Below are 113,405 nucleotides of genomic sequence, written 5' to 3'. Positions count from 1 at the left end.
CTGACCCGGCACCGGGGGACGGGAGCGTCCGTCCCCTGTTACGCTTTCCCGGAAGGGGGCCGGTCCGCCGGCCCCCCCCCCGTCCGTACATCCGTCCGTACATCCGTCCGTACATCTCCGCCAGCGCGTCAGGAGGCGACATGCCGCAGCTCGTCAACGGCATCTGGGTCAAGGGCGACGTCGCCGCCGGCGAGATCCGGGACGGCGCCTTCCACCGGGAACCGACGCGCTTTCGCGACCGCATCACGCCCGACGGCCGCCCCGACGCCGCCGGCCGCCCCACCCTGCCGGCGGAGGCCGGGCGTTATCACCTGTTCGTCTCCTACCTCTGCCCCTGGGCCTCGCGCACCCTGATCGTCCGCAAGCTGAAGGACCTGGAGGGGATCGTCGGCCTGTCGGTGGCGGAGCCGGTGATCGGCGAGGACGGCTGGACCTATGCCGAGGAGCAGGACGCCGGCGGGCGGGTCGGCCGCATCCGCCACCACCACCAGCTCTACACCGCCAGCGACCCCGCCTATACCGGCAAGGTGTCGGTGCCCGTCCTGTGGGACCGCAAGGAGGGGCGCATCGTCAACAACGAGTCGGCGGACATCATCCGCATCTTCAACGACGCCTTCGATCCGCTGACCGGCAACCGGCTGGACCTCTATCCCGAGCCGCTGCGGGACGAGATCGACCGCTGGAACGACCTGATCTATGCCGACGTCAACAACGGCGTCTACCGCTGCGGCTTCGCCAAGTCGCAGGCGAGCTACGAGGAGGCCTTCGACCGGCTGTTCGCGGCGCTCGACCGGGTGGAGGAGAGGCTGTCGGCCTGCCGCTATCTGGCGGGCGAACATCTGACCGAGGCCGACTGGCGGCTGTTCGTGACGCTGGTGCGCTTCGACGTCGCCTATCACGGCGCCTTCAAGTGCAACCTGCGGCGCATCGAGGACTACCCGCACCTGTCCAACTATCTGCGGGAGCTCTACCAGTGGCCGGGCATCCGCGAGACGGTGCGGATCGACCACATCAAGGCCGGCTATTACGGAATCGCGGCGATCAACCCGACGCGGATCGTGGCGAAGGGGCCGTCCGTCGATTTCGACCGCCCGCACGAGCGCGGCCGCCTGCCGGGCCGCGGCCTCCGGCAGCGGGACTGAGGGAGCCCCCGGCTCACGCCACCCTGCGGCCGCCGGACCGGCCGCGGGATGCCGGGCGGGCCGGGGCCGCCGCCGGGGCGGCGGTGCCGTCGTCGTGGAAGAGGTCGGGGAACCTGGTCGCCAGCTCCGGCAGGGAGGTCAGGATCTCGCGCAGGTGAAGGCCCATGGCCGCCTCCGCCCTGGCGGGGTCGCGGGCGGCGATGGCTTCGGCCACCGCCTCGTGCTGCGCGATCAGCCGCTTCAGCGGCGTCGCGTGGGGCAGGCTGAGATAGCGGACGCGGTCCATCTGGGCCTTCGTCTCCTCCACGATGCGCCAGGCATAGTCGCAGTCGGCGGCGTCGGCGATGGCGCGGTGGAAGGCCTCGTCCAGTTCGAGGAAGCGGTCGGGGGCCGGATCCTCCGCGGTTTCACGCTGGGCGGCGATCAGGCCGCGCAGGGTCGCGATGCCGGCGGGGGTGATCGTCTCGCAGGATTTGCGGACCACCGCCAGCTCCACCGCCTCGCGCACGAAGCGGGCGTCGAGCACCTGCTTCACCGAAATCTTGACGACGAAGGTGCCGCGCTGCGGCCGGATGGTCAGCAGCCCGGCCTCGCTGAGCTTGATGAAGGCCTCGCGCACCGGCTGGCGGCTGACGCCGAGCTGGTCGGCGATCTCCTGCTCCGACAGCGCCTGGCCCGGACGGAACTGCATCGACACGATGGCCGCGCGCAGAACGCGGAAGACGCGCCGCGCGATCGGCTCCGCCGAATCCGCATCGATCCTGCTCAATACCGCCACGCGCCCGATCCTCCCTGCGAACGTCCGGGCCGACCATACGCCAAAGGCCCGCCCCTTGTCGCATGTTTGGCGCGAAACGCTATTGCCAACCCGAAACAAGCATACTACCATACCAGTCAGCGATCAAGCCTCGGGCGGCTGGTCGTCCCGGCTGCCGGTTGCCGGCACCCGCAGAGTCTCCGCCAGCCGGAGCCGCGGGGACCGGCCGGGAGCGGCGGATCAGGACAGGACGGTCCAGGGGACGACGGAACGGGACAAAGCCGGACGGCTTCATCGGCCGATCAACACGAGTGGGAGGAAGGACGTGAAGACCATCATGGCGAAGGCCGTGCGCACCGCGCTGTTCGGCGCGCTGCTGTCCTGTGTCGCGGGGGCCGTGCAGGCCGCCGACTACACCCTGAGCATCAATACCGCGCTCGTCCAGCAGGACCCGCTCTACAAGGGGCTGGAGGAGTTCAAGGCGGCTGTCGAGAAGCGCACCGCCGGCAAGGTCGCGGTCCGGCTGTTCCCGGCCTCGCAGCTCGGCAAGGACGAGGACCTGCTGGAGCAGGCCCGTGCCGGCGCCCCCGTCGCCGTGGTGGTCGACGGCGGCCGGCTGGCCGTGTTCGTCAAGGAGTTCGGCGTGCTGGGCGCGCCCTACGTCGCCGAGGGCTACGACGGCATCCGCAAGGTGGTGACCTCGCCGCTGTTCGAGGGCTGGTCGGAGAAGCTGCGCAAGGCGTCCGGCCACCAGGTCCTGTCCTTCAACTGGTGGCAGGGCGAACGGCACCTGCTGACCAACAAGCCGGTGAAGCAGCCCGCCGACCTGGCCGGCGTGCGGATGCGCACCCCCGGCGCGCCGGTGTGGATGGAGACGATCCGCGCCATGGGCGCCACCCCGACGCCGCTGCCCTGGTCGGAGGTCTACACCGCCCTGCAGCAGCAGGTGATCGACGGGGCGGAAGCGCAGGATCCCGCCAGCTATGGCGCCCGGCTCTACGAGGTCACCAAGTACCTGACCAAGACCGGCCACATCAACCTGATCACCGGCATCGTCACCAGCGCCGCCTGGTTCGACAAGCTGCCGGCCGAGTACCGCCAGATCCTGCGCGAGGAGGCCCTGAAGGCCGGCGACAGCGCGTCGCGCGGGACCGAGGCCTCGCTGGTCGAGTTCGAGAACCAGATGAAGGCCAAGGGCATGCAGATCGTCGAGATCGACGTGACGCCCTTCCGCCAGGCGACCGCCCCGGTCTACGAGAAGCTGGGCTACGCCGACCTGCACAAGGAGGTGGAGGCGCTGGTCCGCCGGTAGGCGCGCGGCACCTCCCCCGTTTCGGAAGCGGAGCACCCTTCGCGATGAAAACCCTTTACGTCAAGGCTGAGGCGGCGCTGGCGATGCTGCTGCTGGCCGTCGTCGTCCTGCTGGTCTTCGCCGCCGGCATCGCGCGGTGGTTCGGCCACCCGCTGGTCTGGTCGGTGGACGTGGCGCAGCTCCTGTTCGCCTGGGTCAGCTTCCTCGGCGCCGACATGGCGCTGCGCAAGCACGCCCATATCGGCATCGACTATCTGGTGAAGCGGCTGCCGCCGCGCCCGCGCGCCCTGCTGGACATCGTGCTGGCGCTGGTCGTGCTGGCCTTCCTGCTGACCATGGCGGTGCTGGGCTACCAGCTCACCATGATGAACCTGGAGCGGCAGTTCGGCGACAGCGGCATCAGCTACGGCTTCGTCACCGCCGCCGTCCCGGTGGGCTGCCTGCTGCTGGCGATCACGCTGGTCGGCCAGTTGAAGGCGGCCATCGGCCGGCTGCGCCGCACGCCGCAGCCGATCTTCGTCGCCCCGCGGGCCGAGGAGGCCGTGCCATGACCCTGCTTGCCGTCGCATTCTTCGCGCTGATGGCGCTCGGCGTTCCCATCGCCTTCGCCATCGGCATCGCCGGCTTCACCTTCTTCGCCACCGGGGAGTTCATCCCGATGTCGATCGGGGTGCAGCAGGTGGCCTCCGCCTCGCAGAGCTTCCCGCTGCTGGCGGTGCCCTTCTTCGTGCTGGCCGGGCACATGATGAACCGCACGGGCATCACCCACCGGCTGATCGCCTGCTCCAACGTGCTGGTGTCGTGGATGGCCGGCGGGCTGGCGCAGGTGTGCATCGTGCTGTCGACCCTGATGGGCGGCGTGTCGGGCTCCGCGGTGGCGGACGCCGCCATGGAGGCGCGCATCCTGGGGCCGGGGCTGATCCGCGCCGGCTATTCCCGCGGCTTCACCTGCTCGGTCATCGCGGTCGGCTCGCTGATCACCGCGACGATCCCGCCGAGCCTGGGGCTGATCCTCTACGGCTTCGTCGGCAACGTGTCGATCGGCCGGCTGTTCCTGGCCGGCGTCATTCCGGGCCTGCTGATGATGACCGGCCTGATGCTGACGACCTGGTTCATCGCGCGGCGCCGCGGCTACCGCGCCGGATCGGTCGAGCGGCCGACGGCGAAGGCGGTGTGGGCGGCGGTGGTCGACGCCAAATGGGCGCTGCTGTTCCCCGTGGCGCTGCTGGTGGCGATCCGCGGCGGGCTGTTCACCCCGTCGGAGGTCGGCGCCTTCGCCGTGGTCTACGCGGCGCTGGTCGGCTTCTTCCTCCACCGCGAGCTGACGCTGGGCAGCGTGCTGGAGGCGCTGACCGAGGCGGTGACCGACACCGGGCTGATCATGCTGATCATCCTGTTCTCCGGCATGGTCGGCTATGCCATCGTGTTCGAGCAGGCGCCCCAGAGCATCGCGGCGGCCCTGGCCGACCTGACGCGCGAGCCGGTGCTGGTGGTGGCGCTGATCCTGATCTTCCTGTTCCTGGCCGGTCTGTTCGTCGAGAGCACGGTGCTGGTCCTGCTGCTGACGCCGATCTTCCTGCCGATCGTCGCGCCGCTGGGCGTCGATCCCGTGCATTTCGGCATCCTGATGATGACCATCGTCACGCTCGGCTCGATGACGCCGCCGGTGGGGGTGGCGATGTACACGGTGTGCAGCCTGCTGGACTGCCCGGTCGAGGAGTACATCGTCGAGTCCCTGCCCTTCGTCGGCACGGTGCTGGCGCTGGTCGCCCTGCTGACGCTGTGGCCGGGGCTGGTGCTGTTCCTGCCGAACGCGCTGATGTGAGGCGGATTTCCCGGGGGCCGGCCGCTCAGAAGACGGGCGGCGGGTCGTCCGGAGCCCCGGACAGGGGGGCGGCCAGGGGAAGGCCGCCCCCCGCCGGCGTCAGCATCGTCCGCACCTTGGCGAGGAAGACGTCGATCGCCACCGGCTTCGACAGGAGCTGGGTGCCGGGACCGAGCGGCTCCTTGTCGAGCGACGCGCCGTAGGCGTAGCCGGTGAGGAACAGGACCTTCAGCTCCGGCCGCAGGGAGCGGGCCATCTGGGCGAGCTGGCGGCCGTTGATGCCCGGCAGCCCGACGTCGGTCGCCAGCAGGTCGACGCGCCGCGAACCGGCGAGCACCGTGGCGGCGGCGCTGCCGTCCTCCGCCTGCAGGACGGTGTAGCCCTGCTCCTCCAGCGCCTCGACCAGCAGCATGCGGACGAGCGCCTCGTCCTCCACCACCAGGATCGTCCCCCGGCCTGCCTGCGGTTCCGGCACAACCGGCTTCTGCGGGACCGGCACCGGATCGGCCGCGCCGACGCAGCGCGGCAGGTAGAGCGTGACGGTGGTGCCCCGGCCGGGCGCGCTGTCGATCCGCACGTCGCCGCCCGACTGGCGGGCGAAGCCGTAGAGCTGGCTGAGCCCCAGCCCGGTCCCCTGCCCCACCGGCTTGGTGGTGAAGAAGGGCTCGAAGGCGCGGTCCGCCACCTCCGGCGTCATGCCGACCCCGGTGTCGGCCACCGACAGCACGACATAGTCGCCGGCGACCAGCCCCGGCTCATGGGCGACCGCCTCCTCGTCGAGTTTGCCGTTGGTGGTCCTGACGATCAGCCGGCCGCCGTCGGGCATGGCGTCGCGGGCATTGATCGCCAGGTTCAACAGCGCGTTCTCCACCTGGTTGGGGTCGGCCCAGGTGGTCCAGAGGTCGCGGGCGAGCCGCAGTTCGACCTGGACGGCGGCGCCGACCGACTGGCGGATCAGGTCGCGCATGCCGGTGACCAGCGAGTTGAGGTCGACGCGCCGCGGCGCGAGCGGCTGGCGCCGCGAGAAGGCGAGCAGCCGCTGCGTCAGGGCCGCCGCCCGGTCGGCGGCGGTGCGGGTGGCGGCGATGAAGGGCTGCACGTCGGTCCGCCCCTCCTCCAGCCGCCGCTCGATCATCTCCAGGCTGCCGATGATGGCCTGCAGCAGGTTGTTGAAGTCGTGCGCCACCCCGCCGGTGAGCTGGCCGACCGCCTCCATCTTCTGCGACTGGAACAGGGCCTCGCGCGCCTCCTCCAGCGCCTTCTGCGCCTGCCGGCGTTCGGTGACGTCGCGCGTCACCTTGGCGAAGCCGAGCAGCCGCCCCTGCTCGTCGCGGATGGGCTCCAGCAGGACGCTGGCCCAGAAGCGGCTGCCGTCCTTGCGGACGCGCCAGCCCTCGGCCTCGAACTTGCCTTCGGCGAGCGCGGTGGCGAGCACCCGCTGCGGCAGGCCGGCGCGGCGGTCCTCCTCGGTATAGAAGACGCCGAAGGACCGGCCGATGATCTCGTCCGCCGTGTAGCCCTTGAATCGCTGCGCGCCGGTGTTCCAACTGCTGACGATCCCGTTGGGGTCGAGCAGGTAGATCGCGTAGTCCTTCACGCTGTCGACCAGCAGCTGGAACCGCCGCTCCACCGAGATCGGCTCCGCAGGATTTGCGGCGGGCAGATCATTCCCCACGACGACACTCCGCGTCACGACCCGATGCAGGCCCCTTACCCCCTCCGGGCGCGCCGGTCAATTGTCCCATGAGTTTAGTGGGGCTTCGGCCTCCGGGCGGGGGGAGGGGCGAAGGACATAGGCGGGGCGGCCCGCCCCGGACGCGCCGGACCGCGTTATGGCCGGTTGAAGATCTTCATTTTATGCAAAAACTGGTAGATATTGATGAACTCATCCGCCCTGCGGAGAGGAGCGGGCCATACGGGGAAGCAGACCCGAGGCTCAAGACCACCACAACGCCCGGAGTTACCATCACCGGAAGCCGTAACATTACTGTCATATTTCTGTAATGTTTGCGCAGGCCGGAACAGTCGGACATTTAGTATCTAAACAGTAGAGAATCTGCAAGTCAAAAGAAGCAGCCGGCTTTTCGAAGGCCGGCGCCACCGGAGTGGGGGAAAGTCGCGATGTTCAGGCTGATGCTGTCGATCACGGGACGGCTGACCATGTTGCAGGCGCTGGTCGCCATCGGGCTGCTGGGGCTTCTGGCGACCAGCCAGTGGGCCCACCGGCACTCGGCCGAGCAGTTGACGCAGGCGCAGCGCGGCATCGCCGACGCCCGCCTCGCCCAGCGGATCGAGACCGACCTTCTCGGTCACCGGCAGGCGGTGGACCGCTATGTGCTGGCGCGCGACGCCGACAGCGCCCGGGCGATCGACGTCCTGCAGCAGCGCATATCGCAGGAGGTCGCCGCCTTCGCCGCGTCGTCCGGCGGCCCGGAGGGCGACGCGCTGAGCCGTGCCGCGGCGGGCTATCTCGACCGGATACCGGTGGTCCGCGACCGGGTGGAGGCGCTGGGCGTCACCGAGAACCACGGGCTGCAGAAGCGGCTGCGCCAGGCGGTCCACGGCATCGAGAAGCGGCTGGAGGAGGTCCGGGCCGGGTCGATCGGCACCCGGCTGGAGGCGGTCAACCAGTTGATGCTGAACATGCTCCAGATGCGGCGGGCGGAGAAGGACTTCATGCTGCGCGGCGACCGCGCCCGCTACATGGGCCTGATCGCCCAGCGCCGGACGGAGTTCCTGGAGCTGCTGAGGGCGGCGCCGCTGCTGGACGACATGAAGCAGGAGATCGCCCGCCTGCTGGAGGAGTATGTCGGCGCGGTCGACGCCTTCGCCAACGGCGCCGAGGCCCTGAACAACGCCCGGACCGAGGCCGAGCGGCGGTTCGACACGCTGATCGCCGAGGTGCGGCAGGCGGAGGACCGCTCCTCCGTCGCCGCCGACCGGCGCCAGGAGGCGACGCTGGCGACCCAGGAGACCATGAACCGCATCCAGATCGCCGCGGTGCTCGGCCTGCTGGTGGTCCTGTCGGGCGGCGGCTTCCTGATCGCGCGGTCGATCATCGTGCCGGTCCGCCTGCTGACCGGCCGGATGACCGCGATGGCGGGGGGCGACTATGCCACGCCGGTCGACGGGGCCGGACGGCGGGACGAGCTGGGCGCCATGGCCCGCGCGGTGGGCGTCTTCCGCGAGAACGGGCTGGAGAACCAGCGCCTGCGGTCGGAGCAGGAGCAGGAGCGCGAGCGGGCGGACGCCGCCAAGCTGGCCGCCCTGCAGGGCATGGCGGAGACGGTCGAGACGGAGACCCGCTCCGCGGTCGATCAGGTGGCCCGCCAGACCGGCGCGATGGACCACAGCGCCGAGGCGATGGCCGCCGCCGCGACGCGGATGAGCGCCGACGCGCAGAGCGTCGCCGCCGCCGCGGAGCAGGCGCTGGGCAACGCCCAGACCGTGGCCGCCGCCACCGAACAGCTCAGCGCCTCCATCCGCGGGATCTCGACGCAGATCGCCCAGGCCTCCGGCGTGACGCGGCAGGCCACGGCCCAGGGGCTCCAGGCCCAGGACACCATCCGCTCGCTGACCACCGCGGTCGGGCAGATCGGCGAGGTGGCCGACCTGATCCAGACCATCGCCGCCCAGACCAACCTGCTGGCGCTGAACGCCACCATCGAGGCGGCCCGCGCCGGCGAGGCCGGCAAGGGCTTCGCCGTCGTGGCGAACGAGGTCAAGAGCCTCGCCACCCAGACCGCAGGCGCCACCGGCGAGATCGCCCGCCGCATCGCCGCGATCCAGTCGGTCACCGGCGGCACCGTGGAGGCGGTGGAGAGCATCGGCCGCTCGATGGCGGAGATCGACCAGGTGTCCGGCGCCATCGCCGCCGCGATGGAGCAGCAATCCTCCGCCACCCAGGAGATCGCCCGCAACGTCCAGGAGACCAGCGCCGCGGTGCAGGAGGTGTCGCGCCGCATCGCCGAGGTCTCGCTGCAGGCCGGCGCCACCGGGCAGCATGCCGAGGCGGTGCGCGCCGCCGCCTCGCAGGTCGCTGGCGGCGTGGACTGCCTGCGCGGCACGCTGGTGCGCGTGGTCCGCACGGCGACCAGGGACGTGGACCGGCGCCGCGCGCCGCGCTTCGCGGTCGATCTGGCCGCCAGCCTGGAGGCGGACGGACGGAGCGTGCCGGCGCGGATCATCGACCTGTCGCGGGCGGGCGCCAACCTGCAGGTGCCCGACGCGCTGGCCGGCGGCCTGGCCCGCGGCCGGCTGGCGCTGGCGGCCGGCGGACCGGCCCTGCCCTTCACCGTGCTGGCCTGGACCGGCCCGCGGGCCCACCTGCGATTCGATCTCTCCCCGGCGGAGGAAACGGCCTACGCCGCGCTGTTCGCCCGCCTGACCGCGGGGCGGCCGGCGGTCGAGCAGGCGGCCTGACGGCCGCCGCGGCCACCGCGAGGTCGGACGCCGGAGCCTCCCGGCCCTGCCGTCACCTGTCGGTACAGGAGATGCAGGGGTCGACCGAGGCCTGGATGATCGACAGGTCGGCAAGCGGCTGGCCGATCACCATCGGCTCGATCGCCGGGATGTTGACGAAGGAGGGGGTGCGGATCTTCACGCGGGCCGGCGTGTTGCCGCCCTCCGACGCGACATAGTAGAAGGCCTCGCCGCGCGGCGCCTCGGTGCGGATCGTCGCCTCGCCCACGGGAATCGTCGGCAGGCCGGACACCGCCTTCAGCGGGCCGGCGGGCAGCGACAGCAGCGCCTCGCGGATCAGCCGCACGCTCTCCAGCATCTCCAGCGCGCGGACGACGACGCGGGCGAAGACGTCGCCCTCCTCCTGCACGAAGCTCTTGAAGCCCAGCTCGCCATAGGCGAGGTAGGGCTGGTCCTTGCGCACGTCGATGTCGAGGCCGGAGGCGCGCGCCACCGGGCCGACCACCGCCCATTCCAGCGCCTGTTCCCTCGTCAGCGGACCGACGCCGCGGGTGCGGGCGATGGCGGTGGGGTTCTGCGTGAAGGTGGGGATGACCACCTCGTTCAGCACGCGGGTCAGCTCGTCCAGCACCGGCAGGTAGACGGTCGGATCGGGGATGTCGCGGTGGACGCCGCCGATGCAGTTCATGCCGTAGTTGACGCGGTTGCCGCTGATCGCCTCCAGCGTGTCCATCACCTTCTCGCGGAGGGTGAAGACCTCCATGAAGAGGGAGTGGAAGCCGATGTCCTCCGCCCCGATGCCGGCCCACAGCAGGTGGGAGTGCAGGCGCTCCAGCTCGGCGATGATGGTGCGGATGTAGGCGGCGCGGCGCGGCAGCTCGATCCCGGCGATGGTCTCCGCCGCCATGCAGAAGGTCATGGCATGGGTGTTGGAGCAGATGCCGCAGACCCGCTCGATCAGGGTGATGACCTCGACCCAGTTGCGCTTCTGCGCCACCAGCTCGATCCCGCGGAAGCTGAAGCCGACCTCGACGACGGCGCTGTCGATGACCTCGCCCTGGCACTGGACCTTGACCTTGAAGGGCTCCTCGAGCGCCGGATGGTAGGGGCCGAGCGGAAAGGTGTATGGCATGGTCGGGGCTCCTACTTGCGGGCCAGCGGCGAAACGGGGGATCGGGTCATGGCGGCGGGCGCGCACATCGCCGCCCGCAGCATTCCCGGCTCGAACCCCTCCGGCCGCAGCAGGGGGACGAGGTTGGGGTGGCCGGGGAAATCCACCGCGAAGAGGTCCTTGATCTCGCGCTCCGCCCAGGAGGCGGGGCGGACGGAGGCGGCCAGCGAGGCCAGCACGCCGTTGCGCGTGGCGGTCTTGAAGTTGATGACCTCGTACTCGTCGATGTAGTGGTAGATCACCGTCGTCTCGCCGTCCTCCGACAGCGGGATGGCGGTGACGGTGCCGAGCCGGATGCCCAGCGCGTCCATCGCGCCGGCCATCGCCTCGACGTCGAGGAACGGTCCCTCCGCCCACAGCGACCCGTTGCGCGCCGCGACGGAGACGACGCCGGGAATGGCGCGGATGTGCTCCATCAGCACGGACGGATCGATCCGGGCGGGCGGCACGGGGCGGGTGTCGTGGTCAGTCATGGCCGGCGCCCTCCAGAGCGGGTGATGCGGCGGGCGTCGCGGTCTCCGCCGGGATGAAGGCGCTGCGCAGCTTGGCGCTGGCGGCCCAGCGGCGGCACTCCGGGCAATAGCCCTTCTCCTCCTCCGACCACTGGCTGCCCATCGCCGATTCCGGCAGCGGGACATGGGCGGCGCCGCAGCGGGTGCAGGGCTTCAGCGCGATGATGCTCTCCAGCCGCAGCCCGTCGCCGGCAGCGTTGTTCATGACGCCGGGCACCGCGGTCTCCAGGCTGATGGCGTGGGTCGGACAGTTCTGCTCGCACAGGCCGCAGAAGGAGCACTGGCCGATGAAGAAGTGCCAGGAGACGGAGATGCCCGGCACCTGGGTGAAGCTGATCGCCTTGGGCGCGCAGACGAAGGCGCAGGTGCCGCAGGCGGTGCAGCGGCCGGCATCGTGCACCAGCGCGCCGCGGTAGGTCTGCGGCACCGGCGGCATGTCGGCCGGCGCGCGCGTCCGCGACGGCTGCAGCAGGTTGGCGAGGACGGTCTTCAGCATAGCCATGGTGTGATCCCCCTTACCAGACCAGCGTCGCCGCCATGGTCGCGACCGAGGCGAGACCGCCCCACAGCCAGTAGAAGCGGAAGGCCTGCGTCAGCCGCAGCCGGGCGGTGGAGGTCGCCAGCAGCGTGACGAGACCAAGCACGGCGATGCCGACCGCGAGGTAGAGCACGGCGCTGACCAGCGGCCAGGGCGTCGCCGGAACGAAGACCACCGCGAACAGCTCCGTCAGCAGCACCACCTCGATGGCGTGGGACAGCTTGAACAGGGCGAGCGGCGGGCCGCTGTATTCGATGTGGGAGTCGGCGATGATCTCATGCTCGGCATTGGCGATGGAGAAGGGATTGAGCTTCATCCGCGCCGGCAGGGCGAGCAGGAAGGTCAGGCCGGCGACGACATGCACGACGCTGAACGGCGCGCCCTGCAGCGCCTGCATCTGGAAGCTGCCGACATGCTGGGCCATCGCGATGATGGCGACGAGGAACGGCAGGTTGTAGGCCAGCGACAGCAGCGCCTCGCGCATGGCGGCGACCTGCCCGTAGATGGAGCGGCTGACATAGCCGGCCAGCACCTCGCACAGGATCGGCACCTCCATCAGGTAGAGCAGCAGCACGACGTCGCCGGGCAGCGACGGGATGGGGTTGCCCGGCATCGGCACGATGGCCAGCGCCGCGGTGACCGCCGCCAGCGAGACGATGGGCAGCGCCAGGAAGATGCCGCGGCCGACGCCGCGGGGGATCACCGTCTCCTTGCCCAGCAGCTTCATGAAGTCGAAGAAGGGCTGGAAGAAGGGCGGCCCCTGGCGGCCCTGCAGCCGGGCCACCAGCTTGCGCATGAACCACAGTTCGAGCCAGCCGAGCGGAGCGGCGCAGAGCAGGCCGGGCCAGACGCCGAAGGCCAGCAGATATTTCCACAGCTCGCTCATCACGGCCTCCCCTGCTCGCAGCGGGCCAGTTCGGGTTGGGTCAGGTCCGGTTGCGCCGGCTGCGGCTGCGGCTGGGCCTGCTGGCCCTGCAGGCTCCTGGCGAGCTGGCTGCGGGTCGCCCCCTCCTCCAGCAGCTTCGCCGCGCGGGCGATGCCGTCGAGGATGGCCTGGGGCCGCGGCGGGCAGCCGGGAACCCAGACATCGACCGGGACGATGGTGTCGAGCGATTCGTTGAGCACGGTCGGACTGCCGGCGAAGACGTTGCCGCTGGCCGGGCAGGAACCGAGCGCCACCACCGCCTTCGGGCTCGGCACCTGGTCGTAGATATCGAGGATCGCCTTGCGCGAGCGGTGGGTCAGCGTGCCGGAGATCAGCACGATGTCGGCGTGCTTGGGCGTGCCGTGCAGCTCGATGCCCAACTGCTCCGCGTCGTAGCGCGGGCTGAGCAGCGGCGTGATCTCGATGTCGCAGCCGTTGCAGGATCCGGCGTTCAGGCGGCAGATCCAGGGGGACTTGCGCCGCGCGATGGCGACGACGCGCGAAAGGATGCTCATTTCACACCCCCGATGGGAAGGGCCGCCACATGCGCCGGCGCTTCGGCCGTCGGACGCAGCAGGTTGGGCATGAGGCCGAACAGCACCGGAGCGACGGCGAAGGCCAGCAGCACCGCCGCGGCCAGCGAGGGCAGCGGGCGCCCGGCCGCCCCGGTTCCGGCGTCGGCGGCGACGTTGGTGGGGCCGAGCCAGGTGCGGTGGATGGCGCGGACGTAGCAGAGCAGGGCCATGGCCGAGGCGGCGTAGAGCGCGGTCAGCAGTACCGGCCCGCCGAGCTCCGCCCCGGCGAGGTAGAGCCGCCAGTGGCCGACGAAGCCCAGGGTCGGCGGGATGCCGATGAAGCCCAGCGCTCCCAGCATGAAGGCGGCGCTGGCGACCGGCAGCGGAGTGGACAGGCCGCGGGTGTCGAGCGTCACCGGCCGGCCGAGATGCCATTCCGCCGCCCCGACCGCGCCGAACAGCACGACCTTGCCCAGCGCATGGCCGAGGATGCCGTACCAGGCCCCGGAGAAGCCGTCCGCCCCGCCGGCCGCGAGGCCGAGCAGCAGGTAGCCCATGTCGTCGATGGAGGAGAAGGCCAGCATGGGCTTCAGCTCCGTCTGCGCCAGGGCGAGCAGGGCGGCCCCCAGCAGCGACAGGACGGCCAGCACGGTCCACAGCGTGGCGAACTGGTCGAACATCCAGGGCGCCGTGCCGCGCAGGGCCAGCAGCTCGCAGAAGCCGCCGACGTCGACCACCGCGATGATCAGCGCCGTCGTCATCGCGGACGAGGCGCGGGCCACCGCCGGCAGCCAGAAATAGACGGGCACCAGCCCCAGCTTCAGCGCGAAGCCGAGCATCAGCAGCGCCACCGACAGCCGGTCGAAGGGTGCGGCCGGGCGGATCGTGCCGAAATCGGTCATCACCAGCGCCGCCGAGGTGGCGAGGGTGCCGAGGAAGACGGCGGAGAGGTATTTGCGCGCGGCGGCGCGGGCCAGCGGCGTCCCCGTGCTCCACACCATGCCGACGGCGAACAGCTCCGCCGCGCAGGAGAGCAGGGTCGCCGGCCAGCCGTGGCCGGCCAGACGGGCGAGCAGGGCCAGGACGATCGTCCCGACGGCGAACTGCCACCAGGAGCGGCCGCCCTGCGGGATGGCCCGGGCATAGAGCCCGATCCCCAAGGCGATCCCGGCGAAGAGCGGTATCAGCACCGTATCCATGAGAGGCCTCCAACAGGAACTTGCGGGCGGGCTCAGGCCAGGAAGACGCCGACCAGCACCACCGCGGCGGCGAGGCCGACGGCGATGGGCGGGTGCTTTTCCAGCGTGAGGCGCGCAAGGCCCTGAAGCCGTCCGGCAGCCGCGGTGAGGCCGCGCCAGATCGACAGGTAGACGGGATCGGGGTCGAGCGAATAGACGGGGTGGAAGGCGTGCTCCGCCATCCCGGCGAAGTCGACGGCGCCCGGACGGTCGCCCGCCGGCAGCGGCTCGCCGCCTGAATAGACGGAGACGAGGCCGGCCGCCGGGGCATGGGCGAGACGGTAGACCGCCAGCCCGAGCAGGGTCGAGACCAGCACCACCGCACCGCCCACCGTCACCGCGATGGTGCCGCGGTCGGTCAGGATGCCGAGCCAGGTCATCTGCACCTGCCAGTCGAAGCCGAGCGAATGCACCGCCGGCGCGACGATCGGCACCATCAGGAGCTGCGGCGCCAGCCCGAAGACGAGGCACAGCGCGGCCATGGAACCCATGCCGACCAGCATGCTGGGCGAGGCGTCATGGATGTGCCGGCCGAGCATGGCCTGCGACGGCGCGCCGTAGAAGGCGTTGACGGTCGCCTTCAGGAAGGAGAAGGCGGTCAGGATGCTGCCGATCCAGCCGATCAGCACCACCGCCAGCAGCCCCTTGTCCAGCGCCGCGCTGAAGAGCAGCCACTTCGCGACGAAGCCGTTGGTCAGCGGCACGCCGGCGATCGAGGCGGCGGCGACGATCCAGATCTTCGCCGTGCCGGGCATCGCGGCGGCAAGTCCGCCGAGATTGCGCAGGTCGCGCGTCCCGCAGGCATGCTGGATGGCGCCGGCGCACATGAAGAGCGTGCCCTTGAACAGCGCGTGGCTGAGGCAATAGAAGAGCCCGGCCGCCAGCCCGAGGTCGGAGCCGAGCGCCAGCCCGACGACGATGTAGCCGAGCTGGCTGACCGTGTGGAAGGCGAGCAGCCGCTTCAGGTCGGTCTGCGCCATGGCGAAGATGACGCCGACCAGGATGGTGACGCAGCCGACCGCCAGCAGCGGGACCTCCATCGCCGCGTGCCAGGCGCCGTCGCCCACCACGTACATGCGGGCGATGAGATAGACGCCGGCCTTGACGTAGCAGGCGGAATGCAGCAGCGCCGACACCGGGGTCGGGGCGTTCATCGCCTCGGGGATCCAGGTGTGCAGCGGGAACATCACCGACTTGGCCATCGCCGAGACGATGAAGAGCGCGGCGACGCCGGAGGTGAAGGCCTTCGCCACGGCCGGATCGGTCCAGACGAAGCTGCCGGCGCGGGAATAGACCAGCACCATGCCGATCAGGAAGCCGTAGCCGGCGAGGTGGGTGATGACCAGCACCTTGCGGGCGCCGTCGGTCGCCACCTTCTCCTTGTACCAGAAGCCGACCAGGCTGTAGGAGCACAGCCCGATCACCTCCCACGCCATGTAGGCGCCGAGCATGTCGGCCGCACTGGCCAGGACCAGCAGGCCGGCGATGAACACCAGCATGATGGCGTAGAAGCGCGTCGTGCCCTGCGCCTCGTCCTCCATGTAGCGGACGGAGAAGAGCAGGATCGCGGCACCGATGCCGGTGCCCATGACCATGAACAGGACGCTGAGCCCGTCGACGCTGAGCGCGATGGACAGGCCGCCGTCCCAGGCGGACAGCAGGTCGGCCTGCATCACCTCGCCGCGCATGACGGCCGGCACCAGCATCAGCGAGGCGACGAAGGCCGCGGCCACCGCGACGGTCGCCAGCACGCCCTTGCCCGCCGGCGTCAGCAGACGGCCGCACAGCAGTTGGAGGAGAAAGCCGCCCAGCAGGATCAGGATGGGGAGGGTGATCGAAGGCATGGCTGGTCTCTTTCTCAGCCCCCGGCGAGCGGGGGAAAGATGAAGACGTTGGATTCGGGGGTCAGAGGCGTGTCGAGCCCCTGGAGACCGCGCACGTCCCGTCCGTCGACCAGAATGATGGCGAGGCCCGAGAGCTCCCCATCCTTCATGACCCAGCGGGCGAATTCCGGTCCGTATTCGGCGGCGAGGTCGCGCATCAGCACCCGGAGGGTCGGCGCCGGCCGGGTCCAGTCCTCGTCATGTTTTCTGGTGGCGGTGCGCAGCAGCGCGAAGTAGGAGATCTTCATGGCGGAAGGGTCCTTACGGCCCCGGTCTTTCGCGACCCGCGCCCGGCTGCACCGACGAGAAGGCCGATGCCGCGACGCGGACGTCGCGGCATCGGCGGAGGGTCGTCAGGCCAGTTCCAGCGCGGCCAGCTTTTCCTTGGTCGGGACGCCTTCGGCATCCCAGCCGCGGACGCTGTAGTAGACGGGCAGCATCTCCGGCACCCGGCTGACCGCCCCCTTCGACGGGCCGGTCTGGATCGGCTCGTTCATCAGGCGCGGCGGCAGCGTGTCGTCCTTGGCCGTCAGCCCGGCCTTCAGGTTCCACAGCCGCTCCAGGTTCCACACCCGCTCGCCGGCTTCGATGAAGCTGTCGCCGGTGTAGGGGAAGCCGGTCAGCGCCGTCATCATCTCGGCGAATTCGGGAGCGCCGATGCCGAAGGTGGCGAACAGGCAGGAGCCGGTGGAGTCGAGCGCCGCCGTCAGGTTCTGGAACAGGGCCACCAGCTCCGGCTTGCCGTCGATGGCGTCCTTGTCGACCTTCACCGGAACGCCCAGCACCTCGGGGCTGATGGTGTAGCCGCGGACATGGCAGCCGCCGCGGTTGTTGGTCGCGTAGTTCAGCCCGATGCCCTGCACCGCCCGCGGATCATAGGCGGGCATCTCCTGCTTCTTGACGGTCATCGACAGCTCGGGATGGCCGTAGAGGCTGGCGAGCCGGTAGGAGCCGAGCGCCAGCTTCTTGCCGAAGCCCTGGCCGAGCCCGGTCAGGCGCACCGCCTCGACCATCGCCTCGGCATTGCCGAAGTCGAGCGCCAGGCCCTCGGTGTCCTTCATCGTGATGATGCCGCGGTTGAACAGCTCCATCGCGCAGGCCACGGTGCCGCCCATGGAGATGGTGTCGAGGCCGTACTCGTTGCAGTAGTAGTTGGCCTTGATCACCGCATCCAGATCGTCGATCCGGCAGTCCGGGCCGAAGCCCCAGGCGGTCTCGTACTCCGGCCCCTCGCCCTCGCCCTTGTACTTGGGGTTCTTGACCTTGGTGGCGCGGCCGCAGGAGATGATGCAGGAGAAGCAGCCCTTCGGCCGCTGGAGCTGGTTGGCGGCCAGCGTCTCGCCGCCCACCTTGTCGGCGGTCTCGAAATGGCCGTCCTGGAAGTTGGCGGTGGGAAGCCCGCCGATCGAGTTCAGGATGTTGACCAGCACGTTGGTGCCGTAGAGGCGCAGGCCCGTGCCGCCGACCGGATGATCCTTGATCATCTTGCTGGCCTTGGCGACGCAGTCGAGGAAGGCCTGCTTGTCGGCCACGGTGACCGCACCGGTGCCGCGGACCACCACCGCCTTCAGGTTCTTCGAGCCCATGACGGCGCCGACGCCGGTCCGGCCGGCGGCGCGCTGCATGTCGTTCATGATGGCGGCGATGAAGGACAGGTTCTCGCCCGCCGGGCCGATGCAGGCGATCTTGGCGTCGGCCTCCGTCTCGGCGTTCAGCGCCTCGGTCGTCTCGGGGACGTCCTTGCCCCAGAGATGGGCGGCGTCGCGGATCTCGACCTTGGCGTCCTGGATCCAGAGATAGACCGGCTTGGCGGCGCGGCCTTCGAGGATCAGCAGGTCGTAGCCGGCGTATTTCAGCTCCGGCCCCCAGGCGCCGCCCGAGTTCGACGCGGCGATGGTGCCGGTCAGCGGACCCTTGGTGACGACGTCGTAGCGTCCGGCGGACGGCGCGAAGGTGCCGGTCAGCGGGCCGGAGGCGAAGATCAGCTTGTTGTCGGGCGACAGCGGATCGACCGTCGGATCCACTTCGTCATACATGATTTTGGTGCCGAGGCCGCGCGCGCCGATGAAGCTGCGCGCAAGCGCCGGATCGAGCGGTTCGGTCTTGACCGTTCCGGCGGTCAGGTTGACCCGCAGGATTTTTCCTACCCAGCCGTGCATGATTCAGACCTCCGAAAAAGCGTTCTTGAGCTTCGCGGCGAAGGTCCGCTTGCGTACCTGAGCGGAAATCGTGTCTTCGACCCATTCCAGCGCCTGGGTCGGGCAGATCGCAGCACAGGACGGATCACCGTCGCAGGTGTCGCATTTGAGGATTTGCTCGGACTGCATGTCCCACGAGGCGCAGCCGAACGGGCAGGCCTGGACGCACATCTTGCAGCCGATGCATTTCGCCGCATCCAGCATCACCTGCCCGGTCGCCGGGTCGCGGTGCATGGCCTTCGGCATGCAGACGGTGGTGCAGGCGGCGTCCTTGCACTGCTGGCACATCATGGGGACGGAAAAGCCTTCCCGTTCCCAGGTGTAGACGTGGACGCGGGACGATTTCGGACGGAAGAAGCCCTCATGCTCCATCGAGCAGGCGAGCTCGCAGTTGCGGCACCCGGTGCATTTGTCCGGGTGTATGATCAGCATCATGCCCATGGTGATGCCCTCCTGGGGGCGCTTGTGCAGCGGTCCCGCCGTCGAGGCGGTCCGCTTGCGGTCGGCGGCTATGCGTTCAGAGGTTGACGATCGGTCGGTGACCTGACGAACGAGATGGTGACGGACGGAAGACGGACCTGGTGTGAAAGCGGCAAATTTGAAAAGGTTTTAAATTCTGCAGCGCGGCAGACTTTTGAAGCCTTCTACTTTAAAAAGCGCTATGCTTGCCTTGACATATCGGGCTTTTCTTGTTAATTTTATCCGTCATAGCGCTGCGAAACAAGATAACCGCATTATCTTTGGGGGCTTATCCCCTGTCAAGAACCTGGGGCACCACGGTTATTATACTATGGAACTAGGATCGATTGTTGGTCGAGCGGTCATTTGACTTACCGTATCGGCGCCGTATATTTTGCATCTGCTAAGATGTTCGCATCTGCAAAAAGGGCGGCGCGGAAGCCGGCACCAACTGTCATATCACTATCGCGCATATGGTGGTATGATCTACATCAACGCCGTGCGACGCGCCGGCGCCTGCCGGCTGGAGCGCCCGATGCATGAGCTGTCGCTGTGTGAGAGCATCACCGGCCTGGTCGCCGACTGCGCGGCGCGGGAGGGGATCGGCCGGGTGACGCGGGTGACGGTCGCCATCGGCAAGGCCTCGGCCATCGACCCGGAAGCACTGCTGTTCTGCTTTCCCATCACCACCGAAGGAACCGTCGCGGCGGGGGCCGAGCTGGTGGTGGAGCAGATCGCCCTGCGGGCCCGCTGCACCGATTGCGGGGCGGAGTTCGCGCCGCTGAGCCGGATGGCCCCCTGCCCCGCCTGCGGCGGCTTCGCCAAGACGCTGCTGGCCGGCCAGGAGATGCAGGTGGTCTCCTTCGAGGGCGAGTGAGGGCGGCGGGACAGGAGGGGCCGCGTCGGACCGGCCGGATGCCGGCCCGACGCGGGCTCCGGTCACGGCCTGGGTCAGGGCATGTACTGGCCGCCGTTCACCTCCAGGATCTGGCCGGTGACATAGCCGCTGCAGGCGTTGGACGCGAAGAACAGGAAGGCCGGCGCGCATTCCTCGGCCCGGCCGAGCCGGCCCATGGGAATGCCGGCGGCGATGCGGGCCTTGGCCCCGGCATCCTTGTCGGCATGGAAGGCGGTGTCGAAGGTGCCCGGCGAGACGGTGTTGAAGCGGATGCCGTCCTTGGTGTGGAAGGCCACCCAGTTCTTCTGGATGTTGTGCAGCCACGCCTTGGCGGCGCCGTAGAGGCCGGCGCCGGGACCGCCGCCGGTATGGCCGGCGACCGACCCCACCAGGATGACCGAGGCGCTGGCGCCGCTCTGCCGCACCGACTCCCTCAGATGCGGCAGGGCGTATTTGGTGACCATCAGGGCCGACCGCGCGTTGAGGTCGGCGACGGCGTCGAAGAAGCCGTCGTCGATCTCCTCCAGCGGCTTGCGCCCGACCAGGCCGCCGGCATTGTTCACCAGCACGTCGATGCCGCCGAACCGCCCGACGAAGGCCGACACCAGGCCGGCGCACGCCTCGCTGGACGAGACGTCGGCGGGGAAGAAGGCCACCTCGCCGCCGGAGCCGCCGCCGAGGCCGTTCAGACGGGCCAGCGTGGCCTCCAGGTCGGCCGGCGCCTTGCGGCCGTTCATCCCGACGCGGGCGCCGGCGCGGACGAAGGCCTCGACCGCGGCAAGCCCGATTCCCTGGGTGGAGCCGGTCACCAGGACGCGCCGTCCTTTCAGATCCTCGACTGTGGGGACCATGACTTTCCCTTTCCTGCGGTTGTCGCGGACCGGCCGCCGGGCCGCTTCCGCGTGCCGACTCCGGCCGGTTTATCCCGCTATGGTAGTCTCACTATTTGAGACGCTGATGCATTAATTGGTGAATGCTAGGGCCGGACGGGCAGGTGGTCAAGGAAAGCCGCGGTTTTCCGGATTCTGTCGCCCGCGTCGAACTGTCTCATTATTTCGTTGCAGATTTTCATATTTGATACCAGGGTATGCCTGAACGGTCCCGCCGAGAGGGCCGCGACAGGCGGCTGTGGGGGAGCAGCGCGATGACCAGACCCGCTGGACAGGATGATCCGGACCCGGCCGGGGCCACCGGCGACGCGACCGCGGAGAAGCGGCAGGCGGCCGGCACGCAGACGCTGCTGCGCGGCCTCGCCCTGCTGGACTGCGTGGCGGCGGGGTCAGCGACGCGAAGGGAATCGCGGCGCGCCTCAACACGCCGCGCAGCACGGCGCACCGCATGCTGAACAGCCTGGTGGCCGAAGGCTATCTGCATCACGTCCCCTACAAGGGCTACCTGCTGGGGCCGAAGCTGATCCAGCTCGGCATGAAGGCGCTGGAACAGCGCCCGCTGGTGGCCCTGGCCCGCCCGCATCTGGAAGGCCTGGCGCAGCGCACCGGCGACACCGTGCATCTCGGCACGATCGATGGGGCGGAGGTCTTCTACCTGGACAAGATCTCCGGGACGCGGGGGCTGGAGATGCGCTCGCGCGTCGGGCAGCGGATGCCGCTGGCCTCCACCGGGGTCGGCAAGGCGCTGATGCTCGGCGTGCCGCCGTCGCGCTGGCAGGCCCTCTACAAGGACGCGACGGAGGCGACGATCGCCGGGTCCGACCGGCCGCCGCCCGTGCCCTGGACGAAATACGAGAAGCAGATGGCGGACTATTTGCGCCGCGACTGGGTTTTCGACCTTGAGGAGAACGAGGTCGGCGTCCGCTGCGTCGGCGCGCCGGTCCGCGACATCTCCGGCAAGGTGGTGGCCGCCATCAGCGTGGCGAGCGCCAGCCAGTACATGTCCAACGAACGGATGGCGGAGCTCGGGCCGATCGTCCGCGCCGCCGCCTACGCGATCTCGGAGGAGTTGGGATGGAAACGGTAACCGCCCGGCCGGCGCTCCTGGCGCTGGATTGGGGCACCTCCAGCCTGCGGGCCTTCCTGATGGACGGCCGCGGCACGGTGGTCGACCAGCGCGCCAGCGCCCACGGCATCCAGAACCTGCCAGCCCCCGGCGTGGCCGGATTCGAGCAGGCCTTCGCAGCGCTGTGCGGCGACTGGCTCGCCGGCCGGCAGGACAGCCTGCCGGTGGTGGCCGGCGGCATGGTCGGCAGCGCCCAGGGGTGGAGGGAAGCCCCCTACGCCTCCTGCCCGGCCGACGCGCAGCGGCTGGCGGAGCAGGCGGTGACGGTGGACAGCGCGCTCGGCGTGCGGATCCTGGTGGCGCCGGGCGTGCTCTACGACCCGCCGCCGGGGACCGCGGACGGTGTGCCCGACGTGATCCGCGGCGAGGAGATCCAGATCGCCGGCGCCCTGGCGGACCATCCCGCCTGGGCGGCGCGCTCCTGCATGGCGATGCCCGGCACCCATTCGAAATGGGTCGCCATCCGCGACGGCCGGATCGAGAGCTTCGCCACCTACATGACCGGCGAGCTGTTCGCCGTGCTGACGACGCACTCCATCCTCGGCCGGCTGATGCCGGAGGGCGCCGCCGCCGACGCCGCGGCGGCCGACCTGGCCTTCGCCCGCGGCGTCCAGGCGGCGCGGGAGAGCCGCCCCGGCGACCTGAGCCACCAGATCTTCGCCACCCGCACGCTGGGCCTGACCCGCCGCCTGCCGCCCGAGCTGCTGAAGGACTATCTCTCCGGCCTGCTGATCGGCCACGAGCTGGTCTCCGGCACCGCCCGCATGCAGGAGGCGCTGGACGGCGACATCCCGCTGCTGCTGATCGGCGAGGGCGCGCTGTGCCGCCGCTATGGCCGGGCGATGGAGATCCTGGGCCTGAAGCCGGCCGCCGAGATCGGCAACACCGCCCCGCGCGGCCTTTTCCAGTTCGCGATCGCCGCCGGGCTGATTCCCCCGGCCAAGGAGACCCCCAATGGCTGAACACGACCGCGCCGCCCGGTTCGACGCCGCCCTGGCCGACCTGCCGCTGGTCGCCATCCTGCGCGGGCTGAAACCCGGGGAGTCGGAGGCCGTCGCCCAGGCCCTCTACGACGCCGGGTTCCGGCTGATCGAGGTGCCGCTGAACTCGCCCGACCCCTTCGACAGCATCGAGGCGGTGCGCCGCCTGCTGCCGCCGGACGCGCTGGTCGGCGCCGGCACCGTGACGGAGGTGGAGAAGGCCGACCGGCTGGGCGCCATGGGCGCCGACCTCGTCGTCATGCCCCATGCCGACACCGAGGTGATCCGCGCCGCCAAGCGCAACGGCATGATCTGCCTGCCCGGCGTCGCCACACCGACGGAGGCCTTCGCCGCGCTGAAGGCCGGCGCCGACGCGCTGAAGCTGTTCCCCGCCGAGTTGATCGGCCCGCCGGTCATCAAGGCGATGCGCGCCGTGCTGCCGCGCGGCACCCGGCTGATGCCGGTCGGCGGCATCACGCCCGACACCATGGATCCCTTCCTGGAGGCCGGCGTCGCCGGGTTCGGGCTGGGGTCCGCCCTCTACACCCCCGGACTGCGCCCGGACCAGGTCGCCGACCGGGCCCGGCGTTTCGTCACCGCCTGGAGAAGCCGGCACCCCGCGTGACAAGGCGGGGCATCAACCACTGCCGTTACCAACGAGCCCCCTGACAAGGGCTGCTGCAAGAATGGGAGCCACCATGAAGACCTGTCTGTCCGTTACCGGTGCCGTCGCCGCGACCGTCGTCTCGGTGGGCATGATGACGGCCGGCGCGCTCGCCGCCGACTATCCGACCAAGCCGATCGAGCTGGTCGTGCCCTATGCCGCCGGCGGCGGCACCGATCTGGTCGCCCGCGCCTTCGCCGATGCCGCGAAGAAGCACCTGCCGCAGCCGATCGGCGTGGTGAACAAGACCGGCGGCGCCGGCGCCGTCGGCTTCAGCGAGATCATGGCCGCCCGCCCGGACGGCTACAAGATCGGCGTCGGCACCGTCGAGATCACCATGCTGCCGCACATGGGCGTGGCGCGCTTCTCGGTGGACGACTTCACCCCCATCGCCCGCCTGAACGCGGAGCCGAGCGCCATCACCGTCAACATCGACTCGCCGTGGAAGAGCTACGACGACTTCATCACCTATGCCAAGGCGAACCCCGGCAAGCTGCGCATCGGCAACTCCGGCACCGGCGCCATCTGGCATCTGGCGGCCGAGGCGCTGGAGGAGAAGACCGGCACGCAGTTCAACCACATCCCCTATGACGGCGCCAACCCGGCCGTCACCGCGCTGCTGGGCAACCACATCGAGGCGGTGACGGTCAGCCCGGCCGAGGTGGTCAACCACGTCAACGCCGGCAAGCTGCGCATCCTGGCCGTGATGGGCGACAAGCGGTCCGCCGCCTTCCCCGACGTGCCGACGCTGAAGGAAAAGGGCGTCGACCTGTCGGTCAGCACCTGGCGCGGCATCGTCGTGCCGAAGAAGACGCCGCAGGCCGTCGTCGACACGCTGCGCACCGCCGCCAAGGCCACGGCGGAGGAGCAGTCCTTCCGCGACTCGCTCGCCAAGATGAACCTGACCCACGCCTATGCCGACGGTCCGGAGTTCGGCGCGCAGATGCAGAAGGACAACGCCTTCTTCAAGGACCTGATGACCAAGCTGGGCATGGCGAAGTAAGCCGCGCCGCACCGGCCGGGCTGCCTCCCGCGGCGGGCGACCGCCGCAGGGAGCGCCCCCTTCGGGAGACCGCATCATGAGCCAAGCACCGGGCGGACAGGACGCCGGTTCCGGCTTCAGCCGGACCGACCGTCTCGCCAACCTGATCATCGCCGCCGTCGTGATCGCCATCGCCATCGCGGCGATCGTCGCGACGGGCGACTTCCCCGCCACCTCGCTGGCGACCGACGTCGGGCCGGCGCGCTTCCCGATCATCTACTCGGTCGCGCTGATCGTGCTGTCGGGCATCCTGATCCTACACACGCTGCGCAAGCAGGTCGTCGACTCCCTGGCCGCCGGTGATCCGGCTGCGAGGATGGCCGGGCGCATCAACGTCGCGCTCGGCATCGGCGCGTCGGTCCTGTGCCTGGTGGCGATCGGCTACATCGGCTTCGCCATCGCCACCGTGCTCTATCTGTCGACCATCATGTGGCTGATGGGGCAGCGCGGACTGGTGCTGAACCCGATCATCGCGGTGGCGGTGACCGCCATCATCTACGTCACCTTCTCGACCGGCCTTCAGGTGCCGTTGCCCGTGGGCAGCCTCTTCGAATAGCCGCGCTCCTTCTCTCACGGGAGAGATGACATGTACGAACTCGACATGCTGATGCAGGGTTTCCGGACCCTGCTGGGGCAGCCCTTCGCCCTGCTGCTGTCCGTGGTGGGCGTGATCGTGGGCATCGTCATCGGTGCCCTGCCCGGCCTGACCGCGACCATGGGCGTGGCGATCCTGCTGCCCTTCACTTTCGGGCTCGACCCGCTTTCGGGGCTGCTGATGATCTGCGGCGTCTTCTTCGGCGGCGTCTACGGCGGCTCGATCACCGCCATCCTGCTCAAGATCCCCGGAACGCCCGCGGCGGCGGCGACCGCCATCGACGGCTATGAGCTGACCCGCAAGGGACAGGCGGGCATCGCGCTGGGCACGGCCACCTGCTCCTCCTTCCTCGGCGGGACGATCAGCGTCTTCGTGCTGATCTTCCTGGCACCGCTGCTGGCGAGCTTCGCGCTGGAATTCAGCGCGTCGGAGAGCTTCGCGCTGGCCGTCTTCGGCCTCAGCATCATCGCCAGCATCTCCGGAAAATCGGTGGTGAAGGGGTTGATCACCGGCTTCCTCGGCCTGCTGATCGCGACCGTCGGTCTGGACCCGATGGGTGGCTTCCCGCGCTTCACCGGCGGCTACACCGAGCTGTTCAACGTCCCCTTCATCCCGGTGATGATCGGGCTGTTCGCCGCAGCCGAGGCCTTCAAGTCGATGGAGGATCCGGCGGTGCGCAACAGCCTGGCGGCGGCGCTGGGCCGCGTCGTGCCACCCTGGACGACATACCGCCGGCTGCTGCCGACGGTCGGCCGGTCCTCGGCGCTGGGAATCATCATCGGCATCATCCCCGGGGCCGGCGCCGACATCGCCGCCTTCGTCGCCTACAACGAGGCCAAGCGCTTCAGCCGGACGCCGGAGAATTTCGGCAAGGGAGAGCTGGCCGCGGTGGCGGCCTGCGAGTCGGGAGCCAACGGCTGCACCGGCGGCGCGCTGCTGACCATGCTGACCCTCGGCATCCCCGGCGACGCGGTGACGGCGGTGATGCTGGGGGCGCTGACGCTGCAGGGGCTGCAGCCCGGACCGCTGCTGTTCCGCGAGCATGCCGACCTGGTCTTCACGCTGTTCGCCGGCATGCTGGTCTGCTACGTGCTGATGCTGGTGCTGGGCTTCGCGTCGCTGCGCGTCATGGGCCGCATCCTGCAGATGCCGAAATCGGTGCTGACGCCGGTGATCCTGGCGCTGTGCATCGTCGGCACCTATGCGTTGAACAACAGCCTGTTCGACGTGGGGATCATGCTCGCTGCCGGCGTGATCGGTTACTTCATGCAGAAATGGGACTTCCCGGCCTCGCCCGTGGTCCTTGCCCTGATCATGGGACCGATGGCGGAAGCGAACTTTCGTCGCGCCCTCTCCTTGTCCGGAGGGAGCTATGATTTCCTCTATACCCGGCCGATCACGGTCTGCCTTCTGGTCGTCGCGGGACTGACCCTGATGCTGCCGCTGGTGCGGCGGATGTGGCGCAAGCCGCAGTCCGACGTGCCCGGCACGCAGGCAAAGACCGATGCGGCGCTGGCTGCCGATCCGGCCAGAAGCGGGGAATAGGCGGCGGCCCCCTCCACCCACGCCCGGCGGGGCCGCCCTGAACTGGAGTAGATGGTCATGGCGATCAGACAGGACTTGCTGAGGGACCTGGAGGAACGCCGCCGCAAGGCCCATGCGTCGGGCGGCGAGGACAAGGTCGCGCAGCGGCACGCCAAGGGCCTGCTGACCGCCCGGGAGAGGCTGGACCTGCTGTTCGCGGCCGGCACCTTCCAGGAGTTCGGCATGCATGTGCAGCACGCCACCCGCCATTTCGGCATGGAGGGGAAGGAACTGCCCTGCGACGGCGTGGTGGCCGGCACCGGGTTCGTGGACGGGCGGCCGGTGGCCGCCTTCAGCCAGGACTTCATGGTGTCCGGCGGCTCGCTCGGCCGGATGCACGCGCAGAAGATCTGCGACGTGATGGATCATGCGGCGCGCGGCGGCATGCCGCTGGTGGGCTTCAACGACTCCGGCGGCGCCCGCATCCAGGAGGGGGTGGAGAGCCTGTCCGGCTATGGGCAGGTCTTCAACCGCAACGTCCTGCTGTCGGGTGTCGTGCCGCAGGTGGCGGTGATCTGCGGCACCTGCGCCGGCGGCGCGGCCTACAGCCCGGCGCTGATGGACTTCCTGATCATGACCCGGCAGAACGCCAGCATGTTCATCTGCGGGCCGCAGGTGATCAAGGCGGCGACCGGGCAGTCCACCACCATGGACGAGATCGGCAGCGCCGAGGCGCACGCGTCGGTCTCCGGCAACATCCATTTCGTGGCGGAGGACGACGGCCACGCCTCCGCCCTGGTGCGCGAGCTGCTGTCCTTCCTGCCGTCCAACAACATGCAGGACCCGCCGCACCGGCTGGACACCGACATCACGCTGGAGGACGACCTGGGGCTGGAGGCGCTGCTGCCGGACGCCGGCAACCAGGCCTTCGACGTGCGCCAGGTGATCGGCCGGCTGGTCGACGGCGGCCGGTTCCTGGAGGTGCAGGCGATGTTCGCCGGCAACATCGTCGTCGGCTTCGCCGGGTCGACGGCATCGTGCTGGGCATCGTCGCCAACCAGCCGATGGTGAAGGCCGGCGCGCTGGACATCGACGCGGCCGACAAGGCGGCGCGCTTCATCCGCTTCTGCAACGCCTTCAGCATCCCGCTGCTGACGCTGGTGGACGTCCCCGGCTTCCTGCCCGGCGTGTTCCAGGAACGGCACGGCATCATCCGCCACGGCGCCAAGATGCTGTTCGCCTACGGCGCGGCGACCGTGCCGAAGATCACCGTCATCATGCGCAAGGCCTATGGCGGCGCCTTCCTCGCCATGTGCTCGCGCGACATGGGGGCCGACCTCGTGCTCGCCTGGCCGACGGCGGAGATCGCGGTGATGGGAGCGGAGGGGGCGGTCAACATCCTGCACCGCGCCGAGCTGGACCAGGCCGACGACCGCGCCGCCCGCGCCGCCGAGCTGGCCGCCGCCTACCGGCACGAGTTCGCCTCGCCCTACCAGTCGGCCGGCCGCCTGTTCGTCCACGACGTCATCGAGCCGCGGCGCACCCGTGCCGCCGTGTCGCTCGCGCTGCGCACCCTGCTGTCGAAGCGCGAGACGCGGCCGCCGAAGAAGCACGGCAACATTCCGCTGTAGGCCGTCCATGCAGCACATCCTCTTCATCCTCGGCGGCTTCACCGTCGTGATGGGCATCCTGGCGCTGCTCTACGGCGTCATGGCGCTGATCGGCCGGGCCTTCGTCGGGCGCGGACAGCAGCCGGCTCCCGCCCCCGCGGCGCGGCCGGCCGCCGCCCCGGCCGCGCCCCCCGGCATCCCGCCGCACCATCTGGCGGCGATCGCCGCCGCGGTGGCGGCGGTCACCGGTGGCCGCGGCCGGGTGCTGCGCGTCACCGCACCGCCGCACAAGGCCACGAGCTGGGCGCTGCACGGACGCAGCGAGCAGTTCGCCTCCCACCGCGTACGCTGGGACTGGGCCGTGCCCGGCCCGCCGCACATCGAGCCACCCCACCCCATTCCAGCCGCCCTGCCCGCGCACGGCAAAGGGCCGGAGGCGTAAGACATGAGACGTTTGCGAATCACCGTCGAAGGCGTCGCCTACGACGTCACCGTCGAGGATCTGGACGCCGCCGAGGCGCCCCGCCCCATTCCCCCGCCACCCCCTACCCGGTCGCCAGCGCCGCCCCGGCCACCGGCGAGCATGTCCGTCCGCCGCGCGCCGAGACGATCGAGGCGCGGCCGGCGACCCCCGGCGACGTCGTCAGCCCGATGGCGGGCGTGGTGGTGTCGGTGGGGGTTGAGGTCGGCGCCCGCGTCGAATCCGGCCACCCGCTGCTGGTGCTGGAGGCCATGAAGATGCAGACCACCGTCGCGGCACCCCATGCCGGCACGGTCGGCGCCATCGCCGTCGCGGCGGGCGCCTCCGTGCAGGAAGGGCAAGTGCTGATGACGCTGCGGTGAGAGGCCCGCCGTGGACGCCCTCTCCAGCCTGCTCGCCCTGACCGCCATCCCGCACCTGACATGGAGCATGGTGGTGATGTGGGGCGTGGTGGGCGCGCTGCTCTACCTCGCCGTCTGGCGGGATTTCGAGCCGCTTCTCCTGCTTCCCATCGCCTTCGGCGCCCTGCTGGCCAACCTGCCGACCGAGGGCGTCATCAACCCGCCGACCGCGGATGCGGCGGGCGGGCTCTATTACTACATCTCGCAAGGCGTCCATCTGGAGCTGTTCCCGCCGATCATCTTCCTCGGCGTCGGGGCGCTGACCGACTTCGGGCCGCTGATCGCCAACCCGCGCACGCTGCTGCTGGGCGGAGCGGCGCAGGCCGGCGTGCTGGTGACCTATCTCGGCGCCGTCGCCATCGGCTTCACGCCGGAGCAGGCGGCCTCCATCGGGATCATCGGCGGGGCCGACGGGCCGACCTCCATCTTCCTGACCAACAAGCTGGCGCCGGACCTGCTGGCCGCGGTGGCGGTGGCCGCCTATTCCTACATGGCGCTGGTTCCGCTGATCCAGCCGCCGATCATGCGCGCCCTGACCACCGAGGAGGAGCGGCGGATCCGCATGCGCCAGCTCCGCAAGGTGACGCGGCTGGAGAAGGTGATCTTCGCCGTGGTGGTGACGGTCGCCTGCATCCTGCTGGTGCCCGCCGTGTCGGCGCTGATCGGCATGCTGATGCTGGGCAACCTGCTGCGCGAGAGCGGCGTGACCGAGCGGCTGTCCAAGGCGGCGCAGAACGAGGTGATCAACGTCGTCACCATCTTCCTCGGCACCAGCGTCGGCATCACCATGACCGGCGAGCGCTTCCTGCAGGCCGAGACGCTGGCGATCCTGGCGCTGGGCGTGGTGGCCTTCGCGGTGTCGACCGCGGCCGGCGTGCTGATGGCGAAGCTGATGAACCTGGTCAGCCGCGAGAAGATCAATCCGCTGATCGGTTCGGCCGGCGTGTCGGCCGTGCCGATGGCGGCGCGCGTCTCGCAGGTGGAGGGGCAGCGGGCCGATGCGCAGAACTTCCTGCTGATGCACGCCATGGGGCCGAACGTCGCCGGGGTGATCGGCACGGCGGTCGCCGCCGGCTATTTCCTGGCGATGCTGCGCTAGCCGGGGAAGAACCGGTTCGACACGAAAAGACCCCGCCGGAGGCAGTCTCCGGCGGGGTCTTTTCATGACCGCGGGCACCCCGGCATGTCGATCAGCCGAGGAAATCCTCGCGCATCGGGGTGAAGACGTCGAGCAGGACGCCCGGCTCGACCGCCACGACGCCGTGCAGGGCGTTGGACGGGACGATGTAGCCGTCGCCGGCCGAGAGCCGCTGCGTGCGGCCCTCGATCGTCACGTCGAACACGCCGCTTTCCACCACCGCGCACTGGTGGTGCGGGTGGCGGTGCAGGGCGCCGACCGCGCCGGCCTCGAAGGCGACGCGGGTCATCATCATGGACGGGTTGTAGCCCAGGATCTTGCGGCGGACGCCGCCGCCCAGATCCTCCCAGGCGACGGCGGCGTCGATGACGAACACGTCCGTCCGCGGGTCGGTGGCGCCCTTCATGGCCGTCACCGTGCCAGCCAGCCGCCGTCCACCGGCAGGATCGTGCCGTGGACGTAGTCGGACGCGTCGGAGGCGAGGAAGACCGCCGGGCCGCCGAGGTCGGCGGGCTCGCTCCAGCGGCCGGCCGGGATGCGGCCGAGGATCTCGGCGCTGCGCTGGGCGTCGGCGCGGAGCTGCGCGGTGTTGTTGGTGGCGACGTAGCCCGGCGCCAGCGCGTTGACGTTGATGCCCTTGCCCGCCCACTCGTTGGCCAGCAGCTTGGTGATGCCGGCGACGCCGCTCTTGGACGCGGTGTAGGAGGGGACGCGGATGCCGCCCTGGAAGGACAGCATGGAGGCGATGTTGATGATCTTGCCCTTGCGGCCGTTGTCGATCGCGTAGCGGCCGAAGGCCTGGCAGAGGAAGAACACCGTCTTGATGTTGATGTTCATCACCAGGTCCCAGTCGGCTTCGGAGAAGTCGACGGCGTCGGCGCGGCGGATCAGGCCGGCGTTGTTGACCAGGATGTCCGCCTGCCCCAGCGTGGCGACCGTCTCCTCCACCAGCCCGGCGACCGGGGCGATGGTGGTGAGGTCGGCCTTCATGCCGTGGAAGCGGCGGCCGGCGGCCTCGACCAGCCCTTTGGTCTCGTCCAGCGGGACGATGTCGGCGGCGGCGATGTCGGCGCCGGCGCGGGCCAGGGCGACGGCGATGGCCTGACCGATGCCGGTGTTGGCACCGGTGACCAGGGCCACCTTGCCGGAGAGGTCGAAGGGATTGCTCATGATGTCGGTCTCCGCTCAGCGCATGGTGGAGATGGGAACGGCGTCCATGTCGTCGAAGGTCTGGTTGTCGCCGCCCATGGCCCAGATGAAGGTGTAGTTGTGCGTGCCGACGCCGCAGTGGATCGACCAGGAGGGGGAGATCACCGCCTCCTCGTTCGCCATGACGATGTGGCGGGTCTCGGCCGGCTGGCCCATGAAGTGGAAGACGCGGGCGTCGTCGGGAACGTCGAAGTAGAAATAGACCTCGCAGCGCCGTTCATGGGTGTGGCACGGCATGCTGTTCCACATGTTGCCCGGCTTCAGCATGGTCATGCCCATGACGAGCTGGGCGGTGCGGCAGACGTCCGGGTGGATCATCTGGTAGATGACCCGCTCGTTGGAGGTCTCCTGGCTGCCGAGCGGCCGCTGCTTCGCCTGCGAGGCCGAGATCTTCATGGTCTCGAACCGGGCGTGGGCGGGCGTGCTGGCGAGGTAGAACTTGGCCGGATCGGCGGGGTTGTCGCTCTCGAAGCGGACGTCGACGCTGCCCTGCGCGACATAGAGCGCGTCGCGCGGCTCCAGCGCGAAGACGGTGCCGTCCACCGTGACGCGGCCGGGGCCGCCGACGTTGAACACGCCGAGCTCGCGCCGCTCCAGGAAGGTGGCGGTGCCGATCTCCTTCGGCGAGTCGAGCGTCACCGGCCCGGCCACCGGCATCGCACCGCCGACCAGGAAGCGGTCGACATGGCTGTAGGTCAGGATGGTCTCGTCGGCGCGGAACAGCCCGCTGACCAGGAAGCGGTCGCGCAGGGTCTGCGTGTCGTAGCCGCGCATGTCGTCCGGGTGGGACGCATATCGAACGTCGATCTTCATGGAGGGATCCTCGTTTCGCCGGCTGGCGGCCCGGACCGCGGCGGGAGACCGCGGACCCGATGGACAATCACCAGCAGTATATTAATATACTTTCGTTGCGCAAGGTTGCGCTGACGGTCACTGCACGGTCAGCTCGATGGTGCCGAGATCGGCGAAGCGGGCGACGCTGCGGCTGCCCGGATCGACGAAGATCGTCCCGGTGCAGGAGCCGGTGGTCACCGTGTCGCCGGCATGCAGGCCGCCGAAGGCGCGGGAACCGACGTTGGCGAGCCAGACCAGCAGGCGGACCGGATCGACCGCGCTGTTGCCGCCCACCACGTCGACCACCACGCGGCCGTCGATCGCCAGGATCAGCGGCTGGCGAACCGGGTCGACGGCGCGCCAGTTGGCGACGGCCGGCCCGACGATCAGGGCGCCGTGGTTGGCCTGGTCGGCGAGCTGGCCGAGCGCGTCCGCCGAACCGAATTTGGCGAAGCGGGTGTCGCAGATCTCGAAGGCGGGATGCATGGAGCCGACGGCGTCCAGCACCTCCTCGCGCGTCCAGGGCTCGTCGCGGACCGGCAGGTCGCGGGCGAAGCGGTAGACGATCTCCGCCTCGATGCCGATCACGTTGAACATGGAGGCGGGAAGCCGGTCGGTGTCGAAGAACAGGGTGGCCGCGTTGATCGCGGCGCAGGAGGGCTCGGCGTCCGGCCCCGGGGCGCCCACCTTCCAGGCGGCGACCGGACCAAGGCGGCGGGCCACCTCGTACTGGATGGCATAGGCCCCGTCCTTGTCGGCGGGACGGGCCGCCTCGGGCAGGGATTCGAGCGGCTTGCGATCGTGCCGGGCGGCGATCAGCGCCTCGACGGCGGGAGACAGGTCGGTCATTGCAGGGGTCCTTGGAATGGCGGGGGAGGATGGCGGCGGGCGCCCGTGGCCGGGGACCCGCCGGTTGTCCCCTATTCCGCCGGGGCGGTTTCCAGTGCCGCGGCCCTGGCGGCCTCGGCCTGCCGGTAGCGGGGCGACAGGACGCCGAAGCGGCGGGCCCACCAGGCGGTCAGCGGCGGCGTCAGCAGGGCGGTGACGACCACGCAGGTGGCGACCAGGGCGGTGGCGGCCGGCGCGCTCGGCGCGAAGGACGGCTCGATCGAGGCGATGATCGGCGGAACCGTCACCGCCGCGCCGGCGGTGGAGGCCGCGCCGATGCCGGCGGTGCCGTTGCCCCTGGCCAGCAGGATGTCGGCCAGGACCAGCGTGGTGCCGGTGACGACGATGACCATCAGGCCCAGCAGGATGCCGAGGAGGCCGGTGTTCAGGATGGTCGTGAAGTTCAGGTTGTTGCCCAGCGCGAAGGCGAAGAAGGGCACCATCACCGACACGCCCTGGGTGAAGAAGGCGCGCAGGTCCTTGTCGAGGTTGCCCAGCGCGAAGCCGATGACGAAAGGCAGCAGCGCGCCGACCATGGTCTGCCAGGGGAAGACGGCGAGACCGGCCAGCCCCAGCGTCACCATCGTCATGAAGGGACCCGATTCGAGGCACATCAGGCAGAAGGCGCCGGCCTCCTCCTTGGTGCCGTACTGCTGCATCAGCGCCATGTACATGCCGCCGTTGGTGTCGTTCATCGCGGCGATGATCGCCAGCACCGACAGGCCGCTGAGGAAGCCGGAGGTGATGCCCTCGCTCGGGAGGAAGTGGGAGGCGATGATGCCGGCCAGTGCCGCGGTCAGGATCTTCACCGACACCAGCACGCCGCTCTTGCGCAGGACCAGCGGGGTCGCCTTCAGGCTGATGCTGGCGCCGATGCAGAAGAACCAGACGGACAGGATCGGCAGCGTGCCGGTGATCAGGCCGTTGGTGAAGGACCCGAAGAACTTTCCGGTGCCCGGCGCGAAGGTGTTGAGGCAGGCGCCGAGGAAGAGGGGAACGATCATCATCCCGCCCGGGATGCGGTCGATCCGCGACTTGATGTTCATGGCTGGTGGCTCCTATGAGCGGGCGGGCGGCACGCCAGTCCCAGGGTGCGCGCGGGGGCTGCCACTGCGTGGCCGTCACAGCAGTTATACTAGTATATAAGATTTCCCGGCAAGCTGGATTCCGGTGCGGTCGACCTCCAGGACAGAATGTCGCAGACCATTCACCAGCCGGGCCGGCCGATATGGGAAAAGGCTGATGCCGCAAGGCGGAATCCCGAAAGACCGCAATGCAGCATGATTTCAAGGAATTTCTTGCTGCGATGCAATATCATAGCGTTATCAACCTCTTCCTGACTTGCGGGGACTGGCATGGCGGCCAGGGTCGTCAAGAAACGACGCTTGCCGCAAATCAAGTATACTAGTATATAAATTTCCGCGGCTGCCCCCTGCGCGGCCTGCCCGGTTAGGGCGCCAATCCCCGGAGCACCGGTTCCCGGGGCGTCCTCCCCGAACTCCCTGCGAACCGTCGAGAGGTCCGACCGATGCGAACTTTCGTCACGATGATGGCAGGCACGGCCATCGGCGCGCTCATGGCCTTCAGCGCCGCCAGCGCCCAGACCGTCACCCTGCGGTCCGCCGACTCCCAGGCCGACGGCTACCCGACGGTGGAGGCGGTCAAGTACATGGGCGAGATCGTCGCCCGCGAGACCAAGGGCCGGATCGCCATCAAGGTCTTCCCCTCGGGCCAGCTCGGCGACGAGAAGGACACCATCCAGCAGACCCAGTTCGGCGTGATCGACATGAACCGGGTCAACCTGGCGCCGCTGAACGGGCTGATTCCAGAGACCCGCGTTCCCGCCCTGCCCTTCCTGTTCCGCTCGGTCGAGCACATGCACAAGGTGATGGACGGCCCGATCGGCGACGAGATCCTGCAGGCGATGGCCCCCAAGGGCCTGATCGGGCTCGCCTACTACGACAACGGCGCGCGCAGCTTCTACAACAGCAAGCGCCCGATCAAGTCGCTGGAGGACATGAAGGGCCTGAAGATCCGTGTCATGCAGTCGGACCTGTTCATCGACACCATCCGCGCGCTGGGCGGCAGCCCGACGCCGATGCCGCCGGGCGAGGTCTACAGCTCGCTGCAGACCGGCGTCGTGGACGGCGCGGAGAACAACTGGCCGACCTACCAGAACCAGCATCATTTCGAGCAGGCCAAATTCTACTCGCTGTCCGAGCATTCGATGTCGCCCGAGGTGCTGGTGATGTCCAAGCGGAGCTGGGACAAGCTGTCCGCCGAGGACCAGCAGGCCATCCGCAGGGCGGCCAAGGAGTCGGTCGTCAAGATGCGCGAGCTGTGGACGGCGCGCGAAGTCGAGTCGGAAAAGGCCGCAACGGCGGCCGGCGTGCAGGTGAACAGCGTCCCCAAGGAGGCGTTCATGAAGGCGGTCGAGCCGGTCTACGCCAAGCACATCACCGACCCGAAGCTCAAGGACCTGGTGGAGCGAATCCGCGCCGTCCAGTGACAGCCAAGGGTTGTTGCCGGCGCTGATGGTCCGGCCGGCAACGAAATTTCCTGGCCACCTGAAGAATGATGCGGAAAAGGCGGCCTTGCATTGCCGCAGGCCGCCCGTTTGTTTACCGCATCGTAAAGAAATTCTGTCAGGCTGCTCGACCCTCCCAGGGGCTGCCAGTTTATAACTGCTCAAAAATGCTGGCCGGGTGCCGAAACCACTCGTAGCGACTTGGCATCCCATGCGACATTTTAGCGTGCGCGTCTCGAAAGGGGAGTTCCCGCTTGCGTCGTAGCGCTAATATATTAATATAACCGTCGAACGGAACCTGAGAACGGACCTCGAGCCAACCGGAGCGGCGCGATCACGGCGAGGGCGATCCCATCGACCGCGGTCGGGTCCGACCTCGTGGTGCTTGGCCAGGAACTGGGCGCCGCGGCTGCCGCACCCGCCCTTTTCCACCGCCCCTCCCGGTTTCTCCCAACCACCGCTGCCACACGGTGGCCGCCAAGAGTCCAGAATGAGGAATCACCAATGAAGTCGATTGCCAAGCTCCTCGCCACCACGGCCCTGACCATCGCCGCCACCCTGTCCGGCGCGTATGCCCAGACCGTCACGCTGCGCTCGGCCGAGGTCCATCCCGACGGCTACCCGACGGTGGAGGCGGTCAAGTACATGGGCGAGATCGTCGCCCGCGAGACCAAGGGCCGGATCGCCATCAAGGTCTTCCCCTCGGGCCAGCTCGGCGACGAGAAGGACACCATCCAGCAGACCCAGTTCGGCGTCATCGACATGAACCGCATCAGCATGGCGCCGCTGAACAACATCGTGCCGGAAACCCGCATCGCCGGGCTGCCCTTCCTGTTCCGCTCGGTCGAGCACATGCACAAGGTGATGGACGGCCCGATCGGCGACGAGATCCTCAAGGCCATGGAGCCGCACGGCATGGTCGGCCTGGCCTTCTACGACTCCGGCGCCCGCAGCTTCTACAACAGCAAGCGGCCGGTCAAGACGATGGCCGACCTCAAGGGCATGAAGCTGCGCGTCCAGCAGTCCGACCTGTTCATCGACCTGGTCAAGGCGATGGGCGGCAACCCGACGCCGATGCCCTACGGCGAGGTCTACAGCGGCCTGCAGACCGGCGTGGTCGACGGCGCCGAGAACAACTGGCCGAGCTACCAGAGCTCGCACCACTACGAAGTCGCCAAGTACATCTCGCTGACCGAGCACACCATCACGCCGGAAGCGCTGGTCATGTCCAAGCGCAGCTTCGACAAGCTGTCGAAGGACGACCAGCAGATCATCCGCAAGGCGGCCAAGGAGTCGGTCGTCAAGATGCGCGAGCTGTGGCAGGCCAAGGAGAAGGAGGCCGAGGAGACCGTCCGCAAGGCGGGCGTCGAGGTCAACACGGTCGACAAGACCGAGTTCATGAAGGCCGTCGAGCCGGTCTACACCAAGCATGTCGCCGATCCGAAGATGAAGGACCTGGTCGCTCGTATCCGGGCAGTGCAGTAACGCTCAACATGCCGCGCCGGGCCTCGTCCGGCGCGGCCTCCTCCGTGCGGAGTTTACCATGAAAACCGCGCTCAACACCCTTACCAGGCTGCTGGACGTCCTGTCGCGCATCGCGCTGTGGATCGGCGGCACAGGCCTGGTCCTCATGACGGCCGCCGTCGGCTGGCAGGTCTGGGGCCGCTTCATTCTCAACGACAGCCCCTCGTGGACGGAACCGGTGTCGCTGCTGCTGATGCTGTGGTTCATTCTGCTGGTCGCCGCTGTGGGGGTTCGCGAGCGCTTCCACCTCGGGCTCGATCTGATCCGCGACATCGTGCCCGAAATCGTGCGCGTCTGCATGGACATCGCCAGCTTCGTCGCCGTCGGCTGCTTCGGTGCCGCCATGGCGTTCTACGGCCTGGAACTGGTAATGGGGACCTGGAGCGCGACCATCCCGGTGCTCAACATCCCCGAAGCCGTCAACTACCTTCCCCTCACGATCTCGGGCGTTCTGATCGTCCTCTTCTCGGTCGAACGCACGCTCCATCTGCTGGTCGAACGCCGCTCCCAGGCCGGGTCCGAAGCCCTCGCCCAGGCCCACGCGCAGCACAGCGCGATTGAGCAGCCCGCCGACTAAGGAATCCGGCCATGGAACTCACCGTCCTCTTCGGCACCTTCGTGGTGCTGCTGTTCCTGGGCGTGCCGATCGCCTTCGTGCTCGGCATCTCCTCCCTGGCGGCCATCGTTTACATGGGCATGCCGCCGCTCATCGTCTTCCAGCGCATGGCGTCCGGCATGAACGTCTTCGCGCTGATGGCCATCCCCTTCTTCATCTACGCCGGTGAGCTGATGGTCCGTGGCGCCATCGCGGAGAAGCTCGTGCGGCTGGCCGCCGCCATGGTCGGCCATTTCCGCGGCGGGCTGGGGCTGGTCAACGTCACCGCCTCGACCTTCTTCGGCGGCGTGTCGGGCTCGGCGGTGGCGGACGCCTCGGCGGTCGGCGGGCTGATGATCCCGCAGATGCAGAAGCGCGGCTACGATGTCGATTACGCGGTCAACATCACGGTGACCGCCGCGATCATCGCGCTGATGATCCCGCCCAGCCACAACATGATCATCTATTCGATCTCGGCCGGCGGTTCGATCTCCATCGCCGACCTGTTCACCGCCGGCATCCTGCCGGGCCTGCTCCTGGCCGCCCTGCTGATGATCGCCGCCTACTATGTCGCCCGCAAGCGCAAGTACCCGTCCGAGCCGTTCCCCGGCTGGCACATGGTCGGCAGCATCTTCCTGAACGCGGTTCCGGGACTGGCCCTGATCGGCATCATCGTCGGCGGCGTGCGGTCGGGCATCTTCACGGCGACCGAGAGCTCGATGGTCGCGGTGGGCTACGCCCTGCTGGTGACGCTGGTGATCTACCGCAGCATGCGCTGGAGCGACTTCGTCGCCGCCACCATGGGCGCCGTGCGCACCACCGCGATGGTCCTGCTGGTCATCGGCTCGGCCGCGTCCTTCGGCTGGCTGCTGGCCCTGCTGCAGGTGCCGACGGCGATGGTCAACCTGATGCAGGGGATCAGCGACAACCCCTACGTCATCTTCCTGCTGATCAACCTTGTTCTGCTGGTGCTCGGCTGCTTCATGGACATGTCGCCGCTGATCATCATCACCACCCCGATCTTCCTGCCGGTCATCACCGCCTTCGGCATGGATCCGATCCACTTCGGCGTCATCCTGGTGCTGAACCTCGGCATCGGCCTGTGCACCCCGCCGGTCGGCTCGGTCCTGTTCGTCGGCTGCGCGGTCGGCAAGATCCCGATCATGCAGGCCGTGCGGACCATCTGGCCCTTCTACGTCGCCTGCGTCATCACCCTCGCCCTCGTCACCTACATTCCGTCGATCTCGCTCTTCCTGCCGCGCCTGTTCGCCCAGTGAGGACCATGGAATGACCAACCGGGCGGGGGCCCCCGAAGTCCCCGCCCTTTCTTTTTGATCCTGAAAGGGAATCCTGCATGCGGGTCTGGACCCACGTCCAGGCAAAGGAGACGTACAACCATGAACAAGATCTCCGTTGCCCTGACCGCCGCGCTGCTTCTGCTGCCGACGAACGCCGCCCTGGCGGAGTCAGGTCACTTTGAGTACTCGACGAACGGCGGCGCGCAAGCCGCCGTGGGACTTCTGCTCGTCGCCCTGTTCGGCGTGCTGATCGTCGAGGCCTTCCACAAGACGCTCGCCGCCGGCGCCATCGTCGCCGCCATGCTGCTGATCTCGGCGGCCACCTCGCTGAAGATCATGGATTTCGAGACGGCGGTGCGGTCGGTCGACTGGAACGTCATCTTCCTGCTGGGCAGCATGATGGCGATCGTCTCGGTGCTGATCGAGACGCGCGTCTTCGACTGGTTGAACGCCCGCATGGTGGCGTGGGCCAAGGGCCGGTCGAAGCTGCTGGCGAACACCGTCATCGCCGCGACCGCCCTGCTGTCGGCCTTCGCCGACAACGTCACCACCGTGCTGTTCATGGCGCCCGTCGTCTCCAAGGCGGCGCGCAGCCTGCGGCTGTCGGTGTGGGCGCTGGCGATGCCGATGGTCATGGCCTCCAACATCGGCGGCACCGCGACCCTGATCGGCGATCCGCCCAACGTCATCGTCGGCGTCGCCGCCGGCCTGTCCTTCATGGACTTCATCTATTTCCTGGCGGTGCCGGTGATCTTCATGGTCATCGCGCTGTGCGCCTTCAGCGCCTTCTGGTACCGGCGCGAGCTGTCCGGCGCCCATGCCGAGGTCGGCGACGAGCCGGAGGCCGTGCGGCTTCAGGACCCCGCCGTGCTGTCCTGGACGCTGGGCGTCGTCGGGCTGACCTTCCTCGGCTTCTTCACCCACAGCCTGACCCATCTGCCGGTGGGCGTCATCGCCTTCGCCGGGGCGGCCCTGACCATGATCGGCCGCCACCTGATCCTGCGCCGGTCGATCGGCGCCAAGAAGGCCGAGCATGTCTTCACCCACGGCTTCGAGCACGGGATCGAGTGGCTGACGCTGGGCTTCTTCATCTTCCTGTTCATGGCCATCAGCTCGGCCGAGCATACCGGCCTGATCGCCAGCGCCGCGGCCAAGCTGCAGGATCTGGTGCAGGCCGTGTCGATCGGCTTCGGCATGGGGCTGCAGGCCAAGCTGCTGACCGCCGCCCTGCTGATCCTCGTGTTCAGCGCGGTGGCCTCGGCGGTGGTCGACAACATCCCCTACACCATCGCCGCCGTCGCCATCGTCAAGGTGCTGGTCACCAGCTTCTCCGGCGAGTTCACCGCCGCCGGCCTGGGCGGGGCCGACCTGCACCTGACCACCAACGTGCTGTGGTGGGCACTGGCGCTGGGCGCCTGCCTGGGCGGCAACGGCACCCTGATCGGCGCCAGCGCCAACGTCACCACCGTGGGGCTGATGGAGAAGGACGGCCACCACATGCCCTTCGTCGCCTTCCTGCGCTTCGGCCTGCCGGTCACCGCCATGACGGTGGCCATCGCGGCGGTCTACCTGACCAGCTACGTCTATGGCGGGGCGATCCGCACCAACGTCGTCGGGGCGATGGCGCTGATTGCCATGGCGCTGGTCGCGGTGCTGCGCACCGTCGGCCGCCGGGCGCCCCGGGCGGAGGAGACGACCGAGCCCCTGCAATCGTGACCCCGCTGCGTCCTTCCGCCGCGGACATGGCAGCCCCCAACGAATCGGCCAAGCCCGGGATTGCCACGGAGGAGATGATCTAGTATATCAGTCTTGTTGGTTTGGCCGGTTCCGTCACATCGTCGTGTTTCGGCCAAAGCGCGTTTCCTCCCTAAACTTGAAAAGCCGCCAGGGGTTCTCCTGGTGGCTTTTTTTCTTGTCCCCCTGCCCGGCCGCCGGCGGTCAGCCGTCGAACCGCGACCAGCCGCGGCCGCCGGTGCGGGCGGAGGGCTGCAGGTCGGCCAGCGTGATGTCATAGCCGAGGGCGCGTACCGCCTCGATCACGCCGGGAATGCCATCCACCTTGGCGATGGCGGCGTCGAGGTCGGACTTGAGGGCGGGATTGCGTTCCATGTCGTGCGACAGGCGTAGAAGCTCCGATGTGCTCATGCCGGATCCAATCAGATTGAATCGTTCTAAGAACTATCCGCGCACACGCTTAATTTGCAATCCTACTTCCGTCCAGGGTCAGGCCGGCACCGCGACGGGGGCGGCGTCCCAGGGCGCCGGACGGGCCACCGCATAGCCCTGGGCGAAATCGACGCCGAGGTCGCGCAGGACCGCCTCGATCGCCGGGGTTTCGACATACTCGGCGATCGTCTCGATCCCCATCAGATGGCCGATGTCGTTGATCGACTGGACGAAGGCGCGGTCCAGCCGGTCCTCCACGATGTGGCGGACGAAGCTGCCGTCGATCTTCAGGTAATCGACCGGCAGGTTCTTCAGATAGGCGAAGGAGCTGAGGCCGCTGCCGAAATCGTCGAGCGAGAAGCGGCAGCCGCGGCCCTTCAGCGCCTCGATCATCTGTCGGGCGCGGGTCAGGTTGCTCATCGCCGCGGTCTCCGTCACCTCGAAGCAGAGCAGGCGCGGATCGACCCCGGTCGAGTCGAGCGCCGACAGCACGAAGCCGAGGAAGTCGTCGTCGCACAGGGACTGCGCCGACAGGTTGACCGAGACGGTGGCGCCGGCCACGCCGCCCGCGGCCAGCGAGGCGAGCACCCGGCTGACGATCCAGCGGTCGACGTCGCGCATCAGGTTGTAGCGCTCCGCCGCCGGGATGAAGGCGCCGGGCGGCACGATGGACCCGTCCTCCGCCCGCATGCGCACGAGAATCTCGCCGTGCACCTCGTCGAAGGGCGGGCGCAGCGGGCGGAAGGGCTGCCAGTAGAGCAGCAGCCGGTCCTGTTCCAGCGCGCGGATGGTCTCGTGCACCCAGCGCATCTCGCTGCCGATGCGGCGGGTCGCCTCGTCCTGGCTGTCGGCGACGTGGATGCGGTTGCGCCCGCGGTCCTTGGCGACGTAGCAGGCGCGGTCGGCGGCGCTCATCAGGTCGTAGAGCGAGCCGCTGCGCTGGCGCACCGGAACGAGGCCGAAGCTGCCGGAGGTGCTGAAGGACTGCGACTGCCAGACGAAATGCAGGTCGGTCAGCGCGCGGCGCATGCGGTCGGCCAGCTCGTAGGCGCTGTCGCGGCTGGCGGGGTGGGTCAGCACGCTGAACTCGTCGCCGCCGGTACGGGCGACCAGGTCGCCGTCGCGCGCGCAGCATTTCAGCTCCGCCGCGACCTGCTTCAGCAGCTCGTCGCCGGCCAGATGGCCGCAGGTGTCGTTGATCAGCTTGAACTGGTCGAGGTCGACGTAGCAGAGCCACTGGGCCTGTCCGTCGCCGTCCTGCGCCTCGGCCAGCGCGGCCTTCAGCCGCTCCTCGAAGGCGCGGCGGTTCATCAGCCCGGTCAGCGGGTCGTGCGCCGCCTGATAGGCGAGCATGCGGCCGAGCTGGCGTTCCTTCGCCACGTTGCGCAGGGCGACCACGGCGCCGACGATGCCGCCCTGGCGGTCGTGCATCGGGGCGGCGGTGACCTCCACCGCCACCGGCTGCCCGTCCGGCCGGACCAGCAGCGTCTCGGCCCCCGCATCGGCGACGCGCGCGCCCTGCAGGCAGGCGATGGCAGGATCGGGAAGCGGCGTGTGGTGCGCCTCGTCCACCAGGATCAGCACATGGTCCACCATCTGGCCCCGGATGTCCTCCATCCGGCGGTTGAGCAGCCGGACGGCGGCGGGGTTGGCGTAGCGGACCCTGCCCTCGGCATCGGTGGTCAGCACGCCGTCGGCGATCGACAGCAGGGTGGCCTCCGCCTGCTCCTTCTCGCGGAACAACTGCTCCTCGGCGGCGGCGCGGGCGCGGGTGGCGTCGCCGTGGCGGACGGCGAGCGCGTTCAGCTCCTCCGCCAGCAGGCGCGCCTCGCGCGGCCAGGACCAGGAGAAGGCGACCTCCTCCCCCCGCAGGATGCCGGCGAGCCCGCCGAGCAGACGCTGCCGGGCGCCGTCGACGCGGACGGCGACGAACCGCACGACCAGCGCGAGGATCAGCGTCAGGGCCAGCGCCACCGCCGCCACGCGCAGCCGCAGGTCGGCCAGCCAGTCGCCGAGCCGGGAGCGGTCGAGCGCCGTGCCGATCCACAGGGCATCCTCCGGTCTCTCGTCGAAGCGGATCAGCGTCCAGGCCACCGCGTCGCCGGCAGCGCTGCGGGTGACGACGAGGTCGCCGTCCTCGTCCCGGATCCGCGAGGACCGGCCGCCGGCTTCGAAGGGGGAGACCACCCCGGCCGGATCGCCCAGCAGGACGCGCCCGGTGCCGTCGAACAGGACCGAGCCGGCGGAGGTGCCGAAGACGTCGTGCAGATCGAATTCGGTGACCAGGACACCGACCACGAGGCCGTCGAGGCTGCGGATCGGCCCGGCGACGCGCACGCGCAGGGAGGAGGAGACCAGCATGGCGCGCGGCTCCCGCGCGTTGCCGGCGACCATGGCGGCGAACCGCTCCGGGAATTCCGTGGCGAGCGAGGGGGTGGTCCCGGCCGGAGCGATTTCCCGCCCCGCCGCCTCCAGCCGCAGCAGTTCGGTCCCTTCGCGGTCGAGAATGGCGAGGCGGCGGAAATCGGAGGCACCGCCGAACCAGCGGCGGACGACGCCGGAGAAGCGCTCCTCCGCCTGCCGGACGTCGAGATAGAGGCCGTCGCCCTTGCCCCGGCTGGCATTCAGCATCTCCAGCGGGGCCGGCAGCATCGCCAGGTTGCGCACGGTCTCCTTGCGGCGCTCCATGCGGCGGTTCAGCTCGGCCGCCGCCGCCTCTCCCCTGGACAGGGCCTCGCGCGCCGCGGCCTCCTCGAAGGTGGCGACCGTGGCCGGAAGATCGAGGGCCGTCAGCACCGCGGCCGGAAGCAGCCCCAGCCCGAACAGCAGCAACAACAACAGCGTGCGCAATCGCATGGCACCGTCCCCCCGCCAAGCCAGAGTGGTACTCCTTTTTCGTTTGTATCCCAATATGGCTCGCCCGGACCGATCGACGCACCGCGCGGTGGCGGTGAACCGTTCCGGCGCCTGCCTGTTCATGCTCCAGGACGGATCGCCGCCAAGGCGGCAGGGCGGATCGCCGCCAAGGCGGCGCGCCGGGCCGATTTCCCAATCTACATGTTTGTGGTACTCACTAAATACAGTTGATGTGCGCTAATTAGGTAGTTTGTTCCCTTGTCGGCCGATATGCTTTCCTGTAGCGTGACCGGCAACCGCCCGGCGCCGCAACGCGCGCCCCCGCGGTGGCGGACCAACCCGACATCCCAACTCACGAATACCGGGCATCAACCGATGAAATGGCTGAAATCGCTTCTCGTCGCCGGCCTGCTCCAGGCCGCCGCCGTCGCCGTCGCTCCCGTCCAGGCGCAGGCCCAGTCGGACCTCGACCGCATCAAGTCCGAGGGCGTGCTGAAGATCGGGACCGAGGGAACCTATGCGCCCTTCACCTTCCATGACGCCTCCGGCGCGCTGGTCGGATTCGACGTCGAGATCGGCCGCGAGGTGGCCAAGCGCATCGGCGTGAAGGCCGAGTTCCTGGAAGGCAAGTGGGACGGGCTGATCGCCGGCCTGGACGCCCGCCGCTATGACGCCGTCATCAACCAGGTGGGAATCACCGAGGCGCGCAAGGCCAAGTACGACTTCTCCGACCCCTACATCACCAGCCGCGCCGTGCTGATCGTCCGCGGCGACAACGACGCCATCAAGGGCTTCGCCGACCTGAAGGGCAAGAAGTCGGCGCAGTCGCTGACCAGCAACTTCGGCAAGCTGGCCGAGGCGTCGGGCGCCCAGCTCGTCGGCACGGACGGCTTCGACCAGTCGATCCAGCTCGTCCTCAACGGCCGGGCCGACGCGACCGTCAACGACAGCCTGTCCTTCCTCGACTTCAAGAAGCAGAAGCCGAACGCCAACGTGAAGGTGGTGGCGACGCAGGACAAGGCCGACTATTCCGGCATCATCGTCCGCAAGGGCGAGACCGCGCTGGTCGCCGCGATCAATGGCGCGCTGCAGGCCATCAAGGCCGACGGCACCTACAAGGCCATCTCGCAGAAGTATTTCGGCGAGGACGTGTCGAAGTAAGCGGACGGGCTTGCAGCCGTCCGTCGTCATGGCCGGGTCCGGCCCGGCCATGACCGCTCGGCGGCCTGTCGCCCGGCCCGACTCCCCGGAAAACCCCTGTCCCGGACCCGACCCTCACGAGAGGCACCTTTCCCGTGCTGCACTGGCTTACCCTGATGGCGGACTCGTTTCCGTCGCTGCTGTGGGCGGCGCTGGTCTTCACCGTTCCCCTGACGCTGGCCTCCTTCGCGCTCGGCCTGACGGTGGGGCTGGTGACGGCGGTCATCCGCCTGTTCGGCCCGCGGCCGCTGGCGGCCGTCGTCCGCTTCTATGTCTGGATCATCCGCGGCACGCCGCTGCTGGTGCAGCTTTTCCTGATCTTCTACGGCCTGCCGAGCGCCGGCATCGTGCTGGACGCCTTTCCGGCGGCGCTGATCGGCTTCACGCTGAATGTCGGCGCCTACACGTCGGAGATCGTGCGCGCCGCCATCGGCTCGGTGCCGAAGGGCCAGTGGGAGGCCGCCTATTCGATCGGCATGAACTGGAGCCAGGCGATGCGGCGGACCATCCTGCCGCAGGCCGCCCGGGTGGCGGTGCCGCCGCTGTCCAACAGCTTCATCTCGCTGGTCAAGGACACCTCGCTCGCCGCGGCCATCACCGTGCCGGAGCTGTTCCAGGCCGCCCAGCGCATCGTCGCGACCACCTACGAGCCGCTGATCCTCTATGTCGAGGCGGCGCTGATCTATCTCGTGCTGAGTTCCGTCCTCTCGGCCCTGCAGGACCGGCTGGAACGCCGGCTGGGGCGGTACGGCGGCTTCCTGGAGGCCAAGTCGTGATCCGGCTGTCTGACATCGAGAAGCGCTTCGGCGACCTGACCGTCCTGAAAGGCGTCACGCTGACCGTGGCGGAGGGGCGGGTCACCGCCCTGATCGGCCCGTCCGGCGGCGGCAAGAGCACGCTGCTGCGCTGCATCAACCTGCTGGAGATCCCGACCGCCGGCACCGTGCGGATCGGCGAGGAGGAGCTGGCCTTCCATCCCGCCTCCCGGCCCGGCTGGAAGGACATCCAGCGGCTGCGCGGCCAGACCGGCATGGTGTTCCAGAACTTCCAGCTCTTCCCCCACCGCACCGCGGTCGAGAATGTGATGGAGGGGCTGGTCACCGTGCAGAAATGGCCGGCGGCCAGGGCGCGCGAACGGGCGATGGCCCTGCTCGACAAGGTCGGCATGGCCCACAAGGCGGACGCCTGGCCCGCCACCCTGTCCGGCGGCCAGCAGCAGCGCGTCGCCATCGCCCGCGCGCTCGCCCCGTCGCCCCGCGTCCTGCTGTGCGACGAGCCGACCTCCGCCCTCGATCCCGAGCTGTCGGGCGAGGTGGTGGAGGTGCTGGGCAAGCTGGCCGAGGAGGGCACCACCATGGTGATGGCGACGCACGACCTGCGTCTGGCCTCGCGCATCGCGCACGAGGTGGTGTTCCTGGAGGGCGGCGAGGTGGTGGAGACCGGCCCGTCCCGCACGCTGTTCACCCAGCCGGCGCGCGAGCGGACCAAACGCTTCATCGCCACGCTGACCCAGCAGGGCCAGCATGGGGAAGGGGTGTAAGGGGGAAAGGACGGGGCGGGGCCGCCGCCCTCCGGCGGTTCCGCAGCGGATCTCCCATCACGGATCTCCCATAGTCTACGCCGAAGCGTGGCCTGCGCATTGATGCAGGTTAATGCCGCGTTCCCCTCCGCTGCTAGACTGACATCATCACCGCATGTCGGGTGCCCGGGATTTCCCCGCCCATCCGCCTGGAAGACAGGAGGCACACATGCGTCTTCCGTTGCAGATCGTGTTCCGGAACATGGACCCGTCGCCGGCCCTGGACTTCATCATCCGGGAGCAGGCAGGCAAGCTCGAGCGCTTCTGCCAGGACATCATGGGCTGCCGGGTCATCGTCGAATCGCCGCACCGGCATCAGTACAAGGGCAAGCTCTACGAAGTCCGCATCGTCCTCACCGTCCCGCAGGCCGAGCTGGTGACCAGCCGGCAGGGGCCGGAGGATCAGGCCCACGAGGACCCGCGGGTGGCCATCCGCGATGCGTTCGATGCCATGCGCCGCGAGCTGGAGGACTACACCCGGCGTCTTCGCCAGGACGTCAAGGCACATGCTCTGCCGTAACAGCGCGTGAGTGATCCATCCTGAGCGGCACCGGCGGCGGGAGGCGGCTTCCGCCGCCGGTGCCGTTTTCCGGCCGCTTGCCGGCGGACCGGACGGTGCAGCCGCCGCACAAGGACGGCCTGCGGACGATCATCCGCAGGCCGTTGAAAGAAAAGGGCAAGGGCCGGACAGCACGCACTGTGCAGCAAACGGGACCTGCACAATCCGCACAATCCGGCCCCTCTCCCGGTCAGGACCCCGCCATGGCGTCAGTGCTTGTCATGGAAGGTCCGGGAGATGACGTCGAGCTGCTGCTCGCGCGTCAGCTTGATGAAGTTGACGGCATAGCCGGACACCCGGATGGTGAGCTGCGGATAGAGCTCCGGATGGTCCATGGCGTGCAGCAGCGTCTCGCGGTCGAAGACGTTGACGTTGATGTGGTGGCCGCCCTGGGCGAAGTAGCCGTCGAGCAGACCCACCAGATTGTCCACCCGCTCGCCCTCGGTGCGGCCCAGGGCACCCGGCACGATGGTGAAGGTGTAGCTGATGCCGTCCTGCGCGTGCGCGTAGGGCAGCTTCGCCACCGACGCCATCGAGGCCACCGCCCCCTTCCTGTCCCGCCCGTGCATCGGGTTGGCCCCCGGCGCGAAGGGCTGGCCGGCCTTGCGGCCGTCCGGCGTGTTGCCCGTCTTCTTGCCGTACACCACGTTGGAGGTGATGGTCAGCACCGACTGCGTCGGCAGCGCGTTGCGGTAGGTCTTCTGCTTGCGCAGCATCCCCATGAAGGTCTCGACCAGCCAGGTCGCGATGGCGTCCACCCGCTCGTCGTTGTTGCCGAAGGCCGGGTACTCGCCCTCGATCACGAAGTCGGTCGCCAGCCCGCGCTCGTCGCGCACCACCTTCACCGTGGCGTGCCGGATCGCCGACAGGCTGTCCGCCACCACCGACAGGCCGGCGATGCCGCAGGCCATGGTGCGCAGGATGTCGCGGTCGTGCAGCGCCATCTCCAGCCGCTCGTACATGTACTTGTCGTGCATGTAGTGGATGGTGTTGAGCGCGTTCATGTAGGCCTTGGCCAGCCACTCCATCATCGGCACGAAGCGCGCCACCACCGTGTCGTAGTCGAGCACGTCGCCGGTGACCGGCGCGAAGGCCGGGCCGACCTGCTCGCCCGACACCTCGTCGCGCCCGCCGTTGATGGCGTACAACAGCGTCTTGGCCAGGTTGGCGCGGGCGCCGAAGAACTGCATCTGCTTGCCGATGCGCATGGCCGAGACGCAGCAGGCGATGCCGTAGTCGTCGCCCCAGTAGGGCCGCATCAGGTCGTCGCTCTCATACTGCAGCGAGCAGGTCCTGATCGAGGTCTCGGCGCAGAAGGCCTTGAAGCCCTCCGGCAGCTTCTCCGACCACAGCACCGTCAGGTTCGGCTCGGGCGCCGGGCCGAGGTTGTGCAGGGTCTGCAGCATGCGGAAGCTGTTCTTCGTCACCAGCGGCCGGCCGTCCAGCGCCATGCCGCCGATGCACTCGGTCACCCAGGTCGGGTCGCCGGAGAACAGCTGGTCGTATTCCGGCGTGCGCAGGAAGCGGACCATGCGGAGCTTCATGACGAAGTGGTCGATCAGCGCCTGGGCCTCGGCCTCGCACAGCGTGCCCTCGCGCAGGTCGCGCTCGATGTAGACGTCGAGGAAGCTGGAGACGCGGCCCAAGGACATGGCGGCACCGTTGGCCTCCTTGACCGCCGCCAGATAGGCCAGGTAGGTCCACTGCACCGCCTCGCGGGCGTTGGCGGCCGGGCGGGCGACGTCGAAGCCGTAGGACTTGGCCATCTTGACCAAGTCCTTGAGGGCCTTGATCTGCTCGGCCAGCTCCTCGCGCAGGCGCAGGGTATCCTCGTCGAGGCTGTTGAGCTCGAGCGACTTGACCTGGGCCTTCTTGTCCTCGATCAGGAAGTCGGCGCCGTAGAGCGCGAGGCGGCGGTAGTCGCCGATGATGCGGCCGCGGCCGTAGGCGTCGGGCAGCCCGGTGATGACGCCGGACTTGCGGCAGCGCAGGGCCTCCTCGGAGTAGGCGTCGAAGACGCCGTCGTTGTGGGTCTTGCGCAGGGCCGGGAAGACCTCCTCGAGCTTGGGCGAGGGGGTGTAGCCGTAGGCCTCGAGGCCGTTCTTGACCATGCGCCAGCCGCCGAAGGGCAAGATGGCGCGCTTGAGGGGCTTTTCGGTCTGCAGGCCGACGATGAGCTCGAGGTCCTGGTCGATGTAGCCCGGGGCGTGCGAGGTGATCGAGGAGAAGACCTCGGTATCGGCGTCGAGCACGCCGCCTTTGCTCGCCCGCTCCTTCTTCAGGAGCTCCGCCACCTCGTCCCAGAGCTGCTTCGTCTTGCCCGTCGGGCCCGCAACGAAGGCCGCATCACCCTCGTAGGGCGTCACGTTCTGCAGGATGAAGTCGCGGACGTTGACCTCCTGCCGCCAGGTTCCACCGGCGAAGCCGCGCCAGGGGTTGAGGGACGGCGTCTCGGCCAGCGAAGGGACCATCGATTCCGTCAACAGCGTATCCATTGTCTTGACCTTCCGGTTTCAAGGGAGGCCGCCCGCTGGCGGCCCCCCTCCTGGTTCCGAGGAGAACTGCCGGGTCGCTCACTCGGCCGCGGTGGCGGCCACCGTATCGGCCAGGGTGGCCTTGTGGACCTGCAGCAGTTCCTTCCACTTCTTCAGGGCGGCGAAGAGGATGATGAAGCCCAGCGCCAGCATGATGATCGAGATGGCGGCGTTGAAGACGCTGTAGCCCTTGACGCCGGGGTTCAGGTAGACGTTGGCGATCATCCAGTAGCCGGCATAGTTCACCGTGACGAACAGGTAGGCCAGCGGGACCAGGCAGGTCAGCATGTAGGCCCGCTTCTGCGACAGGCGCAGGATGATGGTGGCGCCGATGATCAGGCCGACCGAGGCCATCAGCTGGTTCGACACGCCGAACAGGGCCCAGACCGAGTTGATGTCGCCCGAGGTCAGCAGGTAGCCCCAGGCCACGCAGGCCAGCACGCTCGCACCGATCGAACCGGGGACCCAGTCGAGCCGCTTCAGCGGGGCATAGAGGTCGCCACCCAGGTCCTGGATCAGGTAACGGGCGACGCGGGTGCCGCTGTCCACGGCGGTCAGGATGAACACCGCCTCGAACATCACGACGAACTGGAAGAAGTAGGAGGCGAGGCTGCTGAACCACGGCAGGCGGGTGAAGATCTCGGTCATGCCGACGGCCAGCGTCACGGCGCCGCCGGTGCGGCCGTAGAGGTCGAGGCCGATCTCCTGGCTCAGCCGCGGCAGGTCGACCACCTGCATGCCCAGCGCCTGGAAGGCGGCCGGCGCGGAGTTGATGGCGAAATAGTCGGCCGGGTGCAGGGCGGTGGCGGCGATCAGCGCCATGACGCCGACCACGCATTCCGCCAGCATGCCGCCGAAGGCCACCGGACGGATGTCGCTCCACTTGTCGATCAGCTTGGGCGTGGTGCCCGACCCGATGAAGGCATGGAAGCCGGAGATGGCGCCGCAGGCGATGGTGATCGAGATGAACGGCCACACCGGGCCCTTCAGCACCGGGCCGCCGCCGTAGATGAAGTCGGTCAGGGCCGGGAAGCGGATCTCCGGGTTGATGAAGACGACGCCGATGACGAGCGCGCCGAACACGCCGATCTTCATGAAGCTCGACAGGTAGCCGCGCGGGGTCAGCAGCAGCCACACCGGCAGGGCGGTGGCGAAGAAGGCGTAGATCGGCAGGATCAGCGCCACGGTCTCGGCATGCAGGGTCAGCCAGTTGCCCAGCACGGTGCCCTGGATGTAGGGGCCGGCCACGACCGAGGCGGCGATGGCGGCGACACCGACATAGGTGGCGCCCTTGGAGCTGCCGGTCAGCCGCTCGTAGAGGCCGAGCGCGATGGCGATCGGGATGGTCATGAAGACCGCGAAGGCGCCCCAGGCGTTGCGCTCCAGGGCATGGACGACGACCATCGACAGGCCGGCCATGGTGATCGTGATGATGAACAGCATGGCGAGGCCGGTGCACCAGCCGGCGACGGGACCGAGTTCGGCCTTCGCGACCTCGGACAGGGACTGGCCCTTGTGCTTCATCGAGGCGAAGAGCACGACCGTGTCGTGCACGGCACCGCCGATGACGCAGCCGATCAGCAGCCACAGGAAGCTCGGCAGGTAGCCGAACTGGGCGGCGAGCACGGGACCGACCAGCGGGCCGGCGGCGGCGATCGCCGCGAAATGCTGCCCGGCGGTGACCCACTTCTTGGTGGGAACGTAGTTGCGGCCGTCCTCGAGGATGTGGGACGGGGTGACTTCCGAATCATCGGCACGGAGCACCTTGCGCACGAAGAACACGCCGTAAAAGCGGTAGCAGAGCGCGAGGATGCAGAGTGTCGCGATCACAAAGGTTATTGCGTGATCCATGACAGCTCTCCTTGGAAAGGATCTGCCGCCATTCTAGGAAGCACGCGGTAGGCGGTGGGGCTCGAGTCCGGAGAGCGGCAAAATGCGCTCGCGAGCGGTCGGAAACCGGGAACGAGTGGCGAAGCCCCATGCCCCGCCCTGCCCCCGGCCTCCCCGGCGCGCGCCGCCTCAGGTCTCCGGCTGGGCGCAGCGCCAGCGGCGGACGCTCCAGCTCGGGTGGGTCATCTGCCATTGCACGGCGTTGACGTAACCATTGCGCGTGCAGCTCGCGACATTGGGAAAGCGCTCAATAAAGGCGGGTCGCTCGATCGAGCATCGGTCGGGATCGGACAGCAGGCAGACCACGAGGACAAGCTCAAACATAGTAAAAGCTTTCTGAACGGGTGGAAGAGAGGGCATCGCTGCCGGGCAGTGCTGTCCGTATCGCTCCGGCAATCCCACCCGGAACAGGATAACAGAAGTATGCCGGTCAATTTCACTAAGCAGAAATTCCTTGATCCTCTCGAAGCGACATGAAAGCCGAGCTCAAGCCAGGAAGCATGCCGCACCGCAAACCCATACATGTTGCGCTGCAAATAGAACTTCGCCATTTTCCTGGTTTTTATCAGATACATCGGGAGCACAAAAACATGTACCACCAAATAGCGCCATCGTATCAAACAATATCGATATTCCGCATCCATAATTAGGATAGCGCTCCGGCCGATACTTGACGGGTTCTAACATCCACCATAAGCTCATGTCTCCGATTGGCGCACAGCGACTACCGAACCGAAATCGCGGTATTTGGTGCTGCGAGTGCTGTCTTGCATCCAGTTCCATTGCTTTTGCAGGTAGCGATTCGCGCCAACAATGGGAGGGAGCGCCATGAAAGCCTTGTCACTCTGGTTGCTGGCTTCTGCTGCCGTCTTTGCCGCCGGTTCGGCCGCCGCCAATGAAAGCGTCCTGAAAATCCAGTCGGACCCGAACAACTGGGCCATGCAGCTGGGAAATTATGCCGGCCAGCGCTACAGCCCGCTCAATCAGATCACGGCGGACAACGTCAAGAACCTGCAGGTCGCCTGGAGCTTCTCGACCGGGGTGTTGCGCGGCCATGAGGGCGGACCGATCGTCATCGGCGACGTGATGTACATCCACACGCCTTTCCCGAACAAGGTCTTCGCCCTGGACCTGAACAACCCCGGCCGGGTGATCTGGAAATACGAGTCGGTGCAGGACCCGACCGTCATCCCGGTGATGTGCTGCGACACGGTGAACCGCGGCGTCGCGGTCGCGGACGGCAAGGTCTTCCTGGCCCAGGCTGACAACGTGCTGGTCGCGCTCGACGCGAAGAACGGCAAGGAGCTGTGGAAGGTCAAGAACGGCGACCACACCAAGGGCGAGACGCTGACGGCGGCTCCGGTGGTGGTCAAGGACAAGGTCCTGGTCGGCATCAGCGGCGGCGAGTTCGGCGTGCGCGGCCACCTCACCGCCTATGACACCAACAGCGGCAAGATGGTCTGGCGCGCCTATTCGACCGGACCGGACGCCGACGTGAAGATCGACCCGTCGAAGACGATGATGATGGGCAAGCCCATCGGCGCGAAGGATCTCGGCGTCAGCACATGGCCCGGTGACGAGTGGAAGCGCGGCGGCGGCACCACCTGGGGCTGGTACACCTACGATCCGGAACTGAACCTCGTCTATTACGGAACCGGCAATCCGGGAACCTGGAACCCGGTCCAGCGGGCGGTCGACAAGGATCGCAACAAGAGCGACAACAAGTGGTCGATGACCATCTTCGCCCGCGACCCCGACACCGGCGAGGCGAAATGGGTCTACCAGAAGACGCCGTTCGACGAGTGGGACTTCGACGGCGTCAACGAGAACATCCTGGCCAACATCACGATGAACGGCCAGCAGCGCAAGGTTCTGGTCAACTTCGACCGCAACGGATTCGCCTACACCATCGACCGGGCCACCGGCGAGCTGCTGGTCGCCCAGAAGTACGATCCGACCGTCAACTGGGCGACCGAGGTCGACATGAAGACCGGCCGACCGAAGGTGAACGAGAAGTACAGCACGTTCGCCAACGGAGAGGACACCAACACGACCGGCGTCTGCCCCGCGGCCCTCGGCACCAAGGACCAGCAGCCGGCCTCCTTCTCGCCGGACACCGGGCTGTTCTACGTCCCGACCAACCATATCTGCATGGATTACGAGCCCTTCTCCGTCGCCTATACGGCGGGGCAGGCCTATGTCGGTTCGACCGTCTCGATGTATCCGACGCCGAACTCCCACGGCGGCATGGGCAACTTCATCGCCTGGGACGCGGCGGCCGGCAAGATCGTCTGGTCGCGTCCGGAACGCTTCGCGGTGTGGAGCGGCGCCCTGACCACCAAGGGCGGCGTCGCCTATTACGGGACGCTGGAAGGCTATCTCATCGCCGTCAACATGAAGGACGGCAAGGAGCTGTGGCGCTTCAAGACGCCCTCGGGGATCATCGGCAACATCAACACCTACACCCACAACGGCAAGCAGTACATCGCGGTCCTGTCGGGGGTGGGCGGCTGGGCCGGTATCGGCCTTGCGGCCGGCCTGACGCAGGAGAGCGGCGCCACCGCCTGGCACGAGGCGGTGCATCCCGGCCACCAGCCCGGAACGGTGGCAACGGCCGGCCTGGGTGCCGTCGGCGCGCATGCCTCGCTCGGCGAGTACACCCAGCTCGGCGGGGTGCTGACGGTGTTCCACGTTCCCGACCAGAAGTGAGGCATCCCCCGGCGCCTCCCGCGCATCACCGCCGGGAGGCGCCGGGCCTGCCGGCCATCGAGGACAGCTGATGACGATGACCCTGCGATTTCGCGCGCGCTCGTGCCTGTTGGCGATCGGCCTGGCCGGCGCCGCCGTGATCGGCCCGGCCATGGCCGAGGAGGAACCGCCGATGACCCCGGACGGGGTGCCGACCTACGAGGTGAAAGAGGGCCTTGTCGACCGCGGCACCTACAACGGCTACCGCCGCTTCCACTCGGTCTGCCATACCTGCCATGGCTTCGACGCCAGCGGATCGTCCTTCGCGCCGCCGCTGGTCGATTCCCTCAAGAGACTGAGCTACGACGAGTTCAAGGAGGTCGTCATCAACGGCCGCCAGACCCAGGGCGCCACCGGAGACAAGGTGATGCCGACCTTCGGGCTCGATCCCAACGTGGTGCAGAATCTCGACGACATCTACCGCTACCTGAAGGCCCGCGCCGACGGCGCCCTGCCCGGCGGGCGTCCCAAGCGGTACGGAAGCTGAGGGGCCGGCCGTGACGGCGGCAATCCCGGCGCGCATCGCCGCAGTGCTGGCCGGCGTCGTCCTGACGGCGTCAAGCGGGGCGATCGCCATCGAAGCCAGCGACAGGGAGGCCGTCCGCGTCTGTGCCGACGCCAACCTGCTGCCCTTTTCCAACGAGCGCCTGGAGGGATTCGAGAACGAGATCGCCCGCCTGATCGGCGAGGATCTGCAGCGGCCGGTGACCTATTTCTGGTGGCCGCAGACCATCGGCTTCGTCCGCAACACGCTGCGCGCCCGGCAGTGCGACCTCGTCATGGGAACGGCTTCGGGCGAGGAGCTGATGCAGAACACCAACCCCTACTATCGCACGGTCTACGCGCTGGTCTACCGCAAGGCGTCCGGCCTGACGGCACGGACGCTGGGCGACCCGTCGCTGAAGGAGGCACGGATCGGCATCGTCGAGAAGACGCCGGCGGCGTCGCTGATGCGCCGCTACGGCCTGACGCGGATGGAGCCCTACCAGCTCAACACCGACACGCGGGCGGGCAACCCGGCCCGCGACGCGATCGAGGACGTGGCGAAGGGGCGGACGGACGCGGCGGTGATCTGGGGCCGATCGCCGGCTATTACGCGGCGCAGCAGCAGGAGCCGCTGGTCGTCGTGCCGATGGTGCAGGAACCGGCGGCCGCGCGGCTGCAGTTCGACATCTCCATGGGCATCCGGGCCGACGAACCGGAGTGGAAGCACTGGCTGAACGACTTCATCAAGCGCCGGCAGGCCGACATCGACGCCATCCTGCTGCGCTACCATGTGCCGCTGATCGGCCCCGACGGCACCCTGAAGACGGCGGAGGCGATGGAGCCCGACGGCTACCGGACGGACGGCTACCGCGCCCCCGTTCCCGCCGGCCTGCGCGGCGCCACCACCCTCACCCTGCCCGCGCTGAGGCATCTGATGGAGCGGTCGCCCGGCCTGCGTCTGGTCGATGTCATGCCGGCGCCGCAACGCCCGGCGGACCGCCCGCCGCCCGCCCTCTGGGCACCGCTGCCGCGCCAGAGCCTGCCGGGCGCCGTCTGGCTGCCGAATGTCGGCTACGGCACCCTGTCGAAGGAGCAGGAACGCTATTTCCGCAGCGGGCTGGAGCAGATCACCGGCGGCGACCGCAAGGCCGGGCTGGTGCTGTTCTGCGAGCCGAACTGCTGGATGTCCTGGAACGCGGCCAAGCGGGCCATGGAGTGGGGTTACGGCAATGTCTACTGGTATGCCGACGGCGTGTCGCGCTGGCAGGAGGCGGGATATCCGGTGGCGCCGGTGACCCCCGTCGCGACCGGAACGACGAACTGACGGCGGATCAGTCGAGATGGGCGCCGATGGCGCGGGCAAGGCGCCCGACCCGCTGCTCCATCCGGACCGGCTGGTCGCACAGCGCGGACTGGTAGCGCCGCCGCTCATCCAGGACCCGCCGCTGCCACGAGATCTCCCGGGCCAGCGACTCCGCCTCCGGCGACCGGGGCGGCAGCGATTGCATGCGCGTCAGCTCCTCGCCGATGCGGTCGAGCATGGCGCGCTGCTGGCGCGTATACCGCTGAATGGCGGAGATCGCCTCGCTGCGCTGCCGGTTCAGCGTGTCGAACACGCCTGCGAAGAGGATGGTCAGCACGGCGTTCCTGTCGGGCCCCAGCGATCCGGCATAGCGGTCGATGGCCTCCTCCGCCGCCTCGACGTCGACGGAGCCGTCGACCGCCTGCCGCAGGACAGGCTCCAGGCCCGCGACGTCGCGCCAGGCGCCTTCCTTCCCCCCGATCGGGTCGCCGGCCCAGATTTGCGCGGGCGACAGGGCCGGCACCAGGATCTGCTGGCATGGCCAGTCGGATGCCGGCTCCGCCGCCGTCGCGGGAAGCGACGGAACGGACAGCAGCGCGAGCAGAAACGGAATGGACAGGGCCCTGCGGTTCGCCATGGGGGAATTGTGCGGACGGCGGCCGGGTCCTGACTAGAATCTCTTTCGGATAGGACCAGGCCGATGACCTCCATCGCATCCGCGTGTCTGCTGGCGGCCCTGCTCGCGATCCCCGCCGGCGCCCGGGCGGAGGAGCGGCCGGCCCGGCTGCTGCTGTTCGACGTCGAGCTTCTCGACAGCAGCGGCGAAGGGGAGCACCCCGACCATGCCGGCCGGCTGAAGCGCGTGACCGACCTGATGCGGACGGAGTTGGAGTCCTCCGGACGCTACAGCGTCATGCCGGCCGGGCAGTCCGGGGCCGCCGACGCGCCGCCCCCCTCCGTCGCCGCCTGCAGCGGCTGCGAACTCGATCTCGGCCGCCGGGCCGGGGCGGCGGTGGTCGCGACGGGGGTGATCCGCAAGGTCAGCAGCCTGATCCTCAGCATCGACATCACCTTGCGGAACGTCGAGGACGGCAGCGTCGTCGCCCGCGGTGTCGCCGACATCCGCGGGGACAACGAGCGGTCCTGGCGGCGCGGCGTCGACTGGCTGCTGCGCCATCGCATCCTGGCCCCCTCCCGCTGAGGTGGCAGGGAGCCAGCGGGCCGCCTACTGGCCGGTGCCCTGGCGGGGCTGCTGCGGGGACTCGGTCGAACCGCTGCCGCCCTGGCTGACGGAGCCGCCGCCGATGGTGCCCTGGCGCTGCCCGGCCAGCGAGTTGTCCGGCAAGCTGCCGGTGGGCGACGCCGTGGAGCCGCTCTGTCCGGAGGCCGGCCCCTGCTCGCCCTGCCGGGCCTCGCCGCCGTCGATGGTGCCCTGCCGCTGTCCGGCCAGGGAATTGTCCGGCAGGGTACCGGTGGTGGCGCCCGATCCCCGGGTGCTTCCCTGGGTGCCGGTACCGCCGGACGCCGGGGATTGGGCGATTGCCGGGACTGCCGCCAAGCCCGCCGCCAAGCCCAGTGCGGCGGCCAGCATGGACGCGATGGATGCGTTGCGCAAATCCCTCATGGGACGTTCCCTCCGGATTGGTGATGGGAGGCCCGCTCTTCGTCCGGGCCCCGTCGATACAGTCAACATCCGGATCGTCCGTTGATCCCGGTGCCGGTCAGGCGCCGCCCTGCCCGGCCGGACCGCCGCGCCGCGCCCAGAAGCCGCGGCCGGGGTCGTAGGCGAGGATGGCGCCGCCGAGGAACAGCAGGAGCGATCCTGCCACGGCCAGCAGGGCCGTGCGGTCGAAGCCGAGATAGAGCGCGAAGCGGATCAGCTCCACCGCATGGGTGAAGGGATTGGCCTCCGCCACGCGGGCCAGGGTCGGGCTTCCCTCGCGGATGCGCCAGAGCGGATAGAGGGCGGTGGAGGCGAAGAACATCGGGAAGATCACGAAATTCATCACGCCCGCGAAATTCTCAAGCTGCCTGACGAAGGAGGAGAGCAGCAAGCCCAGCGCCCCCAGCATCAGTCCGCCGAGCAGCAGCGCCGGGAACACCGCGAGATAGCCGAGCGGCGGCGGGCGGACGTCCCAGAACCAGGCCACGGCCAGGAAGACGTAGGCCTGCACGACCGACACCAGAACCCCGGCAAGCAGCTTGCACAGCAGCAGGTACCAGCGCGGCAGCGGGCTGACCAGCAGCGTCTTCATGCTGCCCGTCTCGCGGTCGTAGACCATGGAGAGGGAGCTTTGCATGCCGTTGAAGAGCTGGATCATGCCGACCAGCCCGGGCACGACATACTCCTCGTACAGGATGTAGGTCTCGTAGGGCGGGATGATCGACAGGCCCAGCACCGCCCGGAACCCCACCGCGAAGATGGCGAGCCAGACCAGCGGCCGGACCAGGGCGGCGAAGAACCGCTCCCGCTGATGGACGAAGCGCAGCCCCTCGCGCACCACGATGCTGCACAGGCAGCGCCAGTAGAGGCTCGCGGTCATCGCACCCTCCCCATTCCGGTCAGGCGTGCGAAGGACTCGTCGAGCGTGGCGGCCCCGGCGGCGGCGCAGACCTCCTCCATCAGCCCGGACGCCAGCACCCGGCCGCGGTGCAGCACGATCACGCCATCCCTCGGCAGCGCCTCGTCGATCAGGTGGGTGGCCCACAGCACGGCAAGGCCGCGGTCGCGGCAGAGTCCGTGCACATGGCCGAGGACGAGGCGGCGAAGCTCGACGTCGAGCCCGACGGTCGGCTCGTCGAGCAGCAACAGGCCGGGACGGTGCAGCAGCGCGCGGGCGATCTCGACCCGCCGGCGCTGGCCGCCGGAGAGCGTCCGCACCCGCTCGCCGGCCCGGTCGGACAGGCCGATGCGGGAAAGCTCCTCGCCCGCCCGCTCCTCGATCACGGCGCGCGGCAGGCCATGCAGCCCGCCGTGATAGCGCAGGTTCTGCATCACCGTCAGGTCGGGGTCAAGGGTCGGCTGCTGGAAGACGACACCCATGCGTGCCAGCGCCTGGGACGGCTGGCGGCGCATGTCGAACCCGAATACCCGTATGCTGCCGGACCGGTTGTTGTAGAGCCGCGTGATGAGGGAGAAGAGCGTGGTCTTGCCGGCCCCGTTCAACCCCAGGAGGACGGCGAAGCGGCCGGCCGGGATGGCGAAGGAGACGCCGTCCAGCGCCTTGCGGCGGCCGAAGCTGTGGCTCACGTCCTCCACCGACAGGACCGGTGCGGCGACCGCTTCCGGGCCGGCCATGGTCCTGCCCGTGCCGCCGTCCGTCACGGCTTGACGATCACGCCCCACGGCGCGCCGCCGACCGCGACGGACTTGACGACGCGGCCCCGCTCCATGTCGAGAACGGAAACGTCGTTGCTGACGCCGTTGGTGGTGTAGAGCCGCTTCTCGTCCGGCGAGAGGGCCAGGTTCCAGACCCGCTGCCCGACCAGATGGTAGCGCTTGACCTCATAGGTCTCGGCATCGATCTCGGCCACGCGGTTGGCGGGGCCGAGGGCGACGAAGGCCCGCTTGCCGTCGCCGGTCATCTGGATGCCGACCGGCTGGATCGCCTCGCGCGGGACACCCTGGATGGCGAAGCTGATCTTGTGGACGACCTTGTGGACCGAGGGATCGATGATGCTGACCGTGCCGCCGACCTCGGCCGATACCCAGACATGGCGCCCGTCGGGTGTGAAGCGGGCGACGCGGGGGCGCGCATCCACCAGCACGTTGTCGACGATCCGGTGGCTCGACGTGTCGATGAAGTGGGCCATGTTGGTGGTTTCCGAGGTGTTGACCAGGATCCTGCCGTCCGGGCTGATCCCCATTCCCTCCGGCTCCACCCCCACCTGGATCTCGCCGACGATCTTCCGGGTCTCGGTGTCGACCACGGAGACCTTGTTGTCGTCCTCGTTCGCGACGTAGAGCAGACGTCCGGCCGGCTCCAGGACGAACAGCTCCGGGTCGGGGCCGGAGGGCAGCCGGTCCACCACCTTGCGGCTTGCCACGTCGATCACGTCGATCCGGTTGTCGTCGCCGACGCAGACGTAGATGCGCGTCATGTCCTTGTTGAAGGTGATGCCGCGCGGCCGCCGGCCGACCTTGATCGTGGCGACGGTCTGCAGCTTCTCCCCGTCGAGGACCGAGATGCTGTTGCTGCGTTCATTGGAGACGAAGACGGTCTCCGCCTCCACCGGCAGGGCCAGGCTCAGCCCGAGCAGCGCCAGGACGGCGCCCTTCATCATCGGCATGCGGTCTTTCCTCCCTGGCGCCGGCCCGGCCGCCGGCGGGTCTGGTCTCATCGGTTGCGGCAGCGGCTTTCCGGCCGGTCGTCGCCGAGCGTGTCGAGCTCCGAGAACTGATGCAGGAACCCCGGCTGGGGCGAGACCGAGATCAGCGTCCGCGGACCGGCCAGCAGGACCGGCTGCCGCAGTTGCCCGTCCCAGTCGCGAAAGCTGAGGCCCTGGCCCTTGAAGGCCGGCAGCGAGAAATCCGGCCCGCGGATGAAGGCGGCCAGCGCCGCCGGATCGGCGGACCGGGTGCGGGTCGCCGCCTCCCCCACCGCGCGGACGGCGATCCAGGCGGTATAGTCGCGCGGACGCATCCAGCGGTTCGCCTGCCGCTCGAACCGGCTGTGGAGCTGGGTCGCCCCCATTGCTCGTGGACGCGGGACCAGGAGGCCGGGACAAGCCCATGGGTGCCGGCGACCGGCCGCGGCAGCCAGGTCCGGTAGGCGAGATACTCGCCGAAGACGTCCGCCTCGTCGGCCACGATCAGCACGTCGTAGTCGCGCCCCTGGGTGAAGGGCGGGATCTCCGTCTGCAGGGTGACGTGGCCGGTATCGGTGCGGCGGTTGGCATCCTCGAAGGTCCAGCCCTTCTCCTCGACGATGCGGGCGCCGTAGCGCTTGGCGGCCCGGCGCATCGCCTCGGCGTAGCCGGCATCCTCGGGCGCGCGGCCGACGACCAGCATCCAGGTCGACCAGCGCCGCAGCGCCAGATACTGCGCCAGCGCATCCGCCAGCATCCGCCGGCTGGGCGCCACATGCAGGAGGTTGGCGCGGCACTGCTCGTTGCGCAGGGCGTCGTCGGGGGCGCGGGTGTTGAAGACCAGCATGTCCGTCGCCTCCGGCACCGCGGCGGCGGCGAGCAGCGCATCGGCCCGCAGGTCGGCGACGAGCAGGCGGATGCCCTGGCCGGACAGGTCGCGCACCGCCTGCTCCACGCTGCCGTCCATCGGCACGGTGACCTCGACCAGTTCGAAGCGCTGGTTGGTGAAGCGGCCGGTCGTGTCGTTGTCGGCGATGCCGAGGCGGGCGCCCTGCACCCCCTCGTCCTCCACCACCGGCTCCAGGAAGGTCAGGGGGATGTGCGGCTCCTCCTCCCGGGTCAGGTAGCCGATGCGGACCACCTGCGGATCCTGCGCGACGGCTTGCGCGACGGCGGGACCGGCGGCGGGACCGGCAGCCGGCAGGGCCAGCACGAGTAGAAGCCGGCGGAGGAGCGCCGTCATGTCCCCCCCTCCAGCGTCGCCGCATGGTCGCGCCGCAGCGCCGACCACAGGGCCTCCACCCGGGCCTCGTCCGCCCGCTCGGCGGCGGTGAGGGGGATCGGCAGGTCCAGCAGCAGCCGGGTCGGCGGGCGCGAGAGGAACAGGATGCGGTCGGCGAGCGTGATCGCCTCGCGCAGGTCGTGGGTGACGAACAGGACCGTGGTCGGATGGGCCTGCAGGATGCGGGTCAGCAGCTGCCGCAGGTGGCGGGCGGTCGGCTCGTCGAGCGAGACGAAGGGTTCGTCCATCAGCAGCAGGTCCGGCTCCACCGCGAAGGCGCGGGCGAGCGCGACGCGGCGGCTCATCCCGCCGGACAGCCGGGACGGGTAGACGCCGCCCTGCCCGTCCAGCCCGACCTCGCGCAGCCAGCGGGCGACGCGCTCCTCGCGGTCCGGGACACCGTGCAGGACGAGCGACAGGTTCTCCGCCACCGTCCGCCAGGGAAGCAGGCGCGGGGTCTGGAAGACATAGCCCAGCACCGGCTCGCGCCCCGCAGCCCCCGGCAGGCGGACGCTGCCCTGATAGGCGCGGTCCAGACCGGCGACGATGTTCAGGAGCGTGGTCTTGCCGCAGCCGGACGGCCCGACGATGGCGTGGACGCCGCCGGCCGGCAGCGTCAGGCGGAAATTCTCGAACACCGCATGGCCGGCGGCACCGTCGCGGTCACGGGCCGGGTAGCGCTTCGACCGGATGTCGAGCGACAGCACCTCCGCCCCCGCCGCCGGGCATCGGCCGGCTCGCGTCCTGTCCAGCTCGTCCAGGGGCAGGTCCATGGCAGGTCCGGTCGTCACGCGGTCTTCCTCCGGCTGGCGCCGGTGGCCCGGCGTCGCCACCCCTGGTGGCGCCCACCAGAGTGGCATTTGTTTGCCCCGCGAACCATCTTCCCGAAAGGATACCCCTTTCCGGCTGAGCCTCGGCCGGGAGAAGCCCGCTCAGCGCCGCCAGCGCGCGAGGCGGCGGTCGAGCGGCTGGAGGACCGCCGCTTCGATCGCCATCACCAGCGCGATGAAGACGAAGGTGTAGGCCAGGATGGCGGTGACGTCGAAGAGCTGGAAATAGAGGTTGATCTGGAAGCCGACGCCGTTGCTCCGCCCCAGCAGCTCCACCACCAGCACGATCTTCCAGATCAGCGCCAGCCCCGACCGCGCCGCGGCCAGGAAGTAGGGGGCGAGCTGCGGCAGGACGACATGGCGGGCCGTGCGCAGCGGTCCCAGCCGGTAGACCTGGGCCACGTCGAGGAAATCCCGGTCGAGGGCGCGCGCCCCTTCGCGCAGGATGACCGCCACGTTGGGGATCTTGTTGATGGAGACCGCCAGCACGGCCGCCGCCTCCCCCATGCCGAACCAGACGTAGCAGAGGATGATGACGACCAGCGCCGGCAGGTTCAGGAACAGCACCAGCCAGCCGTCGAACAGCCGGTCCAGCAGGGCCAACCGGCCGAGCGCGATGCCGATGGCGGCCCCGATCAGCATGGAGACGGCGAAGCTCGCCGCCACCCGGCCCAGCGTCATGGCGAGGTGGAAGGGCAGCTCGCCGCTCGCCACCCCGCGCAGCACGGCCTCCAGCACCTCCGGCGGGGCGGGCAGCAGGCGGCTTGCCGCGGCGCTCGCCGCAACCTGCCAGACCGCCAGCAGGAGCAGCAGGGACAGCCCGCGCTGCGCCGACTTCACCAGGATCGCCGGCATCACGGCGATGGCGCCGCCGCAGCGGGGACCGCCGGAATGGACAGGCCGGGCCAGAAGGTGCCCTCCGCCAGCCGCCCTTCCCGCCCGACGAGGTCGGGACCGCCGAGCCCGGCTATGAGGGCGAACAGGCTGGCCGCGGCGGCCTTCTCGCCCTCCCCCCAACGGGTGGGGATGCCGGCGCGGTAGCCCTGGCGCAGCGCCGTGAAGGTCGCCTCGTCCTCCGCCCGGACCAGCGGGCGCAGCGCCTCCCACTCCGCATCGGAGGTCCGCAGGATCTCCTTGGCCTTCAGGCCCGCCGCGAAGAAGGCGGCGACGGCGTCGGCATGACCGCGGCCCCAGTCCTCGCGGAAGACATAGCCGAGCGCCGGCGTCTCCCCCGGCACGCCGAGACGGGCCGCCACATCCTGGATGTCGAGCAGGCGGCGATGCCCCTGCGCGTCGAGACGGGCGGCGAACTGCCAGTAGGTCAGCACGGCGTCGAGCTGGCCCGCCGTCATCTGCTGGTTCAGCAGAGGGGGGGCCGCGAAGACCGGCTGGGCCTCCCGGGCCGGATCGAAGCCGAACTCCCGGATCGCCAGCGCCCGCAGCAGAAGCCAGTTCTTGTCGAGCGGCCCGCCGGCGACGCCGATCCGCCGGCCGCGCAGGTCGGCGAGCGAGGCGAGCGGCGACTCCCGCCCGACCATCACCGACCCGACCGACGCCGAGAAGGGGATGAAGCTGAGCAGGGCGCCGTCGCTGCGCTGGCGGCTGGTCCAGATCCAGTCGCTGACGATCATGTCCACGCTGCCGCCCATCAGGGCGATCTTGCCAGCCTCGGTGTTGGCGAGGTCGACCAGCTTCAGCTCCAGCCCCGCCGCCTTGTCGAGCCCGTGGCGCCGGATGGTGTCGATCTCCCAGCTCACCGTGCCGAACTTGGCGAGGCCAAGCGTGACCGTCCTTCCCTCGGCCGCCCGGCCGGCTGCCGGCCAGACGATGGCCAGCGCCAGGACGGCAGCCCACATCCACCTTCGAACCATCGGCGTCCTTCCCGTGCAGCAGAGCCCGTCGAGGGGCTTTCGTCTTTGTTTTCATCAGCCTGGCGGAAGGGCCGGACGCCGGTGCGCCGCTCTTCCGGCATACCCCCACCGCCCGCCCCGTGCAGGAGCCGGCGGCCGGGCGGTTTGTGCGGAAAAACCGGGGATGCTGCGTCGCAGAAATACTTCCGACGCGTTGCGCCCGATTTCTTCCCGAAGATATCATCGACGATGCCGTGGAAGAATCGAATTGTACTATCGATCAAGACCTGCGGCCTCCTCTGGTCCGCCGCGCTGACGGCCGGTGCGGGGCTGCCGGCAGCGGCGTTCGCCGCCGCGCTCGCGGTGGAGGAGGTGGCGCCCGGCGTCTTCGTCCATGCCGGCCTGCATGAGGAGGCGGACGGCGGCAACCAGGGCGACATCGCCAACTGCGGCTTCATCGTCGGGGCGGAGGCGGTGGCGGTGATCGACAGCGGCGGCGGCCCGGCGGTCGGGGAGCGGCTGCGCGAGGCGATCCGCCGGCACACCGACCGGCCGATCCGCTACGTCATCACCACCCACATGCATCCGGACCATCTGTTCGGCAACGCCGCCTTCCTGACGGACGAGCCGGTCTTCCTGGCTCACCGCAACCTCGAGGCGGCGCTGATGGCGCGCGCCGACCATTATGGTCGCCGCTTCGCGGAGGCGACGGGGACGGCGGTGGAGGTCGTGCCGCCGACGCAGGCCGTGGCCGGCCGGATGGAGATCGACCTGGGCGGCCGCGTCCTGGAGCTGGTGGCGCACCCGCCGGCCCACACCGACAACGACCTGACGGTGTTCGATCGGCGGACGGCAACGCTGTGGGCCGGCGACCTCATCTTCATGGAGCGGGCCCCGGCCATCGACGGCAGCGTGCTCGGCTGGCTGAAGGTGCTGAGGACGCTGACGGCGGTGCCGGCGGCGCGGGTGGTGCCGGGCCACGGCCCGGCCGCCGCGCCCTGGCCGGAGGCGGCGTCGGATCTGCAGGGCTATCTCGGCCGGCTGGTCGCCGGGATCCGCGAGGTGCAGAAGGCCGGCGGCACGATCCGGCAGGCGATCGACCGGGTCGGCACCGAGGAGCGGCCGAAGTGGCGGCTGTTCGACGACTACCACCCCCGCAACGTGACGGCGGCGTTCGCCGAACTGGAATGGGCCGAACCGGAGTAGAGCGGAAGGAGACGGACATGGCGAAGCGGTCTGGCGTCGGGGTGGCCCTGCTGCTCCTTCTCTGCGGCGGCGCTGCCGGAGCGGCGGCGGCGAGCCCGGAGGAGGAGCGGTGGGAGCTGCTGCACGACATGTATTATTCCGGCCGGACGGTCGAGGAGGCCGGGCCGGTGCTGACCATCGAGGCGCCGAAGCGGGCGGGCGACGCGGCGCTGGTGCCGGTCCGCGTCGCCAGCAGCCCGGAGGGCGGCGTGCAGGTGACGGCGCTGCACCTGATCATCGACAACAACCCGATCCCGCGCGCCGCCGTCTTCCGCTTCCCGGACAGCGGGCCGCACGCCATCGAGACGCGGGTGCGGGTCGATGCCTACACCAACGTCACGGCCATCGCGGAGACGGCGGACGGACGGCTGCTGAAGACGACCCGCTTCGTCAAGGCGGCCGGCGGCTGCTCGGCACCGGCCCTGAAGAACGCCGAGGCGGCGCTCGGCCGGCTCGGCCGGATGAAGCTGAACCTGCCCGAGGCCATGACCGCCGGCCAGCCGGTGACGGCGCAGCTCCTGATCAGCCATCCCAACTACACCGGGATGCAGTTCGATCAGGTGAACCGCTACGTCATCCCCGCCCACTACGTGAAGTCGATCGCCATCCGCTACAACGGAGCGCCGGTGCTGGAGGTGGAGTCCGACATCTCGCTGAGCGAAGACCCCAGCATCCACTTCACCCTGGTGCCGGAGAAGAGCGGCACGCTGGAGGTGACGGCGGAGGACACCAAGGGCGCGGTCTTCCGGCAGAGCTGGCCGGTCCACGCCGCATCCGGGTCCTGAGCGTCAGAAGCACTTGAGGTCGGCGGCGACCTGGATCTGCCGGAACTCCTCCTGCAGGTCCTTGAGCCAGGCCGCGCCGCGCATGACGGAGGCGCGCTCCCCCGGCATGTCCTGCATCACGCGCGCCGTCTCCACCGCCACATACTTGTCGTAGGGCAGGTGGCCGGCGATCTCGTCGATGCTGCAGGCGCATTTGCGCATCATCTCCTGGGTCTGGCCGTTGGCGGCCATGCAGCCCAGCACATAGTCGACGCGCGCGGTGGTCGGGTAGCCGTCCTCGGCCCGGGCCGGACCGATGCCGGCCAGCAGAGCCGCGATGAAGACCGCTGATCTCGTCATGTCGTCCGTCCGAACAGTTTGCCGGAGGCTTCGCGACCATCCTGCGGCAGGCGGCCGGACCGGCTCAAGCACCCTTTCGGAGCGGGGGTGGCCTATCCGATGCCCAGCCGTTCCTTCAGCGGCCCGAGGAAACGGCGGCTGACCGGGATGGTCTGGCCGGCCACCGTCAGGATCTCCGCCAGCCCGTTGTCGATCAGCCGGATCTCGCGGATGCGGTCCGGATTGACGAGGTACTGGCGGTGGCAGCGGAAGAGCGGGGTCTTTTCCTGCAGCGTGTGCAGGGTCAGCTCGGTGAAGCGCTCCTCCCCGTCGGGACCGACGACGAAGACCCCGCTGGCCCTGGAGACGACGTATTCCACCTCCTCCAGCTTCAGCAACGAGATGCGGTTGTGGCCGGAACAGGGGATCTGGCGCAGCGGCCCCGCCTGCTTCAGCACGCCCAGATCCTGGGGCGCCCGCTCGCGCCGCAGCCGCTGCAGGGTCTTGGCCAGCCGCGCCGGATCCACCGGCTTCAGCAGATAGTCGAAGGCGTGTTCCTCGAAGGCCTGGACGGCATATTCGTCATGCGCGGTCAGGAAGACGATGCGCGGCATGCGGTCGGGGTCGAGCATGCCCAGCATCTCCAGCCCGCTGACCCGCGGCATCTGGATGTCGAGAAACACCACGTCGGGCGACTGGCGGTTGATGGCGCCGATCGCCTCGATGGCATTGCCGCATTCGCCCATGACGTGGAGGTCGGTGGACTCGGCCAGCAGGCGGCGCAGCTCGTCCCGCGCCAGGGGTTCGTCGTCGACGATCAGGACATTCATCATTCGGCAGCCTCCGTCACGGCGGCAGCCTCCGGCTTGGACGGTTCGGCGGGGGCGGGGATGGTGAGCGGCACGCGCAGCGTCACGCGGGTCGAGCGGTCGGGCACGCAGGCGACGTCGACCCCGTAGCGCTCGCCGTAGCGGTTCCGCACCCGGCGGTCCACGATGGTCATGCCGAGCCCGTCGCCGCCCGGACGCTCTTCATAAAGGCCGGCATTGTCCTCGACCGACAGCAGGAGGTCGCCCCCGGCGCGCCTGGCCAGGATGCGCAGGTGGCCGTGGTCGATGAGCTGCGAGGTGCCGTGCTTGATGGCGTTCTCCACCAGCGGCTGGAGGGAGAAGGCCGGCAGCCGCGCCTGCCGCAGCTCGTCCGGCACGTCGATGTCGACGGTCAGGCGGCCGGTGAAGCGGGCGAGCTCGATCTGCAGATAGGCGTTCACATGCTCGATCTCGTCACCGAGCGAGGAGTCCTCGCTCGGCCGTTTCAGGTTCTTGCGGAAGAAGGTCGAGAGGCTCTGGACGAGCTGGCGGGCGCGCTCCGGGTCGATGCGGATCACCGCGGAGATGGTGTTCAGCGCGTTGAACAGGAAGTGCGGGTTGACCTGGGCGTGCAGCAGCTTGATCTCCGACTGCGCCAGCAGCGCCTTCTGGCGTTCGTAGCGGCCGGCGAGGATCTGGCTGGACAGCAGGCGGGCGATGCCTTCGCCGAGCGTGCGGTTGATGGTCGAGAAGATCTTGGTCTTGGGCTCGTAGAGCTTGATGGCACCGATCACCCGGTCGTCCTCGCCGACCAGCGGGATGACGAGCGAGGCGCCGAGCCGGCAGTGCGGGCTGATCGAGCACTGGTAGGCCACCTCGTTGCCGTCGGCATAGATGACCTGGTTGTTGGCGATGGCCTGCTGCGTCTGGCGCGAGGTGATCGGGGTGCCCGGCAGATGATGGTCGTCGCCGACGCCGATGAAGGCCAGCAGCTTCTCCCGGTCGGTGATGGCGACCGCGCCGACGCCCGTCTCCTCGTAGATGATGCGGGCGACCTTCATGCTGTTTTCCTGGTTGAAGCCCTGGCGCAGCACGCCGTCCGCCCGGGCGGCGATCTTCAGCGCCTTGGCCGAGAAGGCGCTCGACTGCTTCTCGATCAGCGCCCGGCGGTCGAGCAGGATCAGCATGAACAGCGCCGCGCCGATGGAGTTGGCGGTCATCATCGGCAGCGACACCACCTCCACCAGATGGACCGCCGCCGGGAAGGGCCGGGCGACCAGCAGGATGATCAGCATCTGGATCACCTCGGCGGCCAGCGTCACGACGCCGACCCGCACCGGATCGAACAGGGCGTCGATGCGGCGGCGGCGCATGAAGTGCCGGTGGACCAGCCCGCCGATCAGCCCCTCCACCACCGTGGAGATGGCGCAGGCGACCGCCGACATGCCGCCGAGCGAGTAGCGGTGCAGCCCGCCGGTCAGCCCGACCGACACGCCGACCGACGGCCCGCCGAGGATGCCGCCGAGCACCGCCCCGATGGCGCGGGTGTTGGCGATGGAATCGTCGATCTGCAGCCCGAAGTAGGTGCCCATGATGCAGAACATCGAGAAGATCAGGTAGCAGGCCAGCTTGTGGGGCCAGCGCACCGTGACGTGCATCAGCGGCAGGAACAGCGGCGTCCGGCTGAGCAGATAGGCGATCACCAGATAGACGCACATCTGCTGCAGCAGGGAGAGGATCAGGCTGACGGGTACTGCGGACATGGAAAAGCCCCCCGCGGGCACCGGGTCGCGAGCCCCTGCCCGGCGGTGCTGACGAAGATGTGTAGAGGCTAAGCTGTTCCGCGGTCCGGGGAATTGATCCCCATCAATTCCGCCGGCGATCGCACCCGCCGCCCTGCCCCCCGCAGACGCCCCGTCCTGCAGGCGGCCCCCGGTGCGTCACTGTGACGATTGGGCAGCGCGTTTCCGGCGCACAATCGGTCGACAGGGTGTTTTCCCTTTCCGGACAAAGGCTTGCACCTGAGTGACGGAAAAGCCGTTGTGCATGGGTTGCACAAGGCGCCGGCGCCGGACGCAGTCCGGGTGCCGGCGGCCGCAATTCTAGCGGAGGCCGCCGGCAGCGGCAACGAAGGGCTGCAACGGGGACCGCGGGCGGCGGCGGGGGGACTATTTCCCTTTCCGCGGCCGGTCAGGAGGCGCGGACCCTGGCGATGAAGGTGGCGACCTCGCTGCGCAGATGCTCGGCCTCGCGCGACAGGCTGGAGGCGGCGCCGAGCACCTGGCTGGCCGCGGCCCCGGTCTCCGACGCCGCCTGGTTGACGCCGGTGATGTTGGTCGAGACCTCGGTCGTGCCGGTCGCCGCCTGCTGGACGTTGGCGGCGATGTCGGCGGTCGCGGCGTTCTGCTGCTCCACCGCCGAGGCGATGGTGGTGGCGATCTCGTTCACCTGCCCGATGGTGCGGCCGATGCTCTCGATCGCCTGCTGGGCGCCGGTGGTGGCCGCCTGGATCTCCTGCACCTTGGCCTGGATCTCCTCGGTGGCGCGGCCGGTCTGGGCGGCGAGGCTCTTGACCTCGCTCGCCACGACGGCGAAGCCCTTGCCCGCTTCGCCGGCCCGCGCCGCCTCGATGGTGGCGTTCAGCGCCAGCAGGTTGGTCTGGCTGGCGATGTCGTTGATGAGCTGCACCACCTCCCCGATCTGCTGGGCGGCCTCCACCAGCCCGTCGATGGTCGTGGTGGTGCGCATCGCCTCCTCCACCGCCTGGGCGGAGATCCGGGTCGAGGTGGTGACCTGGCGGCTGATCTCGCCGATGGAGCTGGTCAGCTCCTCGGTGGCGGCGGCGACGGTCTGGACGTTGCCGGACGCCTGTTCCGACGCGGCGGTGACGGCGCGGGCCTGCTGGCTGGTCTGCTCGGCCGTGGCGGACATGGTGCTGGCGGCCTGCTGCATCTCCGTCGCGGCGGAGGCGACCATCTCCACCACGCCCTTGATGCTGGCCTCGAACTGGTCGGCGAGCGCCACCACGGCGGCGCGGCGGTCCTGTTCCGCCCGCTCCTGGGCGGCGGCATGCTCGGCCTCCAGCCGGCGCATCTCCTGCGAGTTGGTCTTGAACACCGCGACCGCGCGGGCCATGCGGCCGATCTCGTCGCGGCGGGCGGTGCCGGGGATGTCCACGGCGAGGTCGCCGGTGGCCAGCGCCTCCATCTGCGTCTCCAGCTCCGCCAGGGGGCGGGTGAAGCTGCGCGCGGTGGCCCAGGCGACCAGCAGAGAGACCAGCAGGATACCGCCGATGACGAGCCCGAGGCTGGTCAGCTCCTGCCGGAAGCGCGCGTCGATGTCGTCGACATAGACGCCGGTGCCGATGATGAAGCCCCAGGGCTCGAAGCCGCGGACGTAGCTGATCTTGGGCAGGGGCGCGGTCTGGCCGGGGCGGGGGAAGGCGTAGTCGACGCGCCCTTCCCCGGCGCTCTGGACCAGCCTGATGAACTCCTTGACGATGTAGACGCCGTTGGGGTCGCGGGTGCCGCTGCGGTCGGTGCCGTCCTGCGCGGGGTCGGCGGCCACGACGGCGTAGCCGCGCATGTCGTAGACGAAGACATATTCCTTGCCCCCGTCATAGCGCATGGCCCGCACCCGGTCGCGGAAGCGCGCGATCGCCTCCTCCTTCGGCAGCTTGCCCGACCGCACGTCGCGCTCGAAGGAGTTGGCCATGTCGTGGGCCACCTCGACGATGGCGCGGATCTTGTCGACGCGGTCGCTGAACATCAGATCGCGCAGGCTGTGGAGCCCGATCCCGCCGACCACCGCCAGCGCCAGCGCCATGAAGCCGACGATCGCCACCAGCTTGGCCGCGATGCCGCGCGGCCAGGAAAACAGCGTCCTTCCCATAGCATTCCCCCCTTGCCGGTTCCCCGGACAGCCTGTTGCCCGCCCAAGCCATCCAGGCCTCATTAAGACCGGTGAAAAATATTAGAGATAAAACCGTTTCCGCAAGCTGTTTGTACAGTGTCGAAACTGACACCGGCAAGGTAAACGGTGCGTTAATATTTGTATACGTATGCCTGTTGCCGTCCAATCCATCCTCTGCTTTTGCGAGCAACCATCAGCGACGGGACGGGGCGGGCCGCTCTTGGTGGGTGAAACCACGCAGGAGGCCCCGCGAAGGCCTCCGCGGCGGGGCGAAAGCCAGCAAAACCGCGGTCGCGGCGGCGGCACGTCGTGGTTTCACACACCTTGGCCCGGTCGGCCTGCGGCGACTGGCAACGACGGCGCGTCAGGCGGCCCGCGCCCTGGCGAGGAAGCTGGCGACGCTCTCGCGCAGGCGGGCGGCCTGTTCCGACAGGCCGGAGGCGCCGGCCAGCACCTGGGTGGCGGCGGTGCCGGTCTGCGTCGCCGCGTCCCTCATGCGCGACACGCTGTGGGCGATCTCCCGCGTGCCGACGGCCGCCTGCTGGACGTTGCGCGTGATCTCCTGGGTCGCGGCCCCCTGCTGCTCGATCGCCGCGGCGACCGACTGGGCGATGTCGCTCATCTCCGAGATGATGCCGTCGATGGTGCGGATGGCATCCACGGTCAGGTCGGTGGCGCCGGTGATGGCGCCGAGCTTGGCGCTGACCTCCTCGGTCGCGGCGGCGGTCTGGCGCGCGAGGCTCTTGACCTCCTGCGCGACGACGGCGAAGCCCTTGCCCGCCTCCCCGGCGCGGGCGGCCTCGATGGTCGCGTTCAGCGCCAGCAGGTTGGTCTGGGTGGCGATGGAGTTGATGAGCTGGATGACGTCGCCGACCTGCCGGGTCACCTCGCTGAGGTCGCGGACGACGACGCCGGTCTGGCGCGCCCGCTCCACCGCGTCGCGCGAGATGCGCGAGGACAGGGTGACCTGCCGCTCGATCTCCTGGACCGAGGCGGCCAGCTCCTCCGTCGCGGCGGCGACGGTCTGGACGTTGGTCGAGGTCTGCTCGGTGGCCGCCGCGATCATCGCCGCCTGGCTGGAGGTGTCGGCGGCGATGCGGGTCATCCGCTCGGCATCCTCGCGCATGCCGGACGAGGAGTCCGTCACGCTGGTGACGACGGAGGCGACGCTGGCCTCCAGCCGGTCGGCATAGCCGCTCAGGTCGCCGGCCTGCCGCTCCATCAGGTCGGCGGCGCGGTTGATGTCCGTCGCCGTGCTGCGGAAGGCGCCGGGAAGGCCGCGCAGCAGGACCTTGCGGTGGAAGCGGCCCCGGCTGACCGCCTGCATCGAGCCGCTCGCCTCGCGCACGAAGGCGTCGGTGATGTCGAGCAGCGCGTTGATGCTGCGCTGGAGCGTGCCGAGGGTCCCGGCCTCCGCCACGCCGGGGATGCGGGCTTCCAGGTCGCCGCGGGCGGCGGCGGCGCAGACCTCCGCGGCGGTCCGCAGCCTGGAGTCCGTCCGGCCGGCGAGCAGGACCGCCGGGGCCAGCAGGGCCAGGGCGGCGATGGACGGCGGCAGGTGCGGTACGGCCGGGAACAGCCCCGTCGCGTCGAGCGCCAGCAGCGCTGCGGCGGCGGCCAGCAGGAGCCGGACCTTAGAGAGAGAAGACAAACTGCTCATAATCCATCCCCGTGTCGCGCAGCATGGCCATCATCGAACCATAGGCGGTGTTCATCCCGTCCTTGCGGCCGGGGCTCGCGTCCTCCTGCTGCCGCAGGCTGCGGTAGAGGGGGGCGATGCGGGCGACCTGCGCGGCCGCCGGCTTGCGCCGGTTGGAGTGGTAGCCGATCACCTGCCCGCGCCCGTCGCGGCTGGGGGTGACATGGGCGAAGACCCAGTAATGGTCGCCGTTCGACGCCATGTTCAGCACATAGGCGAAGATCTCGCCGCCCGCCTGGATGGTGTCCCACATCAGTTTGAAGACGCAGCGCGGCATGTCCGGATGGCGGATCAGGTTGTGCGGCGCGCCGATGACCTCCCTGGCGTCGAAGCGGGAGACGCGCAGGAAGACGTCGTTGGCGTAGGTGATGCGGCCCTTCAGGTCGGTCTTGCTGACGATGATCTCTTCCTCGCCGAAGGGACTTTCCACCCCGGTCGGGCGGATGGCGGTTCTGGTCATGGGGGTCCCGTCTGGTTCTTTTCCTCTTGCCCGGCCTCATCCCCGTGGGGCGCCCTCGGGCGGGCCGGTTCATCGCTATCCGGTCATTGCTGAGCGCCGGAAATTTCGGCGCACTCTAGCGAAGCGCGCCGTCATGTAAATGACGGATTATCGTCATATTGTTTCGTATGACCCGGCACCAAATGGCTGGAAGACCGGATCGGAGGATAGGACTGCCGGCATGCTTCGGTCTGGACGTCCCTGTTTGCCGGATATTTTATCTGTTCAGAGTGTATTCCATTCCGGCGCCCTGCCGTCCTCCGGAGAATTGGCGCGACCGGTGGGAGATGCCGTCCCGTTATGCTTGCAAAGGAGATTGTTGACCAGCGCCGCGTTTCGCTCCAACCTACTTGTCAGTAGAATGCATTCCGATGAGTAGGAAGGCGGGCCGCGCCACCCAGGGAGCAGACGCATGATTCCGTACCAGCCGCCTCTCCAGACCCTGCGCTTCCTGGTGAGGGAGGTGCTGGACGCACCGGCCGTGCTGGCCGCGGCGGGCCGGGGGGAGGCGGGCGCGCTGTTCGACGAGGTGCTGGCCCAGGCCGGCCGTGTCGCGGCGGAACTGCTCGCTCCGCTGAACCGGACGGGCGACGAGGAGGGGGTCGTGGTGGAGCGCGGCGGGGTGCGCATGCCGGCGGGCTTCCGCGAGGCCTGGACCGTCTGGCGCGACGGCGGCTGGACCGGGCTGGCCGGCGACCCGGCCCATGGCGGCCAGGGGCTGCCGGCCCTGCTGGACACGCTGGTGACGGAGATGGTGTGCGCCGCCAACCTCGCCTTCAGCATCACGCCGGGCCTGACGCAGGGGGCGATCCGCGCCATCGCCGCCCATGCCGACGACGGGCTGAAGGGCTGGTGCCTGCCGCCGATGATCGCCGGGGAATGGACCGGGGCGATGGCGCTGACCGAACCGCAGGCCGGCACCGACCTCGGCCTGCTGCGCACCCGGGCGGAGCCGGCGGCCGGCGGCGGCCACCGCATCACCGGGCAGAAGATGTTCATCTCCTCCGCCGACCATGACCTGACGGACAACCTCGTCCATCTGGTGCTGGCGCGGCTGCCCGACGCGCCGGCCGGCACGCGCGGCATCAGCCTGTTCCTGGTGCCCAAGCGCCTGCCGGACGGGACGCGCAACGGCTGGTCGGTGCTGTCGTCGGAGAAGAAGATGGGCTTGCATGCCTCCCCCACCTGCGTGGTGGCCTATGAGGGGGCGGTGGGCTGGATGGTCGGGGCGCCCAACCGCGGGCTCGCCGCCATGTTCACCATGATGAACCACGAGCGGCTGTTCGTCGGCATCCAGGGGATCGGCGTCGGGGAGCGCGCCGCGCAGGCCGCGCTGGCCTATGCGCGGCAGCGCGAGCAGGGCCGGGCGCCCGACGGGCCGCACCGCGCCGACCGGCCGGCCGACCCGATCCTGCACCATCCGGACGTGCGGCGCATGGTGCTGTCGGCCCGCGTGCTGACCGATGCCGGCCGGGCGCTCGCCGCCTGGACGGCGCTGTGGCTGGACCGGGCGCGGCAGGGCGGCGACGCGCCCCTGGCGGAGGAGGCGGAGGAGGAGGCGGAGGACTGGGCGGCGCTGCTGACCCCGGTCGTCAAGGCGGCCGGCACCGACTTCGGCTTCGAGGCGGCGGTCCTCGCCCAGCAGGTGATGGGCGGCCACGGCTATATCCGGGAGTGGGGGGTGGAGCAGCTCGTCCGCGACGTACGCGCCACGCAGATCTACGAGGGGACCAACGGCATCCAGGCGCTCGACCTCGTGCAGCGCAAGCTGGGGATGAAGGGCGGGCGGCCGGCGGACCGGCTTCTGGCCGAGCTGGAGCAGGCGGCGGCCGGGTTGGAGGCGGAGCCGGCGACCCGCGACATGGCCCCCGCCCTGCGCGACGCGGCGGCACGGCTGCAGGGCGTGCTGGGCTGGCTGCGCGAGGCGGGGGCGGAGACCCCGCTCGATCCGGCGGCCGGCGCGACCGACACGCTGCGGCTGGTCGCGCTCACCGCCTATGGCTGGATGTGGGCGCTGATGGCCGCCGCGGCGGCCCGCCGGCCGGCCGGCTACGACCCGGCCTTCCTGGAGGCGCGCATCGGGCTCGCCCGCTATTTCATGGAACGGCACCTGCCGGAGGTGGCGGTGCTCGACGCCCGCATCCGGCGCGGCCACGCCGGCCTCTACGGTCCGGGGCTGGGCGGGGAGCTGGAGGCGACCGGCGGGTGAGGCGGGCGGGTCAGGTCACCCGCTTCTTCTCCAGCTTGCGGGCCAGCGTGCGGCGGTGCATGCCGAGGCGGCGGGCGGTCTCCGAGATGTTGAAGCCGGTGTCGACCAGCGTTTCGTGGATGCGCTCCCACTCCAGGGTCTTGAGCGAGGTGGAGCGGCCGCCGACGGCGATGGAGGCGTCTCCCTCGGTCCGGGCGAAGGCGGCCTCGATGTCGTCGGTGTTGGAGGGCTTGGCGAGATAGTGGCAGGCGCCGAGCTTGATCGCCTCCACCGCGGTGGCGATGCTGGCGAAGCCGGTCAGCACGACGATCTTCGTCTCCGGGTCGCTGTCGTGCAGCAGCTTGACGCAGTCGAGGCCGGAGCCGCTGTTCAGCTTCAGGTCGACCACGGCATGGTCGGGCTGCACCGAGTCCAGCAGCATCTGCAGGCTGTCGAGCCCGTCGCAGCAGTGGACGGCGTAGCCCCGGCGCTCGAAGGAGCGGCGGAGCACCCGGGCGAAGGAGACGTCGTCCTCGACGATCACCAAGCGGCGGCCGGCCGGCTGGCGAAGCGGTTCCGGGATCGGGTCAGGCTGCATCGGCACCCCGCGGACAGAGGGACGCCAGGGGCAGGGTCAGCGTCACCGACGCGCCACCCCCGGGCCGGTTGCGCGCCGCCACCGATCCGCCGAGCTTGCGGACGGTGTTGACGACGAGGAAGAGGCCGAGCCCGCTGCCGGGCCGCCCCTTGGTCGAGCGGTAGGGCTTGCCGAGATCCTCCAGCATGCCGGCGGCGAAGCCGGGGCCGGCGTCGTTCACCGTGACGAGGAGATTGCCCGCCTGCCTCCCGACCCAGACGCCGACCCAGCCCGGCGAGGCTTCCAGCGCGTTGTCGAGGACGTTGAACAGCACCTGCTTCAGGACGAGGTCGGAGATGATGCGCTGGTTGGAGCGCAGCCGGTTCTCGTAGTCGAAGCGGGCGGGCGAGCGGCTGGAGCGCCATTCGGCGACCGCCTCGTCCAGGAAGTCGGTGATGGTCGTGCGGACGGTCCCCTCCCCCCGCGCCTCGCCCGACGACAGCAGGATGCCGGAGACGATCGCCTTGCAGCGGTCGATCTGGCCCTGCATCTCGCCGATCTCCTCGGCGATGTCGGGGTTGGACATCATCGCCGGCATGCGGCGCCAGTCGTTGACGATCACCGAGAGGGTGGCGAGCGGCGTGCTCAGCTCGTGCGCGGCGCCGGAGGCCAGCAGCCCCATGCGGACGATGTGGTCCTCCTCCATCGTGCGCTGCCTGAGATCCGCCAGATGGGCGTCGTGGGCGCGCAGGTTGCGGTTGATCCGCGTGATGAAGGGCACCAGCAGGCAGGCCGCCAGGACGAAGCAGATGAACATGCCCTGGATGTGCAGGTCGAGCAGGTCGTCCATCCGCTCCGGCGGCAGGGCGAGCGGCCGGTAGGAGCCGCTGAGCCAGGTGAAGCAGACCGTGGCGAGCAGCACCAGCGTCCAGGCCGACCAGGCCTCCAGCAGCACCGCCCCCAGCGTGACCTGCAACAGGTAGAGCGAGATGAAGGGGTTGGTGGCGCCGCCGCTGAGATAGAGCTGCACCGTCAGCGCCGCGACGTCGATCAGCAGCTCGACGAACAGGTGCGTGTTGGTGACGCTGCTCTGCCGGCGGAGCTGCAGCAGCGTGACGAGGTTCAGCCCGACCAGGAACAGGACGACGCCGGCCATCGGCGGCAGGGGCAGCGCCACCCGCATCTGGTAATGGACGACCAGGATGGTGACCACCTGCCCGACGACCGCCAGCCAGCGGAGCTGGACCAGAAGCAGCAGATTGCGCTTGTCGGTTGCATCGAGAAGGGAAATGGTCATCGTCCGCGTCGGTCCCGTCGGTCCCTTCTATATAGACGACGAAGCGCCGGTTGGGAGCCCAAAGCGTCAAGTCCGGGCTGAAGGCGGGCGAAGCAAAAGGCGAAGGGCCGCGGCTGTCCGGAGCGGCTTATCCCTTTTTCCAGAAAGGTTTTTCCGTGATAGACCTTGCGGATCCGCGGCTATTGCGGCCGCCGCCGCCGGTATTCACTGCGCAGGACATGGGTGAGGCCGCCGGCCAGCATGAGGGCGAGCGCGAACCAGGTCAGGGCGTACACCAGGTGGTTGTTGGGGAAGCTGACCACGGTCAGCCCGCCGACCGGCGCGCCCTCCGGCAGGCGGGTGGCCTCGGCATCGATGAAGTAGGGGGCGACGCCGGTCAGGCCGCGGGCGGCGGCGATCGCCTGGACGTCGCGGGAATGCCAGCGGTCGCCGGCGGGATCGTTGCCGCGCAGGAAGCCACCCTTCGGCTCGCTCAGGCGCAGGAGGCCGGTCACCGTCGTCTCGCCGTCGATCCGGCCGGCGGCCCGGCTGCCGGGGGCCCGCCGCTCCGGCGGGACGAAGCCGCGGTTGACCAGGACGGTAAAGCCCCCGGTGGTTTGAAAGGGGGTGAGCACCCAGTAGCCGCCGCCGAGGCCGGTCACCGCCTGGACCAGCGTCTCGCGGTCGTCGAGGAAGCGGCCGGTGACACGGACGCGGCGGTATTCGTCGGTGGCGGCGGTGACCGACGCCCAGGTCTCGGGACCGGGAGCGGGCACGGGGGCGGCGTGGATGCGCTGCTCCACCCGTTCGATCAGGTCGAGCTTCCAGACCCGCCGTTCGAGCTGCCAGACACCGAGCGCCGTCAGGACGCCGATGCCGGCGAGCGAGAGAAGCCCGACCAGCACCAGCGCCCACCGCGGGCGGACCCGGGCCGCCCGGGGGCCGGCAGGACCGGGACCGGGCGGCAGGGGGATCGTCCTTCCCATCGCGGCGTCCGGCCTCAGGGCATCCGGCTCATGTCGTGGACCGGCATCATGTTGGCGTTGAGGTGGTACATCACCCAGAGCGACCCGGTCAGCGTGATGACGACCAGGATCAGGGTGAAGATCAGCGCCAGCATGGTCCAGCCATTCTCGGACCGGCTGTTCATGTGGAGGAAGTAGACCATGTGGACCACGATCTGCACCACGCCCAGCCCCAGGATGGCGACGGTGGTGAGGGACGGGTCCATCACCTCCCCCATCACCAGCCAGAAGGGCACCGCCGTCAGCACGACCGACAGCAGGAAGCCGATCATGTAGCTGCGGAAGGAGCCGTGGGCGTGGGCATCGCCGTGGTGGTCGCTCCCGTGGTGGTCGCCGTGCGCGTGAGCGGTCATCGCAGCATTCCCATCAGATAGACGAAGGTGAAGACGCCGATCCAGATGACGTCGAGGAAGTGCCAGAACATGCTGAGGCACATCAGGCGCCGCCGGTTGGCCGGGATCAGCCCGTGCCGCGCCACCTGCACCATCAGCGTCACCAGCCAGATGATGCCGAAGGTGACGTGCAGCCCGTGCGTGCCGACCAGGGTGAAGAAGGAGGACAGGAAGGCGCTGCGCTGCGGCGTCGCCCCCAGATGGATCATGTGGGCGAACTCGTAGAGCTCGATCGACAGGAAGGCGAGGCCGAACAGCCCGGTGATCGCCAGCCAGGCCTGGGTCTGCCCCACCCGCCCCTTCTCCATCGTCAGCATGGCGAAGCCGTAGGTGATGGAGGAGAGCAGCAGCATCGAGGTGTTCAGCGCCACCAGCGGCAGGTCGAACAAATCCTTCGGCGAGGGACCCGCGGCATAGCTGCCGCCCAGCACGCCGTAGGTCGCGAACAGCACGGCGAAGATGAGGCAGTCGCTCATCAGGTAGATCCAGAAGCCCAGCATGGTGCTGGAGCCTTCGGGATGCGCGTGCTCCTCGACCTCGTGGAAGACCGGGGCATCCCCGGTCTTCAGGGTGGCTGCGTGTGCGGTCGCGGTCATCGTCATCGTTACACCTGCCCGGCCAGAAGGCGCGTCCGCTCGTTCTCGGTCCGCACGACCTCGTCGGCGGGAATGTGGAAGTCGCGGTGGTAGTTGAAGGTATGGCCGATGGCGACGGCCAGCAGCGCCACGAAGCTGGCGGCGGCGAGCCACCAGATGTACCAGATCAGCGCGAAGGACAGCACGACGCTGAGCCCCGCCAGGATGACGCCCGTGCCGGTGTTGCTCGGCATGTGGATGGCCCGGAAGCCGTCCAGCGGACGCCTGTAGCCGCGCTGCTTCATGTCCCACCAGGCATCGTTGTCATGGATGACCGGCGTGAAGGCGAAGTTGTAGGCCGGCGGCGGCGAGGAGGTCGCCCATTCCAGCGTGCGGCCGTCCCACGGGTCGCCGGTGAGGTCGCGCCGCTTGTGGCGGTAGAGGACGCTGACGGCGATCTGGATCAGGAAGCAGCCGATGCCGAGCGCGATCAGGGCGGCGCCGATGGCGGCGATGACGAACCAGATCTGCAGCGACGGGTCGTCGAAGACGCGCAGGCGGCGGGTGACGCCCATCAGCCCCAGCACATAGAGCGGCATGAAGGCAGCATAGAAGCCGATCACCCAGAACCAGAAGGACAGCTTGCCCCAGAACGGGTCGAGCTTGAAGCCGAAGGCCTTCGGCCACCAGTAGTAGATGCCGGCGAACAGGCCGAACAGCACGCCGCCGATGATGACGTTGTGGAAGTGGGCGATCAGGAACAGGCTGTTGTGCAGCACGAAGTCGGCCGGCGGGACCGCCAGCAGCACGCCGGTCATGCCGCCGATCACGAAGGTCAGCATGAAGGCGACCGTCCACATCATCGGCAGCTCGAACCGGATGCGGCCGCGGTACATGGTGAACAGCCAGTTGAAGATCTTCGCACCCGTCGGGATCGAGATGATCATCGTCGTGATCCCGAAGAACGAGTTCACGCTGGCGCCTGAGCCCATGGTGAAGAAGTGGTGCAGCCACACCAGGTAGGACAGGATCGTGATGACCACCGTCGCATAGACCATCGAGGTGTAGCCGAACAGCTTCTTGCCCGAGAAGGTCGAGGTGACCTCCGAGAAGATGCCGAAGCAGGGCAGGATCAGGATGTAGACTTCGGGGTGGCCCCAGATCCAGATCAGGTTCACGTACATCATCGGGTTGCCCCCGAAGTCGTTCGTGAAGAAGTTGGTGCCGACGTAGCGGTCGAGCGACAGCAGCACCAGCACGGCGGTCAGGACCGGGAAGGCCGCGACGATCAGGACGTTGGTGCAGAGCGCGGTCCAGGTGAAGACCGGCATCTTCATCATGGTCATGCCGGGGGCGCGCATCTTCACGATGGTGCAGACGAGGTTCACGCCCGACAGCAAGGTGCCGACACCCGCCACCTGCAGCGCCCAGATGTAATAGTCCACACCGACGTCGGGGCTGTACTGGATGCCCGACAGCGGCGGATAGGCCAGCCAGCCGGTGCGCGCGAACTCGCCGACGAACAGCGAGATCATGACCAGCACCGCGCCGCCCGCGGTCATCCAGAAGCTGAAGTTGTTGAGGAAGGGGAAGGACACGTCGCGCGCGCCGATCTGCAGCGGCACGACATAGTTCATCAGCCCGGTCACCAGCGGCATCGCCACGAAGAAGATCATGATCACGCCGTGGGCGGTGAAGATCTGGTCGTAGTGATGGGCGTTGAGGTATCCCTCGGACCCGCCGAAGGCGATCGCCTGCTGCAGGCGCATCATGACCGCGTCGGCGAAGCCGCGCAGCAGCATCACAAGGCCGAGGATCATGTACATGATGCCGATGCGCTTGTGATCGACCGTGGTGAACCACTCCTTCCAGAGATAGCCCCACAGGCGGAAATAGGTCAGCGCCGCGACCAGCGCGACGCCGCCCAGCGCGACGGCGGCGAAGGTCGCCACCACGATGGGCTCGTGAAGGGGAAGGGACTCCAGGCTGAGGCGCCCGAAGATCGGATGGATGGCAGCGGAGGATTCGATCATGCCGGATTGCCGCATCAAAGAGTGGACGGCCGCAGCGCCGCGCCGGCCGGAGACGGGGCCGCGGACGCTTCGGTCGGCGTGAGGGACGAGCGCGGCCGGTCCGCGCCGAGGAAGGAGGCGGCCCCGCCCACCGCATCGGCGACCGCCGCATCGCCGAGTTCGGCGACGCTGCAGATGCCGGCGGCGACATAGGAGGGCGCCGGGCCGAAGACGGCGGAGGCGCGACGGGCCTGCCCGTCGTCCTGCCGCGGCATCACGGAGTTGATGCCGGCCATGCCGAGGCCGCCCCTGGCGTCGATCGCCATCATGTCGTGCATGCACATCTTGCCGGGTTCGACGCACATGCCGACCACCGCCTTGAACAGGCCGTCCTCGACCGCGCCGTAGCGCCGCACCGGCTCGTCCACGCTGGGCTTCGCAAGCTGCTGGTAGCCGCTGCGGTCGAGCTTGCCGCCCGACGCCTTCACGTCGGCCACCCAGCGGTCGAAGTCGCCTTCGGACAGGCCGTGGAAGGTGAAGCGCATCTGGGAGAAGCCGGCGCCGCTGTAGTTGGCGGAAAAGCCGCGGTAGCTGCCCGGCTTGTTGATCACCGCGTGCAACTGGGTCTGCATGCCGGGCATGGCATAGACCTGGCCGGCCAGCGCCGGGACGTAGAAGGAGTTCATCACCGACGACGCGGTGATGTTGAAGCGGATCGGCCGGTCGACCGGGGCCGCCATCTCGTTCACCAGCGCGATGCCCTGCTCGGGGTAGAGGAACAGCCACTTCCAGTCCATCGCCACGACATCCACCTCCAGCGTCCTGGTGCCGGGGGGAATCGGGCGGTCGGCCGCGATGCGGTCGAGCGGACGGTAGGGGTCGAGCAGGTGGGTGGTGATCCAGGTGATGGCGCCGAGGCAGATGATGATCAGCAGCGGCGCCGCCCAGATGACCAGCTCGAGCTGCGTCGAATGGTCCCAGTCCGGTTCGTAGCGCGCCGTGCTATTGGACTTGCGGTATCGCCATGCGAACAGCACCGTCAGTGCCATCACCGGCACGATGATGAGCAGCATGAGGACGGTCGAGATGACCACGAGGTTGGCCTGCTGCTGAGCCACGTCGCCGGACGGGTTCAGCACGACCATATTGCAGCCGCTCAGTGCCGCCATCAGCGGCAGCGCGGCGAGGACGCGGAAACGGCTCAAGGCAGGACCTTTTGACGCAGGTTTGCTTTGGGAGGGACAGCTAGCTACCGCACTGCACACTGCACATTGGACAAATTGTCCAATACCGCCGGTCGTTGAAGAGCGGCCCCCCACGCAACACATCAGTCTGTGCGGCTGCGGCCTATCGTCGCGCCGGCCTTCCGCCTGTCCCGCAACCTATCGACCGGAGCTTTGCTCATGAGCCAATCGATAGCGACGGCAGAAAGAGATGCACGACTGGTCAACACCCGGCACCACAAGGTCGATCCGGGTGAAATCGCGATCGGCGTGATCCTTGGCCGGACATCGGAGTTCTTTGACTTTTTTGTTTATGCCATCGCTTCGGTCATTGTTTTTCCGAGGCTGGTTTTCCCCTATGCCGATCCGCTGACCGGCACGCTCTGGTCCTTCGCTATCTTCGCTCTCGCCTTCATCGCCCGCCCGCTGGGCAGCATCCTGTTCATTTCGATCGACCGCGCCCACGGGCGCAGCGCCAAGCTGACGATCGCGCTGCTCATGCTCGGTACCTCGACGGTGGCGCTGGCCTTCCTGCCGGGCTACGAGCAGATCGGTGCGGCCTCCGCCTGGCTGCTCGCCCTGTTCCGCATCGGCCAGGGCATCGCGCTGGGCGGCACCTGGGACGGGCTCGCCTCGCTGCTGGCGATGAACGCGCCGGAGAACCGGCGCGGCTGGTACGCGATGATCCCGCAGCTCGGCGCTCCCATCGGGCTGATCGTCGCCAGCGGGCTGTTCGCCTTCTTCGTCGGCAACCTGTCGGAGGAGGATTTCTTCGCCTGGGGCTGGCGCTATCCGTTCTTCGTCGCCTTCGCGATCAACGTCGTCGCGCTGTTCGCCCGCCTGCGCATGGTGGTGACGCCCGAATTCACCCACCTGTTCGAAAGCCGGGAGCTGCAGCCCGCCCCGGTGATGGAGACCTGGCGCAGCGAAGGGAGGAAGATCGTCATCGGCGCCTTCGCCCCGCTGGCCAGCTTCGCCCTGTTCCACATGGTGACGGTGTTCCCGCTGTCCTGGATCTTCCTGTTCACCCAGGAGGGGGCGACCCGCTTCCTGGTGATCGAGGCGATCGCCGCGGTCTTCGGCCTCGGCGCCATCATCCTGTCCGGTGCGGTCGCCGACCGGATCGGCCGCCGGACCTTGCTGGGAAGCTCTGCCGTGGCCATCGCCCTGTTCAGCGGCGTGGCGCCCAAGCTGCTGGACGGCGGCGACCTGGGCGAGGCGGTCTTCATGATCGTCGGATTCGTCATACTGGGCCTGTCCTTCGGCCAGTCGTCGGGAGCGGTGGCGTCGAGCTTCTCGCGCCATTTCCGCTACACCGGCTCGGCCATGACCTCCGACCTCGCCTGGATGTTCGGCGCCGGCTTCGCCCCCTTCGTGGCGCTGGCCCTGTCGAGCAGCTTCGGGCTGGTGTCGGCCGGCGCCTACCTGCTGTCGGGCGCCATCTGCACGCTGATCGCACTGCGGCTGAACAAGCGGCTGGCGGAAGGGCACGGACAGGACGGCCCGTCGCACTGACCCGCCGATTTCAGGAAGGGGCCTGCCGGTTGCGCTGCGGCGTGCCGGCGGGCCCTTTCCGTTCGGGCCGTCCGGTGGGCGAAACCTCGAGTCGGAATGGTCGAGGTTTCGCCCACCGCACCGGATCGGGAAATGCCGGGATCAGAAATCGTCCGGTGTCGGAAAGACGTCGCCTTCGTCGATCAGCGGGCTGTCGCCCTTGTGATCCTCCGTCATTGCCGCCATGACGCCGTCGCGCGGGAAGAAGAAGACCTCGTAGGCCTTCAGCGGCGTGCGGCGCTTCACCGCCTGGTCCGCGGCGGGCATCCGCGCGATGCGGGGATCGCGGATGATGAAGCCATAGTCGATCAGCGCGAATTTCCGGCTGGCCGCGATGTTGGTCAGCATCCGCTTGAATTCCTTCAGCGGAGCATCCGACCCGGCGCGCAGCCGCAGCTTCTCGATGTTCATGCGGAAGCCGCTCTGCTTGCCGCAATGGGCGCGCGCGACCTCGTAGAGCCGCCGTTCCAGCGGCTTCAGGTCGAAATAGCTGGGATTGTAGGTGAGGATCGCGTTGCCGCCGGTGACGAGGCTGTAGAGCCAGTCGGAGATCATGACGACCACCGTGTCGCCGACCTTCTCGCCGGTCTCCGACTTGGTGTAGCGGAATCGGTAGCGGTCGATCCACGAGAAGCCTTCGTTAGCCCCGCTGACGCCGTCGCCGGCCTCGATGTTGGTGCGGATCAGCGTGCCCTTGAGGCGGACCAGCGCCTCCTCCAGCCAGTCATAGGCGGTGCCGGCCGGCTTGCGGCCGCTGCGCGCGAAGAAATCGTTGGCCTTGAAGGTGACGACGCGGCTCGTCGCCTCGCCGCGGTTCATCTTGTCCTGGATCAGGCTGACGATGTAGATCAGCACTTCCTTGTCGAGCATGGTCGGGACGCCGTGCTTCGTCCCGGTGACCTCGATCCACACCCGGCCGTCATTGTAGACCGGCAGTTCGGTCACCCGCTCCTTGCCCAGCGAGAAGAAGCTCCAGACCATCATGGTGCGGGCGTTCTTGACCGATCCGACCAGGGGCGAATCCGGCCGTTCGGCGCTCTTGGCCGCCACCTCCTCGAACAGGTCGGGCTGGAGCAGGTCGGCCGGCGGCATGGCACGGTCCGCCTTCGTCCGCCGCGTGGCCGGCCGTTTCCGGGGATTCTCCGCAGAACCTGCCGCCGAATCCGTCTTGCTCGCTCGCACCATCGATCACCGCCCTCCACACCGCGCCATCATGGGGGGTCGCACCGGGAGCGTCCAGGGGCGGGGCTGTTTGGTGTGTGTGACCTCGACGTTCGGTGGGTGGAACCTCGAAGACAGGTGGGTGAGACCTCGACGGTTTCCATTCGGCTTTCATCCGGGCGGGCGGCCGTCTCACGACTCCGGTCCCGCGATTCACAGGTCGAGGTTCCGCCCACCATCTGCGGGGCGGCGTGAGCGTTGCCATGCCGGACGATCCGAAGGGAGAGCCGTTCCGTCGAGGTTCTACCCACCGTTTCAAACGGGCCGGTTTGGACTGTTTCGAGGTCTCACCCACCGACTCGGATGGCCGAAAGCCTGCCTCATGGCGGGTCGATGCGGCGCCGGGACCGGGTTCCCGTTTCCCTCAGGTCCTGGAAGAGGATCCTGTTAGGAAGATAGAAAGTTAGGGGATTAAGAGGTTACGGGCCGGATTCCGGCTGCCGGTTCAAGGACTTGCCACGATTCCGGTGGGTGGGGCCACGACTCCCGGTGTGCGGGGCCGCGAGTCGTGGTGGGTGGAACCTCGAAGATCGGTGTCCGGAGCCTCGAGTCCCGGTGGGTGATATCCGCGGCGGGAAGGGGTGGTGTGTCAAACCTCGACGGCGGAAGGGGCGGATATCCGTCGCCGGTGTGCGAAACCTCGACTGCGGTGTGCGAAACCTGCGGACCGGTGGGCGATCCCTCGACAGACGGTGTGTCAAACCTCGACGGCACCGGTGGGCGGGCCGGTCAAGCCCGGATGCCGCGACCACCGGACGCGCCGGGTCATATCCGTTTGGGCTTGACATCAAGAATGATTCGCGCCTGTCTTTGCAAATCATTCGCACTTTCACGGCCAAGCATCCAGCCCATCGATGCCCAAGGAGACCTCCATGTTCAAGCACGCTGCCGGCCTTGCCGCCGTGGCTGTGGTCGCTCTGCTGCCCTTCTCCGCCAACGCCCAGACGGCCAAGCCCGCCTTCAAGGAGGTGGCGAAGAACTACGCCGACATCGCCCATGCCAGCTACGAGGATGCCGCCAACGGTGCGAAGGCGCTGAAGAAGGCGGTCGATGCGCTGGTCGCCAACCCGACCGAGGAGACGCTGGCCCAGGCCCGCAAGGCATGGCTGAACGCCCGCGTCCCCTATATGCAGACGGAGGGCTTCCGCTTCGGCAACCCGATCGTCGACGAGTGGGAGGGCAAGGTCAACGCCTGGCCGCTCGACGAGGGGCTGATCGACTATGTCGACGAGGCCTATGCCGGCGGCGAGAGCAACCCCTATGCCAAGGCCAACGTGATCGCCAACCCGAAGATCACCGCCGGCGGCAAGACCATCGACGCCCGCAAGATCACCAGGGAGCTGCTGGCCGACAAGCTGCACGAGGCCGGCAAGGTGGAGGCCAACGTCGCCACCGGCTACCACGCCATCGAGTTCCTGCTGTGGGGCCAGGATCTGCACGGCACCGGCCCGGGGGCCGGCGAGCGCAAGGCCACCGACTACGCCAAGGGCAAGGCCTGCACCAACGGCCACTGCGACCGCCGCGCGCAGTACCTGACGGTCGCCACCCGGATGCTGGTCGAGGACCTGGAGGACATGGTCAAGGAGTGGGGCGCCAAGGGCAAGGCGCGCAGCTCGATCGTCACCGCCAAGGAGCCCGAGGGCATCGCCCGCATGCTGACCGGCCTGGGCAGCCTGAGCTACGGCGAGCTGGCCGGCGAGCGCATGAAGCTGGGCCTGATGCTGCACGACCCGGAGGAGGAGCATGACTGCTTCTCCGACAACACGCACAACTCGCATTACTATGACCAGATCGGCATGGCGAACATCTACAACGGCAGCTACAAGCGGACCAACGGCACCGTCCTGTCCGGCCCGTCGCTGTCGCAGTATGTCGCCGCCAAGTCCGCCGACGCCGACGCCAGGGTGAAGGAGGCGATGTCCGCCACCACCAAGGCGATGCAGGCGATCAAGGACACCGCCGACAGCGGCAGGATGGCCTACGACCAGATGATCGGCGCCGACAACGCGGAGGGCAACGCCCTGGTCGCCACCGCCATCGACCGGCTGGTCGACCAGAAGAAGGCGCTGGAAGGCGTCGTCGCGGCGCTCGGCGTGTCGGTCGACCTCAAGGGCTCGGACAGCCTGGACAACCCGGGCAAGGTCGGCCACTGACCGGCATCCCCGCGCCCGTCCGCCGCGGCCCCGCCCCTTCCGGCCCTGCCGGGCCGGTGGCGGGGCCGCAGCCATGTTTCCCCTTCGCCCCTTCCCTCCCCCGCCTGTTCCGGACGCCCGCCCGATGCTCCGCCCGTTCGATGTCCGCCTGTCCCGCCGTGCCCTGCTGCGCGCCGGCGGCCTGTCCGTTGCCGCCGCCGGCCTCGGCGGTGGGCGCCTCCTGGCCGGACCGGCCGATCTGGTCGAGGTCGAGCTGGTGGCCAGGGAGCGGCTGCAGCGCATCCTGCCGGAGCCGGCCGGCCTGTCGCCGCTGGTGACCTACGCCGACCGCTTCCCCGGCCCGGTCATCCGGCTGCGCAAGGGACAGAGGCTGCGCGCGACGCTGGTCAACGAGCTGAAGGAGCACACCTCCATCCACTGGCACGGCATCCGCCTGCCCAATCTGGAGGACGGCGTTCCCTTCCTGACCCAGCCGCCGACCAAGCCGGGCGAGCGGCACGTCTACGAGTTCACCCCGCCGGATTCCGGCTCCTTCTTCTTCCATCCCCACTGCAACACGATCGAGCTGCTGGGCCGCGGGCTGGCCGGCGTGCTGATCGTCGAGGAGGAGGGCGGCCCCCGCTTCGACGCCGACCAGGTCTGTCTGGTCAAGGACTGGCAGCTCGACAAGACCGGGCAGTTCGGCGCCTTCACCAGCGACCGCGGCGCCTCGCGCGCCGGGACCTTCGGCACCGTCACCACCGTCAACGGCGAGATCGGCCCGACCATCGAGGTGCCGACGAACGGCGACGTCCGGCTGCGCCTCTACAACGTCGACAACACCCGCGTCATCGACCCGCGGATCGAGGGGGCGGAGGCCTGGATCATCGCGGTGGACGGCAACCCGCTGCCGCCGCGTCCGCTCGACGGCTGGCCGATGGGGCCGGCGATGCGGATCGACGTGGTCTTCCGCGCCCCGAAGGAGGCCGGCAAGACCGTCCGCCTGACCAACGTCTATGCGGCGGAGCCGAAGCCGCTGGCCAGCTTCCGCGCCGCCGGCGCCGCCCTGCCGAACAAGCGCTTCGCCCCCCGCCCGCTGCCGCCGGCCAACATCCCGGAACCCGACCTGAAGGCGGCCCAGGTCATCCCCATGGCCTTCTCGGCGGCCGGCGCGGCGCAGAGCTTCGACAGCGTGCTGCTGACCAGCCTGCCCTATGCCGACCAGCTCTGCCTGGCGCAGAAGACCTTCTGGGCGATCAACCAGCAGAGCTGGCCGGAGGGTGGGCACGAACGGCTGCCGCCGCCGATCGCCACCCTGCAGAAGGGCCGCAGCTATGTCTTCGAGCTCGCCAACCTGACGCCGCATCTGCACCCCATCCACATCCACGGCTACACCTTCAAGGTGCTGTCGTCGGACCAGCGGCAGGTGGTGCCGCACCATGCCGACACCGTGCTGCTGGAGCCGAAGGAGCGGCTGCGCGTCGCCATCAAGGCCGACAATCCCGGAGACTGGATGTTCCACTGCCACATCATCGAGCACCAGGAGACCGGTATGATGGGCTATATCCGGGTGGCCTGACGTGACGACCGCAAGACGCCTCGCCGCCCCCCTGGCCCTGTCTGTCGCCCTGACCGCCCTGCCGGCGCTGGCCGGCGACGGGCTCGACGCCCGCATCGGCGAGGCGCTGTTCCGCCGGATGTGGGTGACCGCCCCCACCGTGACCCACGCCAACGACGGGCTGGGGCCGCTCTACAACGCCCGGTCCTGCGCCACCTGCCACCCGAAGGGCGGCGGCGGCCGCCCGCCCGACCCGGCGGCGGAGGGGGACCAGGGCGTCGGCTATCTGGTCAAGCTGAACGGCGACCCGGTCTATGGCCGGCAGATCCAGACCAACGCCGTGCTGGGCCAGACGATCGAGGGGCGGCCCCGGCTGCGCTACCGGGAGGAGGCGGTGCGCCTGCCCGACGGAGGGACGGTCCGGCTGCGCCGGCCGGTGCTGGAGATCGCCGACCTCGGCTACGGTCCGCTGGCCGGGGCGACGGCCCTGTCCGCCCGCGTCGCCCCGCCGGTCCACGGCATGGGGCTGCTGGAGCGGATCCCGGAGGCCGACATCCTGGCCGGCGCCGATCCGGACGACCGCAACGGCGACGGCGTGCGCGGCCGGCCCAACCGGATCACGGTGGACGGCGTGCCGCAGCTCGGCCGCTTCGGCTGGAAGGCGACGCACCCCACCCTGACCCGGCAGGATTCGGAGGCCTTCAGCCTCGACATCGGCATGTCGACGCCGGCCTTCCCCGATCCCTGGGGCGACTGCACCGAGGCCCAGGGCGACTGCCGCCGGGGGCCGCACGGCTCCTCCCCGCAATATGAGGGGCTGGAGATCCCCTCCACCATCATCGGGCTGATCGACGGCTACCTGCGCGGGCTGCCGCCCGACGGCGGGCTGGAACCGCCGAAGGACGCGGCGGGCTCGGCCCTGTTCGCCGCCACCGGCTGCGCCGCCTGCCACCGCCCGTCCTTCACCACCGCCGAGGACCCGGCGCACCCCGACCTGTCGCGGCGGCGGATCTTCCCCTTCAGCGACCTGCTGCTGCACGACCTCGGACCCGATCTGGCCGACGGGGTGCCGATGGGCGAGGCCCGCGGCCAGGACTGGCGGACCACGCCGCTGTGGGGTCTGCAGCGGCGGGCCGGCGGGGACGGCCGGCTGTCCCTGCTGCATGACGGGCGGGCCCGCAGCGTGACCGAGGCGATCCTGTGGCATGGCGGCGAGGCGGCCGGCGCGCGCAGCGCCTTCATGGCGCTGCCGGCGGCCGAGCGGCGCCATCTGGCGCGCTTCGTCCTCGGGCTATAAGAGTCGGGGGCTACAAGAGTCGGGGCGGTGAGAGACGCCGTGGCGAGAGCCGGCCGCCGGCCGGGGGAAGGATGGGAACGAGGATGATGAAGCGCCGTCTGCTGCTTGGCCTGATGTCGGCCGCCGCCGTCGCGGCCCTGCTGCCGCCTCTGCCGGCCCTGGCCGCCCGTGAGGCCGCCCGGGACGCGGAGGTGATGGCCGGCATGGTCCGCACCCACATCCTGCCGCGGCTGGATGCGCTGGTCGCCGCCACCGCGCAGTCCGCCGAACGGCTGGAGCGCTTCGCCGCCGCCCCCTCCCCCGCCGGGCTGGAGGCCTGCCGCGAGGCGCACGGCGCGGTGTGGGACGCCTGGGAGGGGGTGCAGCACCTGCGCCCCGGCCCGCTGATGGCCGGCTTGCGCGCCGACCGCTTCTCCTTCTGGCCGGAGCGGCCGGGGGTGGTCCAGCGCCAGATCGGCACCCTCCTGCACAACCGCGATCCCAAACTGCTGGAGCCCGGCGCGCTGGGCCGCCAGAGCGCCGCCGTCCAGGGGCTGACGGTGCTGGAGCGCCTGCTGTTCGACGAGGGCGTGACCGCGGCGGACTTCGACGGCGACGACGCCAGACGCTATCGCGGCGCGCTGGCCGCCGCGGCCGGCCGCAACCTCGCCGCCATCGCCGCCGAGCTGCGCGCCGACTGGGCGGCGATGGAGGCGCCGCTGGCCGCCAACCGGCAGACCGCGCTCGGCCCCGACGCCACCTGGGCGCTGAACGCCCTGTTCACCGCGGCGATCACCCAGGTCCAGGTCATCACCGACCAGAAGCTGCTGGCCCCGCTGGGCGCCGACCTCGCCAGCGCCAAGCCGGCGGTGGCGGAGGCCCTGCGCAGCGGCCGGTCGGTGCGCAACATCGCCCTGAACCTGCAGGCCCTGCGCGGCCTGATGCTGGGCGAGAACGGCGGCCCCGGCTACACGGCGCTGCTGCCCGGCACGCCGGACGGAAGCAACGCCCGCGAGGCGATCGACGCCGCGCTGGCCGACGCCCTGATGGCGGTCGAGGCGATCCCCGGCCCGCTGCCCCAGGCGGTCGCCGATGCCGGCAGGCGCAAGGCGGTCGAACGCGCGCTGCGCGCGGTGAAGGGGGTGCGGGCGGAGATCGTGGTGACGATGGCGCCGCTGCTCGACATCACGCTGGGCTTCAACGAACTGGACGGGGACTGAGCCATGACCGCGGCGACGCGCCGGGACGTCCTGGCCCTGCTGGGCGGCGGGCTGCTGGCGGCCCTGACGGGGCCGGTGCGGGCGGCGACCGCCGCCGGCCCGCTCTATCTCAACGCCTACGCCACCGCCGACGCCTCCCCCGCCTATGGCGTGGCGGCGCTGGACGCGGCGGGCGGCCTGCGCTTCGCCACCGCCACCCCCGGCCGCGCCCATGCGGTGGTGCCGAACCCGGTGCGGGCCGAGGCGGTGGCCTTCGCCCGCCGTCCCGGCCGCTGGTTCCTGCCGCTGTCGCTGGCGGACGGCGCCGCCGGCCCGGTGGTGAAGGCGCCGGAGGACCGCCGCTTCACCGGCCATGGCGCCTTCTCCCCCGACGGGCGGCTGCTGTTCGTGGCGGAGGACGACGTGCCGAAGGAGGCCGGCGCCATCGCCGTCTATGACGCCGCCGACGGCTATCGCCGGCTGGACGCCCTGCCGACCCACGGCCTCGGCCCGCACGAGCTGGTGATGATCGGCGGCGGCGTGCTGGCGGTCGCCAACGGCGGCGTCATCACCCACCCCGACACCGGCCGGGCCAAGCTGAACCTGGAGGACATGGACTCCTCCCTCACCTATGTCGAGGCGGCGAGCGGCCGGCTGCTCGACAAGCTGCGGCTGCCGGAGGAGCACAGCAACCTCGGCATCCGCCACCTCGCCGCCCTGCCCGACGGCGGCGTCGCTTTCGGCACCCAGGACGAGCGCCCGACCGGCGAGCTGCAGCCGCTGACGGGCGCCCACCGGCCGGGCAGCGGGGCGGTCCGCCTGTTCGCCACGCCCGAGGATGTGCTGACCCGGCTCGACGGCTATATCGGCAGCGTCGCGGCCGAGGGGAGCGTCGTCGCGGCGAGCTCGCCCAAGGGCGGGCTGATCGGCCTGTGGGACGCCGCCGACGGCCGCTGGCTGGGGGCGGCGGCGCTGCCCGACGGTTGCGGCGTCGCGCCCGCCGGCGGAGGCTTCCTCGCCACCAGCGGCCTCGGCATGGTCGAGACGGTCGCCGTCCCGGACGCCGTGGCGGGAGACGGGCACCGGCTGCCGGCCTATCGCTGGGACAACCACCTGACGCGGATCTGACGCCGGCCCCGCCCGCCCGGCGGCCGGACCGGGCGGCGTTCAGCGGTCTGGTTCCGCCGCAGGTGCGGTGTGGCGGCGGTCGCCGCCGGCGATTACATGTCGTCGAGGCCGAAGAAGGATTTGTACCGGGTCCTTGCCTCGACCGGCGAAAGCGCGCCGGCTTGCCAGAGGGCGGCGACCTCCTCGAGGAATGACTGGAGCGTCTCGTCGAAGCCGCTTTCCTTCTTCTCGTCGAAGACCTGGAAGAACTTGGCCGATCCCAGCGTGATCCGGCCCCGATCCATGCGAAGACGGGTTATCGGCAGGTTCCAGTTCCGTCGCTTGGCCTCCTCGATGGCGCAGACCCAGCTCAACTGATCGAAGAACCACACCATCTTTTTTCGATCGTACCAGTAGAGCATGTACCGCTTGACGAGGTCGAGCACCGCCGTTGCGGCCCCCGTCGGGTAAATCCCGACCAATCCGCCGCCCACGCCGTTGTAGAGGGAGTCGAGGCGCTCCGGGCTGTAGAGGAGGGCGAGGGGCGCTTCCGCGGAAAGCTGGTCTGCGAACAGAACCGGGTCGTCGAGGAACAGCCCGTCCACATCGGCGATCATGACGGGAAGCCGGTAGCGATCCATGACCCGGTCGGCGACCATGAAGCGAGAGCATGTGAAGTAGGTGATGCGGTCCTCGCGCGGAAGGTCCTGGAAATCGGGCTGCCGGCTGTACCCGATCCGGGTCTTGCGCATGATCGATCTCAGGCGGGCCACCAGTGCATCGCATCCGTCGTCGGCATCGACGACGTGGAAGTGGACGATCCGGGGTTCCCGGGAGAACAGGTCGATGGACAGGGCCATCAACAGGCCGAATCGTTTGAAATAGACCGCATCGCAGGCACTGAGGACGACGCACCCGCTGCCCGGATGTCCGGTCGGGTCCTCGCCGTCGAAGACGATGCTCCGCTCGAAACGGTGCAGGAGATCGTCGGGCACCGAACCGATGCGCTGGTTGAACTCGTCACCGAAGCAGGCATGGACCAGGAAGTTCACCTCCTTCGCAGCGAAGTTCAGGCATCTGGCGGCATTCTCCGTGTCGCCGGTCCGTATGAAGTAGCCGCCGAACAGGAAGATGAACCAGCACATGTGCAAGCGGCCATAGTGCTGGGACCGGCCGATCGTCGCATTGAAGAAGGCAAAGGCGACCGCCGGTTCGTTTTGTGCCATGTGATGCTCGCAGGCATGCTGGAGCATGTAGTAGGGCCACTTCCAGAAGATGCCGTGCTCTTCGCAGGCCCTGATGAACGAAACGAGAGTGTCGGCGAACGGATCGGCCTGGCGGGATTTGGCGAACGCCATCAGCGTGCGCTGCCAGGACTCGAGATGATCCGGGAACAGCCTCGTTACTTCACGGAACTGCGTTGCGGCATTCGCAAAATCACCGGCTGCTTCCAATGCGGCGCCGATGTTGAAAAGGGCCTCCGCACAGCCGGGGTGCCGATCGAGGTGGCATGATAATGCCGTCACCGCCTCATGATACCGTTTCTCATCATACGCCCGGCCACCGGTCCGCAAATGATCGTCGGGATGCGGGCAGGCGATATTCGGCTGTAGGGATGACATCACCGATGCCTCGGCAGATAAAATTGTACTGGCCGCCTTTATGCGCGATCCGTACCGCGCACAAAAGCCGTTTTTCGACGACGATCGCGGCGGCGGTTGCGTGAGGCTGCCGCCGTGCCATTCAGACGGAGAGTGCCGTCGGCCATCGTTCAATTACCTGAAGCGCAGAAAATCCTCCGCCCCCGCCTGCCGGCAGCGGCCGGTGGAGGGGGAAGGGGCCTGGGCGGATTCGGAAGCGAACCGCGAGTTGGGTATCATCAGCAGCCGGACAGTGTCAGGAACAGCGGGAAATGCGGCGGCGGGCTCGGGGCGGCGGGCACGGAATTGTCGCCGAGCCGGGGCCGCTGCGCAACAGCCTGGCGCGGCCCCGGCGCACAATCCGGCCGCCGGGCGACACAGCCCTGCCCGGAAGAGGGACATGAACAACTGTTCATGGGGGGCCGCGGGATCAAGATCCTCTTCCCGCTGTTCATCCATCATCATGGAAAACGCCAAGCCCCGCACCCAGTATGCCGCCCTGCCCGTCAGCATGACCGACGGCGGACCTCGGGTTCTGCTGGTCACCTCGCGCGAGACACGGCGCTGGATCATCCCCAAGGGCTGGCCGAAGAAGGGGGTGAAGCCGCACAAGCTGGCCGCGCTGGAGGCCTATGAGGAGGCGGGCATCGTCGGCAAGGCGTCCAAGCGGCCGCTGGGGTCCTTCCGCTATGACAAGCGGCTGACGGAAACGACGTGGGTGCCCTGCCGGGTGGATGTCTTCCTTCTCAAGGTGACGCGGGAGCTGGACGACTGGCCGGAGAAGGACCAGCGCCGGCGGCGCTGGCTGGCGCCGACGCAGGCGGCCCGGCTGGTGAGCGAGGCCGATCTGGTGGACATCCTGCTGGCCCTGGAAGAGGAGACGGCGCGAAGCCCGTCCAAGGAATGAGACGCCGCTCCTTGCACGGGGAAGACCAATGGAAGCGCACCGTCTGGTGTTCGAGTTCCGGAAAGAAGACGTGCCTGTGCCCGCCAAGTCCGTCCTGGAACAGGCGACAGGAAAGCCAGCCGCCTGGCCGGCGCGTTACAATCGGCCCGCAACGGCGATGCTGGCCGTCCGGCACGGGGCTTCGGCCAATCTTTCGGGCTGTGCCGGCAGGGGCGACAGGGTCTTGAATTCCGGCGCGGGTTCGGCCATGATCCCGGCCATCATGATGATTGCTCGTACCGATATCCGACTGTTCCAACGCGCGGGCCGCATGCTTGCAGGCACGCCCGCCCCGGATTTCGGCGCGTAGGGATCGCACCGATCCGTCCGGGGCCCGACACATCCAGGCCCCGGGGACCACCCAAGCCTGACACCTGTCACCGCCACATCGCCAGCGCCGTGCCGGCTGCCGGCCTCCGCGAACCGTCCGTCCGCCCGCCGCGGCCGGGCAACCGCCATCGACCACAACCACGCAACGCTGAAGGGGGATACGAAATTGGCAAAATCCGCTGCTCTCATCCGGACGGGGACGGACCGGGCGGCTCAGTGCAGGACGGCGCTGGCGGACCATCCGGCCACCGGCCAGTCCAACATCACCCAGGGACCCTGGACCGCCGGCGAGGGCGGGGAGGCCCAGAAGGACCATTTCATCTCACGCAACGGCAGGTTGTTCGCCGGCACCCATCTGATCATCGACCTGTGGGGGGCGTCGCGGCTCGACGATCTCGATCACGTGCGCGAGACGCTGGTCGAGGCGGTGCGCGTCGCCGGCGCCACGCTGCTGCACATCCACCTGCACCATTTCACCCCGAACGGCGGCATTTCCGGCGTGGCGGTGCTGGCGGAATCCCACATCTCCATCCACTCCTGGCCGGAGCGGGGCTATGCGGCGCTCGACGTCTTCATGTGCGGCGACGCCGAACCGATGAAGACCATCCCGGTGCTGGAGCGCGCCTTCACCCCCACCGGCATCACCTGCGACGAACTGCTGCGCGGCGAGATCGGCGAATGAGCGGCTGGTACACCGAGACGCTGTATCCGGACGTCGCCCAGCGCCTGCGCATGGGCACCGTCCTCCATCGCGACAGGACCGGCCTGCAGGACCTGGTGATCTTCGAGAACCCCCTGCTCGGCCGCGTCATGGCGCTCGACGGCGTGATCCAGACCACCGAGGGCGACGAGCACGTCTATCACGAGATGCTGGGCCATGTGCCGATCCTGGCGCATGGCGCGGCGCGGCGCGTGCTGATCATCGGCGGCGGCGACGGCGGCCTGCTGCGCCGGGTGCTGGAGCATCCCGGCGTCGAGCGGGCCACCATGGTGGAGATCGACCGCAGCGTCGTCGACCTGTCGATCGAATATCTGCCCGCCATCAGTGCCGGGGCCTTCGACGACCCGCGGGCGGAACTGGTGATCGCCGACGGCTGCCGTTTCGTGAAGGAGACGCCGGAGAGCTTCGACGTCATCCTGGTCGACTCCACCGATCCCCATGGGCCGGGGGCGGTCCTGTTCACCGAGGAGTTCTACCGCGACTGCAAGGCGCGGCTGGCGCCGGGCGGCATCCTGTGCACGCAGAACGGCGTCCCCTTCCTCCAGCCGGAGGAGCTGCGCAGCAGCCACCAGCGCTTGGGCCGGCTGTTCGCCGACGCCTCCTTCTTCGTCGCGCCGGTGCCGACCTATTACGGCGGCTTCATGGCCTTCGGCTGGGCGACCGACGATGCGGCCCTGCGCCGCAGGACGGCCGGGGAGATCCGCGGGCGGTTCGCCGCTGCGGGGCTGAAGACCCGCTACTACACGCCGGATATCCATGTTGCCAGCTTCGCGCTGCCGGCCTTCATGCTCGACATCCTGGGCGGAGCCGCCGCCGGCTGATCCGGCGGCGGCTCCGCCCGAACCCCTTCAATTTATCGGCCGTACCCCGCCGCCTGTTCGCCCCATGCGAGCAGGCGGTTTTCTCATCATCGTTATCGGTTGTAGAGTCTCCGGCAAAACACAGCAGGAGACGCCATGCTCATTCCCCTCCAGCCCAGCCGCCGGACCTTCCTCGTCGGAGCCGGCCGCTTCGCCGCCGCATCGGCACTGGCCACCACCCTCCCGTTCCCCGCCGGCGCCGCGGTCGACGGCGCCGCCCGCCGGATCGAATCCTCGGCGCTCAAGGACCTTGCCGCCGCGGTGAAGGGCGGCGTCGTGCTGCCCGACGACCCGTTCTTCGGCGACTATGCCCGGCCGAACAACCTGCGCTTCCGCACGCTGCCCGCCGCCATCGCGCGCTGTTCCAGCGACGACGACGTGAAGGCCTGCGTCGACTGGGTCAGGAAGCATGGCGTCCGCTTCGCCGTGCGCAGCGGCGGCCACAACTATGCCGGCTTCTCCACCACCCCGGGTCTGCTGATCGACATGACGCCGATGAGCGGCATCTCGCTGGTGCCCGGCGGCGATGGGCTGGTGAAGGTCAGCGGCGGCGCCATCAACGGCGCGGTCTATCAGGCGCTGGAGCGGCTGAACCGCAGCCTGACCCATGGCCGCTGCACGACGGTCGGGGCGGCCGGCTTCCTGCTCGGCGGCGGCATCGGCTTCAACATGCGCCTGTACGGCATGGGGTCGGATCTGCTGCAGGCGACCAGCATCGTGACGGCGGACGGCGAACTGCGGCGCGACATCTCCGACAGCGGCGCCGACCGCGACCTGTTCTGGGCCTGCCGGGGCGGCGCCGGCGGCAATTTCGGCATCAACACCTCCTTCACCCTGCAGACCTTCCCGGTGGAGACGGCCACCGTCTTCAACATCACCTGGACCGGCAAGGTGGAGGAGGTGCTGCACAGCCTGCTGACGCGGCTGGCCGAAGCGCCGCCGGAGTTCGGCAGCAAGATCAGCGTCACCAGGCCGGCGCGCGGCAGCGGCGGCCCGCCGCTGACCGTCTCCCTCCTCGGGCAGCTCCACAAATGCAAGGTTCCGCTGGAGGACATCATCGGCCCGGTGCTGCTCGATGCGTCGGACAAGACGATCCACAGGGACATGCCCTACTGGCCGGCGCAGGATTTCCTCAGCGAGTTCACCTACCCCTACTTCTATCAGGAAAAGTCGTCCTACATGCGGGCGGCCGACATCACGCCCGACGCCGTCGCCGCGATGGTCGGGCTGGCCCGCCTGATGCCGGGCACCTCCATGCCCAACGCCTTCAAGTTCTTCCAGGTCGGCGGCAAGGTGAACGCCACGGCGGCCGGCGCCACCGCCTATGTCCACCGCGGCTATGACTGGCTGTTCTCGTCCGAGGTGAACTGGTGGGACCGCAAGGACCCCAAGGCGCTGGTCGACGAGAACCTCGCCTGGCAGGAGCGCTTCTACGCCGCCGTCAACGCGATGGCGAAGGGAACGGGCGCCTTCCAGAACTTCCCCGATCCGTCGCTGACGGACTGGTCCACCGCCTATTACGGCAGCAACTATGCCAGGCTGCGGCAGGTGAAGACCGCCTACGACCGGTCCGGGCTGTTCACCTACCGGCAGGGCATCAAGCCGCTGTAAGCCCGCGCGGCAGCCGGCGGCCACGAAAAAGGGCGGTGACGAGCCTTCGTCACCGCCCTTCGTCATTTTCGGCCGGAACGGGCCGGCGGGCGGCGCCTCAATCCTCCGCCTCGTCTCCCAGCTCGGCGCGCAGGGCGGCGATCCGCGTTTCGATGCGCTGACGTTCGGCGAGCAGGCGGGCCAGCTCCGCCCGCTTCTGCTCCGTCTCCGGCCGCGTGCGCACGCGCAGCCGCTTCTTGAACGAGACGATGTCCTCGCGCCGCATCTCCGGCCGGATCACCCCCTCCCGGACGGCGCGTTTGCGCTCGTCATCGGTCAGCGTGGCGATCTGGTAGCAGGTCTCCGAGGAGGGCGGCAGCAGCCGGGTATCGACCTCGCCGCCATCGACCAGCCGCGCCACGCTCATCAGCTTGTTGGCGGTCGGATGCTGGAAGGGAAGATCGGCCGCCACCATCGCCATGAACTCGCCGTGCGGCAGCCGCGCCTTCGCGTGGATCAGATAGCGGCCGACCTCGATGAAGGTCTGCTGCCCGCGTGTCCACAGCCGCCGGATCTCGTTGGCAAAGTCTTCGCGTGCGAAGAGTTCGGATGGCCGCGCCAGGGTCGGCGGCGGCAACACCTCGCCATTCATTCCCCCAGCCTCGACCACCGGTCTGGGCGCCGGCTTGGCGGCCGGTGCGGGTCCTGGGGCGGCGCCCGGGGCGGCAGAAGACGGAAGCCGGGCAGCCGCCGGCTCCAGCATGCGCTTCAGCTCGTCGGCGTCGATGGATTCGAGCTGCCGTTTGCGGGCCATCAGCGGGCCTCCAGCATCTGTTCGACCTCGCCGGCGATCGCCTGGATCTCGGTGGTGGCGGAATTGTCGCCAAGCTCGATCGGCGTCGCCCCCTGGTACCACGCCGCCTGATAGATTGCGCGCAGCGGGAAGTCGGCGGCCAGCGTCGGGATCCCGAGCGCCGCGAGCTGCCCGCGGCTGTGGCTGGTGACCGAGGCGCGGCGGTTCACCTGGGTCAGCACCGCGGCATGCGGGATGCTGCGGCCCGAGAGGTCGGCGGCATTGTTGATCTGCTGCTGGGTGCGGCCGGCCTCGATGACGTCGCCCTTGGCCGGGCGGCAGGGGATCAGCACGGCGTCGGCCACGCCGACGGCATAGAGCAGTCCCCGCGCCAGGAAGCCGGCGACGTCGATGATGACGATGTCCGCCACCTTCGCCGCCGCCCGCGCCTCGGCGATCACGTCGTCTTCGCCCACCGCCCGGCAGTCGAGCCCGTCGTCGGCCCGCTTGCCGATCCAGCTCAACAGATTGCGGTTGGGGTCGGTATCCAGGCAGGTCACACGCTTTCCCTGGCGGCGCCACCAGTCGGCAAGACAGACCGCAAGCGTCGTCTTCCCAGGACCGCCCTTGGTGCTGGCTATCGCAATGATCGGCATGATGATCCCCCTTGTGCCCTGGAAAGTGCGGGAAAGGGGCCTCCTCCGTCAAGCCATGGCGACGCCGCAACACCCGGATGAGACGATTGCGCGCCGCCCAGTGCAGATTTGGGGCGGCTGCCGGTCAGCTGGAAGAAGCGGGGGAGGGGATAGGCTGGACAGGTTGTCCCTGCGCCATCAGTCGATCGATCTGCCCGGCGGCATCGTCCGCCGGGCAACGGGGCAACGGGCAACGGGGCGCCGGTATGGAGGGTGGCCCCTGCGGTGGTCGTTCCGCCGTTGCAGCCGGAGAGGTCAGAGATCTCTCTCTCCGCTCGCAACCGACATCTTTCGCTTTTTACTCGCGACCGACGTCTTTTGCTTTCCAGATAGAACTCTGAAACAGTCAAGTTTATAGCTTTTGCACGTTGTCACTATTTCAATATAATTATCACCATTTTTTTCGGATCGAGCATCAATAATAAAATCCGATAGCTCTATGATAGCGCTGCTATATACTTTTCGCCACAAATCAAATATCCTTTCTCCGATCTTTCGATCATTGACGTAAGCTGACATTATTTCAAGTTTGTCGAGTGTTTTTTTCGCGGTGTCTCTGTAATTGACATCTTTAACGCGATTATCGAAATCATACTCTTCTCTCACACGATATACAGTATCTGTGATTTCGCTGAATTCTTCTGACATAGACATAGCGAGAGTGAATTCTGAAGTATTGGACTGACTTTCTGCGGCATAATACTGTAGCCCTGCAGCTAGTGCGCAACATGCTGTAGCTACAAATGTGAGTGCTGGTATTGTATTGTTTTCACTCTTGTTGTTGTCATTCATGGCGCGTCCTCGATATTCATGATCAATTGGCGGTTGAATTCAGTTTTTTATTGCCTTCTGCACACTCCGCTTGTAAAAACAACGGCGGCATTGTCTGTCCCCTCAATGCCTTTCCCGCTCAAGGCAGCATTTGAACCTACCTCTCTGAAGTGCAGGTTATTTGGGACGCCGCCGTTACCGTTAATGAACGCTACCATGGCTTTTCTGAAACTGGCTGCATCTTCATCTGTCACTATTCCTTTACGGTAATTGACTGAAATGCAGATGTCTTCCCGAGGATCAGATACAAATATCAGATTCACAGATGCAAACAGCAGATTGGCCAATGGCTCTGGTATATTGCCTGATGGTATGTGGACACCATGTTTGGTTCTAGCCACCTGCCTTGGATCGAGGTCAGGTGCGGCTAGTGTGCAGTTTTCTGTGGGACTTGGCTTGCATTCGCATTTCTTCTTATAGCCCGGGTTGTTGGGAAGCAAATGGCGTCCCAACTGGCACATGGCAGCCTTTTTTTCGGGTGACATTTCCTGTGCGCATAAGGACTGGGTCTGCATGAAAGCCAGGACCCCAAGGAGTGTGAGAAGATATTTGAGCCGTTTGCTGAAGAACATGATTGATCTCCTTTGACGGGATCACTGCGGTTTTCTCAGGTCTGATCAGATCGGATTTCCACCGATCGCGAAATTCCCCCAGTAGTATGGATGAGACCAATCGTATCTACTCTTGGGCGCGCGAATGATCGATTTCTGCGCCTCCCACAGGGCCTGCCAGGGCTCCATCCCGTCGCGGCCGATGCGTTCGAACAGACGCAGCATGATCTCGTTGGAAGAATCGTAGTCCGATTGCCAGTAACTGCCGATGAATCCTCGCGCTCCGGCAAACAGGAAGGCTCTGGCCAGCCCGTCCCAGCCGTTTGGTCCTACCCAATATTCGTCACCCTGTACGACGTCGCAGGCCTGGGAAACGATCATTGCGCCCTTGAAGGACATTCCCATGATTCTGCTTTCCTTGAGCAGAAGCTGATAGCGGCCGTCGGAGTCCTTCGACGGAGACATCAGGATCGATGCCTCGCGAGCACAAGTGAGCTTGCCCGGACCAAAGCCATGGGTATACAGGTGAATGTACCCGCCGCTGTTGGTCGCCGCCACATCCTGGAGATTCTTGATCGTATTGTCTCCCTGCTCGCAGCGGTTCATTCGCCCGGATTTGAGGTTACAGATGCCGTTGTTGCTGCTCTGGGGAAAATATCTCGCGATGAGTGGTGCGATCTCCTCCGCCTCGGTGGACTTGAGCATGAGTATTTTTTCGTAGTCCAACTCACAGCGGGATGACTCGAAGGCGATGCCGGCTTCTCTCGGCGTGCTTGGTTTTAGCGGGTCCGAGAAGATCGAGTAACTCCGCGACGGCGTGTACACCATGTTTCGGCTGTGAACATAGGCGGCTGCGGTCGGCGCATAGGCGGTGGCATGCTTCCAGATCAGCCAGGGCCACTTCTCGGCTGCGGCCGCTTCCGTACCGTCGATGAGCGCTTCCAGCGCCTTGCGGTCGGTGGGCAGGATCGAGAACGGAATCCGGCCGAGATCGCCGCCGGCCACGATGGACAGGAGCCTGGTGTCGTTCAGGAGACCGGACAGAGTGCCGGATGCTCCTCCCCGAACTGGCGTGCCGACGGTGTGGCGGAATATCGTCTCGTATAGTCCCGCCGCACACAGATACCCGTCTCGCTGATCGTTCGGTCCGAAGCTGCATTTATTCTTCTGGTTCTTGTTCCTCAAATTCTCCAGCGTCTTCGGTTCGATTGCACCGGTTTGGTCACGCTTGTGCGTGACCTCCGAGGCGCTGAGCCAGACCGCGCGCGCGTAGTCGTTCAATGTCCGGGCGTCCATGTCCGCGCGGAACATCCAGGGGTCTTCGTCCTTACGGACAAGGAACCCATAGACATGGGCAGGGGTCGGTGTCAGAAGAAGGAACGATTCCTCTGCCTTCCTTATCGTGTTCTGAACCTTTCCATACTCGACGACCTGCTCATGGATATGGGCGCAGCCGGTGGGATTATTCCTGCAGTATTTGTCGAAGCGCGCAGGCAGATCCTTCAGCCTCTCCTCCAGCTCGTCCCGTTTCGCCGGCTGTTTCCCTTCCGGCGACGAATGCAGGGCCTTACCCTGCCGGTCCAGCGGCAGGTGGCTGTCGTTGACCCGTTCGGCGACGGCTTGCAGGCTGTCGCACAGCGCGTCCAGGTCGGCCGGCTTCTCGGACCCCTCCGCCTTCCCGGAGGCCGGCCGGCACAGCTGGAGCCCGCCCAGCTTCTGAAGCTGGGCGACACGGAACATCGCCTCGAACAGGGGCTTGCGCGCCGGACCGTCGGCCCGTTCGAAATCGCGGTAGAGATGGTCGAGATAGGCGCCGATGGCATGATCCGACAGGCCGCGGCGGAAGCGGTAGGCAAGGCGATACAGCTCATCCGGCATCGCGCTCTGCGGCAGTGCCGGCGGCGGGCTGTAGAACAGCCGTTCCGCTTTGGAGAACAGCTCCCGGCCGGTCTCCAGGGCCGGGCCGTCCGCCCCCTGATCCCGGCCAGATCCAGGGCCTGCGCGGCGAGGAAGACCAGCCGCGCCTCCGCCTGGGGGAGACGGCGCAGCTCGGCTCCGACATCGTCGACCTTGAATGGCGCCGGCTCGTCCACGGGCGTCTCGGGGGCCGGCTTCAGACCTTCGAGCGTCTTCAGCGCGAATGCCACGTCCGACAGGGCGGAGGTCGTATTGCCGGCCGCCAGATGGCTGCGGGCACTGGCCTGACGCAGCCGCGCCTCGGTCGAGCGTGCGGCGAGGCCAGTGCTCACCAGCAGGCGCCGGGCATCCCTGCGAAGCCGGTCCGCCTCGTCCGCGTTGCCGCCGACATCCTCGAGCAGGGACCGATGATACAGCATCTCGGAGAGCGCATAGCGTGCCTGCGGAATCCGGGGGTCGAGGAAGACCCGGTTCTCCAGCGTCGGCACGGGCCTGTCGGCCGGTGCCGACGCTGCCGGCCGACCGCGCAACAGGGCGGTACAGTGTGACCAGGGATCATTCTCGGGGGTCGCCGGCACGTCTCTTGGACAGGGCGCGGCGTTCCCCGGCCTGTTCTTGCTGAGATTTCCGCACGAGCAGGAAGACGGCTGTCTGGGCATCGTCGATTTCAGCGCGCCATCCTCGGCGATGAATTCGCAATAGGTGTTCTCGACAGTCTTCGAGGACGCGATCAGATCACCGATCTTCTTGCGGACGGCGCTTTCCCGGTCCGACCCTTCGGCCGACGATGACGCCGCAATCTCGTTGGAGCCATGGACGACACAGTAGTGATGCGCTTTCAACGGCAGCAGCACGTCGGAGATGACTCTTTTCCAGGAGGGGGCGCCTCCGCCCGACACTGAAGGATCGATGTCCCATAACAGGCTCTCGGCTTCTTCCAACGTATCCTTGGCCGATTTGATCTGGCCGGTGTTGCTGAGGTTGAGGGCGAGCTGAAGCAGGACGTCGGCGCGCGACGGATCGTGCACGCCCTTCTGCGTGAACAGTGTCAGGTTGGCGTCGCTGTAGTTGCCGGCCGCGTTGGAATACAGGCCGAAATCGTGGTACGCGCCTGCAATTTCAAGTTGTTTACGCCACTGCGTCTCGTTGCCGATAAAGCCCTTCAACTTACCCGCGCATTCTTCCTGCCGACCCTGATCGACGTTCCGGGCTCTGTCCAGGACCGCCTGGACAGCCGGGACGGAGTCGTCTTTCCCTGAGTTGCACGCGCCGATGCGGCCCTGTTCCACGTAACCGAGGTGGATCCCCTCTCCGTCCGGCACGGCGAAGGCAGTCACTGCCCGTATGTCCCCGCTCCACTCCGATGCCGGGGAGGAGTCGGATTCCGGCTCGGGATGAGTTTGGGAAGCCAGCGTGGACAGGCTGCTGGACTTCACCTCGCACTCCAGTACCGCGCCTCTGAGGCTCCCGCCGACGCCAAGCGCCTTCACTTCCGGCGTCTTGCCCGTGCAGTCGAGCAGCGCCATGCCGTGGGTCGCCCAGGCGCCCTTCGTCAGCATCTGCTTCAGGTCGTCCTCCGTCGCCTGCCATCCGGGCGGCGACCTGCGATGGACCAGCTTGCCGGGGATCGGCGGAAGCATGTCGCATTGGATGCGCCAGGCCTTGTCGATGCCGAGGTCCGGCATGTCCGGCGGCACGGGGCGGAGCGCGCAGAACTTCCCTTGGTCAGCGGTCTTCGTCAGCATTCCGACCGCCCGCCAGTCACCGGCCTGGTCGTCCGCCTGGCCACCCGCAGGGCTTTGCGGGCGTGGCACGGGGTCGTGCCGCGGTCCCTCGCAGGCCGCGAGGCCGAGGCCACCCGCTGCCGCCACCGCGGCAAGCAGGGCCAGCGTCCGACCGCGGCGGAGCCCGTCCTGCAGGACCCGGCCGGACAGTGCCGGAAACAGTGCGCGGTCCAGTCGTCGCATCATTTCGTCCATCTGCGGATGAAGTCTTCGTTGCCGGTGTTGATCAGGTTGTCCCTGATCGGATCGGCCGGAGGAAAGACCTGGTGGAAGAGGGGGCCGGCGAGGGTCGGCTCCGGGCGCACCGGTTCGAAGGGCGGCAGCACGACGCAGGTGACGCCGCCGATCGCGCAGTTGTTGAACTTGTACGCGTTCTCGCGGGGCAGCTGCTTGAAGACCAGCTGCGCCGCGGCCGTGCCGGGGCGTCCGCCGACCGTGCCGAACAGGCTTGCCGATCCGCCGACGCCTGCGACGCCCAGGCCCTTGGCATGGATGGTGCCTGTGATCGTCCCGCTGCCTGCGAACAGGCGGAACTCCGAATTCCCCGCATAGGTCTCGCCCAGTGCGATATTGCCGTTCAGTGCCGGCCGCCGCTTCGCGAGCTTCAGGAAGTCCGGCGACGCGTCGCCGGCGGCGAAGTCGCCCGGCCCGAAGGATGCGTCGTCGGTGGTGTCGATCACCACCGTCTTTGAGGTGAAGCGGCCGGGGCGGGACACCGTCACGGCCCCGCGGGCCTGCAGGAAGGTCTTGTCGGTCGCCAGCACCGGCTGGTCCAGCGTCAGGCTTCCGGCACCTTGCCGCCCGACCCTGATCTCGGCGAGGTCGCCCGCGGCGGTCAGCCCCTTGATCTCCTCGGTGGTCGTGAGGCTCGCGACGCTGCCGACGGTCAGGTCGCCGCCGGCATGAAGCCTGATCGACGTTCCGGCCGTCCCGGCGACGGTGCCGATCGCGTTGCCCGGGTTCATCAGCGCGATGCCGCCGCTCGCCTGCGCCAGCAGCTTCGGCGCCGTAAGGTTCGCCCCCGCCGCCTGGATCAGGTCGCCGCCCTGCGCCTGCAGGTGGGCGGTCGTGCCGGCGGCAAGTCCGGTGCCGGTGATCCGCAGGGCGGAACCGGTGGACAGCGCGAAGCTCCCCGTGGCGCTCCCCGAAAGTTCGCCGACCATGTTCGCCGCCCGGACCAGCGCGACCGAGCCAGCGCCGGAGAGCCCCGCCCGCAGATCCGCCATGGTGGTGCGCAGGGGGGCCTGCGCCTGCTGGGTGATGTCACCGGTCAGGGTCCGAAGCCGGATGGCGCCGTCCCATCCCGCTGCGACGATGCCGGCCTGCGCCGTGATGGTGCCGGCGCCCGTCACGGTGCGGTCGTCGGCGACGGTGATGCCGGAGACGTTGGTGAAGGTGAAGCCGCCGCCGCTCTGGCCGGCGCTGCCCGCCACGCCGCCCGACACCCGGTTGCCGGTGTCGGCCAGCAGGACGCTGCCGCTGCCCGACGACCGGCCGGCATGGACGAGCAGGGTGGTCGCCGTGATCGGGGCGCCGCCCGCCTGGACGACGTCGCCGGTCTCGCTCTGCAGGCGGACGGTTCCGCCGCTGCCGGTCGCCGCCAGTCCGGCCGTTCCTTCGACCGCTCCCACCGCCGACAGCGAGCCGAGCGTCAGGGTGCCCCTGCTGGCAAGGTCGAAGGAGCCCGCCGCGCTCCCGGCGATGGCCGAGGCGATGGCGTTGGAGCGGTTCGTCAGCTCCGCCGAACCGCTGCCGCCGGCGCCCGCCCTCACCAGCAGCGTCTGCGCGGTCAGGGCGGCGGCGGCGCTGCCGGTGGCCTGGGAGATCGATCCGCCCGCCTTCAGGCCGATCGCATGGCCGGCCGCCGACAGGCCGCCGCCGAGAGTCAGTGTTCCATCCGCGCTGGAAACCACCAGCGACAGGTCCCCGCCGGCCGTGACCGGTCCGGATACCGCCAGGGAGGAGGCGTTGGTGAAGGCGAACCCGCCGCTGCCGGTGGTGAAGCCGCCGAGGGTCGTCACGCTGTTGGCCCGGGTCAGGCTGGCGGACCCTCCGGCCGAACCGGTCAGGGTGCCGGCGGTGATGGTGCCGCCGGTCTGCGTGATGAGCCCGCCGCTGACGAACTGCGCGGTCGCGGTTCCGGCGTCGTAACTGGTGCCGAGGACCAGCGGGCCCGTGCCGCTGGCAGCAATGACCAGGTTGTTGCTTCCGGTCCTCACCGGACCGCCGATGCTGACGCCGCCGTTGACGATCGAGATGCCGGGCGAAGCGTTCGTGTCCAGCGACCCGACAAAGTTGCTGGTCCCGCCGCCGCCGCTGTGAGACAGGCTGGCCGCCCGGATGGAGGAGCCTGCCGACAGGTTGTAGGCGCCGGTGACGCTCAACGCCCCCAGGCGATAAGCGCTGCCGAGCGCCCCCGTGAACGCGACGTCGCCCCCGGTGACGAGCGCCAGGCCGGCCGCGAGGTCGGACTCCGGATCGACCGTCCCGCCGAAGGAGATCCGTCCATTGGCCGTGGAGGTCAGCGTGGAGCTCGTCTTCAGCGTCACCGCGTCGTTGTAGGACTGGTTGCCGGTGGTGTGCACCGAGACGCCGCTCAGCACGGTGGTGCCGCCGTTGTCGCTCGTCAGCGCCGACAGCGCATCAGCACCGCCCACCGCGCCCTTGAAGCTGGTGGTGCCGCTGCCGCTCGCCACCAGCGCCCTGGCCGTGGTGTCGACCGAGTCGACGGTACTGGAGAAGGTGACGTCCACCCCGCTCAGCGTCATGTCGCTGCCCAGCCGGACCGCGTCGTCGTAGAGCTGGTTGCCGGTGGTGTGCACCGAGTCGCCGCTGAGCACGGTGGTGCCGCCGCCGTTGCTCGTCAGCGCCGACAGCCGGTTCGGGCCGCCCGCCGCCCCACCGACCGCGCCGTTGAAGCTGGTCGTGCCGGAACCCGTGACCGTCAGCCCGGCGCCGCCGTCGGTCTCCGCCGTCACCGCGGCGAGGGAGACGGCTCCGGAACCGGAGCTGAGCACGGTATCGGCGGTCAGCCGGGTCGGGCTGGTGCCGAAGTCGATGGCGGTGTTGGTCGTCTGGACCTGCCCCGCCAGAACCTTCGACGACGGTGCCGTCGCCGTGACGCCGCCGGTGAAGCGCAGCGTGTCGGTCGCTTCGTTGCCCAGCGTGACGGTGCCGGTGTTGAGGAAGGTGACGGCGTTGTCGACCGTGCCGCCACCGAGCAGCGCCACCGAATAGCCGTTGCCCGAGGTGGTCAGGTCCGGCGTGGCGAGCGCGCCGTGCACCGTCACGCTTCCCCCCGTCTTGCCCGACAGGTCCAGCGCCCCGCCGGCATTGATGGACAGGCTGCCCTGGAAGTTCGCCGTGCCGCCGCCGGTGAGCGTCAGCCGGGACAGCGGGTTCGTGCCGCCCACCGCGCCGTTGAAGCTGGTGATGCCGCTGCCGCTTACCACCAGCGCCCTGGGTGCCGGGGGCGTGCTGCTGACCGAGTCGACGGTACTGGAGAAGGTGACGTCCACCCCGCTCAGCGTCATGTCGCTGCCCAGCCGGACCGCGTCGTCGTAGAGCTGGTTGCCGGTGGTGTGCACCGAGTCGCCGCTGAGCACGGTGGTGCCGCCGCCGTTGCTCGTCAGCGCCGACAGCCGGTTCGGGCCGCCCGCCGCCCCACCGACCGCGCCGTTGAAGCTGGTCGTGCCGGAACCCGTGACCGTCAGCCCGGCGCCGCCGTCGGTCTCCGCCGTCACCGCGGCGAGGGAGACGGCTCCGGAACCGGAGCTGAGCACGGTATCGGCGGTCAGCCGGGTCGGGCTGGTGCCGAAGTCGATGGCGGTGTTGGTCGTCTGGACCTGCCCCGCCAGAACCTTCGACGACGGTGCCGTCGCCGTGACGCCGCCGGTGAAGCGCAGCGTGTCGGTCGCTTCGTTGCCCAGCGTGACGGTGCCGGTGTTGAGGAAGGTGACGGCGTTGTCGACCGTGCCGCCACCGAGCAGCGCCACCGAATAGCCGTTGCCCGAGGTGGTCAGGTCCGGCGTGGCAAGCGCGCCGTGCACCGTCACGCTTCCCCCCGTCTTGCCCGACAGGTCCAGTGCCCCGCCGGCATTGATGGACAGGCTGCCCTGGAAGTTCGCCGTGCCGCCGCCGGTGAGCGTCAGCCGGGACAGCGGGTTCGTGCCGCCCACCGCGCCGTTGAAGCTGGTGATGCCGCTGCCGCTTACCACCAGCGCCCTGGGTGCCGGGGGCGTGCTGCTGACCGAGTCGACGGTACTGGAGAAGGTGACGTCCACCCCGCTCAGCGTCATGTCGCTGCCCAGCCGGACCGCGTCGTCGTAGAGCTGGTTGCCGGTGGTGTGCACCGAGTCGCCGCTGAGCACGGTGGTGCCGCCGCCGTTGCTCGTCAGCGCCGACAGCCGGTTCGGGCCGCCCGCCGCCCCACCGACCGCGCCGTTGAAGCTGGTCGTGCCGGAACCCGTGACCGTCAGCCCGGCGCCGCCGTCGGTCTCCGCCGTCACCGCGGCGAGGGAGACGGCTCCGGAACCGGAGCTGAGCACGGTATCGGCGGTCAGCCGGGTCGGGCTGGTGCCGAAGTCGATGGCGGTGTTGGTCGTCTGGACCTGCCCCGCCAGAACCTTCGACGACGGTGCCGTCGCCGTGACGCCGCCGGTGAAGCGCAGCGTGTCGGTCGCTTCGTTGCCCAGCGTGACGGTGCCGGTGTTGAGGAAGGTGACGGCGTTGTCGACCGTGCCGCCGCCGAGCAGCGCCACCGAATAGCCGTTGCCCGAGGTGGTCAGGTCCGGCGTGGCGAGCGCGCCGTGCACCGTCACGCTTCCCCCCGTCTTGCCCGACAGGTCCAGCGCCCCGCCGGCATTGATGGACAGGCTGCCCTGGAAGTTCGCCGTGCCGCCGCCGGTGAGCGTCAGGCCGGCGAGGTTGCTCGCCGCACCGGCGACGGAGAGCGCGCCGCCGTTGCCGGCGTCGATCCGCAGGCCGGCGCCGTTGCCGTCGAGCGCGCCGGAGAACTGCACCGCGCCCCCGGCCGGCGCAGCGCCGCCATTGGTCGTGTCGATCGTCACCGTTCCACCCAACGTCACCGGCTGGGTGAAGGAGATGCTTCCGGCGGCAGTGACGTTGCCGCCCAGCGTGATGCCGCCGGTGCCGGCGGCGAAGCTGATGGCACCGGTCCCGCCGCCGCCGACCGCCGCGGTGGTGACCAGCGCTCCCGCCGTACCGCCATAGGCGGGATCGAAGTTGCGGCCGGCCAGCAGGTCGAGACGGGCGCCGCCCGTCGTCTGGACCGCCGCGTTCACGGACAGGGTGCGCCCGGCCTGCAGCGAGGCCGAGGTTGCGCCCGCCCCGAAGGTGACCGGATCGGTGACGGTGATGTCACGCGCGGCCTGCAGCACGACGTCGCCGGTCAGCCCCGCCAGCGCCGTCGGCGTGAAGGTGGCGGTGCCTCCGGAGATCGTATCGCCGTGAAGCACGCCGTCCCCCGCCAGCAGGCTGTCGTCGCTCACCGCGGCCGAGGCGATCACGATGTCCACGGGGTCGAGCAGCGTGGTGCCGGCGCGGCCCGCCGGTGCCAGCGTGTCGACGGTGCCGCGGAAGACCAGCTGCTGCTTGCCCGAAACCTCGACCAAGCCGCCGTTGCCCCCGGCGGTGCCGCCGCGGGCGGAGATGGCGCCGGCGAACCAGGTCGATTCGTCGGCCCAGACGATCGCCGTGCCACCATTGCCGGAGCCGGTCGCGTCGGCCGTGATCCTGGCACCACTGTCGACGCGCGTCCGCCTGGCGTTCGGCTGCGGCCCGCGGCCCTGCAGGCTGCCGCCCACCTCGACGCGTCCGCCACCGGCCTGACCGGACGCGTCGATCCGCGCCGCCGGGCCGAGCCGGACGTCCTGCCCCAGGACGGCGACCGAGCCGCCTGTCTGTCCCGGCGCGGCGCCCGACACGTCGACCCGCCCGTCGACCGTGACGGAGCCGGTGCGCCCGCCGCCGATCACCACCTTGCCACCCGTCCGGTGGACCGTGCGGGCGGACACCACGCCCGTCATGTTGACCACGCCGTCGACCACGCCGCGGGCGTCGGCGGCAGTGATTTCAACCAATCCGCCGTCGGCGCGGATCGTACCGCTGTTGGACGCGGAGCGCCGTCCCGCCGCACCGCCCGCGTCCGGAGACGCGGGCTCCACGATCTGGAAGGAGATCAGGCCGTCGCCGTGCAGGTCGAGCACGAAGGCCTCCGCCCCGCCCAGCACGACCTTGCCGAGCCTGGCGTTGATGGTGCCGGAATTGGCGACCGAGGGGGCGACCAGCGCCGCCAGGCCGGCCTCCTGCACGGTGATTTCGCCCTCGTTGCTCACGGCGGCCCCGGGCTTGGTCGACGCACGGTCGAAGCGCAGCCGGCCTTCCATGAAGTCGCGGTTGGCGATGTCGGCGGTGGTGGCGATCAGGCTGTTGACGTCGACCTGCGCGCCCCGGCTGAAGGCGATCCCGCTGGGATTGACCAGGATCACCCGTCCGTTCGCCGACATCCTCCCGGCGATCGACGACGGGTCCGGCCCCGTCACCCGGTTCAGCGTCGTCGAGGCCGCGGACGGCTGCTGGAAATGGGTATGTTCGCCGGGTCCGATGCTGAAGCTGTGCCAGTTGACGATCGCCTGCTCGGTCGACTGCCGGACCTCCAGCCGCGTGCCGGAGGACGAGATGGTCGCCTGTCCCGCCACCACCTGGCCGTTCTGCGGATTGGCGAGCGCATCGGGGGCGAGCGTCACGATCACCAGCGTCACGGTCACGCCCGCGGCGACGGGGTTGCGTCCGGAGATGCTGGTGCGGCCCGCGCCGCCCTTCCGGCGCTTCTTTCCGCGGGTTCCGATGCCGGCCTTCATGATCGACAAGCCCCTCTCTTCCTGGAAATGGCCTTATTCAGAACTGGCTGCCGACCCGCCAGTAGACCGCGTGGCGGTCCAGCGGGTCGGTCCCGACGCCGCCCGGACGGCGCTGGGCCCGGCGGACATATTCGACCTCCATCCGCAGCTTCCGTTCGAAGTCGAAGCGCAGGCCGCCGCCGGCGCTTTCCACCCGCCGGCGCGGCGGATGATCGGGATCGACGTCGTAGGCGAAGCCCTGGTTGTAGAAGCCGTACAGGGTGAGGTCGGTGCGGATGATGGGGTCGAAGGACAGCAGCAGGTTCTTGCGGGTGATGCCCAGTTCCAGGTCCGCGATGAAGCCGCGGTCCCCGGTGATCTCGCCGGAGTAATAGCCGCGGCCGTAGCGGGAGCCGCCGAAATACAGCTTCTCGCCGGGCAGCAGGATGTCCCTGGTGTATTGGCCGCGGATGCCGGCGTCGAGGTCGATCGCCAACTCCTCCTCGTCCCACAGCTCCCACTCCTCGCCGGCGAAACGGAGGGTGGGCGGCAGCCCCAGCCGGGTCCGCAGTTCGCCGGTCAGCTTCGAGAAG

Annotated in this window: 99 protein-coding genes and 3 pseudogenes (1 of these 102 running past the window's edge); 45 read left to right on the top strand and 57 right to left on the bottom strand. The window is 68.9% G+C overall.

Features of this window, described 5'->3' with window-relative positions:
- Together DEW08_RS25500 and DEW08_RS25495 are read left to right on the top strand one after the other, a co-directional pair.
- Positions 1–4: the 3' end of a YceI family protein gene (locus DEW08_RS25500; RefSeq protein WP_109332613.1), read on the top strand. Its footprint begins 590 nt before the window's first position; the window shows 4 of its 594 coding nt (coding positions 591–594); its start codon lies beyond the left edge, outside the window; the stop codon is at positions 2–4.
- 136 nt (positions 5–140) lie between these two features.
- A complete protein-coding gene (locus tag DEW08_RS25495; RefSeq protein ID WP_109332612.1) occupies positions 141–1,142 on the top strand; it encodes a glutathione S-transferase family protein in 1,002 nt (333 codons plus the stop codon).
- A 13-nt stretch (positions 1,143–1,155) separates the two neighbouring features.
- On the opposite strand, the gene DEW08_RS25490 is transcribed toward DEW08_RS25495, so the two are convergent.
- Complete coding sequence (locus tag DEW08_RS25490) at positions 1,156–1,920, bottom strand: GntR family transcriptional regulator (protein ID WP_245986991.1); 765 nt, start codon at positions 1,918–1,920, stop codon at positions 1,156–1,158.
- A 316-nt stretch (positions 1,921–2,236) separates the two neighbouring features.
- Between DEW08_RS25490 and DEW08_RS25485 the strand changes: the two genes are divergently transcribed.
- From DEW08_RS25485 to DEW08_RS25475, 3 genes are read left to right on the top strand one after another with little or no spacing between them, the layout of a single operon-like run.
- The gene (locus DEW08_RS25485) at positions 2,237–3,211 is read left to right on the top strand and encodes a C4-dicarboxylate TRAP transporter substrate-binding protein (protein WP_109333431.1); all 975 of its coding nucleotides are present in this window, start codon (positions 2,237–2,239) and stop codon (positions 3,209–3,211) included.
- 44 nt (positions 3,212–3,255) lie between these two features.
- Positions 3,256–3,762, top strand: coding sequence for a TRAP transporter small permease (locus tag DEW08_RS25480; RefSeq protein WP_109332610.1), 507 nt, complete (start codon positions 3,256–3,258; stop codon positions 3,760–3,762).
- Positions 3,759–5,036 carry a TRAP transporter large permease gene (locus DEW08_RS25475; protein WP_109332609.1) on the top strand — a complete coding sequence of 426 codons (1,278 nt, stop codon included), beginning with the start codon at positions 3,759–3,761 and terminating at the stop codon, positions 5,034–5,036. The genes DEW08_RS25480 and DEW08_RS25475 overlap by 4 nt, the downstream gene beginning before the upstream one ends.
- A gap of 25 nt (positions 5,037–5,061) precedes the next feature.
- Here the strand turns inward: DEW08_RS25475 and DEW08_RS25470 are convergent, their stop codons facing one another.
- The gene (locus DEW08_RS25470) at positions 5,062–6,711 is read right to left on the bottom strand and encodes a PAS domain-containing sensor histidine kinase (RefSeq protein WP_109332608.1); all 1,650 of its coding nucleotides are present in this window, start codon (positions 6,709–6,711) and stop codon (positions 5,062–5,064) included.
- Positions 6,712–7,157: 446 nt separating this feature from the next.
- Here DEW08_RS25470 and DEW08_RS25465 point away from each other — a divergent pair, with 446 nt between their 5' ends.
- Positions 7,158–9,458: a methyl-accepting chemotaxis protein gene (locus tag DEW08_RS25465; protein WP_109332607.1), complete on the top strand. Its 2,301-nt coding sequence runs from the start codon at positions 7,158–7,160 to the stop codon at positions 9,456–9,458.
- A gap of 52 nt (positions 9,459–9,510) precedes the next feature.
- Here DEW08_RS25465 and DEW08_RS25460 read toward each other — a convergent pair whose 3' ends face one another.
- The 10 genes from DEW08_RS25460 to DEW08_RS25415 all read right to left on the bottom strand — a co-directional run bounded on the left by DEW08_RS25460 (position 9,511) and on the right by DEW08_RS25415 (position 18,879).
- Entirely contained in the window at positions 9,511–10,590 is a 1,080-nt protein-coding gene (locus tag DEW08_RS25460) for a hydrogenase large subunit (protein ID WP_109332597.1), read from the bottom strand.
- An 11-nt stretch (positions 10,591–10,601) separates the two neighbouring features.
- On the bottom strand, positions 10,602–11,102 hold the full coding sequence (locus DEW08_RS25455) for an NADH-quinone oxidoreductase subunit C (protein WP_181449486.1): 501 nt from the start codon (positions 11,100–11,102) through the stop codon (positions 10,602–10,604).
- Positions 11,095–11,643 carry a 4Fe-4S binding protein gene (locus tag DEW08_RS25450; RefSeq protein ID WP_109332596.1) on the bottom strand — a complete coding sequence of 183 codons (549 nt, stop codon included), beginning with the start codon at positions 11,641–11,643 and terminating at the stop codon, positions 11,095–11,097. The genes DEW08_RS25455 and DEW08_RS25450 overlap by 8 nt, the downstream gene beginning before the upstream one ends.
- Positions 11,644–11,656: 13 nt before the next feature.
- Positions 11,657–12,565 (bottom strand): respiratory chain complex I subunit 1 family protein, encoded by a 909-nt coding sequence (locus DEW08_RS25445; protein WP_109332594.1) that lies wholly within the window; start codon positions 12,563–12,565, stop codon positions 11,657–11,659.
- Positions 12,565–13,119 carry an NADH-quinone oxidoreductase subunit B family protein gene (locus DEW08_RS25440; RefSeq protein ID WP_245986990.1) on the bottom strand — a complete coding sequence of 185 codons (555 nt, stop codon included), beginning with the start codon at positions 13,117–13,119 and terminating at the stop codon, positions 12,565–12,567. Before DEW08_RS25440 ends, DEW08_RS25445 begins: the two co-directional genes overlap by 1 nt.
- A complete protein-coding gene (locus DEW08_RS25435) occupies positions 13,116–14,318 on the bottom strand; it encodes a proton-conducting transporter transmembrane domain-containing protein (RefSeq protein WP_109332593.1) in 1,203 nt (400 codons plus the stop codon). Before DEW08_RS25435 ends, DEW08_RS25440 begins: the two co-directional genes overlap by 4 nt.
- Before the next feature lie 32 nt (positions 14,319–14,350).
- Complete coding sequence (locus tag DEW08_RS25430) at positions 14,351–16,201, bottom strand: NADH-quinone oxidoreductase subunit 5 family protein (protein ID WP_109332590.1); 1,851 nt, start codon at positions 16,199–16,201, stop codon at positions 14,351–14,353.
- 14 nt (positions 16,202–16,215) lie between these two features.
- Complete coding sequence (locus tag DEW08_RS25425; RefSeq protein ID WP_109332587.1) at positions 16,216–16,488, bottom strand: MoaD/ThiS family protein; 273 nt, start codon at positions 16,486–16,488, stop codon at positions 16,216–16,218.
- A gap of 105 nt (positions 16,489–16,593) precedes the next feature.
- Complete coding sequence (locus tag DEW08_RS25420) at positions 16,594–18,399, bottom strand: aldehyde ferredoxin oxidoreductase family protein (protein WP_109332584.1); 1,806 nt, start codon at positions 18,397–18,399, stop codon at positions 16,594–16,596.
- Between the two features lie 3 nt (positions 18,400–18,402).
- On the bottom strand, positions 18,403–18,879 hold the full coding sequence (locus tag DEW08_RS25415) for a 4Fe-4S dicluster domain-containing protein (RefSeq protein WP_109332577.1): 477 nt from the start codon (positions 18,877–18,879) through the stop codon (positions 18,403–18,405).
- A gap of 499 nt (positions 18,880–19,378) precedes the next feature.
- Between DEW08_RS25415 and hypA the strand changes: the two genes are divergently transcribed.
- Entirely contained in the window at positions 19,379–19,774 is a 396-nt protein-coding gene (gene hypA / locus DEW08_RS25410) for a hydrogenase maturation nickel metallochaperone HypA (protein WP_245986989.1), read from the top strand.
- Positions 19,775–19,848: 74 nt separating this feature from the next.
- Here hypA and DEW08_RS25405 read toward each other — a convergent pair whose 3' ends face one another.
- The gene (locus DEW08_RS25405) at positions 19,849–20,646 is read right to left on the bottom strand and encodes an SDR family NAD(P)-dependent oxidoreductase (protein WP_109332576.1); all 798 of its coding nucleotides are present in this window, start codon (positions 20,644–20,646) and stop codon (positions 19,849–19,851) included.
- Between the two features lie 293 nt (positions 20,647–20,939).
- Here DEW08_RS25405 and DEW08_RS25400 point away from each other — a divergent pair.
- From DEW08_RS25400 to DEW08_RS25355, 10 genes and pseudogenes are all read left to right on the top strand, one after another.
- Positions 20,940–21,772, top strand: a pseudogene (locus DEW08_RS25400) (IclR family transcriptional regulator).
- On the top strand, positions 21,760–22,773 hold the full coding sequence (locus DEW08_RS25395; RefSeq protein WP_109332575.1) for a 2-dehydro-3-deoxygalactonokinase: 1,014 nt from the start codon (positions 21,760–21,762) through the stop codon (positions 22,771–22,773). Before DEW08_RS25400 ends, DEW08_RS25395 begins: the two are co-directional and overlap by 13 nt.
- Entirely contained in the window at positions 22,766–23,416 is a 651-nt protein-coding gene (locus tag DEW08_RS25390; protein ID WP_109332574.1) for a 2-dehydro-3-deoxy-6-phosphogalactonate aldolase, read from the top strand. Before DEW08_RS25395 ends, DEW08_RS25390 begins: the two co-directional genes overlap by 8 nt.
- 73 nt (positions 23,417–23,489) lie before the next feature.
- Positions 23,490–24,458, top strand: coding sequence for a Bug family tripartite tricarboxylate transporter substrate binding protein (locus DEW08_RS25385; RefSeq protein ID WP_109332573.1), 969 nt, complete (start codon positions 23,490–23,492; stop codon positions 24,456–24,458).
- A 76-nt stretch (positions 24,459–24,534) separates the two neighbouring features.
- A complete protein-coding gene (locus tag DEW08_RS25380) occupies positions 24,535–25,053 on the top strand; it encodes a tripartite tricarboxylate transporter TctB family protein (protein ID WP_109332572.1) in 519 nt (172 codons plus the stop codon).
- 30 nt (positions 25,054–25,083) lie between these two features.
- Entirely contained in the window at positions 25,084–26,637 is a 1,554-nt protein-coding gene (locus DEW08_RS25375; RefSeq protein ID WP_109332571.1) for a tripartite tricarboxylate transporter permease, read from the top strand.
- Between the two features lie 57 nt (positions 26,638–26,694).
- Positions 26,695–28,247, top strand: a pseudogene (locus tag DEW08_RS25370) (acyl-CoA carboxylase subunit beta).
- Between the two features lie 7 nt (positions 28,248–28,254).
- Complete coding sequence (locus DEW08_RS25365) at positions 28,255–28,668, top strand: OadG family transporter subunit (RefSeq protein ID WP_109332567.1); 414 nt, start codon at positions 28,255–28,257, stop codon at positions 28,666–28,668.
- A 209-nt stretch (positions 28,669–28,877) separates the two neighbouring features.
- Positions 28,878–29,069 (top strand): acyl-CoA carboxylase biotin carboxyl carrier protein subunit, encoded by a 192-nt coding sequence (locus DEW08_RS32915; RefSeq protein WP_245986988.1) that lies wholly within the window; start codon positions 28,878–28,880, stop codon positions 29,067–29,069.
- A 67-nt stretch (positions 29,070–29,136) separates the two neighbouring features.
- Positions 29,137–30,207: a sodium ion-translocating decarboxylase subunit beta gene (locus DEW08_RS25355; protein WP_109333425.1), complete on the top strand. Its 1,071-nt coding sequence runs from the start codon at positions 29,137–29,139 to the stop codon at positions 30,205–30,207.
- 91 nt (positions 30,208–30,298) lie between these two features.
- On the opposite strand, the gene DEW08_RS25350 is transcribed toward DEW08_RS25355, so the two are convergent.
- The 6 genes from DEW08_RS25350 to DEW08_RS31765 form a co-directional block, all read right to left on the bottom strand.
- Complete coding sequence (locus DEW08_RS25350) at positions 30,299–30,652, bottom strand: cupin domain-containing protein (protein ID WP_109333423.1); 354 nt, start codon at positions 30,650–30,652, stop codon at positions 30,299–30,301.
- A 5-nt stretch (positions 30,653–30,657) separates the two neighbouring features.
- Positions 30,658–31,416: a 2-dehydro-3-deoxy-D-gluconate 5-dehydrogenase KduD gene (gene kduD / locus DEW08_RS25345; RefSeq protein WP_109332566.1), complete on the bottom strand. Its 759-nt coding sequence runs from the start codon at positions 31,414–31,416 to the stop codon at positions 30,658–30,660.
- 15 nt (positions 31,417–31,431) lie between these two features.
- Positions 31,432–32,268 (bottom strand): 5-dehydro-4-deoxy-D-glucuronate isomerase, encoded by an 837-nt coding sequence (gene kduI / locus DEW08_RS25340; RefSeq protein ID WP_109332565.1) that lies wholly within the window; start codon positions 32,266–32,268, stop codon positions 31,432–31,434.
- A 117-nt stretch (positions 32,269–32,385) separates the two neighbouring features.
- A complete protein-coding gene (locus tag DEW08_RS25335; RefSeq protein WP_109332564.1) occupies positions 32,386–33,138 on the bottom strand; it encodes a 2-keto-4-pentenoate hydratase in 753 nt (250 codons plus the stop codon).
- Positions 33,139–33,209: 71 nt separating this feature from the next.
- Positions 33,210–34,223, bottom strand: coding sequence for a 2-keto-3-deoxygluconate transporter (kdgT, locus tag DEW08_RS25330; protein WP_109332563.1), 1,014 nt, complete (start codon positions 34,221–34,223; stop codon positions 33,210–33,212).
- A 161-nt stretch (positions 34,224–34,384) separates the two neighbouring features.
- Positions 34,385–34,552, bottom strand: a complete 168-nt coding sequence (locus tag DEW08_RS31765; RefSeq protein WP_211107311.1) for a hypothetical protein — start codon at positions 34,550–34,552, stop codon at positions 34,385–34,387.
- A gap of 153 nt (positions 34,553–34,705) precedes the next feature.
- Between DEW08_RS31765 and DEW08_RS25325 the strand changes: the two genes are divergently transcribed.
- From DEW08_RS25325 to DEW08_RS25305, 5 genes are all read left to right on the top strand, one after another.
- Complete coding sequence (locus DEW08_RS25325; RefSeq protein ID WP_109332562.1) at positions 34,706–35,686, top strand: TRAP transporter substrate-binding protein; 981 nt, start codon at positions 34,706–34,708, stop codon at positions 35,684–35,686.
- Positions 35,687–36,208: 522 nt separating this feature from the next.
- Complete coding sequence (locus tag DEW08_RS25320; protein ID WP_109332561.1) at positions 36,209–37,189, top strand: TRAP transporter substrate-binding protein; 981 nt, start codon at positions 36,209–36,211, stop codon at positions 37,187–37,189.
- A gap of 58 nt (positions 37,190–37,247) precedes the next feature.
- Complete coding sequence (locus tag DEW08_RS25315) at positions 37,248–37,805, top strand: TRAP transporter small permease (RefSeq protein ID WP_109332560.1); 558 nt, start codon at positions 37,248–37,250, stop codon at positions 37,803–37,805.
- Between the two features lie 11 nt (positions 37,806–37,816).
- Positions 37,817–39,100, top strand: coding sequence for a TRAP transporter large permease (locus DEW08_RS25310; protein WP_109332556.1), 1,284 nt, complete (start codon positions 37,817–37,819; stop codon positions 39,098–39,100).
- 120 nt (positions 39,101–39,220) lie between these two features.
- Complete coding sequence (locus tag DEW08_RS25305; protein WP_109332555.1) at positions 39,221–40,837, top strand: ArsB/NhaD family transporter; 1,617 nt, start codon at positions 39,221–39,223, stop codon at positions 40,835–40,837.
- 222 nt (positions 40,838–41,059) lie between these two features.
- On the opposite strand, the gene DEW08_RS30850 is transcribed toward DEW08_RS25305, so the two are convergent.
- Positions 41,060–41,266 carry a Nif11-like leader peptide family natural product precursor gene (locus tag DEW08_RS30850; RefSeq protein WP_146214766.1) on the bottom strand — a complete coding sequence of 69 codons (207 nt, stop codon included), beginning with the start codon at positions 41,264–41,266 and terminating at the stop codon, positions 41,060–41,062.
- A gap of 78 nt (positions 41,267–41,344) precedes the next feature.
- Positions 41,345–44,143, bottom strand: coding sequence for an EAL domain-containing protein (locus DEW08_RS25300; RefSeq protein ID WP_168220515.1), 2,799 nt, complete (start codon positions 44,141–44,143; stop codon positions 41,345–41,347).
- 375 nt (positions 44,144–44,518) lie between these two features.
- On the opposite strand from DEW08_RS25300, the gene DEW08_RS25295 reads away from it, so the two are divergent.
- From DEW08_RS25295 to DEW08_RS25280, 4 genes are all read left to right on the top strand, one after another.
- A complete protein-coding gene (locus DEW08_RS25295) occupies positions 44,519–45,304 on the top strand; it encodes an amino acid ABC transporter substrate-binding protein (RefSeq protein WP_109332553.1) in 786 nt (261 codons plus the stop codon).
- A 134-nt stretch (positions 45,305–45,438) separates the two neighbouring features.
- Positions 45,439–46,119: an amino acid ABC transporter permease gene (locus tag DEW08_RS25290; RefSeq protein WP_109332552.1), complete on the top strand. Its 681-nt coding sequence runs from the start codon at positions 45,439–45,441 to the stop codon at positions 46,117–46,119.
- On the top strand, positions 46,116–46,883 hold the full coding sequence (locus DEW08_RS25285) for an amino acid ABC transporter ATP-binding protein (protein WP_109332551.1): 768 nt from the start codon (positions 46,116–46,118) through the stop codon (positions 46,881–46,883). The genes DEW08_RS25290 and DEW08_RS25285 overlap by 4 nt, the downstream gene beginning before the upstream one ends.
- Positions 46,884–47,091: 208 nt before the next feature.
- Positions 47,092–47,442 carry an HPF/RaiA family ribosome-associated protein gene (locus DEW08_RS25280; RefSeq protein ID WP_109332550.1) on the top strand — a complete coding sequence of 117 codons (351 nt, stop codon included), beginning with the start codon at positions 47,092–47,094 and terminating at the stop codon, positions 47,440–47,442.
- 248 nt (positions 47,443–47,690) lie between these two features.
- On the opposite strand, the gene pflB is transcribed toward DEW08_RS25280, so the two are convergent.
- From pflB to DEW08_RS31390, 4 genes are all read right to left on the bottom strand, one after another.
- Positions 47,691–49,976, bottom strand: a complete 2,286-nt coding sequence (pflB, locus tag DEW08_RS25275; RefSeq protein ID WP_109332549.1) for a formate C-acetyltransferase — start codon at positions 49,974–49,976, stop codon at positions 47,691–47,693.
- 78 nt (positions 49,977–50,054) lie between these two features.
- Entirely contained in the window at positions 50,055–51,866 is a 1,812-nt protein-coding gene (locus DEW08_RS25270; protein ID WP_109332548.1) for a carbon starvation CstA family protein, read from the bottom strand.
- A 168-nt stretch (positions 51,867–52,034) separates the two neighbouring features.
- Positions 52,035–52,229 carry a hypothetical protein gene (locus DEW08_RS25265; RefSeq protein ID WP_109332547.1) on the bottom strand — a complete coding sequence of 65 codons (195 nt, stop codon included), beginning with the start codon at positions 52,227–52,229 and terminating at the stop codon, positions 52,035–52,037.
- A gap of 374 nt (positions 52,230–52,603) precedes the next feature.
- Complete coding sequence (locus DEW08_RS31390; protein WP_168220512.1) at positions 52,604–52,846, bottom strand: hypothetical protein; 243 nt, start codon at positions 52,844–52,846, stop codon at positions 52,604–52,606.
- Here DEW08_RS31390 and DEW08_RS25260 point away from each other — a divergent pair.
- The 4 genes from DEW08_RS25260 (at position 52,734) to DEW08_RS32905 (ending at position 56,463) form a co-directional block, all read left to right on the top strand.
- Positions 52,734–54,614 (top strand): methanol/ethanol family PQQ-dependent dehydrogenase, encoded by a 1,881-nt coding sequence (locus DEW08_RS25260; RefSeq protein ID WP_109332546.1) that lies wholly within the window; start codon positions 52,734–52,736, stop codon positions 54,612–54,614. The two genes, DEW08_RS31390 and DEW08_RS25260, sit on opposite strands and share 113 nt — an antisense overlap.
- A 70-nt stretch (positions 54,615–54,684) precedes the next feature.
- Positions 54,685–55,140: a c-type cytochrome gene (locus DEW08_RS25255; protein ID WP_109332545.1), complete on the top strand. Its 456-nt coding sequence runs from the start codon at positions 54,685–54,687 to the stop codon at positions 55,138–55,140.
- Between the two features lie 10 nt (positions 55,141–55,150).
- Positions 55,151–55,873 (top strand): transporter substrate-binding domain-containing protein, encoded by a 723-nt coding sequence (locus tag DEW08_RS32910; protein ID WP_245986987.1) that lies wholly within the window; start codon positions 55,151–55,153, stop codon positions 55,871–55,873.
- Positions 55,786–56,463 (top strand): rhodanese-like domain-containing protein, encoded by a 678-nt coding sequence (locus DEW08_RS32905; RefSeq protein WP_245987037.1) that lies wholly within the window; start codon positions 55,786–55,788, stop codon positions 56,461–56,463. Before DEW08_RS32910 ends, DEW08_RS32905 begins: the two co-directional genes overlap by 88 nt.
- 7 nt (positions 56,464–56,470) lie before the next feature.
- On the opposite strand, the gene DEW08_RS25245 is transcribed toward DEW08_RS32905, so the two are convergent.
- Complete coding sequence (locus DEW08_RS25245) at positions 56,471–57,079, bottom strand: hypothetical protein (RefSeq protein ID WP_109332544.1); 609 nt, start codon at positions 57,077–57,079, stop codon at positions 56,471–56,473.
- A 63-nt stretch (positions 57,080–57,142) separates the two neighbouring features.
- On the opposite strand from DEW08_RS25245, the gene DEW08_RS25240 reads away from it, so the two are divergent.
- Positions 57,143–57,643, top strand: coding sequence for a DUF3280 domain-containing protein (locus tag DEW08_RS25240; RefSeq protein WP_109332543.1), 501 nt, complete (start codon positions 57,143–57,145; stop codon positions 57,641–57,643).
- Between the two features lie 24 nt (positions 57,644–57,667).
- Here the strand turns inward: DEW08_RS25240 and DEW08_RS25235 are convergent, their stop codons facing one another.
- The 8 genes and pseudogenes from DEW08_RS25235 to DEW08_RS25200 all read right to left on the bottom strand — a co-directional run bounded on the left by DEW08_RS25235 (position 57,668) and on the right by DEW08_RS25200 (position 64,733).
- Positions 57,668–58,066 carry a hypothetical protein gene (locus DEW08_RS25235; RefSeq protein ID WP_109332542.1) on the bottom strand — a complete coding sequence of 133 codons (399 nt, stop codon included), beginning with the start codon at positions 58,064–58,066 and terminating at the stop codon, positions 57,668–57,670.
- Between the two features lie 97 nt (positions 58,067–58,163).
- Positions 58,164–58,985, bottom strand: a complete 822-nt coding sequence (locus DEW08_RS25230) for an ABC transporter permease (protein ID WP_109332541.1) — start codon at positions 58,983–58,985, stop codon at positions 58,164–58,166.
- A complete protein-coding gene (locus DEW08_RS25225; RefSeq protein ID WP_109332540.1) occupies positions 58,982–59,740 on the bottom strand; it encodes an ABC transporter ATP-binding protein in 759 nt (252 codons plus the stop codon). The genes DEW08_RS25230 and DEW08_RS25225 overlap by 4 nt, the downstream gene beginning before the upstream one ends.
- Positions 59,741–59,763: 23 nt before the next feature.
- A complete protein-coding gene (locus tag DEW08_RS25220) occupies positions 59,764–60,732 on the bottom strand; it encodes a PQQ-dependent catabolism-associated beta-propeller protein (RefSeq protein ID WP_425429137.1) in 969 nt (322 codons plus the stop codon).
- A 47-nt stretch (positions 60,733–60,779) separates the two neighbouring features.
- Positions 60,780–61,993: pseudogene (locus DEW08_RS25215) on the bottom strand (ABC transporter substrate-binding protein).
- Entirely contained in the window at positions 61,990–62,823 is an 834-nt protein-coding gene (locus DEW08_RS25210) for an ABC transporter ATP-binding protein (RefSeq protein WP_245986986.1), read from the bottom strand. The pseudogene DEW08_RS25215 and the gene DEW08_RS25210 overlap by 4 nt, the downstream one beginning before the upstream one ends.
- Positions 62,824–62,964: 141 nt before the next feature.
- Positions 62,965–63,717 carry an ABC transporter permease gene (locus tag DEW08_RS25205; RefSeq protein WP_109332538.1) on the bottom strand — a complete coding sequence of 251 codons (753 nt, stop codon included), beginning with the start codon at positions 63,715–63,717 and terminating at the stop codon, positions 62,965–62,967.
- Positions 63,717–64,733, bottom strand: coding sequence for an ABC transporter substrate-binding protein (locus DEW08_RS25200; protein WP_109332537.1), 1,017 nt, complete (start codon positions 64,731–64,733; stop codon positions 63,717–63,719). The genes DEW08_RS25205 and DEW08_RS25200 overlap by 1 nt, the downstream gene beginning before the upstream one ends.
- 228 nt (positions 64,734–64,961) lie before the next feature.
- On the opposite strand from DEW08_RS25200, the gene DEW08_RS25195 reads away from it, so the two are divergent.
- Together DEW08_RS25195 and DEW08_RS25190 are read left to right on the top strand one after the other, a co-directional pair.
- The gene (locus DEW08_RS25195; RefSeq protein ID WP_109332536.1) at positions 64,962–65,918 is read left to right on the top strand and encodes a quinoprotein relay system zinc metallohydrolase 2; all 957 of its coding nucleotides are present in this window, start codon (positions 64,962–64,964) and stop codon (positions 65,916–65,918) included.
- Positions 65,919–65,935: 17 nt separating this feature from the next.
- Positions 65,936–66,742 (top strand): quinoprotein dehydrogenase-associated SoxYZ-like carrier, encoded by an 807-nt coding sequence (locus DEW08_RS25190; RefSeq protein WP_109332535.1) that lies wholly within the window; start codon positions 65,936–65,938, stop codon positions 66,740–66,742.
- A gap of 3 nt (positions 66,743–66,745) precedes the next feature.
- Here DEW08_RS25190 and DEW08_RS25185 read toward each other — a convergent pair whose 3' ends face one another.
- The 6 genes from DEW08_RS25185 to DEW08_RS25160 form a co-directional block, all read right to left on the bottom strand.
- Positions 66,746–67,081 (bottom strand): hypothetical protein, encoded by a 336-nt coding sequence (locus tag DEW08_RS25185; protein ID WP_109332524.1) that lies wholly within the window; start codon positions 67,079–67,081, stop codon positions 66,746–66,748.
- Positions 67,082–67,173: 92 nt separating this feature from the next.
- A complete protein-coding gene (gene btsR / locus DEW08_RS25180; protein ID WP_181449485.1) occupies positions 67,174–67,893 on the bottom strand; it encodes a two-component system response regulator BtsR in 720 nt (239 codons plus the stop codon).
- Entirely contained in the window at positions 67,890–69,632 is a 1,743-nt protein-coding gene (locus DEW08_RS25175) for a sensor histidine kinase (protein WP_109332523.1), read from the bottom strand. The genes btsR and DEW08_RS25175 overlap by 4 nt, the downstream gene beginning before the upstream one ends.
- Positions 69,633–70,059: 427 nt before the next feature.
- Positions 70,060–71,760, bottom strand: coding sequence for a cache domain-containing protein (locus tag DEW08_RS25170; RefSeq protein WP_109332522.1), 1,701 nt, complete (start codon positions 71,758–71,760; stop codon positions 70,060–70,062).
- A 385-nt stretch (positions 71,761–72,145) separates the two neighbouring features.
- On the bottom strand, positions 72,146–73,441 hold the full coding sequence (locus tag DEW08_RS33355) for a methyl-accepting chemotaxis protein (RefSeq protein WP_146214764.1): 1,296 nt from the start codon (positions 73,439–73,441) through the stop codon (positions 72,146–72,148).
- The gene (locus DEW08_RS25160; RefSeq protein ID WP_109332520.1) at positions 73,416–73,940 is read right to left on the bottom strand and encodes a PAS domain-containing protein; all 525 of its coding nucleotides are present in this window, start codon (positions 73,938–73,940) and stop codon (positions 73,416–73,418) included. The genes DEW08_RS33355 and DEW08_RS25160 overlap by 26 nt, the downstream gene beginning before the upstream one ends.
- Before the next feature lie 451 nt (positions 73,941–74,391).
- Here DEW08_RS25160 and DEW08_RS25155 point away from each other — a divergent pair, with 451 nt between their 5' ends.
- On the top strand, positions 74,392–76,188 hold the full coding sequence (locus tag DEW08_RS25155; protein ID WP_109332519.1) for an acyl-CoA dehydrogenase family protein: 1,797 nt from the start codon (positions 74,392–74,394) through the stop codon (positions 76,186–76,188).
- Positions 76,189–76,198: 10 nt separating this feature from the next.
- Here DEW08_RS25155 and DEW08_RS25150 read toward each other — a convergent pair whose 3' ends face one another.
- The 7 genes from DEW08_RS25150 to cyoA form a co-directional block, all read right to left on the bottom strand.
- Entirely contained in the window at positions 76,199–76,765 is a 567-nt protein-coding gene (locus DEW08_RS25150) for a response regulator transcription factor (RefSeq protein ID WP_109332518.1), read from the bottom strand.
- Complete coding sequence (locus DEW08_RS25145; protein ID WP_109332512.1) at positions 76,755–78,041, bottom strand: ATP-binding protein; 1,287 nt, start codon at positions 78,039–78,041, stop codon at positions 76,755–76,757. Before DEW08_RS25145 ends, DEW08_RS25150 begins: the two co-directional genes overlap by 11 nt.
- A gap of 179 nt (positions 78,042–78,220) precedes the next feature.
- Positions 78,221–79,006, bottom strand: coding sequence for an SURF1 family protein (locus DEW08_RS25140; RefSeq protein WP_109332511.1), 786 nt, complete (start codon positions 79,004–79,006; stop codon positions 78,221–78,223).
- A 14-nt stretch (positions 79,007–79,020) separates the two neighbouring features.
- A complete protein-coding gene (gene cyoD, locus DEW08_RS25135) occupies positions 79,021–79,398 on the bottom strand; it encodes a cytochrome o ubiquinol oxidase subunit IV (protein WP_109332510.1) in 378 nt (125 codons plus the stop codon).
- Positions 79,395–80,033 (bottom strand): cytochrome o ubiquinol oxidase subunit III, encoded by a 639-nt coding sequence (gene cyoC, locus DEW08_RS25130; protein WP_109333417.1) that lies wholly within the window; start codon positions 80,031–80,033, stop codon positions 79,395–79,397. The genes cyoD and cyoC overlap by 4 nt, the downstream gene beginning before the upstream one ends.
- 8 nt (positions 80,034–80,041) lie before the next feature.
- Positions 80,042–82,045: a cytochrome o ubiquinol oxidase subunit I gene (gene cyoB / locus DEW08_RS25125; RefSeq protein ID WP_109332509.1), complete on the bottom strand. Its 2,004-nt coding sequence runs from the start codon at positions 82,043–82,045 to the stop codon at positions 80,042–80,044.
- Positions 82,046–82,059: 14 nt separating this feature from the next.
- Positions 82,060–83,229, bottom strand: a complete 1,170-nt coding sequence (gene cyoA / locus DEW08_RS25120) for a ubiquinol oxidase subunit II (protein WP_109332508.1) — start codon at positions 83,227–83,229, stop codon at positions 82,060–82,062.
- A gap of 198 nt (positions 83,230–83,427) precedes the next feature.
- On the opposite strand from cyoA, the gene DEW08_RS25115 reads away from it, so the two are divergent.
- Entirely contained in the window at positions 83,428–84,762 is a 1,335-nt protein-coding gene (locus DEW08_RS25115; RefSeq protein WP_109332502.1) for an MFS transporter, read from the top strand.
- Between the two features lie 141 nt (positions 84,763–84,903).
- Here DEW08_RS25115 and DEW08_RS25110 read toward each other — a convergent pair whose 3' ends face one another.
- Positions 84,904–85,893, bottom strand: a complete 990-nt coding sequence (locus DEW08_RS25110; protein ID WP_168220514.1) for a replication initiator protein A — start codon at positions 85,891–85,893, stop codon at positions 84,904–84,906.
- Positions 85,894–86,894: 1,001 nt separating this feature from the next.
- On the opposite strand from DEW08_RS25110, the gene DEW08_RS25105 reads away from it, so the two are divergent.
- From DEW08_RS25105 to DEW08_RS25085, 5 genes are all read left to right on the top strand, one after another.
- Positions 86,895–88,175 carry an imelysin family protein gene (locus DEW08_RS25105; protein ID WP_109332500.1) on the top strand — a complete coding sequence of 427 codons (1,281 nt, stop codon included), beginning with the start codon at positions 86,895–86,897 and terminating at the stop codon, positions 88,173–88,175.
- A 124-nt stretch (positions 88,176–88,299) separates the two neighbouring features.
- A complete protein-coding gene (locus tag DEW08_RS25100; RefSeq protein WP_109332499.1) occupies positions 88,300–89,733 on the top strand; it encodes a multicopper oxidase family protein in 1,434 nt (477 codons plus the stop codon).
- A 1-nt stretch (position 89,734) separates the two neighbouring features.
- Positions 89,735–91,009: a di-heme oxidoredictase family protein gene (locus DEW08_RS25095; RefSeq protein ID WP_245986985.1), complete on the top strand. Its 1,275-nt coding sequence runs from the start codon at positions 89,735–89,737 to the stop codon at positions 91,007–91,009.
- 83 nt (positions 91,010–91,092) lie between these two features.
- On the top strand, positions 91,093–92,208 hold the full coding sequence (locus DEW08_RS25090; RefSeq protein WP_245986984.1) for an imelysin family protein: 1,116 nt from the start codon (positions 91,093–91,095) through the stop codon (positions 92,206–92,208).
- A gap of 3 nt (positions 92,209–92,211) precedes the next feature.
- On the top strand, positions 92,212–93,315 hold the full coding sequence (locus DEW08_RS25085; protein ID WP_109332498.1) for a DUF1513 domain-containing protein: 1,104 nt from the start codon (positions 92,212–92,214) through the stop codon (positions 93,313–93,315).
- A gap of 92 nt (positions 93,316–93,407) precedes the next feature.
- On the opposite strand, the gene DEW08_RS25080 is transcribed toward DEW08_RS25085, so the two are convergent.
- Positions 93,408–94,916 (bottom strand): tetratricopeptide repeat protein, encoded by a 1,509-nt coding sequence (locus DEW08_RS25080; protein ID WP_109332497.1) that lies wholly within the window; start codon positions 94,914–94,916, stop codon positions 93,408–93,410.
- A 481-nt stretch (positions 94,917–95,397) separates the two neighbouring features.
- Between DEW08_RS25080 and DEW08_RS25075 the strand changes: the two genes are divergently transcribed.
- The 5 genes from DEW08_RS25075 to DEW08_RS25055 all read left to right on the top strand — a co-directional run bounded on the left by DEW08_RS25075 (position 95,398) and on the right by DEW08_RS25055 (position 99,402).
- Positions 95,398–95,841 (top strand): NUDIX hydrolase, encoded by a 444-nt coding sequence (locus DEW08_RS25075; protein WP_109332496.1) that lies wholly within the window; start codon positions 95,398–95,400, stop codon positions 95,839–95,841.
- 28 nt (positions 95,842–95,869) lie between these two features.
- Entirely contained in the window at positions 95,870–96,190 is a 321-nt protein-coding gene (locus tag DEW08_RS25070; protein ID WP_109332495.1) for a hypothetical protein, read from the top strand.
- Positions 96,191–96,472: 282 nt separating this feature from the next.
- Positions 96,473–96,892, top strand: coding sequence for an adenosylmethionine decarboxylase (gene speD / locus DEW08_RS25065; RefSeq protein WP_245987036.1), 420 nt, complete (start codon positions 96,473–96,475; stop codon positions 96,890–96,892).
- Entirely contained in the window at positions 96,889–97,752 is an 864-nt protein-coding gene (gene speE / locus DEW08_RS25060) for a polyamine aminopropyltransferase (protein WP_109332493.1), read from the top strand. The genes speD and speE overlap by 4 nt, the downstream gene beginning before the upstream one ends.
- 135 nt (positions 97,753–97,887) lie before the next feature.
- Positions 97,888–99,402, top strand: a complete 1,515-nt coding sequence (locus DEW08_RS25055; RefSeq protein ID WP_109332487.1) for an FAD-binding oxidoreductase — start codon at positions 97,888–97,890, stop codon at positions 99,400–99,402.
- 97 nt (positions 99,403–99,499) lie between these two features.
- Here the strand turns inward: DEW08_RS25055 and DEW08_RS25050 are convergent, their stop codons facing one another.
- The 8 genes from DEW08_RS25050 to DEW08_RS31385 form a co-directional block, all read right to left on the bottom strand.
- Positions 99,500–100,195 (bottom strand): DUF3102 domain-containing protein, encoded by a 696-nt coding sequence (locus DEW08_RS25050; RefSeq protein ID WP_109332486.1) that lies wholly within the window; start codon positions 100,193–100,195, stop codon positions 99,500–99,502.
- Complete coding sequence (locus DEW08_RS25045) at positions 100,195–100,830, bottom strand: ParA family protein (protein ID WP_109332485.1); 636 nt, start codon at positions 100,828–100,830, stop codon at positions 100,195–100,197. Before DEW08_RS25045 ends, DEW08_RS25050 begins: the two co-directional genes overlap by 1 nt.
- A gap of 294 nt (positions 100,831–101,124) precedes the next feature.
- Positions 101,125–101,661 (bottom strand): hypothetical protein, encoded by a 537-nt coding sequence (locus tag DEW08_RS30845; RefSeq protein ID WP_146214763.1) that lies wholly within the window; start codon positions 101,659–101,661, stop codon positions 101,125–101,127.
- A gap of 47 nt (positions 101,662–101,708) precedes the next feature.
- The gene (locus DEW08_RS30840) at positions 101,709–102,272 is read right to left on the bottom strand and encodes a hypothetical protein (RefSeq protein WP_146214762.1); all 564 of its coding nucleotides are present in this window, start codon (positions 102,270–102,272) and stop codon (positions 101,709–101,711) included.
- 45 nt (positions 102,273–102,317) lie between these two features.
- The gene (locus DEW08_RS25040) at positions 102,318–103,547 is read right to left on the bottom strand and encodes a CHAT domain-containing protein (RefSeq protein ID WP_245987035.1); all 1,230 of its coding nucleotides are present in this window, start codon (positions 103,545–103,547) and stop codon (positions 102,318–102,320) included.
- A gap of 206 nt (positions 103,548–103,753) precedes the next feature.
- Positions 103,754–106,147, bottom strand: coding sequence for a hypothetical protein (locus tag DEW08_RS32895; protein ID WP_245986983.1), 2,394 nt, complete (start codon positions 106,145–106,147; stop codon positions 103,754–103,756).
- Positions 106,135–112,833 (bottom strand): two-partner secretion domain-containing protein, encoded by a 6,699-nt coding sequence (locus DEW08_RS25035; RefSeq protein ID WP_245987034.1) that lies wholly within the window; start codon positions 112,831–112,833, stop codon positions 106,135–106,137. Before DEW08_RS25035 ends, DEW08_RS32895 begins: the two co-directional genes overlap by 13 nt.
- A 37-nt stretch (positions 112,834–112,870) precedes the next feature.
- A partial coding sequence (locus tag DEW08_RS31385; protein ID WP_281262079.1) for a ShlB/FhaC/HecB family hemolysin secretion/activation protein occupies positions 112,871–113,405 on the bottom strand: 535 nt, incomplete at its 5' end.

Source organism: Azospirillum thermophilum (genome assembly GCF_003130795.1).
Classification (GTDB): domain Bacteria; phylum Pseudomonadota; class Alphaproteobacteria; order Azospirillales; family Azospirillaceae; genus Azospirillum; species Azospirillum thermophilum.
This window is presented reverse-complemented; position numbering and strand designations above follow the sequence as displayed.

Coding starts and splice junctions, on each gene's coding strand:
- DEW08_RS25495 (WP_109332612.1), top strand. CDS start 141: ATGCCGCAGCTCGTCAACGGCATCTGGGTCAAGGGCGACGTCGCCGCC.
- DEW08_RS25485 (WP_109333431.1), top strand. CDS start 2,237: ATGGCGAAGGCCGTGCGCACCGCGCTGTTCGGCGCGCTGCTGTCCTGT.
- DEW08_RS25480 (WP_109332610.1), top strand. CDS start 3,256: ATGAAAACCCTTTACGTCAAGGCTGAGGCGGCGCTGGCGATGCTGCTG.
- DEW08_RS25475 (WP_109332609.1), top strand. CDS start 3,759: ATGACCCTGCTTGCCGTCGCATTCTTCGCGCTGATGGCGCTCGGCGTT.
- DEW08_RS25465 (WP_109332607.1), top strand. CDS start 7,158: ATGTTCAGGCTGATGCTGTCGATCACGGGACGGCTGACCATGTTGCAG.
- DEW08_RS25460 (WP_109332597.1), bottom strand. CDS start 10,590: ATGCCATACACCTTTCCGCTCGGCCCCTACCATCCGGCGCTCGAGGAG.
- DEW08_RS25455 (WP_181449486.1), bottom strand. CDS start 11,102: ATGACTGACCACGACACCCGCCCCGTGCCGCCCGCCCGGATCGATCCG.
- DEW08_RS25450 (WP_109332596.1), bottom strand. CDS start 11,643: ATGGCTATGCTGAAGACCGTCCTCGCCAACCTGCTGCAGCCGTCGCGG.
- DEW08_RS25445 (WP_109332594.1), bottom strand. CDS start 12,565: ATGAGCGAGCTGTGGAAATATCTGCTGGCCTTCGGCGTCTGGCCCGGC.
- DEW08_RS25440 (WP_245986990.1), bottom strand. CDS start 13,119: ATGAGCATCCTTTCGCGCGTCGTCGCCATCGCGCGGCGCAAGTCCCCC.
- DEW08_RS25435 (WP_109332593.1), bottom strand. CDS start 14,318: ATGGATACGGTGCTGATACCGCTCTTCGCCGGGATCGCCTTGGGGATC.
- DEW08_RS25430 (WP_109332590.1), bottom strand. CDS start 16,201: ATGCCTTCGATCACCCTCCCCATCCTGATCCTGCTGGGCGGCTTTCTC.
- DEW08_RS25425 (WP_109332587.1), bottom strand. CDS start 16,488: ATGAAGATCTCCTACTTCGCGCTGCTGCGCACCGCCACCAGAAAACAT.
- DEW08_RS25420 (WP_109332584.1), bottom strand. CDS start 18,399: ATGCACGGCTGGGTAGGAAAAATCCTGCGGGTCAACCTGACCGCCGGA.
- DEW08_RS25415 (WP_109332577.1), bottom strand. CDS start 18,879: ATGGGCATGATGCTGATCATACACCCGGACAAATGCACCGGGTGCCGC.
- hypA (WP_245986989.1), top strand. CDS start 19,379: ATGATCTACATCAACGCCGTGCGACGCGCCGGCGCCTGCCGGCTGGAG.
- DEW08_RS25405 (WP_109332576.1), bottom strand. CDS start 20,646: ATGGTCCCCACAGTCGAGGATCTGAAAGGACGGCGCGTCCTGGTGACC.
- DEW08_RS25395 (WP_109332575.1), top strand. CDS start 21,760: ATGGAAACGGTAACCGCCCGGCCGGCGCTCCTGGCGCTGGATTGGGGC.
- DEW08_RS25390 (WP_109332574.1), top strand. CDS start 22,766: ATGGCTGAACACGACCGCGCCGCCCGGTTCGACGCCGCCCTGGCCGAC.
- DEW08_RS25385 (WP_109332573.1), top strand. CDS start 23,490: ATGAAGACCTGTCTGTCCGTTACCGGTGCCGTCGCCGCGACCGTCGTC.
- DEW08_RS25380 (WP_109332572.1), top strand. CDS start 24,535: ATGAGCCAAGCACCGGGCGGACAGGACGCCGGTTCCGGCTTCAGCCGG.
- DEW08_RS25375 (WP_109332571.1), top strand. CDS start 25,084: ATGTACGAACTCGACATGCTGATGCAGGGTTTCCGGACCCTGCTGGGG.
- DEW08_RS25365 (WP_109332567.1), top strand. CDS start 28,255: ATGCAGCACATCCTCTTCATCCTCGGCGGCTTCACCGTCGTGATGGGC.
- DEW08_RS32915 (WP_245986988.1), top strand. CDS start 28,878: ATGGCGGGCGTGGTGGTGTCGGTGGGGGTTGAGGTCGGCGCCCGCGTC.
- DEW08_RS25355 (WP_109333425.1), top strand. CDS start 29,137: ATGGTGGTGATGTGGGGCGTGGTGGGCGCGCTGCTCTACCTCGCCGTC.
- DEW08_RS25350 (WP_109333423.1), bottom strand. CDS start 30,652: ATGAAGGGCGCCACCGACCCGCGGACGGACGTGTTCGTCATCGACGCC.
- kduD (WP_109332566.1), bottom strand. CDS start 31,416: ATGAGCAATCCCTTCGACCTCTCCGGCAAGGTGGCCCTGGTCACCGGT.
- kduI (WP_109332565.1), bottom strand. CDS start 32,268: ATGAAGATCGACGTTCGATATGCGTCCCACCCGGACGACATGCGCGGC.
- DEW08_RS25335 (WP_109332564.1), bottom strand. CDS start 33,138: ATGACCGACCTGTCTCCCGCCGTCGAGGCGCTGATCGCCGCCCGGCAC.
- kdgT (WP_109332563.1), bottom strand. CDS start 34,223: ATGAACATCAAGTCGCGGATCGACCGCATCCCGGGCGGGATGATGATC.
- DEW08_RS25325 (WP_109332562.1), top strand. CDS start 34,706: ATGCGAACTTTCGTCACGATGATGGCAGGCACGGCCATCGGCGCGCTC.
- DEW08_RS25320 (WP_109332561.1), top strand. CDS start 36,209: ATGAAGTCGATTGCCAAGCTCCTCGCCACCACGGCCCTGACCATCGCC.
- DEW08_RS25315 (WP_109332560.1), top strand. CDS start 37,248: ATGAAAACCGCGCTCAACACCCTTACCAGGCTGCTGGACGTCCTGTCG.
- DEW08_RS25310 (WP_109332556.1), top strand. CDS start 37,817: ATGGAACTCACCGTCCTCTTCGGCACCTTCGTGGTGCTGCTGTTCCTG.
- DEW08_RS25305 (WP_109332555.1), top strand. CDS start 39,221: ATGAACAAGATCTCCGTTGCCCTGACCGCCGCGCTGCTTCTGCTGCCG.
- DEW08_RS30850 (WP_146214766.1), bottom strand. CDS start 41,266: ATGAGCACATCGGAGCTTCTACGCCTGTCGCACGACATGGAACGCAAT.
- DEW08_RS25300 (WP_168220515.1), bottom strand. CDS start 44,143: ATGCGATTGCGCACGCTGTTGTTGTTGCTGCTGTTCGGGCTGGGGCTG.
- DEW08_RS25295 (WP_109332553.1), top strand. CDS start 44,519: ATGAAATGGCTGAAATCGCTTCTCGTCGCCGGCCTGCTCCAGGCCGCC.
- DEW08_RS25280 (WP_109332550.1), top strand. CDS start 47,092: ATGCGTCTTCCGTTGCAGATCGTGTTCCGGAACATGGACCCGTCGCCG.
- pflB (WP_109332549.1), bottom strand. CDS start 49,976: ATGGATACGCTGTTGACGGAATCGATGGTCCCTTCGCTGGCCGAGACG.
- DEW08_RS25270 (WP_109332548.1), bottom strand. CDS start 51,866: ATGGATCACGCAATAACCTTTGTGATCGCGACACTCTGCATCCTCGCG.
- DEW08_RS25265 (WP_109332547.1), bottom strand. CDS start 52,229: ATGTTTGAGCTTGTCCTCGTGGTCTGCCTGCTGTCCGATCCCGACCGA.
- DEW08_RS25260 (WP_109332546.1), top strand. CDS start 52,734: ATGAAAGCCTTGTCACTCTGGTTGCTGGCTTCTGCTGCCGTCTTTGCC.
- DEW08_RS31390 (WP_168220512.1), bottom strand. CDS start 52,846: ATGGCCCAGTTGTTCGGGTCCGACTGGATTTTCAGGACGCTTTCATTG.
- DEW08_RS25255 (WP_109332545.1), top strand. CDS start 54,685: ATGACGATGACCCTGCGATTTCGCGCGCGCTCGTGCCTGTTGGCGATC.
- DEW08_RS32905 (WP_245987037.1), top strand. CDS start 55,786: ATGGTGCAGGAACCGGCGGCCGCGCGGCTGCAGTTCGACATCTCCATG.
- DEW08_RS25245 (WP_109332544.1), bottom strand. CDS start 57,079: ATGGCGAACCGCAGGGCCCTGTCCATTCCGTTTCTGCTCGCGCTGCTG.
- DEW08_RS25240 (WP_109332543.1), top strand. CDS start 57,143: ATGACCTCCATCGCATCCGCGTGTCTGCTGGCGGCCCTGCTCGCGATC.
- DEW08_RS25235 (WP_109332542.1), bottom strand. CDS start 58,066: ATGAGGGATTTGCGCAACGCATCCATCGCGTCCATGCTGGCCGCCGCA.
- DEW08_RS25230 (WP_109332541.1), bottom strand. CDS start 58,985: ATGACCGCGAGCCTCTACTGGCGCTGCCTGTGCAGCATCGTGGTGCGC.
- DEW08_RS25225 (WP_109332540.1), bottom strand. CDS start 59,740: ATGGCCGGCCCGGAAGCGGTCGCCGCACCGGTCCTGTCGGTGGAGGAC.
- DEW08_RS25220 (WP_425429137.1), bottom strand. CDS start 60,732: ATGCCGATGATGAAGGGCGCCGTCCTGGCGCTGCTCGGGCTGAGCCTG.
- DEW08_RS25205 (WP_109332538.1), bottom strand. CDS start 63,717: ATGCCGGCGATCCTGGTGAAGTCGGCGCAGCGCGGGCTGTCCCTGCTG.
- DEW08_RS25200 (WP_109332537.1), bottom strand. CDS start 64,733: ATGGTTCGAAGGTGGATGTGGGCTGCCGTCCTGGCGCTGGCCATCGTC.
- DEW08_RS25195 (WP_109332536.1), top strand. CDS start 64,962: ATGCCGTGGAAGAATCGAATTGTACTATCGATCAAGACCTGCGGCCTC.
- DEW08_RS25190 (WP_109332535.1), top strand. CDS start 65,936: ATGGCGAAGCGGTCTGGCGTCGGGGTGGCCCTGCTGCTCCTTCTCTGC.
- DEW08_RS25185 (WP_109332524.1), bottom strand. CDS start 67,081: ATGACGAGATCAGCGGTCTTCATCGCGGCTCTGCTGGCCGGCATCGGT.
- btsR (WP_181449485.1), bottom strand. CDS start 67,893: ATGATGAATGTCCTGATCGTCGACGACGAACCCCTGGCGCGGGACGAG.
- DEW08_RS25175 (WP_109332523.1), bottom strand. CDS start 69,632: ATGTCCGCAGTACCCGTCAGCCTGATCCTCTCCCTGCTGCAGCAGATG.
- DEW08_RS25170 (WP_109332522.1), bottom strand. CDS start 71,760: ATGGGAAGGACGCTGTTTTCCTGGCCGCGCGGCATCGCGGCCAAGCTG.
- DEW08_RS33355 (WP_146214764.1), bottom strand. CDS start 73,441: ATGAGCAGTTTGTCTTCTCTCTCTAAGGTCCGGCTCCTGCTGGCCGCC.
- DEW08_RS25160 (WP_109332520.1), bottom strand. CDS start 73,940: ATGACCAGAACCGCCATCCGCCCGACCGGGGTGGAAAGTCCCTTCGGC.
- DEW08_RS25155 (WP_109332519.1), top strand. CDS start 74,392: ATGATTCCGTACCAGCCGCCTCTCCAGACCCTGCGCTTCCTGGTGAGG.
- DEW08_RS25150 (WP_109332518.1), bottom strand. CDS start 76,765: ATGCAGCCTGACCCGATCCCGGAACCGCTTCGCCAGCCGGCCGGCCGC.
- DEW08_RS25145 (WP_109332512.1), bottom strand. CDS start 78,041: ATGACCATTTCCCTTCTCGATGCAACCGACAAGCGCAATCTGCTGCTT.
- DEW08_RS25140 (WP_109332511.1), bottom strand. CDS start 79,006: ATGGGAAGGACGATCCCCCTGCCGCCCGGTCCCGGTCCTGCCGGCCCC.
- cyoD (WP_109332510.1), bottom strand. CDS start 79,398: ATGACCGCTCACGCGCACGGCGACCACCACGGGAGCGACCACCACGGC.
- cyoC (WP_109333417.1), bottom strand. CDS start 80,033: ATGACCGCGACCGCACACGCAGCCACCCTGAAGACCGGGGATGCCCCG.
- cyoB (WP_109332509.1), bottom strand. CDS start 82,045: ATGATCGAATCCTCCGCTGCCATCCATCCGATCTTCGGGCGCCTCAGC.
- DEW08_RS25115 (WP_109332502.1), top strand. CDS start 83,428: ATGAGCCAATCGATAGCGACGGCAGAAAGAGATGCACGACTGGTCAAC.
- DEW08_RS25110 (WP_168220514.1), bottom strand. CDS start 85,893: ATGCCGCCGGCCGACCTGCTCCAGCCCGACCTGTTCGAGGAGGTGGCG.
- DEW08_RS25105 (WP_109332500.1), top strand. CDS start 86,895: ATGTTCAAGCACGCTGCCGGCCTTGCCGCCGTGGCTGTGGTCGCTCTG.
- DEW08_RS25100 (WP_109332499.1), top strand. CDS start 88,300: ATGCTCCGCCCGTTCGATGTCCGCCTGTCCCGCCGTGCCCTGCTGCGC.
- DEW08_RS25090 (WP_245986984.1), top strand. CDS start 91,093: ATGATGAAGCGCCGTCTGCTGCTTGGCCTGATGTCGGCCGCCGCCGTC.
- DEW08_RS25085 (WP_109332498.1), top strand. CDS start 92,212: ATGACCGCGGCGACGCGCCGGGACGTCCTGGCCCTGCTGGGCGGCGGG.
- DEW08_RS25080 (WP_109332497.1), bottom strand. CDS start 94,916: ATGTCATCCCTACAGCCGAATATCGCCTGCCCGCATCCCGACGATCAT.
- DEW08_RS25075 (WP_109332496.1), top strand. CDS start 95,398: ATGGAAAACGCCAAGCCCCGCACCCAGTATGCCGCCCTGCCCGTCAGC.
- DEW08_RS25070 (WP_109332495.1), top strand. CDS start 95,870: ATGGAAGCGCACCGTCTGGTGTTCGAGTTCCGGAAAGAAGACGTGCCT.
- speE (WP_109332493.1), top strand. CDS start 96,889: ATGAGCGGCTGGTACACCGAGACGCTGTATCCGGACGTCGCCCAGCGC.
- DEW08_RS25055 (WP_109332487.1), top strand. CDS start 97,888: ATGCTCATTCCCCTCCAGCCCAGCCGCCGGACCTTCCTCGTCGGAGCC.
- DEW08_RS25050 (WP_109332486.1), bottom strand. CDS start 100,195: ATGGCCCGCAAACGGCAGCTCGAATCCATCGACGCCGACGAGCTGAAG.
- DEW08_RS25045 (WP_109332485.1), bottom strand. CDS start 100,830: ATGCCGATCATTGCGATAGCCAGCACCAAGGGCGGTCCTGGGAAGACG.
- DEW08_RS30845 (WP_146214763.1), bottom strand. CDS start 101,661: ATGAATGACAACAACAAGAGTGAAAACAATACAATACCAGCACTCACA.
- DEW08_RS30840 (WP_146214762.1), bottom strand. CDS start 102,272: ATGTTCTTCAGCAAACGGCTCAAATATCTTCTCACACTCCTTGGGGTC.
- DEW08_RS25040 (WP_245987035.1), bottom strand. CDS start 103,547: ATGGACGCCCGGACATTGAACGACTACGCGCGCGCGGTCTGGCTCAGC.
- DEW08_RS32895 (WP_245986983.1), bottom strand. CDS start 106,147: ATGGACGAAATGATGCGACGACTGGACCGCGCACTGTTTCCGGCACTG.
- DEW08_RS25035 (WP_245987034.1), bottom strand. CDS start 112,833: ATGAAGGCCGGCATCGGAACCCGCGGAAAGAAGCGCCGGAAGGGCGGC.